Raw genomic sequence first — 115,343 nt, 5'->3', positions numbered from 1 at the left:
CATAGTATATATAGTTCTTGTATTTTGATTCGTGTACCAGGTCTGCTTTCTTCAGAATACTCAGGTGGTAGGAGATCGTGGCTCCTGTCATGTCAAAATGACTCCCGATCTCTCCGGCTGACATGCGGCCGGATCTCAGGAGCGTGAGGATCTCACGCCGGACGGGATCGGATAATGCTTTAAACGTCTGTCCGAAACTCAATAAGCATCCCTCCTTCAAAAGTATTTAGAAATATTTCTAAATAGATAATATCACAGCAAATAGAAAATATCAACACCTATTTAGAAAAAAATCTAAATAGCTATGAAATGTTATATATTAGAGGATGACATTTTCGGCTGAAATATATATAATATCTACTATAAAGACGAGAAAGAAGGAACACATATGAGATTTACGATTGAACACCTATCCAAGCATTTTGAGAACAAAGAGGTACTCCATGACATTGATTTCACATTTGAAAGCGGGAAGATCTACGGTCTTCTGGGCCGTAACGGAGCGGGAAAGACGACGCTTTTTAACTGTCTGAACCGGGATATGAAGGCGGATGGCGGCAGTTTCTGTCTGGAAACCGAAGGGCAGAGGAAGGATATCGTGCCGGAGGATATCGGGTATGTCTTGTCTACGCCGACGGTGCCGGAGTTCCTGACCGGACGGGAATTTCTCCTGTTCTTTTTACAGATCCACGGAGAGAGTATCAAGGATAAGGCAAGCACGGATGCGTATTTTGATTATATGAGCATTGCTTTTGAAGACAGGGACAAGCTGCTCAAGGATTATTCCCACGGTATGAAGAATAAGATGCAGATGTTGGTCAATATCATTGCAAAGCCCAATATTCTGCTGTTAGATGAACCGCTGACCTCACTGGACGTAGTGGTGGCGGAAGAGATGAAGCAGATCCTCCGCGGGCTGAAGAAAGACAGGATCATTATTGTCTCTACACATATCATGGATCTTGCGCTGGATCTCTGTGATGAGATCGTATTGCTGAATCACGGGGTATTGACAGAGGTAGACAAGACAGATATGGACAGCCAGGAATTCAAGGAGAAGATTCTGGCGGCGCTTCGGGATAACGCGGCAGTGTAACGATGTAGAGATTTTCAGCGAGACAATGAGGAGACAGATATGAACAAAACATTTAAGATAGCATTTTCCCTTAGGAATACATACCGTGTCAACACGATCCTGTATTCTCTGAAACAGATTCCCCTGATTAAGCGGCTGCTCCCGCAGGAATTATACCGGGATCCGGACTTTAAGCTTCTTGGAGAGATCTTATCCGGGATCTGGGAGTTCATCAAGGCGTTCCTGGGGAAATTCCTGTATTTTCTGCTGATGGTCACATTGGCAGCGGGACTTTATGAGACTGCGCCGACAGGACAGATATTTCTGCATATCTATGTACTGCTGACTCTGATCGGGGCGCTTCTGAACACCTATATATTCAATCCGACGAAGGACAAATACTACGCGCTGATCCTTCTTCGGATGAATGCCAGAGAGTATGCGCTGGTCACATACGGATATGAGATGGCGAAGGTCTTAGCCGGTTATACAATCTTCGGTATGATCTTCGGGAAAATGTGCGGGCTGATGCTGTGGCAATGCCTGCTGCTTCCGTTTGCGGCGGCAGGTATCAAATCATCGGTGGTCGCCTATTCCCTGCGGGATTATGAGCGGACGGGACGGGCTGTGAGTGAGAACGAGGTGGGCGTGAAAGAATGGCTTGTGATCGCCGGATTCCTGGCGGCGGCTTACGGGCTTCCGGCCATAGGCTGGGTGCTTCCGGCGGCAGTAAGCGCCGGGATCCTGATATGCGGGATCCTGCTTGGCCTTCTGTCGGTTCGCAAGATCTGGACCTTCGGGGAATTCCGGGAGGTCTATCAGCAACTTCTGATACAGTATATGAGCCAGATAGAGCAGGCCAGGAATTCAGTCAAGAAGAAAAGCGAGAAGGCGATACAGATCGGGGATACATCCGGCAGCAACCGTAGAGGGTTCGAGTATCTGAATGAGTTGTTTATCAAACGTCACCGGAAGATACTCTGGAGATCTGCGGAGAGGATCGCGCTGGTCAGCCTGGGCATCGTATGTGTATGCATTCTGGGAATCTTATTCGTGCCGGAGGTCAAGAGCACGATCAATCATCTGGTGATGACCAATCTGCCTTATTTTGTATTTATTATGTATTGGGTAAACAGAGGGACAGGATTTACCAATGTGCTGTTCATGAACTGCGACCACAGTCTCCTGACCTATTCCTTCTATAAGCGGCCGGAATGTATCTTGAAGCTGTTCAGGATACGGCTTCGGGAGATCATGAAGGTGAATCTTCTCCCGGCATCCGTCATCGGGGCGGGGCTTGCCGCCATGCTCTATGTGTCGGGCGGGACCAGCGAACCGCTTAACTATGTGATGCTGATCGTCTCGATCCTGTTTATGAGTATGTTCTTCTCCGTACATTATCTGACGATCTACTATCTCCTGCAGCCTTACAATGCAGGGACGGAGATCAAGAGCGGAACTTACCGGATCGTGGTGCTGGCGACTTATTTTGTCTGCTGCGGCTTTATGCAGGTTCGGATACCGACATTCGCATTTGCCCTGGGAACCATCATCTTCTGCGCTGCTTATTGTATCGCGGCATGCGTGCTGGTCTACCGGTTTGCCCCTAAGACCTTCCGGATTCGGGCGTGATAGCACACCGGCTGTGGATGGAGGATAACAGGGCAGTTTGTCCGAATTGTTACGTTGGAGGAGTGTGAAATGACATTTTTCGAGATTATGTGCGCGAATATTTTGAGTGTGGGGATGACAGCGATTTTCTATCTATGTGCATCGCTTCTGCTTCTGGGGGATATCCCGTATAAGAACAGGAAACATTATTATTCTATTTTTGGCGCAGGGATGCTGTATATTTTCGCACTCTCGCTCGCCGGAACGATTTTTTTCAAAACAGGATTGTTCGCTACGCCCCACAACGGAGGAGAGACGGTATTCGATTATATTACGATCTGCGCAATGATGCTGTTCCTGCGGGTGATGTATGAGAAATCATGGGGGACATATCTGGCGACGTCGGTTTTTCTGCATATAATGTATGACTTTGGATGGAATCTGGCAGATGTATTTGCACCTAATAAGTTTTATCATCTGGAACATATGTCTGACCGAAGGCAATATCTGTTCTATGAGTGGGTCGTGGTTCCGTTCTGTCTCTTCCTGGTGCTCCTGCTCCTGTATAAGACGAGGGCAGGGAAATTATTCGGGCAATGGGAAGAGCAGAAGCTGAAGAATACAGTGTTGGTATTCCTGGGGCTGTATCCGGTGATACAGCAGGCCGTGCAGGAGGCGGTTGAGATCAGTGCAAAGGATATGGGTTATAATCCGGCGACTGCGGTGATATTTCTGCTGATCATATATATGATCTTCATCTATACCGGACGTGAGGAGATGCAGCAGCGGCGGATTGAGGAGCAGAACATAAGCCTTAAGCAGCAGGGAGCGTATATCGAGAGTCTGGAAAGCCTGCAAAGAGAGGTACGGCGGTTCCGGCATGATTTCAAGAATATGATGTCGGGGATGTACCTGCAGGCGGAAGAGGGTAACCTTGAGGCAATCCAGGGTTATATCCAGGAGATGACGGAGGATTTTGACCTGCAGGTAGGCAGCCAGATCCGGCTGATGAACCAGCTCGCCAATATCCGTGTGACGGAAGTGAAGGGATTGTTCCTGGAGAAAATGAAGATCATGCAGGAGGAAGAGATCCGTTGGGAGCTGGAGGTTCTGAGACCTTTTGAAATGACGAGGCTTCGCAGTACAGACCTGTGCCGCTGCCTGGGGATCCTTCTTGATAACGCGATTGAGGAAGTGAAGGGCAGGGAAGACGGGCGGATTCATATTATGATCAGCAGCCAGAATGATTATACGACATTCCGGATAAAGAATACGCTGTATTCGGCGGTAGATTTCCATAAGCTTGGAGATCACGGGTATTCGTCTAAAGGACAGGGCAGGGGAATCGGTCTTAGCAATTATAAGAAGATTCTTGCTAAGTATGAGAGGGCGATGCCTTTTACAACGATCCGTGACGGATATTTTATACAGGAATTGAAGATCCAGGAGGGATAAATTACAGCTGGGGCACCAGAATGTGCTTCTTAGGCAATATCGGGCGGGGACAAAGTAAAAATTGTTACAATATAGTTGTCGATTATTATTAGTTTTAGGAGGAAAAATAATGGGTTCAAGAACAGAAAAACGACAACTTACAATTTTTGCATTGATTGCTTATGGGATCCCGTATTTGCTGGGTATCCTGATGTGGTATGGCTATGGGAAGAAGCTGGATCTCAGTGCATTTCCCAATACACAGATGCTCTATCCGGCGCTGGGAGTGATGCTTGCATTTCTTCTGACACGCCGGGAGGATGCAGATATGCCTAAGGCATTCTATCGCAGTTTTACCGTGGTTACCGTGCTTTCTATCGTGGTTACAGTATGTTCGGTGCTGAAACCGGACGCGGAAATCACTATGCCCGGCGGTACGGTCTCGGTATGGCTTTTAGGCATCCAATATCTGCAGATCATAGGAAGCATTATCTGTCTGATCTGTCTGATCGCGGCAGGGAAGAGAAGGCGGGCGGCTTATGGGCTGCGGGGGAAGAACTGGAAGGCGTCGGCAGCCTGTATTCTTCTGTTTATGGCGCTGTATTTCCTACGTGCGGCAATCTCCTATGCATCTGTGGGTGAACTGGCTTCCTTTGGGGCGATCATGAAGAATCTGCAGTCATGGATGTACATGGGATTTATGCCTGTGAACTTCCTGCTTGCTTATATTGCATTCTTCGGGGAAGAGTACGGATGGAGATATTATCTGCAGCCGATCCTTCAGAAGAAGTTCGGCCTTAGAAAAGGCGTGGTGGTCTTAGGGATCGTGTGGGGATTGTGGCATCTTCCGCTTGATTTCTTCTACTATGTGTCTCCCAAGGATGGCCTGCCAATGACAGTCAGCCAGGTGATCACCTGTGTGTCGCTGGGCATCTTCATGGGATTTGCTTACATGAAGACGGAGAACATATGGGTGCCCGTGGTCATGCATTTCTTGAATAATAATCTGATACTGGTGATCTCCGGGGATATGTCCGTGGAGGTGCTGTCGAACCAGACGGTATCCTGGAGTGATATCCCGCTTGCGCTTCTGGTGAACGGGGTGCTCTTTGGGGTATTTATCTTCGCAAAGGAGTACCGCGGGAAGAGATCGGCAGGGGCAGAGGCCGTTGGTTTACACCGGCCGGTGCAGCCATTGATTGAGTGAAAAAAGGGAGGGATATACCTATGCTTCCGGTATATATATGTGAAGATGAGCCTGAGATACGTGCTGCGCAGAGGGAATATCTGGAGAAATTAATACTGATCGAGGGATATGACATGGAGATCGTTATGTGCAGCGGACATCCAGAGGATATCGTTGAAGCGGTGAAGGAATCTCCCGGACGCGGGATCTATTTCCTGGATATTGAGCTGAGGGGGGAGTCTATGGACGGCTTCGGGCTTGGCAAGGAGATCCGGAAGCTGGATTCGCGGGGATTCCTGATCTATGTGACGGCTTTTCAGGATCTTGCGTTCGAGACTTTCAGGTATCATCTGGAAGCGTTGGATTATATTGTAAAGGGTAATGTCCGGAAGATGCAGGAGGGAATCCGCCGCTGCCTCAAAGTGATCACGGAGCGGATGCGTGAGGAAAAGGGAGAAGAGCGGGAATATTTCTCCGTGAAGGTTATGGATGTCGTCAAGCATATACCGGTGGATGAGATCATTTTCTTCGAGACCTCGGGGCGGACGCATCGGATCGAACTGCACGGACTCCATGACAGAATTGATTTTATCGGGAGTATGCAGGAATTGGAGGAGAAGCTTGGGGAGAGGTTCATGAGGGTCCACAGGGCGTATCTTGTGAATGTGGACCAGATTGCGGAGCTTGATCTTAAGGGCAGGGAGATCCGGATGAAAAATGGGGAGAAGTGTATCTTTTCGAGGAATATGAAGGGGGCTCTGCTTGAGAGGATATGAGAGGGAGCCAGGATTTTAAGAGAAGGAAAATAGGAGATTTAGCATATGGAACAAAACGTATTACTTCAATTGTCGCATATTTCCAAGCGCTATAAGACGGAGCTGGCGCTTAAGGATATTAACATGGAGCTGCATCCGGGAGAGATCCTTGGGTTCCTGGGACCGTCAGGAGCCGGTAAGACCACAACGATCAAGATCATCACAGGACAGCTTCGGCAGACCTCCGGGGAGGCGAGGATCCTGGGGACAGATTCAGCCAATATTGATGCTTCGATCTATGAGAGGATCGGTGTGGTGTCTGATGACAGCGGTATCTATGAGAAGATGACGGTAGGGCAGAACCTGAATATGTTTGCGAAGATCTGGCGCGTGCCGCGGACAAGAGTGGAGGAAGTCTTAAGACAGGTCGATCTGTCTGAACATAGTAAGAAGCAGGCAGGTAAGCTGTCGAAGGGGCAGAAGCAGCGTTTGGTTCTTGCCAGGGCAGTCCTTCATAAGCCGAGGATCCTGTTCCTGGATGAGCCTACAAGCGGCCTGGACCCGACGACGGCGGTTGAGATCCACAAGATGCTGTTGGATCTCAAGAAGGAAGGGATGGCAATATTCCTGACGACCCATAATATGGAAGAAGCAACGAAGCTGTGCGACAATGTTGCGCTTCTATATCAGGGGGAAATCGTAGAATTCGGATCGCCACAGGAACTTTGCCTGAAGTACAATCATGATAAGAGATATCAGATTCTTCTGGATGACAGAAAAGAGATCATATTGGAGCAGTCACCTGAGAATATCAGAAAGATTGCGGAATGGATGGAGAAGGATCAGGTACAGTGTATACATTCATGCGAACCGACGTTGGAAAGTGTATTTCTGCAGGTAACGGGAAAGACATTGAATGCATGGTAGGAAGGAGTGGAAATAATATGGGAAATATGAATAAGCTGGCAGCGGTAGCGCAGATCAAATGGCTCTGTATGAGCCAGAATACAGCAGTCGTGATAGGACCGTTCATGGTGATCGGCATGGTTTGGGGATTCAAGATTCTATACAGCAATTTTGGTCCGAACGGAGAGCTGATACCTATCATGATGGCGATGCTCCTGAACCTTGGCGTCACCATGAATATCTGCATAAATGGTTTCCTGATGGTGGGGACAGCAATTGCAGAAGAAAAGGAGAAGCACACCTTACGTGTACTGATGACTTCCTCTGTCACGGGAATGCAGTATTTTATCGGAAGTATTCTGTATCCGTTCGTTCTTACAGTGGTGATCAATTTTGCCATATTGTGGGTCAGCGGGATTGAGATGGGGCAGGTGTCGGTTCCGGTATTTTTCCTGGTGAGCGTGATCGCTTCGCTGATAAGCTGCGTGATCGGTATGATCGTGGGAATCTGTGCCAGTACCCAGATGAACGCTAATCTGATCGGGTATCCGCTGATGATGGTATTTATGATGGTGCCTATATTGGGGAATCTGTCGGAAGGACTTCGCAGGATATCCGGGTTTCTGTTCACGGGAGTGGTGACGCAGATGACGGATTGCTTCGCCAATGGGGCAGAGTATAAGATGGAAGCGCTAGATATTGCAGTGCTGTTTGGGGAATTGATCATAAGTGTGCTGGTGTTCCTGGTGATGTATCGGAAGAATGGGTATGAGAAGGATTAAGGTGTGGGGGCTTGTGCGGTTGGAATGATTGTTCGAAGGTGACGGCAGTTCGGAGCTGTCCTTCCTCACACAGACCGGGCAACGCGCCAACGAACTAACGCCTAACTGCGACTAAGACATTCGGGAGAGCCCTCATGCCTAAGTCTTCGTAAGGCGTGGATTTCGTTTCTGCTAAAGACGCCCTAGAACGTCTGCTTAGAGGAAGGACAGCTCCGAACTGCCTGTACACTGGAAATGGATTTCCAGCCGTACAGGCGGGAGGTTGTATTTTTTGTGCCGTGTAACGAGTCGGGCGAGAATGTTTATGTGTACATTTGGCAGTTGTTGTGTGACTGAGATCTTAATTATGGTTTTGTTTGGGCGGATACTCGTTTTATGGGGCGGGCGTTGGCGGATCTGGATTGTGAGGGCTTGCGGCGTGCGGGTATTTGTTCTGAGCGTTCAGTTCTCGCCTGTGTTGACTTTGATTTTGAAGCCTGCCGTGCGGGTTTGTCGCGTTCGGTTCTAGAGAGGGCTTGGCCTTGGTCGGTACTTTTGCGGCGTTTGGGGGCGGAGCGTTTTGAATCGGACCGGCGTTCTTCGGCGGAATAGAGTTCGGTGCGGCGGCGTTCTTCGGCGAAATGCCTTGCTTCAGCCCTCCGGCGTTCGGCGGCCCTGAAGCGGGCGAGTTCCCGCCGATCGCGTTCCCGCTCTTCCGCCTGCCGGCGGGCCATCTCCTTCCTTCGCGCCCGTTCTTCCATGCGCTGTGCGACTCGGAAGGGAGCCAGGAAGGTCCAACAGATGACCCGGACGGTTATAATACCGAAAAATGCACCGATACTGTCGATCATAACGTCCTTCTTGGAAGGACCGCGCCCGTCGACGAAGGATTGGTGGTACTCGTCTCCGGCGGCAAAGCCTACGCAGATCAGTCCGGCGACCAGCATCAAAGGGAATCCCCGCAGCCCATATACATAGAACGGGAATGAAACGGCGATCGCCAGACAGAAATACTCTGTCATGTGGGCAAGCTTCCGGACGGGATATTCAATCCGTTTGGCATAATAACCAAGCTGATCATCCGATATCCCAACGTCAAAAGTATCGTTCCCGATCTCAACAATCTTATAGCTTACGGTATAGCTCAAGCTTCCGGAAGCCTCGCCGGATTGCGCCGAGAAGCTGTAGATCACATACATCATACATATGGCAGGCAGAAATGACAGCGGCTTCAGGAAAAATAATATTAACTTCTTCATGAAATGATCCCTCCAAGCTTCTTAAGAAAATCTTCCAAGACATCTTCTACAGAATCCGTGGTATGAACTGCATATTCCTTAATACCGGGCGCTCCGTCGGACATAGCGTAGCTGCATCCGGCAAACTGGAGCATCTCTACATCGTTATACTGGTCACCGAATGCCATGCATTCCTCGGGCCTGATTCCAAGGTGGGCTGCAAGGTCCGCAAGAGCAGTTCCCTTATTGGCGTTCGGCGCGATAAAGTCAATCCAGATCAAACCAGACGTAACGACCTTGATCTCATCGCGGAATAATTCCTGGAAATATGCTTCTATATCATCCGTGCCGGCAAAATCACAGATAGCGACCTTCAGAAAAGGTTCTGTGACATCAGCCAGATCGTCTACGGTTCTTAAGTCGTAGTGCAGGACCTCCTGTATGTGCCGGATGAATGCCGGATCCTTGGAATCCGTATAGCATGCGGATTCGCAGGACAGGAGGCAATGGCATCCGCCGCGTTCCCGGACGGCCCGGAAGATGCGAAGGCCCAGATCCCTGTCGATCAGCCCTCTGGAAATAACCTGGTTATTGCAGATACACAGGGAACCATTCTCCGCTATGTAGAAGATATCATCCTTGACGGGTGCGAAGAGAAGCTTGAGGTTATAGTGCTGCCTTCCGCTTGCCGCCGCGAAGCGTACCCCATGCTCCTTTAGTTTCCTGATAATATCATATATCTTGGGATTAAGCTTCTGGGCGCCGTTTTTCAATAATGTGCCGTCCAGATCGCTTGCGATTAATTTTATCATATTTTCTCCTTAAAAATGGCTGCTTTTCGGTGTTTTGCGCGTCCCCAGGTCAAGTGTTTCATGCCTGCATGAAACACTTGACCTTTTGACGCTTGTATCATATTATAATATAAAAATAAGATGAATGGAAGAGAGGAAATGTATAAATGAAGATTGGAATCGGAAATGATCATGCAGCAGTTGTGATGAAGAATGAGATTGCAGCATATCTTGAAGAATTGGGATATGAAGTTGCAGACTTCGGAACAGACAGCGAGACAAGCTGCTGTTACGCGGAATACGGGGAGAAGGTTGCAAGGGCAGTTGCGGCAAAAGACGTGGATCTGGGGATCTTGATCTGCGGGACAGGTGTTGGGATCTCCCTTGCAGCCAACAAGGTGAAGGGAATCAGGGCGGCGGTGTGTTCGGAGCCGTGTACGGCAAGACTGTCGAGGCAGCATAATAATGCGAATGTTCTTGCGTTTGGTGCGAGGATCATAGGGATCGAGACAGCCAAGGAGATCGTGAAGGCGTGGCTTGACGCGGAGTTTGAAGGCGGAAGGCATCAGACCAGGGTGGATATGATCATGGCGATTGAGGAGAAGTAAGAAGCTTTGTTTTTTCTCTTAGGCAAAGGAAGCCGGGAATCTTTTTAGGTTCCCGGCTTTTTTTGCGCCAGGAAATTGTTGGTAAAAATATGCTAATTTTTTTGTAATAATCCATGGTATTTATAACATATATACAAATTCTGAAGTCGAATTTTGTAGAAAAAGTGAATAGATTACCATAGTGAATTATGCTATATTTTAGATGTAAACTAATTCACTATAATTTACAAAATTAATTCACTATCAGTAATTGATAGGCAAAGGGAGGTCAAAGAATGATGAGAAAAGTTTCCAAGATGGCAACCGTATTTGCAATGATAGCTGCTCTAGGTGTTGGAATGGCAGGCTGTAGTGTGAATACAAAGACGTCCGGCAGTTCGGATGATTCGGCACAGGATAATACGTCTACAGGAGATGAGAAAGTGATCACTATGTGGCATATCCAGACGCAGGATACTGTAGCGAAGACAATTGAGGATTCGATGAAGCGGTTTGAAGAAGCGAATCCGGGTTACAAAGTGGACATAGTTGCCATGGCGAATGACGCTTATAAGACGAAGCTGGTAACGGCTATGGCAGCAGGTGAACTTCCGGATATTTTTATCCATTGGACCGGCGGCCCGATGACATCGTATGTAGATGCAGATGCGCTCTATGATTTGACAGATTTAATGAACGCAGATAATTACAAGGATCAGTTTTTGGATGCATCTATAGCTCAGGCGACTTATCAGGATAAGATATGGGCGGTTCCGGTAGAGAATGTATCCCCGGCACTTTTGTATTATAACAAAGAGATGTTTAAAGAATACGATCTTAATCCGCCGACAACTCTTGATGAGTTTGAACAGGTTTGCGATGCATTGTTGGAGAAAGATGTGATTCCGATAGCGTTGGCGAATAAGACCAAATGGACCGGATCCATTATCTATGGATACATATTAGACAGAATTGCAGGCGCGCAGGCCTTTGAAGACGGGTATAACGGAGAGAAGAGTTTTACAGAAGACGACTATATTAAAGCAGCACAGAAGTTCCAGGAATGGGCAGAAAAAGGATACTTCGGGGATGATTTCAATGCATTAGATTATGATTCCGGACAGGATCGGAACTTGTTATACAATGATGAGGCAGGAATGTATATTATGGGCGGATGGTTCCTCTTTACGGCACAGGGCGAAGCACCGGACTACATTGATAAGATTGGTATCATTCAGTTCCCGGCTGACACGAATGGAAAAGGAAGCGCGGCAGACTATATCGGCACAATCGGAGATAACTTTTATTCTGTAGCAAAGTCATCTAAGGAACCGGAGATGGCATTTGAAGCAATCAAATATCTTTTGGATGATACTGCGGTAGAGGAAAGAATTGCAGAAGGAAAGATCCCGCCGTTAAAGGATATAGAACTGACGGATGATCTTAGCATTGCGATCAGTGATGCGGCGCAGTCTGCCGAGCATATGCAGTTATGGCTGGATCAGTATCTCCCGAATGAACAGGCAGAGGTTCATAAGGATGCATTGCAGCAGCTTTTGGATGGTTCGATCACCCCGGAAGAGTACGGTAAGATGATGGATGATACGATTGCAGATTTGAAGTAGTATTTAACCATGGGACTGCCGGGAAATGGTTTTCAATACAGTATTTCCCGGCGGCCCAATCATTAAAATGGGGGGAAGCATATGAAACGACAAGACTTAGCTTCAAGAAGAAGGCGTGCTGTCAATAGAGTTTCTATTGCGTTTTTACTGCCAACCTGTTTCTTTTTGGTTTTATTTATTTTCCGTTCGGTCATCTTTACGTTTGATATCAGCACTCTTGATTGGAACGGAGTAACGGCTGAGGGGACTTTTATAGGCCTGGAGAATTGGAAAGTATTACTTCATGATACAAAATTCTGGAATGCAGTAAAAAATAATGTGATTATGGTAATCAGTTGTATTGTAATACAGATGCCGATAGCGATGCTTCTGGCGTTTTTGATCGACGGATTGTTACATGGTGCGAAACTGATAAAAGCGGCGTACTTTTTGCCTCTGCTTATGAGTTCTGTAGCGATCGGATTCTTGTTCCGCCAGTTATTTGAGGTTAAATATGGGCTTGCGGGTGTTATAATGCGGCTATTCATGGACAAGCCTTTCAATCTTTTGTCGTCGGGTTCAACAGCGCTTGCGGCGGTGATCTTGGTTATTTCATGGCAGTACGTACCGTTCTATATGTTATATTATTATGCCGGGATCACTACGATTTCAACAGATATTTATGAGGCGGCTGTCATAGACGGCTCTACCAGAACACAATATATATTCAAAGTAGCGATTCCTATGATGTCTGATACGATAAAGAGTGCTGTAATCATGTGTATGGTAGGTTCATTAAAGTATTTCGATCTCATATATGTTATGACAGAAGGCGGACCTTCCGGCAAAACGGAGCTGATGGCCACTTATATGTATAAGAATGCATTCACGAGCATGAAGATGGGTTATGGTTCAGCGATCAATGTCATTTAGTTAAGGGCGAAAGAAATGTGTGCCGCTTTTTCCAAAGGGCCAATGGGCAGGGAAAATGGAAGTGCCAGAAAGAATCCAGGGATATTTTTCATCCTGTATCACTTAGAATGGAATAGAATTGCATGGCAAACAAGCAGATTTACATCTGCCTCATAAAAAGGTATTATAGGTATTAATGGAACTGCTTTATGCTGCCCGGTATATAAAGTACCGTGGTTTTCGGAAGTGTGCTGTCTGAAGGCGTGGGTACCGTCGGTCATTCCGGACAGGGATAAGCTCCTTTTGAAGCAGTGACATTACATCTATAGGGTTTTCCCCCGTGTGCAGACGGAGGGAGACCCTACAAATATGTGCAGCCATACTGAAATTTACTTTATATTCATGTTTGGTCTGGCCATGCCTGATGACCGTAAGGCTGATAAGGGTTTCCGTTATGTTGTATGCAATCAGTTTTGCCCATATTTCCTGTTTGATGTATTCCGGCTTGTATGCGTGGAAATTACTTAAGCCTATGGTATATTTCAGCTTACGGAAGGAGCCTTCTATGGCCCATCTGGAAAAATACAGGAGTTTTATCCGTACCGGCGGGAATTCCTCCCTGGGCAGGTTGGTGACAATGCATTCATAAGAGTCATCGGATATGGGGAACCTTACAATACGGAAGGAGAGGTCGTAAGTATCCAGGGAGCCGTATGCCACATAGTCAAAGGAAGCATTCGCATCCACATAACGTCTGTAAAATCCTTCTTTGACAGGGATCGATTTCTTATGGCTGCGTACAAGTGTAACGTTCACCGTAATGTCAAAGGAATCCGTATCCGGGAAATCAAAATTTCCAACAAGCCCTTTGGAATGGATGTCTTTTGTGCGGAAGAGGAAATACTGTCCTTTTTCCACAACATGCGCCATGTTGTTATAGGAACAGTATCCTCTGTCGCCGATGAAGACATCCCTGGTTCCGGGCCGGGTATCGTGCCGGTCAACCATATCACAGAAAGCCCGGAATTCATCCTTTTGGTGGACGGGCTGGATGAGGGCGTCAGAATAAGTATGTTTCTGCAGGTCATAAAAAGCATTCAGGTGCATGCTGTAGAAGCCTTTTGTGGAATGTCCTTCCGATACAAAGTATTCTGGGGAAGAAAAGGAGGGCCTGCTGAAGAAGGTGAAGGTGGATCCATCTGCGGCAAGGAAACGGAAGCGGGGGTCTGCACCGTCCAGAACAGCAGAGTTGAAACAATGGAAAACGGCTTCCAGGGCTTCAGGTCGGAGTTTGGCGCGCTGCTGGTTAAAGGCGGAGGCAGATGGGGAGTCTGCCTGCAGGCCAAAGAAATCAAGCAGTTCTATCCTGGTGCTGGAAGAACCGCAGGAAACCAGGAAGGAGATGAGTTTATCCGCCCCCATTTTTCTGGAACGGGTAAAATCCCTTTCAGGAGTGACCGTATACCGGGAGATGTCGGATACAACACAGTTAACGGAATCAGTAAAAGCGGCTTTGATTTTTTCGAATGACATAAAATGTACCTCCTTGAAATTGAAATGAAGTTTCTGTTTCCAATTTCAAGGGCCGCGCTCACTACCTCTAAAATTCATCAGTAGTGAGCGCGGCCGCACATTTTAAGCTTTCTGTCAACCCCTTTGAGAGAAATTTTTAAAAAAATAGGTTAGACCCCCATTAGCAGAATCTAACCTAATACTTATCTAAATGACATTGGTTCAGCGATTGCTTCGGCAATGTTCATCATCATAACGGTTATTTCTTTGATGACTTTTAAGACCATGTACTGGAAGGGAGAGGATTAGAAGATGGTAAGAAGTAAGAAGATCACTCCTTTAAGAATTATTTCAAAATTGTTTATACTGTTTTGGGTGTTGATAACGGTGGTGCCGTTTGTGTATATGGTGATTACTTCTCTTAAGGATCAGCAGGAATTGTTCTCGGGATCTGTCTTTAAGCTTCCGAAAGTGCTGATGCTCAGTAACTATATTGAGATTCTTACAGGGAATTATTTTAACTATTTTAAGAACAGTATTGTCGTTTGTGTAGTAGGACTGATATTGATACTTACCTGTGCGGTCATGGCTTCTTACGTATTCGCGAGACTCAATTTCCGATGGGGGAATCTGATATTCAATATTGTGATTGCATGTATGGCGATTCCTATTCATGCCACATTGATCCCGGTATTTCTCTTTACAAAGCAGATGGGACTCTATGATTCTCCAATGGCGTTGATCGGTCCATATGTGGCATTCAATCTGCCGGTTTCTGTATTCATATTGACTGGGTTCATGAAAGGAATACCCAAAGAATTAGAAGAGTCTGCTGAAATCGACGGAGCCGGAAAGGTCAAGATATTTCTGAAGATTATTCTTCCGCTGTCAAAACCAGGGTTGGCAACGCTTGCAATCTATAACGGCATCAATATGTGGAATGAATTCGTATACGCATTGGTTCTTACGTCGTCTGTGTCCAAGAGAACGCTGCCTTTGGCGGTTTGGGAATATCAGGGGCAGTATGGGGTCAATATTCCTATGATCATGACCATTCTGGTGTTAACGGCATTGCCTATGATAATATTGTATATTATTTTCCAGGAGAAACTTGAAAAGGGCATGATGGCAGGAGCGGTTAAGGGATAAGAGAATGAAAAATATAGTGATTGTAGGTGTTACAGGGGGGCTTGGCAGCTGCCTTGCCAAAGAATACCTTGACGAAGGCTGTCAGGTATTTGGATTTGACATAGACGAGGGAGATATTTGCAGTTGCCTGCAAAATGAAAGATTTTCTTTTGGGGTAATGGATATTGCCAGTGATAGCTCGGTCAGTGAGAATGCAGAGAAGCTTTGCAGGAAGATCAGTCACATTGATATTTTGATTCATTGCGCGGGTATTCTCCCGCAGAACAGTGAAAGACAATTGGAAGACTTTGAAGTGAGTGAAGCGTTGGAGGTTTTTAATACGAATGCTTTGGGTCCCCTCCGAGTTACAAAGATGTTGCTGAGACTTGTGAAAGCTTCAGACGCAGGGGTAATCGTTAATATATCATCGGAAGCAGGAAGTATGCAGGCACATGCAGACTATATCATCCGTTATGATTACTGTATGTCAAAAGCGGCATTGAATATACAGAGTATCATACTTCAAAGATACCTGGAAAAGGATAAGATAAGAGTTCTGGCAGTACATCCTGGATGGATGCAGACGAAGATGGGAGGGCAGGAAGCGCCTCTTAAGCCGTCTGATTCGGCAAAACAGATAAAAAGACTGATAACCCGGCATCAATATGACTACCATAACAGGGTGCTTATGGATTATAATGATAAGATAAGGCCCTGGTAATATCTGGAACTTTTGAACAACGGATCTCTATGCCAGCGTGCCTGAATGCGAAAGAAAAGGAAGGTAGCCCAATTATGGAAGGTAAGGAAAGGTTGTTAGTGGAAGTTTCGAAAATGTATTACTATTATGGGTATAGCCAGAAGAAAATTGCTGAGATTATTAATTTATCCCGCGCCTATGTATGTCAGCTTCTGGATGCGGCTCGAAGGGAAGGCATTGTGGAGATAAAGGTGAGGGAGTATTCCATGGATGACGGGCATATGGAATATTGGCTGAAAGAGAAATATGGCTTAAAGAATGTTAAAGTTTTTAAGAACCAAAATTTTCTGGATAAAGATAAGATGATAAAAGCGATGGCGGAGACGGTTAGTCAGTTGTTTGGTGAATTAGTTTCGGATGGAGCGACCATTGCTTTTACATGGGGAAATACTTTGTATCGTATATCCAAAGAGATTGAGGTGGAGAGAGAGTATAAGAACATAAGAGTGATCCCCCTGTCAGGCGGTATGGGTAATATTGAGAAGAATATCTATGTGTCGGAGATCTCTACGAATTTTGCGCAGGCATTCAATGGTACACCCTATGTGATTCCGCTGCCGGTACTTGTGGAGAACAATAAGATAAAGGAATCCATATATTCTGATTCAGTAGTTGCCGGACTTCTGAATATGTGGGAGAAAGTGGACGTTGCAGTCTTTACGGTGGGCGACCTGGGAGAAGACAACGCAATGTTCCGGAATGGCTTTATAGATAAAAATGATTTGAAAAAGCTGAGAAAAAATGGGTTAGCTGGAGATTTTTGTACACATTTTCTGGATAAAGAGGGAGAAGTGTGTGATATGGCGTATGATGACAGGACAATATCCATATCCCTCCAGGATCTCAAGAAGATACCCAACAAAATCTGTGTGGTTTACGATGTATCCAAAGCAATGATTCTGCGCAGTGTTCTGAAAAAGGGATACATAGATCATCTCTTTGTAGATGAAGCAACTGTTCACTTGATGAAGCTTACAGAAGAAAATTAAGGCGGGGTATTTTAAGATGAAAAAGGCGAAGGTAATTATTGATAAGGATTTTACGATTGCTGAGATTGATGAGAAGGTATTCAGCTCCTTTGTGGAGCCTTTGGGAAGATGTATCTATGGAGGCATCTATGAGCCGGGGCATGAAAGCGCGGATGAAGACGGGTTCAGGCAGGATGTTATGGAGTACATTAAGCCGTTGAATCTTACACTGAACCGGTTCCCAGGAGGTAATTTTACTTCGACCTACAGATGGGAAGATGGAATCGGCCCCAAAGAAGAACGTCCCAGAAGGGTTGAGGTTGCCTGGCAGTGTATTGAGACGAATGAATTCGGCCTGGATGAATTCGCAAAGTGGTCGGATAAGAATGGTTCTGACGTTATGATGACAGTCAATCTTGCAACCAGGGGTGTGCTGGAGGCCATGGATTGTGTGGAGTATTGTAATTTTGAGGGCGGTACGCATTGGTCTGAGATGAGAAAAAAGAATGGGTTTGAGAAGCCGTTGAATTATAAGTACTGGTGTCTGTCTAATGAAATTGATGGAATCTGGCAGGTAGGACAGAAGCCCGGCAGGGAATATGGATTGTTGGCAAAGGAAGCTGCCAAAGGAATGAAATTGATTGACAGCGAGATCAAAACAGTGCTTGCAGGATCTTCTTCACCGGGGCAGGATACGTTCCCGGCGTTCGATGTAGAAGCATTAGAGGAATCTTATGATTTTATAGATTACTTGTCTGTGCATCATTATATTGGCAATATGGAGAACGATAGCGCCAACTATCTGGCCAAACCCATGGTTACAGACCGGTATCTGGATAATGTTGCTGCAGCAATTGCATTTGTTAAAGCGAAGAAGCGAAGCGAACATGAGGTATATATTTCTTTTGATGAATTTAATACATGGCATTCGATAGCCCGTGAAGAGCGGTTTGAGAAGAAGTGGCGTGTTGCGCCGCCGCTTTTGGAAGACACGTATACGGCGGAGGATGCGCTTGCTCTGGGCGGTATGTTATTATCCGTTCTCAGACATGCAGACAGTGTTAAGATTGCGTGTGTTTCAGAGCTGGTGAATTGTATTTCACACATACGGACCAGGAATCAAGGAGGATGCTGGGTTCTTCCGCCGTATTATGCTTTTTTGCACTATACGCAGTATGGGAGAGGTACAGCGCTTCTTACGAAGGTTAATTCGGATGTCTATGACAGTAAAGATTATAAAGATGTGCCGTACTTAGATGCGCAGGCGGTTGTAGACGCGCAGGATAATATTACAGTTTTTGCAATCAACAGAAGCCTAGAGGAGCAGCTTGAGATGAGTCTGGAGCTGCGTGGCTTTGAAGGGTACAGTGTTAAGAAGCATATTGTATTAACGGCGGACGATCCGAAGGCCACCAATACAGAAGATACTCCGGATGCAGTTAAGCCTGCCGAGAATGGAAATGCGAGATGCGAAAATGGCTGTGTTAAAGCTGTCTTAGACAAGATGTCGTGGAATGTAATCTGTCTGAGTAAGTAGACGATTAAATGTAGGAGGAAGGATGTCATAGATATGTTTGAAAAAATAGAATCAAAAGATTTTCTGATTAATCCATTTCAAAGTATTGGCCGGGATTGGATGCTGGTAACCGCAGGAGATGAAACAGGAGGAGTGAATACTCTGACTGCCTGTTGGGGAGGTTTGGGTGATTTGTGGCATAAAGATGCGGCATTCATCTTCATACGTCCGAGCAGGTATACCTATGAATTTATTGAAAAGATGGATACTTTTTCACTGAGCTTTTTCCCGGGAGATTGTAAAAGCAAGCTAGGATATCTTGGAAGTCATTCGGGACGTGATGAGGATAAGATCGGCAAGATGGGGCTGCACGTAGAGTATTTTGACGGAACGCCGGGATTTGAAGAAGCAGAGCTTATCATTGTGTGCAGAAAGATGTATCATCTTGACTTTGTGGGCGGGAGAATCCCGGCAAATGAAATTGAAAGATTTTACAGCAATGAAGATGAAAATGATTTTCATAGATTTTATGCCGGGGAAGTAACAGGATTATACAGAAAAAAGCAATAGTTTGACTTGCGAATGGAGGATATGAGATGAAAGCTGTTCTTATGAAAGAGGTTAATCATCTGGAGTTTGTTGATGTTGAAAATCCGCAGCCCAAAGATGATGAAGTCCTCTTGAAGATCATGGCGGTTGGCGTATGTGGTTCAGATATACCCAGGATTTTAAAGTATGGTTCCCATGTATTGCCGATCATCCCGGGACATGAGTTCGCCGGGGAGGTTATCGGTTATGGAAAAGATGTTCATAATTGGAAAATAGGAGATAAGGCTGCCGCCGCGCCCTTGATTCCTTGTGATGAATGTGAGTGGTGCAAAAAGGGAATCTACTCTCTCTGTGAAAAATACAGGTACTATGGTTCCAGGAATAACGGAGCATTTGCTCAATATCTCGCGGTAAAGGAGCATAATCTCATAAAGATTTCCGAGGATACTCCTTTTGAGTGGGGGGCGACGATCGACCCGGCGGCGAACGCACTTCACGCATTTTTCAGGGCAGATGTGAAACAGGAAGATACGATATGTGTATTTGGAATGGGTGCGATCGGGTTGTTTGCTATTCAGTATGCCAAAGCGCTTGGGATCAAGACGATCATTGCAGTTGACGTCAATGATGAGAAGCTTGCAACAGCTAAAGCATGCGGCGCTACTCATATCATACAATCGCTGGAAGAAGATGCTGTAGAGAGGATCTGGCATTATACTGATGGGAAAGGCGTTTCAGTGTCTTTTGATATGTCAGGTGTTCCGATTGCTCAGCAGCAAGCGATACTGGCGGCAGGGAAAATGGGAAGGGTCGTATATCTGGGAATATCCCATGAAGGGCTGAGCCTGCCGGAAAAAGCTGTTGACAATATATTGCGTTATCAGTTGTCCGTAATGGGTAGTTGGAATTCGTTCTCGAATCCATTTCCAGGAAGGGAATGGACGGAAGTTGCAGAATTGATGGCGGACAGGAAACTGGATCCAAGTCTTTTGATCTCACACAAATTAGAATTGGATCAGATGCCGGATGTTTTCAAGAAAATTGAGAAAAAGGAAATTGTTTTTAATAAGATCATGTTTTATCCGAATGGGATAGAACAGGCTTCATAAAGAGGAGGATGTACATGGACAGGATATCAGCTTTTGTTGACCACACATTGTTAAAGCCGCAGGCAACCGGACAGGATATAAAGAAATTATGTGAAGAAGCGGCAAAGTATCAATTTGCATCCGTCTGCGTGAATCCTAAATTTGTCAGATTCGCGAATGAACAGCTGAAGGATACAGGAGTGAAGGTGTGTACGGTTGTCGGATTCCCTTTGGGATCAGGAAAGACAGAGATAAAGGCGATGGAAGCAAAGCTGGCCGCCGAGGACGGCGCCGATGAGATCGATATGGTGATTGATATCGGAGCGGCTAAGGAACATGATTTCCAGAAAGTAAAGGAAGATATTGCGGCGGTAAGAGAGCAAGTGAGAGAAGGCCGTGTCCTGAAAGTGATCATAGAGACCTGCCTGCTTACAGATGAAGAGAAGGTAAAAGTATGCCAGGTTTGCAAAGAAGCGGGGGCAGATTTTGTGAAGACCTCAACTGGGTTCTCCGCAGGAGGAGCAACGGCACAGGATGTGAAATTAATGTTCGAAACAGTTCAGCCGGAAGTGAAGGTGAAAGCGTCGGGAGGAATCCGGACCAGGGAAGATGCGGAATTGATGATAAAAAATGGTGCGTCAAGGCTTGGAACGAGCGCAGGCATTGTGATTGCAGCAGAATAGGTCATACGAGGTGAATAATGAAAGCATATATTATGGACAAGAGCCGTATTTTGAGAATTGCAGATGTCGGGGAACCTGCAAAACATGCAGATAATATCCTTGTAAAGATACGGGCGGCATCTATCTGCGGAACAGATATGCGTACGTTCCTCAAAGGCAGTATGAAGATCGATGCACCCAGAGTGCTGGGGCATGAATTTGCCGGAGATATCATTCATGTAGGAGAGGAACTGAAGGATTATGGATTCGATATAGGAGACAGGGTTACGGCCGCACCGGCGATAGGCTGCGGAGAGTGCTGTTATTGCAAAGAAGGATATACGAATATGTGTGAGAATCTAGAGACGATAGGTTTCCAGTATGACGGAGTCTTTGCGTCTGTAGTTGAGATACCGGCAAAAGCGGTGAAGAACGGCAATCTGCTGCATCTGCCGGACAGCATCTCTTATGATGATGCTACATTGATCGAACCGGCTGCCTGCGCGTGGAATGGTCAGACGTATCTGCAGATTCATGGAGGAGATGTGGTTCTGATCTATGGAAGCGGGATGATAGGGTGTATCCACGCTGAACTGGCATATAGAAAAGGAGCTTCGCAGGTGATCATTGTAGAACCGGTTGAGAAGCGGGGCAAGATTGCGATGGAGAAGGTTCCCGGAATCATATGGATCAATCCATTTACCCAGAATACAGTCGAGGAAGTGAGGAAACTGACCGCAGGAAGAGGGGCGGATGTGGTGATCACTGCAACGTCTGTTCCGTCGGTCCATGAAGAAGCACAGAAGGCGGCGGCGAAGAGAGGAAGGATTTCATTATTTGGAGGGCTGCCCGGTGATGGAAAGGGATATCTGGATTCTAACCTGATTCACTACAAAGAATTACAGATATTTGGGGTCCATGCAACTACACCTCGTTATATGAAAGATATCATGAAAATGATGGAAGACGGGGGACTGGATGCGCAGAAATATATAGAAAAGACGGTAGCCTTGGAAGATGTTGAGAAAGGCTTCTGTTCCATCAGAGATGACAACACAATGAAGGTAGTTATTCATCCATAGGAAACGCGGATTAAAATACTGAGGAGGTAAAGAGATGTTGAATTTAGTAAAACCCAGAATAGGAATTCTGGCATTGATGCAGGGATTGTATGACGAGTCGCAGCCGGAGATTCCAGCTAATCAGACCAGATTCGTTGAAGATGTGATTGAGCAATTGAAGGATACGGCAGAATTTGTATTCCCGGGTCTGTCGAAAGAGAGAGAGCATACAGAGCGTATTGTAAAAGGCTTTAACGATCATGAACTTGACGGTATTATGATCATCAATACGTTATATTCTCCCGGACTTAGGATCGTACAGGCGTTTAAGAAGAATAATCTTCCGGTTATGCTGGCGAATATCCAGCCGCTTCCGAATGTGACAGATGACTGGAATTGGAGTTATCTTACAACAAACCAGGGAATCCATGGGATTCAGGATACGTCTAATATGCTCATGCGCTTAGGCTATCAGCCGGCAATCATCACGGAGGACTGGAAGAGTGATAAGTTTAAGGAGTTTGTGAAGAACTGGGCTATGGCGGCAGGAACGGCGAACGCGTTGCGCAGATGCAGACTGGCATTGATGCAGAAAATGCAGAATATGGGCGATATTCTGGGTGATGAAGTGGCGTTTTTCCAGAAATTTGGAATTGAAGTCCTGCATGAAGGGGTTGGTCAGGTTGTTGCAGAACTTGCCAACGTAACAGAGGAAGAGATTGATAAACAGATAGCAGAAGATCAGAAGAATTTTGAAATACAGGAAGACATGCCGCAATCGAATCACCGCTATGCGGCGAAGCTTCAGATTGCATTTGAGAAATTCCTGCAGAAGAAGAGTTATGATGGATTTTCAGCGAATTTTATGGTATTTGAGGAAGACGGAAGGATTGATCAGTTACCGATTCTGGCGGCATGTAATATGATGGCGAAGGGATATGCTTATGCGGCGGAGGGAGACGTCCATATCATGGCATTGATGGCGGCCGGGCATCTCTTGATCGGCAATCCGCATTTTACAGAGATGTATTCGCTGGATTACGGCAGAGACGCATGTATGTTTGCACATATGGGAGAAGGCAACTGGAAAGTGGCAAGGAAAGACCGGCCGGTAACACTGATTGACAGACCTCTCGATATTGGCAACAGGGATAATCCGCCGACGCCGATATTCGGCGCGGAGCTTGGTACGACGACAGTGGCTTCTTTGGTTCCGATCAGCGGAGATCAGTACCGTCTCGTGGTGATGAAGGGAGAAGTGTTGGATACAGATATCATTCCGGGTATTCCGATGAATCATACATTTTTTAAGCCGGATAACGGAGTAAAAGACGCAATGACGAAATGGCTCCGCTATGGAGGAACACATCATCAGGTATTGTGGACAGGCGATTGGGTAGAACGTCTGGAACTCTTGTGCAATGTTCTGGATATTGAGTTTGTGGATGTTTCAAGATAATCAGTTGGGACTGTTGTAATGCGGCAGTCCCATTTTTAGAAGAAAGGAGAGGTCAGAATGAAGATAAAAGGCGTGGATCATATCACGATCAATATGGTTAATGTTAAAGAATCATTTGACTTTTATGAGAATGTAATTGGATTAGAGAGAATAAAAAATGTTGATATGGGTGACCATGAGTTATATCTGTATGATTTGTCAGATATCAAGTTAGAATTAATAGAATATAAAGAAGAACAGAAGAGAATCCAGGCGGGCAATACGGATGTGGGAGTTTACAGACATTTCGCATTGTGCGTGGATGACTTAGAAGAGTGCAGAAGAAGATGCGAACAGGCAGGATATGGCATCAATATGTATCCGGAATATATTGAACAGATTGGACAGACTGTAATGTTGATCAGAGATCCTAACGGAGTAGAGATTGAGATGATACAGGCATAATCCCATAGATCTTATGAATCGGGAGGTTTATATGAATGAGAATATTTTATTGGCGGTTGATTTAGGGACAAGCTTTATCAAGGTAGGGGCGTATGACGATACGAGCGCATGTGTCGCTCTGGAAATGGAGCCTGTAAAGGACTATCGGCCAGGTCCGGGCATATTTATCCAAAAGGGGGATGAGTTGGTCGATTCTGTTGTGAAATGCCTTTGTAAGGTTGCGGAGAGATTGGGTGACAGGCGTAACGCGGTAGCGGCCATAGCATTTACTGGACAGATGTCGGGATTTATGGGAGTTGATAAGGAGTGGAACGATATCACGACCTGGTCATGTTCTTTGGATAGCCGCTATATGCCATATGCGAAGAAGCAGATGGAAAGTCTTGGAGAGAAATTCTTATGCATCGGCGGTACGAATTTTCCGCAGATGGCTCCCAAATATGAATGGTTTCGTGAGGAATTCCCACAGGAAAGCAAGAAAATTGAAAAGTATCTTATGATCAGCGGTTATGTGATCGGTAAGTTGGGAGATATCTCGGTAGAAGATTCTGTGATGGATAGATCTTATATACAGTGGACTGGCCTGGCAGATGTAAATCATGACAGATGGTCGGAGGAGATCTGCAGAGAAATAGGGTTGGATTTAAAGTACCTGCCTAAGATCGTAAATTCTAATTATGTCTGTGCATGTCTGAATAAGAAGATAGCGGAGTTAACAGGATTAACACAAGGGATTCCATTGGTGTCAGGAGCGGGAGACAAAGCGGCAGGATGTCTGGGAGCGGCAATCGTAGATTATGGAGATACGATTTTTGAAGCCTCTTCTTATGGAGAGATCAGCTGCTGTGTACCGGAGTATCGGGCAGATATTATAGAGAAGCGGTTGGATGTGATCCCGTCGGCGGTGCCTGGAGATTTTTACACTACGCATTTTGTTGCGGGTTCGGGAATTACGCTGGATTGGTTTATTGATCAGTTTGTCAGAGAATCCGGTAAGTCTTCCAAAGAGAGTTTTGCATTGATGGAGGAGAAGATGAGAGACATCGAACCAGGGTGCAGCGGAGTCATGGCGATCGGACTGCTTGGAGGATCGTCTATGCCTTTGGATGGCAGCTTGAGAGGGATGTTCATGGGATTTGACTGGAGTCATGGCCCGGAGCATTTTTATAAAGCATTGCTGGAAAGCTTTACTTATGATTTTTCTTTGGCGTTTGACAGGATAGAACAACTCTATCCGGAGTACGATATCCAGGATGTTAAGATTATAGGCGGCGGCGCGAAATCGCCTGTATGGACACAAATGTGCGCGGATGTACAGAATAAGACCTATTATACATTGGACAGAGAAGATGTCGCCATGTGGGGAGCGGCGATGTTAGCGGGAAATGCAGTGGGGATATTTGAAGATCTGAAAGAGACAGCCAGGAGATATGTAAATAAACGGGATCGGTATACGTCTAATTCTGCGAAAGGAAAGGAATACGGAAAATATAAGCAGATTTATAAAGAATATACGAAAGATCTGCACGATGTATTTGAGAAGCATCAAAGGCTGTAAGATACGGCAGTATAAGGAGGAACATTAAGGTGGAAGGTATGATGAAGGTATCAGTAATGAATGGAATCGGCAAGATGGGATACACCGAGAGACCGATCCCGGTGCCGCGGGAGAATGAGGTGCTGGTGAAGCTTGAGTATGTGGGGATCTGCGGCAGCGACATGCATTATTACGAGACGGGCAGGATCGGAGATTTTGTAGTGGAGCCGCCGTTCGTACTGGGCCATGAGCCGGGCGGAGTCGTTGTAGAAGTGGGAAAGGCGGTGACACACCTCAAAGTTGGAGACCGTGTCGCGTTAGAGCCGGGCAAGACCTGCGGCAAATGTAAGTTCTGCCGTGAAGGCAAATACAATCTCTGTCCGGACGTCGTGTTCTTTGCAACGCCGCCGGTAGACGGAGTGTTCCAGGAATACGTGGCGCATGAGGCGGATCTGTGCTTCAAATTGCCGGAGAATGTAAGTACGCTGGAGGGGGCGCTGATCGAACCTCTGGCAGTTGGTTTCCATGCGGCGAAGCAGGGCGGCGCCCAGGCCGGACAGACGGCGGTCGTATTCGGTGCGGGATGCATCGGTCTGGTGTCCATGATGGCGCTTAAGGCATGCGGTGTTTCCAGAGTCTATGTGGTAGATATCATGGAGAAGCGTCTTGAGAAAGCGCTGGAGCTTGGAGCGGACGGCGTGATCAACGGCAAAGAAGAAGATGTATTGGAGAAGGCGAAGGAATTGACGGATGGTATGGGCTTCGACCTTGCGATCGAGACGGCAGGTACGGAGATCACGACCAATCAGGCGATCCAGGCGGTGAGCAAGGGAGCGGTAATCGTACTGGTAGGCTATGGCAAGACCGGTATGATGAATATCATGGCAAGCATGGCGCTTGATAAGGAGCTTACCATCAAGACAATCTTCCGTTACCGTCATATTTATCCTATGGCAATCGAGGCGGTAGAGCAGGGCAAGGTGAATCTAAAGGGGATTGCGACCCATATTTTTGATTTTGACGATATACAGACAGCAATGGACCGGAGTATCAATGAGAAGGCAGAGATCGTGAAGGCGGTCGTGAAGATTGTGAAATAAGTGGCGGGAAATAGCAAAAGCTTTCTGTTCCAGTAACAGAAGGCTTTTTTTAAATGCTTTTATAAAAGGTTGATAATTGTATCCGATACTATTATAATAGAAATATCTAATGAAAAGGCGGTACCCCTCTATGAAAGCAATTATTTTTGATGTAGACGGCACACTATGGAACTCAACCGGGCAGGTAGCGATCGCATGGACGCAGGCCGTGAAAGACCACACTCAACTTAACCGGATCATTACAAGCGAAGATCTGGTGCGTGAATTCGGCAAGCCGATGGACCAGATTGTTGCAGCGTTGTTCCCGGAGCTGACTTGGCAGGAGCAGGAACAGTTATCGGTGCATCTGTTCCGATATGAGAACAGCAGAGTAGAGACGGCAGCCTGTGAGATCTACAAAGGGGTGCCGGAGACGATCCGCGAGCTGAATAAGAGGTTTACACTGTTGATCGTAAGCAACTGCCAGGGAGGTTATATCGAGGCTTTTCTTAAGAATACAGGACTGTCAGAGTATTTCGCGGATCATCTGTGTCCGGATGATACGGGGAAGCTTAAGGCGGAGAATATCAGGCTTATCATGGAGCGCAACCAGATTACGGAAGCGGTATATGTGGGGGATACCCAGGGAGATGCAGACGCGTGCCGCAAGGCAGGAATTCCGATGATCTATGTGTCATATGGATTTGGCGAGGTCGAGGGAGATTATGTGACGATAGATTCCTTTGATGAACTGCTTTCGTTGGAACTAATATAACTTTTTGTAAATTCGTTAAAAATATGGAAGGAACTGTCAACTGGAACATCCTCAGGCAAGACAGGCGATCAAGGGAGAAATTTTGCCCAGATTGATTTTGTGAAACGGAATCAATGATCGGAAATGAATGTATCAATGTAACAAAACCGGAGGTTGGTCTGGAGCTGTTTTAGGAGTAATTTTAAATTATATAGGGGAGACATGGAAGAAGATTTATATAAAGCGCTGATTTTTGGGAACCAGGGTATTAATCAGGGGATGATTCTGGAAAATATAGTTGCGCAGATGCTTCGGGCGTCAGAGCATGAACTGTACTTTCACGAATATATGTATCAACCGGAAGGCAATACGGTGGAAAAGAAATATGAAATTGATTTTATGACCGTTAAGAAGAGAAAGATATGTCCCATAGAAGTGAAATCATCGAATTATACATCCCATAAGTCATTTGATTATTTGATTAAAAAATATCAGTTTAAGATGGAAGACAGATATATTATATATATGAAGGATTTAAAATGTGAGGAGGGCATTATGTATATACCTGTTTATATGACGATGATGGTATAGCCTGGTGAGATGGGGTGAGACGGATGAGTGCAGATAAGATAGGAGCAAAGGAGATCAAGACAAAGAATAGAAGGAGTATCTACAATTATATCAGAGAGCATGGATCGGCATCCAAGCAGGATATTGTTGTGGATATGCAGTTAAGCCTGCCAACGATCACGACCAATCTTGATTACTTGAAGAAGCAGGGATTGATCGATACATCGGGGAAGATTAAGAATACCGGTGGGCGGAATGCAACTGCATTTACTTATGTTAAGAATGCGAGAGCGGCGATCGGCGTGGATATTACGGCGAATCATATTACCGCGGTGGCGGTGGATCTGTCCGGTGATATTGTCAGCATGGATCGGCAGCGCATAGCCTTCGATCTTGAGGAAGATGCATATCTGCGCAAGATCGGTGAGGTGACAGAATCCGTGAAGAATGATGCGGGTATCCGTGATGAAGAGCTGTTGGGAGTCGGGATCTCTGTACAGTGTCTGATCTCGGATGACGGGGAACGGATCACATATGGAACGGCGCTGAATTTTGCGAAGAAGAAAAGGGAAGAGATTGCGGCGTATATACCGTACCGCAACAGGCTGGTTCATGACTCTTATGCGGCAGGGTACAGGGAGACCTGGACGAACAGGGAGCTTCAGAATGCATTCTACATCAGCTTGAGCAACAGTGTCGGCGGCTCAGTCATCATTGACGATGCGATCTATGAGGGCAATACGCACAAGGGCGGCGAGATCGGGCACATGGCTGTGGTGCAGGAGGGCGGCGAACTCTGCTACTGCGGGAAGAGGGGCTGCTTTGACACGGTATGCCGGGCCGGGAAGCTTGCGGATTATGCGGACGGTAATGTGGAAGCATTCTTTAAGGCGCTGGAAGAAGGAGATGTGACGGCGAAGCGGCTGTGGGATGAATATCTTGGGCATTTGACCGCGGCGATCCACAATGTCAGGATGTTGTTTGACGGGAGAGTGATCCTGGGCGGATATGTGGGCGCTTATGTTGGGAGATATATGGAAGAGATCTGCCGGCGTGTGGATGAGAGGAATCCGTTCGGAGACCGGGCCAGGGATTATCTGGTAGAATGCCGGTATAAGGTGGAGGCGTCTGCGGCGGGGGCGGCGCTGTTCTATATTGATGAATTCCTGGATAATATTTGATCAGCAGTCTGAGTAAAAAGTTATTGAAGTTTCCACAAAAATGTGATACGATATACACAATTAATAAATCACTTAATTAAACCGATTATATAAGTGGAAAGGAGGAGAGATGAGAAGAGGTACGAATAGTTTAGAAGTGAAGAAGCTGAACAGGAACCGGGTATTCCGATACGTGAATAGTTTAAGCGAGACGAGTATGCCGGACATCTCGGCGGCGCTCGATATCAGCGGGCCGACGGTTCTGACGATCGTGAAGGAGCTTAAGGATGCCGGAGTCGTGGCGGAAGTGGGCGAATTGCAGTCTACCGGAGGACGGAAGGCGAAGGCGATCGCTGCGGTGAAGGATGCAAGATGCGCGATCGGAGTCGATATTACGGCCAATCATGTGGGGATAGCTTATACGGATCTGGCAAGGAAGGTCTTGAAGCATGAACGGATCCGCAAGCCGTTTGCCTGTGAGGATGTGTATTTCAGGGAGCTTTCGGAGATATTAAGAAGGTTTGTGGAGGAGAACCGGATACCGGAGACGAAGATGGAAGGAGTCGGAATCTCTCTTCCGGGAATCGTGGACAGGCAGAAGAACATTCTCACGCAGTCACATATATTGAATATTAAGGATCTCTCAAGGGAGAGACTGGCGGATTATATACCGTATCCATGTGAATTGCTGAATGATGCCAATGCAGCGGCGATCACAGAGGGTGTGGATTTTAAGGATCCGGAGAGTAATATGGTCTACCTGTCGCTGAGCAATTCAGTGGGCGGCGCAGTGATCTTCGCGGATGAGATGAAGAGCAACGACGGGATCCGGAGCGATTATGACGGCGGCGCTATGTATATGGGGAATAACTGGCGCAGCGGTGAGTTCGGGCATATGGTAGTCCACCCGGAAGGGAAGACATGCTATTGCGGCAAGAAGGGATGCCTGGACGCTTACTGCAGCGCGCTGAACCTGGCGCAGCTTGAGAATGGAGATCTGAAGGGGTTCTTTCAGAAGCTGGAGTCAGGCACCGGGGAGTACCGGCGTATCTGGGAAGAATATATGTACGATCTTGCCATAGTAGTTGACAATCTGCGGATGTGCTTTGACTGTGAGGTGGTGCTTGGAGGATATGTGGGAAATTATATGGAACCATACATAGAGCAGTTTCGCGCTATCGCTGCCGCGAAGAATATCTTCGGCGGAAGCGGGGCGTATGTCAGGGTCTGCCGTTACAGGGAAGAAGCGTCGGCATTCGGCGCGGCGTTATATCAGATAGAAAAATATATATCTAAAATATAAGGAGGAACAGTAAGATGGAAGGAACAATGAAAGTAGCAGTAATGAATGGAATCGGCAAGATGGGATACACCGAGAGACCGATCCCGGCGCCGCAGGACAACGAGGTGCTGGTGAAGCTTGAGTATGTGGGGATCTGCGGAAGCGACATGCATTATTACGAGACGGGCAGGATCGGAGGCTTTGTAGTGGAGCCGCCGTTCGTACTGGGCCATGAGCCGGGCGGAGTCGTTGTAGAAGTGGGAAAGGCTGTGACCCACCTCAAGGTAGGAGACCGTGTCGCGTTAGAGCCGGGCAAGACCTGCGGCAAATGTAAGTTCTGCCGTGAAGGCAAATACAATCTCTGTCCGGACGTCGTGTTCTTTGCGACGCCTCCGGTAGACGGAGTGTTCCAGGAATACGTGGCGCATGAGGCGGATCTTTGCTTCAAATTGCCGGAGAATGTAAGTACGCTGGAGGGGGCGCTGATCGAGCCTCTGGCAGTTGGTTTTCATGCGGCGAAGCAGGGCGGCGCCCAGGCCGGGCAGACGGCGGTCGTATTCGGCGCGGGCTGTATCGGTCTGGTGTCTATGATGGCGCTTAAGGCATGCGGTGTTTCCAGAGTCTATGTGGTAGATATCATGGAGAAGCGTCTTGAGAAGGCGCTGGAGCTTGGAGCGGACGGCGTGATCAACGGCAAAGAAGAGGATGTATTGGAGAAGGCGAAGGAATTGACGGATGGTATGGGCTTCGACCTTGCGATCGAGACGGCAGGTACGGAGATCACGACCAATCAGGCAATCCAGGCGGTGAGCAAGGGCGCTACGATCGTACTGGTAGGCTACGGCAAGACCGGTATGATGAATATCATGGCAAGCATGGCGCTTGATAAGGAGCTTACCATCAAGACGATCTTCCGCTACCGTCATATTTATCCTATGGCGATCGAGGCGGTAGAGCAGGGCAAGGTGAATCTTAAGGGAATTGCGACCCATATTTTTGATTTTGATGATATACAGACGGCGATGGACCGGAGTGTCAACGAGAAGGCAGAGATCGTGAAGGCTGTAGTGAAGATTGCGAAGTAGATAATGTGAGAATTGCCAAAGGGGGAGACCGGAAAGGGATCCCCCTTTTATCGTGGTTAAAATGAAAAAAAGATGTTAAAAGATGTTGAAATATGGAAGAAAGTGTGATATTATATAAACAATTTAATAAATACTTAATTAAATATATTATTAAAGTGCAATAAAAACAAATGCTTGTGCAATATAGATAAAAAAGACACATCGTTTTTGTATGAAAATACGTCTTGTGTCAAAGGAGGGATAGATATATAATATAAACAACTTTTATTAATCTATTTTACAAAATGAATATATAAAATAGATTATATATTCTTGGAGTAGAGTACATAAGATCAAGGAGGAAGAGAAAATGGGAATTATTGAGAAGATGAGACTGGACGGCAAGGCAATCTATGTGACAGGAGGAGCAAGCGGAATCGGCAAGTCAGTGGCGACAGCACTTGCGGAGGCAGGAGCAGATGTGGCGATCGTGGACATCAATCTCGAAGGAGCGGAGGCTGTGGCGAAGGAGATCGCAGATGCGACAGGTTCTAAGACGATTGCGATCCGGTGTGACGTGACGAACCAGGAGGATGTGGAAGCTATGGTGGCGGAGGTTGCCGGCACCTATGGGAAGCTGGATGCGTGCTTCAACAACGCGGGAATCTGTCTGAATGTTCCGGCGGAGGAGATGACATTCGAGCAGTGGAATAAGGTCATCAACATTAATCTGAACGGCGTGTTCCTCTGTGCGACGGCAGCGGGAAGAGTGATGCTGAAACAGGGATATGGTTCGATCATCAATACGGCTTCTATGTCAGGCCATATCGTGAATGTTCCGCAGCCGCAGTGTGCATACAATGCATCCAAGGCAGGTGTCAGCATGCTGACGAAGTCGCTGGCGATCGAGTGGGCGAAGAAGGGCGTCCGTGTGAACTGCATCAGTCCCGGATATATCGGAACAGACTTGACGCTTAACTCCGAAGCATTGAAGCCGCTCATTGAGCAGTGGAACGCTATGGCGCCGATGGGAAGGCTTGGAAGGCCGGAAGAGCTGCAGTCTATCGTCGTATACTTGGCCGGAGATACCAGCAGCTTTACGACTGGATCAGATATTATCGTAGACGGAGCATTTACCTGTTTTTAAACTTATATCTGCAAGGTTCAGGGAGTCTTGCAGATATTATATAAATATAAAAACTTACTGTCTGAGATAGCTAATAGCGTAGCTATATATTATATAAAATTAAAAGGTATTCCGGCATTGATCGCAACCTTTGCTACACAGACGGCATTTTCAGGTATTGCGCTGATCATCTGCGACGGACAGCCGATCAACGGATTTACAGAATCGTTCAAGGTCTTCGGTCAGGGTAAGATCGGTCCTGTGCCTGTGCCGGTAATTATCATGATCCTCTGTTTTGCACTGGGTGCATTTATCTTGAATAAGACGTATTTCGGACGCTACTTTTATGCTGTAGGCGGGAACATTGAAGCGGCAAGGCTGTCCGGTATCCGTACAGGGAGAGTCAAATACCTGGTATTCGCATTGTCAGGATTCTTTGCGGGGCTTGCGGGGCTTGTACTGCTGTCACGTGTGAATTCCGGTATGGGTAACGCGGGACTTGGATACGAATTCAAGGTTATCACTTGTGTAGTCCTGGGCGGAGTGTCCGTATCCGGAGGATCCGGAAGGATGTCCGGAGTTGTTGCCGGTACATTTATCATCAGTGCGCTTAACAATGGTATGGTACTGATCAATTTAAATAGCTGGGTTCAGAATATCGTATTAGGTATCGTGCTTGTACTCGCCGTTGGTTTCGACTGCTATCAGAAGAAGAGACGGGCGAATTAAGATTAGAATCCAGGCTCGGAATGTATTTTCTTATACTGGACAGGGGCCAGTCCTGTGACGGTCTTGAAGACCCGGCTGAAATAACTGAGGCTGCCGAATCCAAGGTATTCGGCGATCTCATTGATCTGCCGGTCTGAATAGATCAGCATGTTGCAGGCGGCCTCTATCTTCACGTTCCGGATGTATTGTGTGATAGGGATTCCTTCCTGCTTCTTGAATAATTTCAGCATATATTCTTTTGAGATTCCCAGTTGTTCGGCGAGTTCGTCAAGGTCAATATTCTCCAGGCGATGGGCATAGATCGCCTTCTTGCATTTCTCTACATGTATGTTCCGGCTCTGTCTGCGCCGGTTCTCCTTCACTAACTGTGCGAAATGCAGAAGCGCCCTGCGGATAAGGACCTTGATCTCGTTCACATTGCGGCAGTCTTCCAGTTGCTTTAGGAAAATGTCGTTGGCCAGAAGCCCTTCTTTGGAGGTCACTCCGCCCCGGATCGCAGCCCGGGCCGCGAAGGAGATGGAGAGCACCGCCATATATTCTTCGTTCTTATAGAAGTCGCTGAGGATCACAGGATGGGGCAGTTCTAATAGTTCTAAGTTATCGACCAGGTAATCCACGTCTCCCTTCTCCACATAATCATGCAGGATATTCTCTTCATAATAAGTATGGTTCTCCTGGAAGCTTTCCCATTGGCGGATCTCTTCATTTACAAGAAGATGCTGTACGTCGTGATCCTTCTCGGAGATGCTCTCTTCCAGCATGGCGGTCGTGAATAGAGGGTCCAGATATTCGTTGATCAGGAAGACGGAGGCGGCTAAGGCGTCATTCCAGGAGCATTCGACAAAAGGGCTTAAGTGCAGTTTCTTTAACTTATTCTCCATATCCGGTGTCTGGATAGGCCCATAGGCGAAGGGGCCGAGTATGAAGCTGCAGTCGGACCCGCGGCAGCCCATGATACAGACCGGCAACCCGGCTTCGTAAGTCTCATATGCGAAGGGTGCGGTTCTTAGCTTCTGCAATATGTGCTCCACCAGATCTTGCTCGTAGCTGTTCAGGGGATGAGAAAGGGGGTCGAGCCTGTCGGTAAGCCCCGCTGAGTCCTGATATATTGAGATAGGGATATGGCACAGTCCTGCCAGGTTCTTGATGAATAGCTTTTTGTCCATAAATCGCGCGTGATCCTTTCTGCTGTCTTTCTATTCTCAATATAACACAGATATACAAAAAATTCACTAAAACTAGAATTCTCAGAATTGAAAATTTCCCTTTCCCATAATAAAATAAAATCAATATAAGAATCAATATGGATTGCAAGGAGGACGTTATGTTTTTGACAGACAGGAAATTAGAAAGGCGTATCGCAGAACTGGAGCAGTACAGATACAGAGACGTGATCGAACTTAGGAGCTTCGCGGCGGCGGAAGAGACGCAAGGGGTGGTATCTCCAAAGCTTCCAACGGATTTTGGCGGGGATGAGTGGTATACCATGGAGACCGGGGATACATGGAAGGGCCGCGACCGTTTCCTCTGGCTCCACAAGGAGATTCCGATCCCGGACAAGTGGAGAGGGAAGAGAGTGGTCGGAGTATTCGACTTCGGCAATACCGGCGGGGGTAATAACTCCGGGTTTGAGTCCATGGCCTATGTGAACGGACAGATGTATCAGGGTGTGGATGTGAACCACAAGGAGCTGTTCTTCGAAGAAGCCCTCTGCGGAACGGCAGTAGATGTGACCTTCCGCTTATGGTCGGGATTAGAAGGCGGCGGAATCCCTAAGGATCAGGAGCATCGGATCGCGCGGGCAGATCTTGCGTGGCTGGATGAGAAGGTGGACGACTTCTACTATATGGCGTCCATGGTATGGCAGGCGTTGGAAGAGCTGGATAGTTCAGATCCGGTGCAGCATGAACTTCGGGGGGCGCTTGACGGCGCATGCCGCCTGATCGACTGGACGTATCCTGGAAGTGAAGAGTTCTATGAATCCGTGTACCGGGCGGACGAGCTGCTGAACGAGAGAATTGATTCTATGGATAAGAACTCGATTATCAACGTCTACTGTGTGGGGCACACCCATATTGACGTTGCCTGGCTGTGGCGGCTGAAGCATACGAGGGAGAAATGTTCCCGTTCGTTCTCAACCGTATTTCGGCTGATGGAGCTGTTCCCGGAATACGTCTTCCTGCAGACACAGCCGCAGCTATATGAATACATGAAAGAAGAATTCCCGGATATCTACGCAAATATCAAGAAGAGGGTACAGGAGGGACGCTGGGAGGCGGACGGCGCTATGTGGGTGGAGGCCGACTGCAACCTGACGAGCGGAGAATCCCTGACAAGGCAGATCTTGATCGGCAGTAAGTTTATCAAGGATGAGTTCGGCAAAGATGTAGAATTCCTCTGGCTTCCGGATGTGTTCGGTTATTCTTGGGCGCTGCCTCAGATCCTGAAAAAGGCGGGAATCAATACCTTTATGACCACGAAGATCAGTTGGAACCAGTATAACCGTATGCCGCACGATACATTTAAGTGGAAAGGGATCGACGGCAGTGAAGTCCTGACTCATTTTATCACGACGCCAGAGCCGTGGAGGGAGCGGGATTCCTGGTTCTATACCTATAACGGCAGCCTGCTGCCAAGAACGGTCAAGGGGGTGTGGGACGCCTACCGCGATAAGCAGATGAATAAGGATCTTTTGATCTCCTTCGGATATGGGGACGGGGGCGGCGGTGTGAACCGTGATATGCTGGAGTGCAGAAGAAGGCTTGACAAGATTCCGGGACTGCCCCATGTGAAGATGTCCGCTGCAGGCGAATATTTCCGTAAGCTTCATGATACGGTAGAGCACACGGACAGCTATGTACATACCTGGGACGGGGAGCTGTATCTGGAATACCACCGCGGCACCTACACAAGCCAGGCGTATAACAAGCGCATGAATCGTAAGATGGAACTTCTCTACCGCAGAGCAGAGTGGCTGACGGTGATGGAGGCGCTGCTTACGGGGAAGCTTGCGGATGCGAAGCAGGAGGCGCTGACCAGGGGGTGGAAGCACATCCTGACAGACCAGTTCCATGATATTATCCCGGGTTCTTCCATCCATGAGGTATATGAAGATTCCAGGAAGGATTATGCTTATATCGAAGGGATTGCCCGTGAAGTGGAGCAGGAAGCCTATGAAAATGTATTTGAACAGAAGGACGATACATATACGGTGATCAATGCATCCGGGTGGACGTCTGACCAGATAGTCGTGATCCCGGAGAATAGAGACGGAATCTTCAGAGATCAGGAAGGCAATGAATTGACGGCCCAGAAGGGACAGGGCGGGACTTATGTCGAGATGAAGGCGGTTCCGGCGATGGGAATGAAGCTGATCACCTTTGAAGAAGGAGCGGAGGCTGTTCCTGTGACGGAGGCAGATTTCCCATTTCATGTGGATGGCAGACAGATCGAGACGCCGTTCTACCAGATAGCTCTGAATCAGTATGGACAGATTACGAGGCTGTACGATAAGACTTACAGGCGTGAGGTGGTGCCGGCGGGAGAGCGTGCCAATGTACTCCAGGTATTCGAAGACAAGCCGTTGGATTTTGAGGCATGGGATATAGATATCTTTTATCAGGAGAAGATGCGGGAGATCACAGATCTTACAGCGTTTCAGGTTACGGAGACAGGACCGGTCTGCATGAAGGTACATATGGAATGGAATTTTGCACCTTATCAGAGGGCGGCCGGGGCTCATGGGACAGATGCATGCTCTAAGATCAGTCAGGATATGATTCTCTACAGCAATGACCGGAGGATCGACTTTGGCACAGAGGTGGAACTTCATGACCAGCATCAGCTTCTGAAGGCGGCATTCCCGGTGGATGTCCGTTCGACCTATGGAACCTATGACGTACAGTACGGCAATGTGCGGCGTCCGAACCACTGGAATACAAGCTGGGATCAGGCGAAGTTCGAGACGGTAGCCCATCGCTGGGCGGATCTGTCGGAGCGGAACTATGGAGTAAGCATCCTGAACGACTGCAAGTACGGCCATGACATCAAGGATAACGTGCTGCGGATCTCTCTGTTGAGAGCAGGAACCCATCCGGATCATCTGCAGGATCAGGGAACCCATACATTTACCTATGCGCTGCTTCCTCATAAGGGGGACTTTGTTGAAGGAATGGTGGTTCAGGAAGCGTTCGCGTTGAATGAACCGATGCAGGCCGTTAAGGGCAAAAGCGTACTGCCTTATGACAGTTTTATAGCTTTTAGCAATGCGCAGATTGAGCTGGATGCGGTGAAGAAATCAGAAGACGGGAATTACATTGTGATCCGTTTCCATGAGTTTGCGGGAGCGAGGCAGGAGGTGACGGTGAAGCCGGGATTTGCCTGTCAGGAATGGGCGGAATGCGACTTAAGGGAACGTCCGGTTACGGAATTCACACAGGATGAGATCAGCATGAGCCTGCATGCATATGAGATCAAGACGATATTGATGAAAGTATAAGGAGCCGGTGATATGGGAGAATTATTTAACATAGAGAAGGTATTGGGATTCTGCGAGAAGATTTGCTACTTCTTCACGGTGAATCTGTTGTTTATCATTTCCAATATTCCGGTGCTGCTGTTCCTGCTGTTCGTTGGGGCAGGCCAGATCCGGGAGTGCCTTCCTTTGTTCCTCCTGTGTCTGCTGCCGATGGCGCCGGCGCTGTCAGCCGTGATGTATGCGATGAACCGTCTGATTCACGGAACAGAAGGGCGTGCGCTCAGGGATTATAGGAAAGGGTATTGTGCGGACCTCTGGCAGAAGGCAAAGCTTGGTGCGGGACAGTTATTGGTGATCCTGGTATGCTGGACGAACATAGAATTCTTTTCAGTGCAGATAAGGATCCTGCCGCTTGCCGTATTGTTTATCATATTATTCGCGGCGGCGGTCCTTGTCACACCGAATCTCTATCTGCTGATCAGCCGCTATGAGATGAGCAATCTGCAGATTGCACGGACTGCGGTGACTCTTCTGGTGGCGAAGCCTATAGCTGCTCTTGGGAATATCGCGGCGCTTGGCGTTGTCCTCGCGGCGTTCGAGATATCGGCGGGGACAACGGTTCTGTTCATGGGAAGTGTGTATGGATTCCTGGTAATGTTCATGAATCAGAGTGTGATGAGGCAGCTTGAGGAAAGATAGTGTGGAAGGGCGCTGACAATGGAGGTTAAGAGTTCAAAGCAATTATATAATAAACTGTTCTATATCTATACGCTCATCTTGTTATGTGCCATATCCGCGCTGGTCATCTATTTCTACAACAGTACCAGAAACCGTGTCCTTGAGCAGAGCTTAAGCTACACGGAGATGATGAGTGAGTCGGCGCTTATGTATCTTGAGGATACTTCGGATATAGCGGAACATATTCACGAGAATCTGTACAAGTCGAGTATGGAGCTTAATGATGTGCTGCACTATATGACGGACGAACCTGCCGTCTACCAGAAGTATCGCCTGGATACTTATATTGAGAACAAGCTCAGCGGATACAAAGGCATCGAGAAATTTTTCCTGGATGCACTCCAGGCATACACAAGCCTGGATCATATTACTCTGTACAGCTATGAGCGGGATGAGATAACGGAATATACAAGGGATGGGAAGAGCTACAGGAGAGCCGGCGATGATGAATTCAAGCGCCGGCTTGAAGCTGTGGATCTGGTAGGAGAAGACAGTTTTGCCTATCTTAAGGAGATCCGGAATCCGGCGACGATGCAGGTTAAGGGGTGTATGATCCTGGAATTCAAGAGTAAGAGGTTCGAGACGATCCGGCAGTATTATTCCCGTGCGGAGCTGATCGTGTACAATGATGCCGGATCGCCGGTATATGAGTCTTCCGGCAGGCATAAGATCGCCGATATTATGAAGGCCGATAATAAAGGCGCGCTGGAGAGTATGCTGAACGCCTATGTGGAGGAGGCCTGGAAGGGGCAGTACCATGTGATCGGTTATCTTGAGAAGGACCGGGCGGCAGCGGTGCCCTGGTCTGTTGCCGTGATGCTTTTGGCAGTCGGGATCGCGGTGATGATATTGGGTGAAATATTTGTAAAATATCATCTGCAGAAGCTTGCCGGAAGGCTGAACCGTCTCTTGGAGGGAATGACGAAGGTTATGGACGGTAATCTGGATGTACGGATCCCAACGGATAAGAACGGAGATGAGTTGGATGTGATCGCCGGATATTTCAATGAAATGTGTGTGAATCTGGACGAGCATATCAAGAAGCGGTATCTGGCTGAGATTGAGCAGAAGGATGCCGAGATGGCGGCGCTGCAGAGCCAGATCAATCCGCATTTCTTGTATAATACGCTGGAGGCGATCCGTATGAAGGCCATCTGCAACGGAGACCGGGAGGTCGGGAAGATGCTCTACAGTCTGGCTGTTACCTTCCGCGCGCAGATCAAGGAAGCGGATATCATTACACTGGCGCAGGAACTTCACTACAGTAAGAAATATATGGAGCTTTTTGAGTTCCGTTATCCGAATCAGTTCAAGGCCATGGTAGAATGTCCGGAAGAATATCTGCAGGCGCCGATCATTAAGTTCGTGCTGCAGCCTGTGATTGAGAATTATTTTATCCACGGGATACGGATGAAGGAACAGGATAATTATGTGAAAATAGTTGTTGAGAAGGAAGAGACATACGAATGCAGGGATGGACGCTGTCTTACAGAGGGATGTGCAGCAAGTACGGGATTTCGGATAATCGTGGAGGATAACGGAAAAGGAATGGCGGAGGATGAGATCACGGCAAAGAATCAGGAGCTTGAGAATGATGCCATGAAGAAGCAGTCGTCGATTGGTATTGCCAATGTCAACCGAAGGCTTAAGGCTGTCTATGGCAGAGAATATGGGATTCATATAGAATCGAGAAGCGGGGGAGGCCTCCGGGTGATTTTGAGGTTCAAAACAGACGAAGTAGTTCCGGTTGTTCAGGAGGAAGGAATATGATGAAGAAGGTAATGATAGTGGAGGATGAAGAACTGATCTTACAGGGAATTCGGAATATCATAGATTGGGAAGCGCTGGGTCTTGACGTGGTGCATATGGCGCACGACGGCATGGAGGCGCTTGAACTGTGGGAGAAGGAGCCGGTGCACATCGTGGTGACGGATATCAGCATGCCGGAGATGGATGGGCTTATACTTCTACGGAAGATCCGTGAGATGGATGAACAGGTGCGCTTTATCATATTGACCGGATATGATGAGTTCTCCTATGCCAGAGAGGCGGTCCGGCTGGATGTGGAGAATTATATCCTGAAGCCTGTCAATGAGGAGGAACTGGAGCGTCAGCTTCGGGAGACGGTACAGAAGCTTGAGGAGATGGATAAGGAGAAGATCCGTTATATTGATGAGAAGACCGAGTGGATGCATTTCTTAAATGGGAAGCCTGCGGCAGATGAGTTAGGGAAAACGGAACCAGAAGAGAAAGAATACCAAAAGTTTGCAGAAGCGTTGGGAATCATAAAAGCGGGTGCAAACTTCTATGCAGCAGTGATGAGATGGAATATGGACGGCTTAAAAGAGAATAAAATTGCAGATGTGATCGTGGACTTAAAGCAAGAAAATGGGCTTGAGCTTGTACATCTTCCGCCGGACAATCTGTTAATGGTACTGGAAGCCGGTGATATGGGAGAAGAGCAGGTGCAGGAATATTTTCAGGATCTTCAGAATCGGATTGAGAGCAGATACAATCTAATGACATTTGTCTGCGTAGGACCATCCATTCAGAGAATCGAACAGCTTCCGAAGGCTTACAGATCAGCAAAGAAACTTCAAAAATATCTGGTCATTGAAGGATACGGAAGCTGTATCAGCCAAAGGCAGATCCATGACCGGAAAACAGAAGCGATCAGTATGGATGAAGCACGGCTTAGGAAATTCATTCTGAAGAAAGAGAAGGAATCGGCGATCAGATATATAGAAGACTTGCTTATCAACAATATACAAAAAGATGCTGATGCGGGTTCATTGTATCAAATTGCAGTGAAGATCGCAATGTTGCTCCAGGATATGAAAAAAGAATACAAACTTGAATCGTGTAGGTTCCATGATCTCTCGGAACTTATGGAGGCGATTTTTGGTGCAGATGATATTTACGGAATTAAGACGGCATTTGTGTCAGAGATTACAGAGATCATCGAATGTATGCATGAAGAGAATTCTCAGTATACCCCTGTGGTGCGCCAGATCATCGCGGAAGTTCAGAAGAATTACAGAGAAGATATGAACCTCAAGACACTGGCGTATAAGTACCATATGAATGCGTCTTATCTGGGGCAGCTGTTCCAGAAGGAAGTGGGATGTTCCTTTGCACAGTATCTCAGTAACACGAAGAATGGGATTGCGAAAGAGCTGATCCTGAATACCAATATGAAGATCAATGACATTGCGAGGCAGGTGGGATATCCGGATACCAGTTATTTTTACCGGAAGTTTAAGCAGTGTTACGGGGTGTCTCCGGCATCGCTGCGGGAGATGAAAAAGTATTAGACATTTTTCGGCAAAATATGATATAAAATGAAGAAAATAACTGTAATAAAATGGCGAATATGATGTACAAATATTGAAATTTCAATTTATCTGGCTTATATTATATAGAGAACTATTAAAAAGTGAGAAAGATATCATTGAGGTGGATTGTTGGGAGCAAATAAAAGGAATTTGAGTGATGAGCAGAGGGTAATAGCAGATGAATTAGATAAGATTCAAATAGATCAGCTACATAAAGCAACATTGAATTTCAGTAATAATAGTTTGGAAACGAAAAAATTATGTGTCACGGTACAGATCGCGGTATATACGTTGTTGGCAGGTATCTATAAAGAAAGTCCATTGTCCAATCTTGTAATTGCTCTAGAGTTATTAGGGATTCTGATACCGGTTTTGTTTTATGCTGTTGATGTAGTATTATATTTTTATCAGGATAGATTAAGAGAGAATATGAACAAGAGGATGGATGAGATAAAAAAGCGGAATGGATTGCCGGTTCGGTCAGAGAATAGAAGTAAGAGGCGGTTATTCCGATCATTTTTTAATGGATCACAGATTCTATATTTGGGATTAATTATTGTTTCAATTATTGCTCCTTTGTTAATTAAAGTTTGTGTTGAAATATGGGGGAATATTAGTGCGTAATAATAAAATCTTTTTTAGTTATACGTTAAGGGATAGTGAAATTAATATCGATATTCTTCTTAGTATCAAAAATAAATTTCGAGATTACAGTACAGTTGAAACGTATTTTGATATCTTGGATAATTGTTCGCCAGATCATCAGGGGTATGTTTATAAAGTGCTTGAGGAATCTAATATTTTATGTTTAATAAAGTCGTCTGATGTGAATTCTTCTAGTTGGGTAGGAAAGGAATTATATATTGCGAGGCAAAGGAACATACCCATTATAGAAATCAATGAGAAAGATATTAATCAAATTTTGAATTGTAATTCAAGAGATGAATTTATGAAAAATTCAAAAGTTGAAGAAATGATATTTGCAAATATGTAAGTGGACAAAATCGTGAAATGATGGACATATTATTTCACGGTTTTTTTGTGCGTAAAAATAGAAATGATCCTACTAGAATTTGTCCAATGAACCCGAAAGTTTTCAACTTTCCATACAAACTGCACAATGATATAGTTGATACAGAGTAACAGTTCAGACAGGTCTGCGCATTCACTGCGCTGACCGTGCCATAGAGTAGAGCCTGAAAGCGTACGGTCCATCGCGAAGCGATTTTTAATGGCCGGATGCCTATAACAGTGAAGGTATCTGAACTGTTACGATACAGATACAAAACACTGCAGTTTAACGGACCGGTAAGTTGACAGACAGTGCGGACGCCAGATCATACGGTTAGAAATGCAGCTGCAATCCGATGAGAATGTGTCCGGGAAAAGGAGGAGGTTAAGAGTGAAGGCTAATACAAAAAAAGCCGGGAAACCCAAAGGGAATTTCCTTAGCCGGCTTAAGGCAAATAAAGAGCTGCTGATCTTAAGCATGCCGGGAGCAATCTGGTTTCTGTTTTTTGCTTACCTGCCGTTGTTCGGTATTCTGGTGGCATTCAAGAAATTCCGGTTATCCGGAGACGGGTTCTTCTATAACTTATTCACGAGCGAGACCGTGTGGTTTGACAATTTCAAATTCCTGTTCAGCAGCGGCGACGCGTGGATCATTGTGAGAAATACGGTGCTTTATAATCTGACATTTATCATTCTTGGCGTGGCGGTGCCGGTGGTGCTCGCACTGCTTCTGAATGAGATCAAGAACAAGGGAATGATGAAGATCTATCAGAGTTCCATGTTCCTGCCGTACTTCCTGTCATGGGTAGTTGTAAGCTACTGCGTGTTCGCATTCCTGAATCCTGAGAAGGGTTATTTCAACGCGATCATCCAGCAGTTCGGCGGTGAGCCGGTTTCCTGGTATACGGAGACGAAGTTCTGGCCTTTTATCATCATTTTCATGAGCCAGTGGAAGGGAATGGGATACAATACGGTGGTTTATCTTGCTTCGATCTGCGGAATCGACAAGACCTATTATGAGGCGGCGGTGCTTGACGGGGCCAGCAAGTGGCAGCAGATCAAATACATTACTCTGCCGCTTCTGAAGCCGGTCATCACGATCCTACTGATCATGTCTGTCGGCGGAATCTTCAAGGCGGACTTCGGATTGTTCTACCAGCTGCCGAAGAATTCCGGCCCGCTGTACCCGGTAACGAATGTACTTGATACATATATTTTCCGGGCGCTTAAGACCAGCGGCGAGATCGGAATGAGCTCGGCTGCGGCGCTGTTCCAGTCGACGGTCGGATTCGTGCTGATCATGATCGCCAATAAGATCGTATCAAAGGTAGATAATGAGAATGCATTGTTTTAGAAGGGAGGGAAACCTGTGGCAGCACAAGATACGAAAGTAGCAAAAGTTTCCAACAGAAAGCTGCAGAAAAGAATCAAGAAGCTGGAAGCAGAAGAATGTAAATATAATCAGATCAAGACGCCGACGAATGTTCTGTTTAACATAATCTTGGCAGTATTGTCGCTGATCTGCGTCGTACCGTTTATCTTCGTCATCATCATCTCATTTACAGATGAGGCGTCGCTGGCGATGAACGGATACCGGTTCATCCCGGAGAAGCTAAGCTTCTATGCCTATGAATATATCGTAAGCGTCGGGGAAAATATTCTCAAGAGCTATGGGGTGACGATCTTTATCACCATAGTGGGAACGATAATCGGATTATTGCTTACGGGTACCTATGCCTACGCATTGTCCAGGAAAACCTATGCGTTCCGCAAATTCTTCACGACGGTGATCACCATCCCCATGCTGTTCAGCGGCGGTATGATTGCGAATTACCTGATCGTGACCAAGGTACTGATGCTCAAAGACTCTCTGTGGGCGCTGATCTTGCCCCTGTGTCTGAATTCATTTAACATCATCGTGTTACGGACGTTCTTCAAGACGAGTATTCCGGATGCGGTCGTGGAATCGGCGAAGATCGACGGAGCGTCGGAGTGGAGGCTGTTCTTCCAGATCGTCATTCCTATGGCGCTGCCGGGGCTTGCGACTATAGGACTGTTCCTGACGCTTGGTTACTGGAACGACTGGTTCAATGCCATGATGTATATGGATAACAAGGATCTGATCCCGCTCCAATATCTGCTGATCCAGATTGAGAGCTCCATCGACTGGCTGGCCAACAACAAAGCCGCCATGGGTGTCGACGGGATCACGACGGCGGCAAATATGCCGAAAGAGACTATTAAGATGGCGATCGTAGTGATATCTACGTTACCGATTATTTTCGCTTATCCGTTCTTCCAGAGATATTTTGTAAACGGATTGACGGTAGGAGCAGTGAAAGAGTAGAATGAATCAGGAGGGAATAGTGATGAAGTTTAAGATGATAAAGAGATTCGCGGCAGCAGGGCTTGCGGCGGTAATGACGGCAGGACTTCTGGCAGGCTGCGGCGGCAAGACGGCAGAGACGAATTCAAGCGGGGACGAGATCGTGGAATTGACCTGGTGGCAGATCGGTGATGCGCAGAAGGACCAGGATCGGGTGATCGAGAAGGTGAATGAATATATAGGAGAGAGGATCGGTGTGAAATTGAAGATCAATACGGCCGGCTGGGGCGATTATGACCAGAAGATGCAGGTCGTGATCAATACAGGGGATGACTGGGATCTGTGCTTCACCTGCTCCTGGGCCAATAATTATCTCCAGAACGCGAACAAGGGTGCATTCCTCCAGATCGATGATTACATCAAGGATACAGAGATGTACAAGAATATTGACGGGCGTTTCTGGGAAGCGGCAAAGGTACAGGGCAAGACCTACGGCGTTCCGAGCGAGAAAGAGATCGGAAGTATGCCGATGTGGGTATTTACCAAAGAATATGTCGACAAATATGAGATTCCGGTAGACGAGATCCACAGCCTGGAGGATCTGGAACCATGGCTTAAGCTTATCAAGGAGAAGGAACCGGATGTAGTGCCGATGTATCTTACCAGCAGCTATTCCGCGCCGATCTATATGGATCTGATCCAGAATCCGGTGGGTATCGAGTACGGCGACGATACGCTGACGGTCAAGAATGTATTTGAGACTGAGAAGATGAAGTCGACTCTTGAGACTATGAGGAAATATTATCTTGCAGGCTATATAAATAAAGACGCGGCTACGGCCTCCGACGACAAGTCTGTGAAGCGCTTTGTGACGAAGGGAGACGGACAGCCGTATGCAGAGCTGGTATGGGGAAAAGACTTGGGATATGAAGTTGTGGCGACTCCGATCATGGATACTTATGTGACAAATATCTCCGCCCGCGGAGCCCTCACTGCCATCAACGCGCAGACCAAGCATCCGGAGAAGGCGGTAGAGTTCCTGAACCTGGTCAATACGGATGAGTATCTCAGGAATCTGCTGAACTACGGTATTGAAGGCGAACACTGGGATAAGGCTGAGGTTCCGGCCGATGAAGCGGCCGAAGCCAAAGGGAAGCCGTATGTGTATGAGAACAAGATCAAGCTGAACGAGGAGACAAGGAAGAATTATTCTGTATCCTACTGGGTACAGGGCGGATTATTCAACACCTATGTACTGGAGAATGAGCCGGTGGATAAATGGGCGGTCTTCAAGGAATTCAATGATTCGTCTGTTGAGGCTCCGTCCTTTGGATTCGACTTCGATCTGGAACCGGTCAGCACGGAAGTAGCCGGATTCGGCAATGTAATGGATGAATTTGGCAAATCTCTCTACACCGGAAGCGTAGACCCCAAGGAATATCTGCCGAAGCTTCAGGAGAAGTTAGAGGCGACGGGTATCGACAAGGTGATCGAGGAGATGCAGAAACAGATTGACGAGTGGAAGGCATCGAAGTAGAATGAGTAATAGATAGAAAGGCAGCCCTTGTTGTGTGGGAGAGGGCTGCCTTTCTTCAGACGGGAAAAGCGAGGGGGAATGCTTGGTGAATGAAAAGAAAACACTGTTGAGTAAGGTGGGAAGCATGCAGCAGCTTATGTATGTACGCCCGGTCACCTATGAAGAGGGAAGAGCCAGGGGGATGCGTGCTTACGAGGTGAAGAATGGTCCGCTCAGATTCGGCGTGATGGCGGACAAGTGCCTGGATATTACGGATGTTTCGTTCTTGGGCCATAATGTCAGTTTCCTGGCGAAGCCGGGGCTGATGGGGCGCAGCCACTATGATACCAACGGAGCGGAAGCGCAGCGCAGTATCATGGGCGGGATGCTGTTCACCTGCGGGCTTGAGAATATCTGCGCGCCCTGCAGGATCGGCGGCAGGGACTATCCCATGCATGGGCGGATCCGCACGACTCCGGCGGAGCATGTGGGAGCGAAGGCATACTGGGACGGGGATGATTACATCGCCGAGATATCGGGAACCATGCGGGAGGCAGAGCTGTTCGGAGAGAATCTTGTGCTGCGCCGAAGGGTCACGACCCGGTATGGAGAGAACAAGATCTATATCGAGGATGAGATCACGAATGAAGGCTTCCGCAGGGAGCCAATGATGCTGCTGTACCATATGAATGCAGGATACCCGCTTCTGTGTGAGGATTCCGGGATCATCATCCCAACGCGGAAGGTGCTCCCGCGGGATGAGACGGCGGCGCTTCATACAGGGAATTTCAGCCGGATGGAACCGCCAAAGGACAATGAGCCGGAGTATGTGTTCCTCCATGAGATGGCTGCGGATCAGGAAGGGAATACATTTGCTGCGATTATCAATAAAGAACTTGGAATTGGATTGAAAATAGAATATAATTTAAGGGAATTACCGTATTTCATGCAGTGGAAATCTATCGCGCCGGGGGATTATGTCGTGGGGTTAGAACCGGCTAATTCCAGCGTCTATGGGAGACCGTATCATATAGAAGAGAATAGCCTGCATCAGATGGAGCCGTTTGCCGCGGAGCGGAAGCAGATTGTGCTGTCATTCCTGACCGGAAAGGAGCTTGACGGGGTGGAGCAGGAGGCAGAGAATCTGTTGAGAGCCGGCGGCAATGTGTCGGGAAAGACAGAGGCCGAAATATGGTAACAGTTCAGACAGGTCTGCGCATTCACTGCGCTGACCGTGCCATAGAGTAGAGCCTGAAAACATACGGCCCATCGCGAAGCGATTTTTAATGGCCGGATGCCGGTAACAGTGAAGGTATCTGAACTGTTACGGAAGATGTGTGAAAAGAAGACAGGAAGGAGATTATATAAGATGAAACGTTCAAAAATCAATGCAGAGATTAAGTGTATGGAGGAGATGATTGAGGCTCATGGCTTCGAGATCCCGCCGTTTTGCAAGTGGTCTGCGAAGGACTGGGAGAATAAGGGAGCGGAATATGATGAGATCCGGGATAATATGCTTGGGTGGGACATCACGGATTACGGCCTTGGCAGATTCGACGAGGTGGGCTTCTCGCTGATCACGATCCGCAACGGGAATCTGAAGATGGATAAGTACACGAAGACTTATGCGGAGAAGCTTCTCTTCGTGAAGGAAGGGCAGATGGCGCCCATGCATTTCCATTGGAATAAGATGGAAGATATCATCAACAGAGGCGGCGGTAATGTGCTGATCACGGTGTATAATTCCACGAAGGACGGTGAATTTGCAGATACGGATGTGACGGTGAACTGTGACGGGCGAGAGTATACGGTTCCGGCAGGCACGAAGGTTAAGCTGATTCCGGGCGAGAGTATCACGATCTATCCATATATGTATCATGATTTCCATGTGGAGGAAGGAAGCGGCGACGTTCTGTTGGGAGAGGTGTCCATGTGCAATGATGATGAGCATGATAACCGTTTCTACGAGCCGATCGGACGCTTCCCGGAGATCGAGGAGGATGAAGAGCCGTACCGTCTGCTGTGCAATGAGTATCCGAAGGCCAATTAGGAGGAGATATGGTAAAGCAAATATTGAACAAGAATTGGCGGATGCGAAGAACAGGGGAGCCAGATCAGCCTGCGGTTGTCCCCGGGACGGTCTATACGGATCTGCTGCGTAACGGCAATATGGAGGATCCGTTCTGGAGGGACAATGAGATCCGTGCGCTTCCTCTGATGGAAGATGATTATGAATATGAAGTATGCTTTGATGTCGGGGATGAGTTATTGGAGCAGGACAGGGTCCTGCTTCATTTTGACGGATTGGATACGATCGCAGATATATACCTGAATCAGGAGCATCTTGGTAATGCGTATAATATGCACCGGATCTGGGAATATGATGTGACAGAGAGTATTAAGGAGAAGGAGAATGTGCTGCGGGTTGTGCTGCATTCTCCTCTCAAGTACATCCGGGAAGAATTCGCCAAATGCAGGACGCTTGGGTCGGAGGACGCCATGGACGGATTCGTCCATATCCGGAAAGCACACTGCATGTTCGGATGGGACTGGGGAGCACATCTGCCGGATGCGGGGATCTTCCGTCCGGTATCGTTGTTTGGAGTGAAGAAGGCAAGGCTAGGCAGCGTATATATCCGGCAGGAGCATTCTAGGGAGAGGGTGACGCTGCGGTTGGAAGTGGATCCAGAGATGGAGACATTCTGTGATGAGCGGCTTGTAAAGGGAGTTCACTACGAGGTTGAGATTACAGCTCCGGATGGAACCATCCGGAACTATACCGATTCTCCAAAGGAGATTCATATAGAGAATCCCATGCTTTGGTGGCCCAACGGTTACGGCGAACAGCCGTTATATACGGTGAAAGTGACCCTGTATGCAGACGGCGAGCCGGCAGATACCTGGGAACGCCGGATCGGGCTTCGCACTATGACTATGAGGATTGAGAAGGACGAGTGGGGAGAGAGTTTTGCCCATGAAGTGAACGGTGTTGCCATATTTGCCATGGGGGCGGACTATATCCCGGAGGATCATCTGCTTGGAAGGGTGACGCCGGAGACTACGAGGAAGCTCCTTAGCCAGTGCGTTGCTGCGAATTACAATGCGGTCCGCGTATGGGGCGGCGGCTATTATCCGGAAGACTGGTTCTATGACATCTGTGACGAGCTGGGGCTTATTGTCTGGCAGGATTTCATGTTCGCATGCGCCGTATACGAACTGACGCCGGAATTCAAGACGAATATCCGGCAGGAGTTCATCGACAATATCAAGCGTCTCCGCCATCACGCGTCACTGGGATTGTGGTGCGGCAATAATGAGATGGAGATGTTCGTAGATCAGGGAGAATGGGTATCGAAGAAGACAGAAGTGAGGGATTATGTGATCATGTATGAGCAGTTGATCCCGGAGGTGTTGGAACAATACGATCCCCAGACCTTCTACTGGCCGGCAAGCCCGTCGTCGGGAGGGGCGTTTGACGAGCCGAACAGCCCAGACAGGGGAGATGTGCATTACTGGGATGTATGGCATGGGAATAAACCGTTCTCCGATTACCGTAAGTATTACTTCCGTTATGCGTCTGAATTCGGATTCCAGTCCTTCCCAAGCAGGAAGACCATCGAGACCTTCACAGACGATCCGAAGGATATGAATATCTTCTCCTACATCATGGAGAAGCATCAGCGCAACAACGGCGCGAATGGGAAGATCATGAACTATCTGCAGCGGACCTATCTCTATCCGACGGATTTCGGCACGCTCATTTATGCGTCGCAACTTCTGCAGGCAGACGCGATCCGATACGGGGTCGAACATTTCCGAAGGAACAGGGGACGTTGTATGGGTGCGATCGTGTGGCAGTTAAACGACTGCTGGCCGGTGATCTCCTGGTCCTCCGTTGATTACTGCGGAAGATGGAAGGCACTTCACTATGCGGAGAAGCGTTTCTTTGCGCCGCTCATGATCTCCTGTCAGGAAGAGAGCATGATGACGCAGAAGGCCGATATGAACCGGGAGCATTTTACATTTGAGAAGTCGGTCCGGTTAAATGTAGCGAACGAGACCAGAGAAGAGCAGGTGGTAGAGGTATCCTGGGCGCTCCGCAATGCGAAGGCGCAGGTGCTCCGCGACGGCGGTACGAAGGAATTACGGGTTCCGGCGCTTACAAGCGTGTGGCTTGACAAGGTGATGCTGCCGGATGTGGATATCTTCTCGGAGTATGTAAGCTATGAGATAAGACAGGACGGCAGGGTGATATCTGACGGAACGGTCATCTTCTCGTACCCTAAGTATTTCAGGTATGAGGATCCGAAGTTGTCCTTCCGTGTGGAAGGGGATGAGATCGTTGTGGCGGCGGGTGCGTATGCGAAGAGTGTGGAGATACTGAACGAGCAGGAAGACCTGATCCTCTCGGATAATTATTTTGATCTGAACGGGGATGAGAGGCGTGTGAAGATCCTCGCGGGAGAGGCGGAAGGGATCAGGCTTCGGAGTGTTTATGATATCAGGTAAAAAAGTGAGGACTTGCTATGATTGAGATTAAGGATTTAAACCGATATGAAAAAGACCGCTGGGGATTATACGGCGGTTTATCAGGTTCAAAATATGGCATATTGATTGACGGCGCCCGCTGGATGGTAAAATTCCCGGAAAATACAAAACATTTTCCTGGTAAAGATAAACCTAATCATCATATTCCGGCTTATACGACAAGTCCGATCAGTGAATATATAGGATCAAAGGTCTATGAGTCGCTTGATATTCCGGTACATGAAACGATACTGGGATATCGGGATGGAAAGATTGTTGTTGCCTGCCGGGATTTTGATCCGTACCGGGCCATGATTGATTATGGAAAGATTAAGAACGCCGTGACTGAGAATGATGCGAATCTGACAGGAAGCAGCGATCATCATGGAGAGGTATTAGAAGATGTACTTATCGTAATGGATACATCGGATATTTTAAAGGATACCCCAAATGTGAAAGAGCGGTTTTGGGATATGTTTGTGGTGGATGCTTTTATAAGAAATAATGACCGTAATAACGGGAATTGGGGTATATTTATCAATGGAGACGGCTCAATCTCGCTGGCACCGGTATACGATAACGGGAATGCATTATTTAATAAGCGCAATCCATCAGTTGCAGAGCGCAGGCTGTGCAACGAAGCAGATATTATTCAGGATGCATTGGAAACAGGAACTTCGTTTTTTACCGATAAGAGCGGGAGACATCTGCATCCGTTTGCATTTATAGAAAGTATGCAGAATGAGGAGTGTAATACGGCAGTGCTTCGCTTTGCCGATAAGGTGGATATGAGTAAGATCAGGGGGATTGTAGACGATATTCCGGAGACAGCGTTTGGTGTTGAGATCATAACTTCTGCACAGAAGGAGCATTATAAGAGGATGTTTGAGATCATCTGTGAGAAGAGTATCTTCCCAACGGCAGAGAAAATCAGAAACAACAGAATGTCTTAAGGGGGGATGCGAACATGACACGTGAAGAATTATATCAGTCGATCTATACACATGACACCATCTATCTGCCGCCCCATGAGCAGGCGACGGCGGCCTTAGAGGTGTCGCTTGGATGCAGCTGGCACAGATGCACGTTCTGTGATTTTGCCAAAGACACATTTAAGATCCATCCCATGGAGAGGCTTGAGCACGACCTTAAGATCCTGGCCGAGCTTCGTCCCGAGGATACACGTCTCTTCTTCCTTGGGGAAAATGCGTTCTGCATGGATGCAGAGCGTATCCTTAAGATCATAGAGCTTACGCACAGATATATGCCGAAGGTGCGGGAATATGCAATGTATTCCCGTATTGACGATATCCTGCGCAAGACGGATCAGGAATTGGCCAGGCTTGCAGGAGAAGGGGTTCAGGCGCTTCACATCGGAGTGGAGAGCGGGAGTGACTCTATCCTGGAGGCGCGGAATAAGGGGATTACCTCGGCGCAGGTCATAGAGGCGCTGTCAAGGCTTGACCAGGTGGGTATCGATTATTATCTGACCATTATCCCGGGGCTTGGCGGACGTACCTTCTCGCGCCTGCATGCCATTGAGACGGCAAGGATGCTGAATCAGGTGCATCCGCGCAATATCTGGTGCCTGAAATTAAAGCTGTGGGAGGACACGATTCTCTATAAAGAGGCAAAGGCGGGGAATTTTGACGAGATGACGCCGGCGGAGATCTTGAGGGAGGAGAGGCTTCTGCTTGAGAATCTTACGGTTACAGACTGCCTGTTTGAGGACACCACGGTTCTTGACCAGTTTACGATCCAGGGAGTGCTGCCGGGAAAGAAAGGAGAACTGCTTGGGGCGATTGATTATCTGTTGAGTTTGGAGCGGTGATTCCTGCGAGGTCTTTGACTTAAAGGAGTTGTAGAAGGAGGGAAAGAGAATGACCCTGCAGCAGTTAAGATACGCGGTTGAAGTAGCTAACAGGGGTTCGATGAATGAGGCGGCGAAGAAGCTGTATGTCTCCCAGCCAAGTCTGTCAAGCGCGATCAGGGAGTTGGAGAGGGAGATCGGGATATCCATCTTCAACCGGACGAATCAGGGAATCTCGGTATCGGCTGAAGGAAAGGAATTCCTCTGTTATGCACTGCAGATCGTGGAACAGGAGAATCAGCTTAAGGAGCATTATCTTGGAGCTAAACCATCCAAGCAGAAGTTCGGAATCTCCACGCAGCATTATACATTCGCGATCAATGCGTTCGTGAAGCTGCTTAAGGAGATGGATCCAGGAGAATTCGATTTTACGTTCCGGGAGACCACGACGGAGGAAGTGATCAAAGATGTACAGAACCGCAGAAGTGAGATCGGGATTCTCTATATGAATCATTTTAATGCAAGAATGATCCTTAAGAACTTGGAAGAGGCGGGACTTGAGTTTGCAGAACTATTTCAATCGAAATCCTATATTTATGTGACGGATACACATCCGTTAGCCCGGAAAAAAGAGATCAAATTCAGAGATTTGAAGCCGTATACATTTCTGTCTTTTGGAAAAGGAGAATACAATTCTAATTATTTTTCCGAAGAAATATTAAAGATCCTGGAGCATCGAAGGAATATCAAGGTCAGCGACCGAAGTACGCTGTTCTATTTGCTTCGGAAGCTCGGCGGATTTACCATCTGTACGCAGATGGTAAATAAAGAACTTCAAGGGGAGGATATTGTGGCGGTTCCCTTGAATGTAGAAGGAGCGATCAAGGTTGGGTTCGTTCTGTATAAAGATGAATGTCCAGGGGACATTGGAAAACGGTATATGGAGATCGTCAGAGAAGACATTGGTGACTTGTTATAGTTTTTAACTATTGCAAGTCTTTTTTTCGTCTATGGGATTCTGTATTCCTGAATCATGTTCTTACGGTCGGCGAAGCAAATGCGCGGACCTCTTAACTGTTACACGGCAGATTCAATATTTGATGCCGGTGACAGGGGGTCAATGGTTAGAGGAATCCTGTATAACGATACCAGGTCAAAGAATTGAAAAGAGTAAATGGATGAATTAAAATTATATCGTGAAAACATTAACTGCCGGTACAATGTTTTATCAAAAGGTATGGAGGATCTGTTTATGAGTGAAAATAAGAGGAAGGAAAGACCAGAGGAACGGAAAGCAGTTCTGGGTATGTCGCTTCTTGTGCTGGTTCTTTCTGTAGGTGTTCTGATGGCAGGAATTCTGGTACTTAAGTTGTCGCCGCATATTCCGATACTTGTCTGCACATTTATCATGGTGATCTACGGCCTGTATCTTGGGATACCGTGGGCAGAGATGATGAGCAAGGCGATGGAATCTATAGCCAGCAGTCTTGAGGCTATCATTATCGTCATGACCATAGGGATGGTGGTTGGTTCGTGGGTAGCCTGCGGGACGGTGCCTTATGTGATTTGGGGAGGCTTGAAGCTATTTACTCCTGCATTCCTGCTCCCGTTTACCGTGGTGCTCTGTGCGGTTATGAGTACGCTGACCGGAAGCTCGTGGACGACGGTGGGAACTGTGGGAGTCGCGTTCCTTGGGATTGGAGTTTCGATGGGGATCCCGGCGCCGGTCGTTGTAGGTGCGATCTGCTGTGGAGCGTTCTTCGGAGATACACAGTCTCCTATGTCGGACGGCTGTAATTTTGCAACGGCTATTTCAGGAGCGGGCCTGTACAACGGTGTGAAGGGGATGCTCTGTACGAACTGTCCGGCGCTTCTGATCAGCTTTATCGTGTATATTATCATCGGCCTTCGTTATTCTGTCTCGGCAAATGTAAGCTCCGGGGAACAGATTGCGGAGACGCTTGCGGGGTTGGAGCAGGGATTTCATATGACTCCGGCCGTATTGTTGCCGGCAATCGTGTTATTTATCCTTCTTGCGGTCAAGCTGCCGGCAATCCCGACCATGATCCTTGCGGCTGTAAGCGGCGTGGTGGTTGACGTGTTCTGCCAGAAAGATAGTCTGGCAGATGCATTGGGATATCTGATGAACGGGTATGTGGGGAATACGGGTGTAGCTGACGTAGACCGTATCATTACCCGGGGCGGAATGAATAATATGATGAGTACGGTCGCACTGATGATCTTCTCCATGTGGATGGCAGGTGTGCTCCAGCGCGTGGGCATTATATCCGTATTGCTTGAGAAGATTTCAAAAATGGTGACAAAGATTGTGCCGTTGGTATCTCTTACCAATATTCTGACATTTGTATTCAGCTATTTTGCGGCAGATCCGTACCTGGCTATGACGCTGCCGTCCAAGGCGCTGGAGGGCGCTTACGACGATCTGGAGTTAAATAGAAGCGTGTTGTGCAGAAGTGTCGGCAATGCGGTCCTCTTTGCGCCGATGGTGCCATGGGGATCCGGAGGACTCTACGTATCGGCTACTCTGGGAATCGCAGTCTCATCGTATATTCCATATTATTTTATGGGATATTTGGCGCCGTTGCTGTGCATCCTATTTGCAGCGGTTGGAATCGGAAATTATAAAGTAAACAAGGATTAAACAAGGAAGGAGTGCGGTGTATGAGGAAGGACAAGTATATATTTCCTGCGGCGTGTGTAAGCCTGCTGCTTGCAATCGGTGTCCTGATATACGGGGTACTGGTGCTTAAGCAGAACCCTCATATCCCGCTTGTTTTCAGCACTGTTATCATTATGCTGTATGGTGTGATGAATGGTAATACATGGCAAGAAATGCGTGCCGGTATGATAGAGAGTATCTCGGAATCTATCGAGGCGATACTGATCATCTGCCTGATCGGAGTGACCATTGGTACCTGGATGGCAGGCGGAACGGTACCGGCGATCATATATTATGGGTTTCAGGTATTTTCACCCCGGTTTTTCCTGGTGTCGGTGGTGGTCTTATGCAGCGTGATGTCCCTTGTCACAGGTTCGTCTTGGACGACCATCGGAACGATCGGGGTCGCATTTATGGGGATCAGTGCGGGACTTGGAATACCGGCAGGGATGACAGCCGGCGCGATTCTATGCGGCGCTTATTTTGGGGACAAACAGTCACCGCTCAGTGATTCTACGAATTTTGCGGCGGCGGTGGCGAAGACTGATCTGTATGAACACACCCGTTCTATGCTGTATACGACAGGTCCGGCATATTTGATGAGCCTCGTTATCTTCCTGATACTTGGGGTGAAATACGGCGGGAAGAAAGCAGACATCTCCCAGATCCAGACCATAACGGCGGGGCTGAAAGAAGGCTTCTATATAGGACCTGCGCTGCTGTTTCCGCTGTTAGTGCTGTTGATTCTGATCATATGGAGATTTCCGGCGATCCCAACCATGATGATTGCTTCTGCTCTGGGGCTGATCTGCACGGTCTTCGTTCAGGGGGAGAATGTGGAAGACGGAATGCATTATATGTATTCCGGATACGCGGGCACAACAGGGATCGAGGCGGTGGATACGCTGTTGACCAGAGGCGGCCTGACTTCTATGACAGGGACGGTTACACTGATGCTGATGTCGCTTTCTCTGGCCGGTGTGATGCGCTCTACGGGGATCATGAACGCGGTTCTGGAGAAAACAGGCAGACTTACAGAGAACAGTATCGGATTGATCGTCGTGACCTGGGCGCTGACGTTCCTTTTGAGCTTCTTCGCGGCGGACCCTTATCTGGCGATGATACTGCCGGCCAATATTCTGGGGGCAAGGTATGATGCGCTTGGGATACGAAGAAGCGTGATGTCGCGTACCCTGGAAGACGGCGGGACGGTTGTCTGTCCGATGGTGCCATGGGGAACGAACGGAATCTACTGTTCGGAGACACTTGGGTTATCTGTAGGATCGTATGTTTCTTATTATTTTCTGGGAATATTAACGCCTGCGGCTATGCTGTTTAGCGCCGTCACAGGTATCGGAGTGCGAAGGAGAGGAAATATAGATGGAAATACAAGAAAGAGATAGAATAATTCCGGGGAAAACGAATTTTATGAAGAGAAATGGATTCGCTTCGGAGATGGAATATAAAGAGAGAATGGCAGAAGAAGGGAGATTCATGTATCATTTTCACCTGTGCTGCCCGTCTCTTGAGGAATTAAAAATACAGATGGAGGAGCTTGACCGGAAGCTTGCCGAGAAGAACCTCCATCTGGACCGATTTGGAGTCAGTCTGGATTATGCTATGGCGCTTCCGGAAGGTGAGAGGGAGAAATACCGCAGCGGACAGGGACTCTATATGGTGAAACAGACGGATTGGAATATGCTGGGACATTCTGCCCATATGCAGCCGCATCTGGGGGACAATATGATCGGAAGTCCCGCATCTTATGAGAATGTAAGGGCGGCTCTGAAAGCGGGAGTCACAACAATCGGGAATATTTCACAGTTTTTCGGTTGGGATTATCCGGAATATCAGGATGTGGAAATTCGTACAAAGAGTACGGCAGCGGCGATCAGGCTTATGGCAGACTGCCGGGAGTATGGAACGCTGATTCATTCTAACCTGGACGACGGGTACGGTAATGCAGCGGGAGATCTGGGCCTTCTTGCCGGATGCGCGCTACTGGAAAAATATCTTATAGAAGAGCTGCTGCACGCGAAGCTTGCTCATTCCTTCGGTGATATGTTCCATTCGCCGTTCAAAAGACTTGTGTTCCTGTCTGCTCTGAAGAAAATACATAAAGGAACTATGACAGGTTCCATGATATTTACCAACAAACTGGGGCGGAATCATCGGGATAAAGGCCTGAATACGGCACATTTATCAGAATGCCTTCTCTGTGATATGGCAGGGCAGTTCCTTTATCGGACCGGACATGCAATCACTACGATGGCAGACGGAGGCCTGACTGCGGATGTGACTGCAGAAGAGATCGTGCGGACGCTGGAATATGCCAGAGAATTGGAAGCTTATGTGCCTGAGTACGCCAAGATGATCGACCGGGACAGGATAGATGAGACGGCGGATAAGGTTGTAGAACGGGGAGAATTATTCTTAGAACATGTGCTGAAGGCATTGGGCGAACGGATCGATATCCGAGACCCTTATGAGATGATGCTTGAGATCAAGAAGATGGGAATGGAAAGATTGATGGAAGAGTTGGCACCAAAGGATGGAACAGATGTGATCGTAACGGATTATAGGATATATAAGGCGGCGGAAAGGAGTTAGTATGTCAGAAAAAGAGTTGAACGGAAAAGTGGCTGTTGTGACAGGCGGGGCGAGAGGAATCGGGAAATGTATCGCCGAGACTCTTGCAGATAAGGGAGCGGATCTGGTGGTCCTGGATATGAAGGTAAAAGAGGAAGACGAGGTAATCCGGAACTGTACGGCAATGGGTGTGAAGGCATTGGCTGTAGAATGTGATATTACGGAGCTTGGAGACATCTGTACTTCTGTCGGTTATATCATAGAGAAGATGGGAAGGATCGATATCCTGGTGAATAATGCGGGAGTGTATCCGGCGGCGCCGATCCTCGAAGTGGAAGAAAGCACGTTTGATTTTGTCATAGATGTGAATCTCAAAGGGTTATTCTTCCTAACGCAAGAAGTAGTGAAAACTGCTATGCTGCCAAATGGATACGGGAGGATTGTGAATATCTCTTCCTGTGACGGGAAGAATCCGGGAAGAGGTGTTGCGATATACGGAGCGGCGAAGGCGGGTGTGATCAGTCTTACCAAGTCCTTCGCGAGCGAGTTGTCAGGTTCGAATATTAATTCCAACGCCGTTGCGGCAGGATGGGTAGAATCCGCTCAGGTGCTGGCAAATGACAGGTGGAGGGATGCTCTTCCGCTGATTCCGTCAGGACGCCTGGGGAAGCTGAGCGAGATCGCGGAGGCGGTGGCATTCCTGTGTAATGATAAGGTGGCTTATATTAATGGAGAGATCCTGGATGTGAACGGCGGGATCATTATGGATTAAAAAATGATAGTTGTTACGGATAGACATCAGTCAGAGGGGCTGGTGTCTTTTTATGTACAGGGGCGCACAGATGAAATGGATGCTTATATAACGTGCGTCCCACGCGGCGAGTAAGGGGAAAACTTTCCCTGCTCGATGCTGGCATTTTTCGGTGTACTAGAGTGATTTTGACCGGAAAGTGTTGACAAGAAAACTTGACACATATATAATGGAAATGACAAGAAAACTTGACTGTATATAGGAGGTGTCATCCATGGAAAGAGATGAGGTATTGCGCAGAATACAAGATAAGAAGCCAAATGCACTGGATGAGATGGAGCAGGATATTTTGAACAAAGGCTGTAAGGTGGGAGTGATAGCAGGATTTATTGCTTGTATTGCTGCAATGATTGTGAAGATGATAGCAGGACTCCCGTACTATGATGTATATGCGATCTATTGTTTTATAGCGAGCGGTCAATGGTTCTATAAGTGGATCAGGCTCAGAAGGAAATATGATCTGTGTTATGGGATCTTATGGTTCGGAATGGCGGTCGGATTATTCATTGGATACTTGGTGGAAATCTTCTGATGGAGGACATATGGATACGGAACTCATATTAAGAAATAATTTGAAGCAGGCCAGAACAGAGAAGAATTTGTCTCAGAGTGAACTTGCCAGGCTGGCGGGTGTATCCCGCCAGACAATCTGCTCGATAGAGACAGGGGTATTTAATCCGACTGCCAAGCTGGCATTGATCCTATGTATTGCACTGGATAAGAAATTCGAGGAGTTATTCTATTTTTAAAATCTATAATCACTTGATTTTGTTGATTTTATTCCTATTAGGAAGATATACTGTGACTAAAGTATTTTGCAGGAGGCAGAATAATAAAAAAGTGTCGAAGACACTTTTTTACCTTTTTACTTATCGGTACAGAGATATTCGATATATTCTATAGCCAGATCCATCCGCGGAGAATTCTTGATCACGCCAAGATACACGTCGCCGTCAAAACCTGCCCTTTTAAAAAGACCTTTCTGTGACACAAGGAGCCCCATAGGGAATTCATCTGTCACAGCCTGATAAGACAGGGAACGGTCAAACATGATATCGTCTGCATTATCTTCAAGTATGACTGTGTTGGCTGTAACATAAGGTTTACATTCTGCCATGGTCTTGGGATCTAACTCCCGAAGCAGTTCTTCTATATTGCATAGATACCCGTTTTGTGAAAATGCATCGAAGGCTTCCTTATTCATAAGCACGACATCTAACTTCTCATCATCTATGGAAGCAACTGTTTTTATACGGGAAGCATAGGTATACTCATGGTTAGGATCATCAGGGGTGTCCGTGAGATATAATCCGGTATATAATTTCAACTCTTTTTTAGAAGAATCGGCATCCAGGAAATCCAGGAATCCATAACTCAATTCATCGGCAAACGGTTCGCTTGCTGAAACATTCACAAGACCGGCATAAAGCAAGGTTTCTTTTCTGGTAAAATGTCCATATACCGTATAACTGATAATGTATAAGAAGATCAGGCAGATGATTGCCGGCAGTTTATAATAATCCCAGATGTACTGTATTTTTTGTTTTCCGTGAAGATGGTTCAGGCATGTGTTCATATTTTTCACTCTTCCTCGCAGTCTGTATTACTGCAGGTCAGGTACTGTGCCTGCATGGTCTTCGGTCTTTTCCTGACAGAGATTCAGGATATTGGACAGCAGACAGGAGCAAAGCAGTGCGCATAAGCCCTCCCCGAAAATAACTGCCGGGGTGAAGATGCGGACTACGATCAGCAGCATAACGAAGTAAATAACTGCCATCAATGCCGTACAGAACAGGAAACGGACGCCGATAAACAATGCATTTTTGAACATAGCGACGATCGTGTTGTCGAATCTTGCAAGGAGAGGGAAAATGTACATCAGGATAATGGCATAGGCGGCCGCCGCGACGCAGAAGACTGCCGTGCAGAGTGTCCAGAATACATTTTCGAACCGCATGTGATACAGGACGTATCCGTCGATGCCAAGGATAATCCCAAAAGCAAGCAGAATCAGCCATATTACAGTTCCTTGTCTGAGATTCTCTTTAAAAGAGTGAAAGAAAGCCTTCGTAATACTGCCTTCTTCGTTTTTTGATATTTTCAGCGTGACGTAAAAAAGTGCGGTGGTAGACGCGCCGATCGTTACGATCGGAATACTGCAGATGAACCACAGGATGTTTAGATAGACGCTGTATACGATCTTGTTGATGAATTGCAGTACCGGACCGTCAAGATTAAATAAATGATTCATAATATCCTCCTTGTATTGTTGATAGTTAGCGCCGGGAATCCTGCGGTCGGATTAGTTTTCTGTAGATTCCCGATAGATCAGGCTGGTTTCTGTATGCACAGTGCGGTAATTCAAAGAGGGTTCATTGATCCGGGTCATCAATAGATTCACCGCGGAGAACCCCATGATCTGGCTGTGTATGTGAATGGTGGTAAAAGCGGGCGTAACGATCTTAGACTCAGGCGAATCATCAAAACCACACAGCCATACGTCGTCCGGAACAGAATAGCCGGATTTTTTCAATGCCTGAAGAACATCCAGGGCGACAAAGTCATTGGCGCATAAGAATACTTCGGGCAAATGGGAAACTTTCCGGAAGCATTCTGCCAGATATTCCTGATAATCTTCAGAAGACAGTTTGTGCATACCTTCTTTATTTTCGGCGATGCAGTATTCGTCCGGACAGGAAAGCCCCGCAAGATACATGGCATTCCGGTATGCCATATATCGTTCAAAGAAGGATTGGCAATGCATATAATCCCCGATAAATCCAATCTTCGTTTTTCCGCGCCGTGCCATCTCTCCTATAAATAAATAAATCCCGGATTGATTATCCATACACAGCAGGTCTGCTTCCAAGGGATTTTTAAAGCAGGTCACCGGCGCGTCTACAAATAAGATAGGAAGTCCCAGGCCGCAGAGCATCTGATCGTATTCATAATGAAACATCTCGATACAGATAATGCCGGCAGTCCGCTCCTGAGAAAAGGAGGCGGGAAGCTTCATATTATCCAGTTCTTCGGTAAGCAGCCGGTGCATGGTAAGGCTGTAGCCTAATACGGCAAGCTCTTTCTGGAATTTATCCAGCATGACGATTGCAAAATGGTTCCCTCCCACGAAATTGGTGAGAAATACTGCGATCTCCGTCTTCTCTTTTGGTGCGGGAATGGAGAGGACGGAGCTTCCTGGTTTGGCGGCTGTCACATAAGAAAACTGCTTGTAGCCCATCTCCATAGCTTTTTTCAATACTTTATCCCTGGTGGCGTCGGCGAGGACGCCGGTGTTGTTGATCGCTTTTGAGACAGTGTTGCGGGAAATGCCAAGCTCGTCGGCAATGTCCTGGATTGTAACTCTGTTACTCATAAACTCCTCCTTTATATATATATGAGTGATTTGCACATTCAATAAAATTCGTTTGAAAAGCTATTTCTAAATTCTATAACTATTATAATGCACAAATTAAAATGTGTCAAATGTAAAAATTCATAATTTTTAAAATAATTTATAACTTCGGAATACAAAATAATATTGTTCGGAGTGCTGTATGAAAATAAAAATGTAAAAATAAAAGTATACAAACTGTAAAAAAATATTGACTAAATGTAAAATGAGTGATATAAATATATTATACAAATCTCATGTGAATGTAAAATAAAAATTTTACAAATGCACAAATAAGTAAAGAAAGGAGAATCAGAAAAGACATGAGAGAAAACAAGTGTAGAAGATGGAGGGATTTGACAGAAAGGAGGATGTTATGACAATGAATTCAAAAACTGTTTCAAATGTAAAGCAGGGAGGCAAAGGCACGGGACTTCACAATTCCCTGGTGTATATCAGGCAGCATTGGCAGCTTTACGTGATCTTCATGATGCCGGCATTGTTATTGACACTGATTTTCAAGTATGCGCCTATGAGCGGTATCCTGATCGCGTTCCAGGATTACAATCCATTTAAGGGAGTTTCCGGAAGCGAGTGGGTAGGGCTTAAGCATTTTACAAGGTTCTTATCATCCCCGGATTTCATGAGATATCTGGTCAATACATTGAAGCTTAGCGTATACAGCCTGCTGTGGGGCTTCCCGGTTCCGATCATACTGGCGCTTCTGCTGAACCGGATCCAGAGTGCGGGGATCAAGAAGAAGATACAGCTGGTGCTTTATCTTCCCAACTTCGTATCTGTCATCGTACTCTGCGGTATTGTGAGGATCTTCCTCTCTGTGACTGGTCCTGTGAATCTGTTGATGGGAACGGATATTAATTTCATGACTATGCCGGAGGCATTCCGTTCGATCTATATCATCAGCGGTATCTGGCAGGGCGCCGGATGGGCGTCCATCATGTATACGGCATCCCTTTCTAACGCAAGCCAGGAACTCCGTGAGGCGGCGGTCATGGACGGCGCGAATATCTTACAGCAGATCAGGGCGGTGGAATGGCCGGCGATCAAAGATATGGTTGTGATCCAGTTCATCCTGCAGGCAGGAAATATTATGAGCATCGGTTTTGAGAAGGCATATGCCCTGCAGACGGACCTGAACCTTCCGGCGTCAGAGATCATCGCTACCTATGTATACAGAAAAGGTCTGATCGACGGGGATTACAGCTTTTCGACTGCGGTAGGCCTGTTTAATACGGTCATCAATGTCATCCTTCTGATCGTCGTGAATAAGATCGTGGCGAAGATGAATGACGGACAGGGAATATAGGAGGTGCACATAAGATGAATAAGAAAAAAATCACAAGATATTCGGGACAGGATAAGGCGCTTTTGACGATCGGATACATACTGCTTGGATTATTCGTGGTTGCAATTATCGTGCCGATGGTTTATATTATTGTTGCATCCTTCATGGACCCTATTACGCTGCAGAATAAGGGGATTACTTTTGATTTCAGTAAGTGGACGGCGACGGCGTATGAACGTGTCATGACAAATGGCCAGATCTGGATCGGATTTAAAAATGCGGTCATATATTCTGTAGTGTTTACGGTCGTGTCAGTAGTTGTGACGCTTCTGGCGGCTTATCCGTTGTCAAGGGCGGATTTCAGAGGAAAAGGGTTCTTCAATGTCATTTTCATAATTACCATGTTCTTTGGGGGCGGCTTGATTCCTACATATTTGATAGTCAGTAATCTGGGGCTTGTGGACAGTATGTGGGCAGTCATTCTTCCGGGGGCTTTCAGTGTGTGGAATATGACCATCGCAAGAACCTATTACAGGGGAATCCCGCAGGAACTTCGCGAGGCGGCGGATGTAGACGGGGCAAGCGAGCTGACCTTTTTCTTCAAGATCCTGCTTCCTGTCTGTACGCCTGTCATCGCCGTGCTTGTACTGTGGCAGTTTGTCGCCATGTGGAACAGCTACTTTGACGCAATGATCTACTTAAATGATTCTGCAAAACAGCCTCTGCAGCTTGTCCTGCGTTCCATCTTGATTCAGAACCAGCCGGAGTCCGGTATGATCGCGGATATGCAGAGCACGGCGGCGCGGGCGCAGCTTGCAGAGCTTCTGAAATACGCAACCATTATTATTTCCAGTTTACCGCTTCTGGTCATGTATCCGTTCTTCCAGAAATATTTTGACAGCGGAATCATGGCAGGCGCCGTAAAAGGATAAGCGGAATTGCTTGCTTGAATGGTTGCAGACGGTTATAATAAGAAGGAGGCAGACGATGAGAAATAGATTGAGTGACAGATTGGGAAATGGATTCGGATATAAGTCCGGACGCAGGTATGGAAAGCGAACCGCGGCTTTAGCGCTTGCAATGTGCATGTCGGTTTCCCTTGCAGGATGCGGAGGTAAGGTAAAGATTAATGACGGTACGTTCCGGCCGGTGGATGAGGCGGAGTTGGAATTTCCGCTTAAGGAAAAGACGACTCTGACGGGTATGATCAGTTATCCGGCAAATACGGAATCAGAGCCGAATAACCGGACGATTTTTAAGCGTCTGCAGGAGCAGACCAACGTGGAGATTGACTGGACGGCGATACAGTCCGATCAGTGGCCGGATAAGATCTCCTTGAACATGTCGGATCCTAATAAGCTGACGGACTTTATCTTTTCGGCGGATTTTACAGACAGCAATCTGTTGAAATATGCGGATTATGGAGCGATTATCCCGGTGGAGGAATATATTGACGCCTATATGCCGAATCTGAAAGCGGCTTTTGACAAATATCCGGAATACCGGACGATGTGTACGGATGTAAACGGGCATATCTGGGCTTTGCCGTGGATCGAGCAGCTTGGTTCCGGCAAGACGGCAATACAGAGCGTCGGGAACATGAGCTTTATCAATAAGAAATGGCTGGATTTTCTGGAGCTTGAGATTCCGGAGACGGTGGATGAATTCGAAGAGGTATTGATTGCATTTCGGGATAATGCGTCAGAGCTTCAAAAGAAATTCGGGATTGAAGGGAGCATTATTCCCATGTCCTGTATGGTGAATAGCGGTAACGAGGATATGGGGATCCTGATCAATGGTTTCGGTGAAGGATACGGGGATGTTGATAAGGATAAGAATAATGGCAGGCATATTGTGGTGACGGATGATCAGGAAGTGATCTGCTGCGCCACGCAGGAAGGCTATAAAGAAGGAATCGAGTGGCTGCATAAGCTGTACGAGGAAGAGCTGATCGATCCGGAAGCGTTTACACAGGAATGGTCTACCTATGTATCGAAGGGTAAGTCCGGGCGTTACGGCGTATGTTTTAGCTGGGATGTAGGGAACATCGACAACTTGAAGGACTGGGTTCCGCTTCCGGTCCTGACGGCAGATACGCGGAACCTGACGCCTGAGAACGGCTCATTCACCAGCGGATTCAACCGGGGACGCTGCGTGGTAACCTCTGTGGCAGAGAATCCGGCGCTGGTATGCGCATGGCTGGATCAGATGTATGCGCCGCTGCAGTCTCCGCAGAACAACTGGGGAACATATGGTGAGGACGATGATTTTGATATCTTCGAGATGGGCAAGAATGCCGACGGTGAGGATATGTTAAAGCATGCGCCGTTAGGCGACGCGTCCCCGGTAGAGGTAAGAGAGGCGGAAGCAGTAGGAGGTCCGCTTGCCATCCTGGATGAATATTATGACGTGTATGTGACCTGTCCGGACGACGCGCAGTACCGTCTGGACTGGATCAAGGAGTACTATACGCCTGATATGAATAAGGAGTATGTATATCCGAATATTTTCATGAGCCGAGAGGATACGGAGAAGTTCTCGAACTTGCAGGCAGATATCCATAAGGAGATCAAGGCGAAGAAGGCGGATTGGATCATGAATGGCTTTACGGATAAGGATTGGGAAAAATATCTGGATAAGCTCGAGGCATATGGACTCAGTGAATATCTGGAGTTATTCCAAAAGTATCTGGATTCGTATAATGCAAGTATGGCAGGAAATAATAAGTAACCTGAATTGTAATCAGGATTGGAGAAATAATTAAGAGAGGAAGAAAGAGTTATGACAAGTCAGACATTACGTGAAGCAAGAAAATATGAAGAGACTTCCGAGAAATTGATCGGTAAAGAGGAGCGTCCCGATTTCCACCTGACTCCACGTACAGGCTGGATGAATGACCCCAATGGTTTTTCGTATTATAAAGGCAGGTATCATTTGTTTTATCAGTATTATCCTTATGAATCGAAGTGGGGCCCTATGCATTGGGGACATGCGGTAAGCAGCGACTTACTCCATTGGGAATATCTTCCTTGCGCCCTTGCGCCGGACGAGGCGTATGACAGGGACGGAATTTTCTCCGGAAGCGCGGCGGTACTGCCGGACGGGAGGCAGCTGCTGATGTATACCGGCGTGTTAAAGGAGCATCAGGAACGCGATATCTACCGGGAAGTGCAGACACAGTGCATGGCTGTGGGCGACGGGATCGACTATGAGAAATATGAACAGAATCCTGTGCTGGATCAGCGGGATATACCAGAGGGCAGCAGCCGTTTTGATTTCCGTGATCCTAAGATGTGGATGAAAGCCGACGGGACCTATGCCTGTGTCGTAGGGAACCGTCCGGCGGATGGAAGCGGGCAGATTCTGTTGTATGAGAGCGCCGACGGATTTCAGTGGAAGTTTAAAAGCATACTTGTCTCCAATCATGACCGTTTCGGGAAGATGTGGGAGTGTCCGGATTTCTTTGAGCTGGACGGAAAGTGGGTATTGCTTACAAGCCCGCAGGATATGCTCCCGGAAGGGTTCGAATATCACAATGGAAATGGGACGCTCTGCCTGATCGGTGATTATGATGAAGAGAACGGCAGTTTTAAGGAAATGCAGAATCAGTCTGTTGATTATGGGATTGATTTTTATGCGCCGCAGACTGTAGCGGCGCCGGACGGCCGCCGGATTATGATCGGATGGATGCAGAACTGGGATGCATGCGGGATCCGTTCACCGGAAGAGCCGTGGTTTGGCCAGATGAGCCTGCCAAGGGAATTGTCTCTAAAAGACGGCAGGTTATACCAGAGGCCGGTCAGAGAGTTTGACGCTATGCGGCGTAATAAGATAGAATATGCGGATGTAGCGGTTTCAGGAGTGGTGAAGCTTGACGGGATCAAGGGAAGAAAGGTAGATATGGAGCTGACAGTCCGTCCGGAAGGCGGGCAGGAGCTGTATCAGAAATTTGCCGTTCGTTTTGCCCAGGATGATACATATTATACTTCCCTTAGCTTCCGCCCCAGGGAGTCGATCCTTAAGGTAGACCGGAAGTTCTCCGGTTCCAGAAGGGCAATCATCCATCAGCGGCGCAGCCTGGTAAATACTGCGGACGGCGAATTGAAGCTAAGGATTATACTGGATCGTTTCAGCGTAGAAGTCTTCGTAAATGACGGAGAGCAGGTGATGTCGGCTGCTATGTATACCAGACAGGAGGCGGATGGGATATCATTTTTTGCCGATGGAACTGCCAATATAGATGTTGTGAAGTATGAGCTTGAATAGATACTTTAACGGCAAAATTCAAAATTAAAATTGATATTTAAATGGACACGGAGGAAAGATGGCTAACCACAACCATCTTTCCTCCGTTGTATGCTATTGAAGAAAACAGCTAGGCGCTGAAATAATAGAAAAGAGCTATATGGTCAAATTGGGAAGGGAGAGGGTTGCTAATTTTTGTTACTGATGTTAGTATAAGATAATAAAAATATTTTCTGGATGATAAGAGGTGATGACAGGCGGCAGGATGCTTGCATGATACGAAAGGGGATAATACTATGGGATATCAGGATGAATGGCTTCTCTTGGAAGCGGAAGATGATATCGATGAGGTAGAGCACAGACAACCAACAGAAGAATTTTTATTCTATCAGGCAGTAACCAACGGCGACGTGGAAGCAGTCAGGAAGAACTGTAAGCAAGAAAGGTTTCTGGACAGCGACGGAGTTGGCGTGTTATCGAGGAATCCGGTTACGAATTTAAAATATCATTTTGTTATTACAACAGCGATGATAACCCGTCTATGCAAACAAAAAGGCATGGAATTAGAACAGGCTTTCAGAATGAGCGATTTTTATATTCAGAGACTGGATGACATACACACGGTACAAGGGGTACGGAATCTTCATGACTCTATGGTTCTGGATTATACGGAGAAGATGTGTAAGATATGCCATAGTGATACGAATTCCAGGCATATCAGTGTTTGCAAGGAATATATTTATTCTCATATAAAAGAACGTATTACGATTGAAGATTTAGCAGATGAGCTTGGAGTATCTGCGAGCTATCTGTCTCGGTTGTTCAAGAAAGAAACTGGTGATTCGGTCAGCGCTTATATACGCAGACATAAAATTGAGATGGCAAAAAATCTGTTACAGTACAGTGAATATTCAATGATTGATATTGCAAACCGTTTGTCTTTTTCTTCACAGAGCCATTTTATACAACAATTTCGGGAATATGTCGGCATGACTCCGAAGAAATACCGGGATCTAAATCATACGATCCAATGGGATACTGAGTAAAAAACAGAAGATAAAATAAATAAAAGGACGCAGTGTATAGGATGCTGCGTCCTTTATTTGGGTATTCGCTTATATAGGTTAGAGGATCATCTGAATATGATTTCTATCCTTAAGGCAATCGGCCGGGATATAATTACTGTCAAGCTCTGTGCCATTTAGAATAAGCTTTTCGTGACCGGTTTCTCGTTTGTTCGGATTTTCGATAAGGATATGCAGATGTTTTCCGCGAAAATCTTTCTCTATTTCCAAATGTGTCCAGCTTTTTGGAATAGCAGGAGATAGGGTTATACCATTCAGGTCAGGACGGAGCCCCAGGATCCCCTCCACACATCCAACCATCATGGTCGAGGCAGTTCCGGTCAGCCAGTGGACATGAGAACGTCCGTGATGTTTGCTGGCACGTCCTTCTGTAAATTGTCCGTAACAGTAAGGTTCCAAACAACGGAGTTCCGCCTGGTTATTCCAAGCGGCAGGTGCATTTTCTATAAAATAGGTAAAAGCACGTTCTCCATGTCCGCATAGAGCTTCTGCCAGGATCAGCCAGCCCTGAGATTGCGAGAAGATACCGGCATTCTCTTTTGTTCCCTGATTATATATGACGGCAAGAGCGCCGTCGAAGGCATTGGCATGATAGGGCGGATTCATCAGAAGGGCTCCATATTCCGTATTTAATTGTTGATAGACATTTGTAAGCGCTGTATCGGCCTGATCGGCGGCGGCAAGTCCGCTGATGACAGACCAGCTCTGTGGATTCAGCCACAGATTAGCTTCCGGGTCTTTCGCAGCGCCGATCCGATCTCCGGCTTCTGTATATCCGCGAATAAAGCGATCTTGATCCCAGCATAATTTTTGAATTATATCGCCTGTCTCTTCCTGTCTTTTTTCGAGGTATTTTTCATATTCCGTATCCTTCATGTACCCGGCAAATTGCTTTAAAATAGTCATTGCGTAGTAGAACTGCATCGCAACGAATGAGGACTCTCCGTTTGCGCCCAGACGAAGGCAGTCATTCCAGTCCGCATAAAGTCCTGCGGGCATTCCGTGGGGACCAAGGTGATCAAATGAGAATGTAACCGCACGTTTCAAGTGTTCGTAAACAGTGGCTTCCCCTTTATCTGCGAAAGGTATGACTTCATTTAGAAATTCCGTATTTCCGGTCTCGGCAATATATTTGTATACGGTTGGAAAAAGCCACAGCGCGTCATCGGCACGATAGGCAGGGTGGCCGGTTTCCTGCCTGTAGGAAGCGTCGTCCGGCGTATCCTCATGTCCCGGATTGTGTGTGAATTTAACAAGGGGAAGTCCGCCGCCGTTACTTACCTGTGCCGAGAGCATGAAACGGAGCTTCTCTGCTGCCATCTCTGGCGCAAGATGAATGATTCCCTGTATATCCTGTACGGTGTCACGGTAACCATATCCATTGCGAAGACCGCAGTAAATGAAGGAAGCGGCACGGGACCAGATAAATGTCATGAAGCAGTTATAAGCATTCCAAGTATTTATCATCGTGTTAAATTCCGGGCTGGGCGTATTTACCTTCAGGCGGTTTAATTTTTCATTCCAGTAGTTTTTCAGTTCCAGTAATTCCTGATTTATCATTTCTGCCGGATTTATATAAGTGTCAAGAAGAGCGGACGATTCATGAAAGCCGCCTGTTCCAAGCAGAAAAGCAATATCTTTCGTTTCTCCCGGAGCCAGAGTAACGCTGCAGGAAAGAGCACCGCAGGAATTTTCGTTGTAACTGGTTACATTTCCAAGATCGCCTGACAGGATTCCCTGTGGATTGCTATAGCTGTGATATCTGCCAAGGAAATGTTCTTTTTCCCCGCAATAGGAGGATATTGGAGCGCCTGCAAGACCAAAGAAGCGTTCTGTTACATTTTTGTCATCTACTTGCTCGTCTTCTGGCAGGACGTCCAGATTGCCATGAATCTGCTGAATGATCTGGTTCTTTTCAAATAATGTTTTTGTAATGAACAGAGAATACTGTAGATTCACTTGATCCTGCTCATAATTACTATGATTTGTAAATTCGGCATAGCCGCTCAAGGTAAGGCTTCTGGTACGTGCAGAATCATTTGTTACAGAAAGTCCCCACACTTCGTAGGATTTACCCAGAGGAACATAGTAGCGGGCTTCCGAGCTGATCCCGTCATAACTGGAGGTCATCCTGGTATAGCCCATACCGTGACAACATTTACTTTCATAATTGTTAAGGTCTTTGCCCACCGGCTGCCAGGAGGCAGACCAGTAATCCTTAGACTCGTTATCACGGATGTAAAGATATCTGCCGGGCTGGTCAAAGCTGTTGAAAATGTAACGCAGAATCCTTCCATTTGCGCCTGACTTTGCAAAACTGTAACCGCCTGCATTATTGGAAATAATTGCTCCATATTCCGGAGAACCCAGATAGTTTACCCAGGGAGCGGGGGTATCCGGCCGGTCTATAACATATTCCCGTTCTGTGTCGTCAAAATGTCCATATTTCATATTTTTCTTCCTTTCTTTTTAGGAGCTTACCGCAGATTTATGATGATGGTGTGCATGCCGTCTGATAATGCAGTAAGCATATTTCGGGAAAGACTAACAAAAGAATCTTCATTTACTGCAAGTTCATTCCCATCACATGAAGCAGAATCAATAATATAAGCTCCAAAGTCTTTGCCGTTTTTATTTTTATAAATAATAGTAAAATTTTTCCCTGCAAAAGGAATGATAATGGAAGCGGCGGCATTTTCATCAAACTGGCAGGCCAGAAGCTTTGGATACAGGATAAGGTCTCCGGCTTTGCCCCGGACACCGAAGACTTCTGTGATCATCGTCAGCATAAACCAGCTTGCGGCGCCTGTCAGATACTGGTACATTCCCCGTCCGTCAGAACGGAAATATTCCGGAATCCCCGGATAGATATGGCTGGTATTAAAATCCAGGGCTGTATCGGCAAGTGTCTTAAGCGCTTTCCATCCTTCTTTTACAAATCCTCTGTGATACAGGGCGTTGGCATACATAACCGTCATATGGGAGAATACCGCTCCGTTTTCTTTTTCACCATATGCAAATCCAAACATACGCCCCATATCAAATTTCAGTTCATGGAAATCGGTATTCAGGCGGTAACCGCCGATTTCTTTTTGATAAAGATAGTGATCGGCGCTTCTTGTAATCTTTTCAATCTGGCTGTCTTCCGCAGTTCCGCTCATGATAGCAAAGACTTGTCCGGTCAGCATCATGCGCACATGATCTTTGAACAACCCTTCAACGGCGCGGCCATGATTATCATAATAGCTGTTAAACCAGCCTTCTTCACCCGGACCGTCAATCCATTCCTGGAATCTCAGACGCTCCATGAGCCAGTTTGCTTTTTGAATCAGATTTACAGCAAGTGCCGAGAGTGAGATGCTGATACGTTTGCCGCTGACGGTATGTCTGCAGCAATCCATGTAGCCGGCTATTATTTTGTGCTTTTTTCCGATATCGTCAAAGACATTTACATCGTTTTCCAATAAAATCTTTATTTCTTCCAACAATTCTACCGTATGCGTGGAGGAATGGCTGTCTAATAGACGGATCATTGACGCAAGATTCAACAGGTTACCGGCATAGGCACAGGTAAAGGCAACACTTTCGCCGTGTTCTGACGCCATATCCAGTGCATCGTTCCAATCGGCTCCGCGGAGTCGGTAGATGTTATGGTCTCCTACCTCATAAAATGCAGTCAGCTGCTGGATGAGAAGATGCTCTAAAATACTTCCGGTATAGATGTCATTTTGGGCAGTACGTTGTTTGTCTCCCTGCTCTGAATGCCACAGAACATCAACTTCAGTACCGCGCATAGTCTGAGCATCTTTAAAATAGGAAATAGATTTATTTAGTATTTGGACATCTCCTGTTTGGTCTATATAAAGTTTTGTCGTCATTAACGGCCAAAGTGCATGATCCATCCATACCCTGGAGATTCCATTTCGATCTGCAAGGAAATTCCCATCTCCATTTCCGATAATTGTTGCGTTAGTTCCGTCAATGCGGACGCCCCCATAATTCATGGCGATCATATGACTGACGCTTTCAGGTTCTATCAGCAGCAAAGAAAGACAATCCTGCCACAGATCTCTCCATCCACGGCCGCCTCGTCCGTAGTCATGATGCGGAAGGAAAGAACAGCCGAATAATCGGCGGAGGAACGGCTGAAAGCAGATCCATTTCATTAGATGGTCAAAATCTGCTTCCTTCGTATGGAACTTCACGTTTACTTTATTTTGCCAGTAAGATTTTGTATCCGAAAAAGCCTTTTGTACTTTGCCGGCGGTATTATATTTCTCAAACAGGTCAAGAATCTTTTTTTCATTGTCTTCCACGCCAATAAGAAGAATATAATCTGCTTTTTCCCCGGGAGCAAGAGAGACGGTTTCAAAGCGGAAGGCGCCCATTGCTTCCTTCCCGGCCGCATGCCCGGGCGCTGTAACCCCAGGGTGTTTTTCGTATATGGCGCGGGGATGCGTAAAGGTTCCCCCTTCGCCGACGAAATCTTCGACAGTGGGATAGAAACTCTTCGGTGCATTGCCATTACCCATACACCCCATAACATAATAAATATGTTTATTGGGACGGTGCCCTTTTTCATCAAAGGACATGGTGGGGCAGACAAGGACTCCGTTTTTATTCGTATCAATCCTGTGCAGCATGGATGTGACATTCCTGTGGTCGCGGATGTTGTCTGCACTGCGCCCATAGATCGGAATCGCGGCATAAGGAGTTAATTCCTGCGTAACTTCCGATTGATTCTGCACGGTTACATACATAATTTCTACATTGTAATCTTTTGGAATAAAAGAGGTAATCGTAGACTTTAATCGGTGGACTTTGGACGATCTTGCCAGTGTTTGCCACATAAATCCTGCTTTCAGTTCACTTTCATCCTGCATTGCAGTAAATTTGACACTTTCCTGCTTGGCGGACGCTCCAGAAGCTGAATATGCATCTGCACCGTCTTTTAACAGCCAGAAGTTACGGGTGGAACGATTATTATGTAAGTTTTCAGAACTTACTGGCTCTAAAAGGAAGGTTTCCTGATCAATCTTGGCATCGCCCCCAAGATTTGGCGTTACGGCGCTCTTCAGCCCCATTTCCGATGCCAGGGGAAAGTATAAATAACTTGTATTTTCCGGTTGCCTTATTGAAAAGCTGCCGTGCTCATCGATAAATTTTAAATGCTCCAATCTTTATACTCCTTTCATTTATATATTTAGATAGAGAACATCATAGAGGAAAACGCGTATGAAAAAAATAAAAAACATGTGAAAAATATCAGATTCATGACCTAAAATAAACGAGGCAGTCTCCATTGTCTCGCTGAAAATTTAAAATGTGTCATGAATCTGATATTTTGGTAAGAACTCTAATATAACTGAAAAAAATTATATATTATAATCCATCCATCAATAAACGTGAAGCAAATGCTTCACAAATATAAAAGGAGGGTTTTATCAATGAAAAAGAGAGTAGTCAGTATCATGTTAATTGCGGCGATGGCGGCAGGTCTGGCAGCAGGCTGCGGGAAGTCGTCGGGTTCTGATTCTGGAAGCGGTGGCGAGGAAGGAAAGGTTATTAATATTTATAGCTGGAATGACGAATTTCGTAAACGTGTGGAGGCAGTTTATCCGGAAGTAAAGAAAACTTCTAAGGACGGCACGGTAACTGTTTTAAACGACGGTACAGAGATTCACTGGATTATCAATCCCAATCAGGACGGCGTCTATCAGCAAAAGCTTGACGAGGCGCTGATGCAGCAGGCAGACGCCGCAGCAGATGACAAGGTCGATATCTTTTTGTCAGAGACGGATTATGTCAACAAATATACGGATGCAGATGCGGATGCGGCTATACCGCTTAAGGATCTTGGAATTGACCCTGATAAGGATCTGGCAGATCAGTATGATTTTACGAAAGTTACAGCTTCTGATGTAGACGGCGTTCAGAGGGGCTCTACATGGCAGTGCTGTCCGGGACTGTTAGTATATCGCCGTGATATCGCCAAAGAAGTATTTGGAACAGATGATCCGGAAGAAATCGGTCAGAAAGTAAAAGACTGGGATACGATAAAAGCAACGGCAGAAGAGCTAAAAGCAAAAGGATATTATACATTTGCTTCCTATGCAGATACATTCCGCCTGTATGGTAACAGCATTGAAGAATCATGGGTAAATCCTGGTGAAACGACGATTAAAGTTGACCAGAAAATCATGGATTGGGTAAATAGTTCGAAAGAGTGGCTGGATGCAGGTTATCTGGATAAGAATGTAAAAGGCCAATGGAACGATGACTGGAATAAAGCGATGGGTTCTGCTTCCAACGTATTCGCATTCCTGTTCCCGGCATGGGGAATTGATTTTACTTTGACTCCAAACTGGGACGGTGAAGACGGCGTATGGGCTGTTACCAATCCTCCGCAGGAATATAACTGGGGCGGTTCTTATGTACATGCATGTACGGGTACAGATAATCCGGAGCACGTAAAAGATATTATTCTTGCGGTAACGGTAGACAAAGATAATCTGCTGAAAATTTCAAAAAAATATTCGGATTTCACGAATACAACAAGCGGTATGAAAAAAGCGGCAAAAGATGCTTCTTTCGCTTCAGAATTCCTAGGAGGACAGAATGCATTTGAATACTTTGTACCGGTTGCAGAAAATATCAAGATTGCTCCGCTTTCCGCATATGACCAGGGATGTGTGGAATTAATCCAGAATTCGTTCAGTGATTATCTGCAGGGGAAGGTTGACTATGATAAGGCGAAAAAGAATTTTGAGACGGCGATCATAGAGCGTTATCCTGATATTACCGAGATTCAATGGCCGGAATAGATAAAAATGACTGCGGGGCATTGATTGCCCTGCGTCATATGGAGCAGAAAGGAATGATAGTTTATGAAATCAAAACATAAAAAAGTTGACTATTCAAAATGGGGATATATTTTTATTCTTCCATTTTTTGTAAGTTTCTTCATTTTTTCCTTTATTCCTTTGGTGGATACCATTCGGTATAGTTTTTATGAATATTACCGTTCAGGAATTAAAGAGATCGGACCGAATTTTGTCGGAATGGGAAATTATATCAGCCTTCTGGGTTCGGATATGCTGAAATATGCAGCAAATACTCTGATCTTATGGATTATAGGATTTATCCCGCAGATTGTGATCGCGTTGGTACTTGCGGAGTGGTTCGTAGATGCAAGGTTAAAGATTCACGGAACACAGTTTTTTAAGGTTGTTATCTATCTGCCGAACCTGATCATGGCGTCTGCATTTGCGATGTTATTTTTTACGATGTTCTCTACGAACGGACCGGTTAATTCTATTCTTATGTCCATAGGGCTTACCAGTCAGCCCATTGATTTCCTGGGTTCTGCGATGGGAACAAGATCATTGGTTGGGTTTATGAATTTCCTGATGTGGTTTGGAAATTCGACGATTATGTTGATGGCTGCAATTATGGGAATCAGTCCTGATGTATTTGAGGCGTCTGAACTGGACGGATGCAACAGTTTCCAGCGGTTCTTCTACATTACGCTGCCGCAGATACGGCCGATTCTTGCATATACGCTGATCACAGCGATCATTGGCGGCCTGCAGATGTTTGATGTGCCGCAGATCCTGACGAATGGACAGGGTACTCCGGACCGTACCTCCATGACTTTGATCATGTTCTTGAACAGCCATTTGAAGAGCAGAAATTATGGTATGGCAGGTGCGTTGTCTGTCTATCTGTTTATTGTCAGCGGTATTCTGTGCTTCTTTGTATATCGGATGACGAATAATGATGACCCGGACGGTTCGAAGGCAGCAGCGAAAAAAGCGAAAAAACAGCAAAGGAGGGGATAGATTTATGAAATCAAAACAACCAAGTCATTTACGGAGTATAGTAGCGCATATTGTACTGATTATCCTGTCATTCATGTGTTTGTTTTTCTTCTATATCCTGTTCATCAACGCGACACGGTCGCATGCAGACCTGCAGAAAGGGTTTTCTGCATTGCCAGGAAACTATTTGTTAAAAAATCTATCTAATGTCGCCAACGACGGAACCTTTCCGATGTTGAGGGGTATCTTAAACAGTCTGATCGTTTCTGGCTGCTCTGCGGCAATTTGTACATATTTTTCAGCATTAACGGCGTATGGTCTGTATGCATATAACTTTAAACTAAAGAAGGTTGCATTTACATTTATTATGGCGATTCTTGTAATGCCTACACAGGTGACTGCAATGGGATTCCTGCGGTTGATCACGAATATGGGAATGTATGACTCTCTGCTCCCGTTGATCCTGCCTTCGATTGCGTCTCCGGCTGTGTTCTATTTTATGTACAGTTATCTGCAGTCGTCACTTCCGCTGTCACTTGTGGAAGCGTCAAGAATTGACGGCTGCGGAGAGTTCAGGACTTTTAACCAGATTGTACTTCCGATTATGAAACCGGCGGTTGCGGTGCAGGCGATTTTCAGTTTTGTAGGATGTTGGAATAATTACTTCGTTCCGGCTCTGGTTATTCAATCGAAAGACAAGATGACCGTTCCGATTCTGATCGCGACACTTCGAGGCGCTGATTATATGAACTTTGATATGGGTAAGATCTATACAATGATTCTGGTGGCAATTGTGCCGATTATTATCGTATACCTGTGTCTTTCCAAGTTTATCATTGCAGGTGTTACACTTGGCGGTGTAAAGGAATAACATGATTACATATTAAACAAGTTCACAGAAAATTTATATTTTGGGTAAAAAAATGAGGCCGGTAACCTGTTGTTAGATTCCCGGCCTACGGTTTTGTTTTATGCTGTCCGCTCTGCTTTCAATTATGCCCTCTTATAAAGATTCTTTTCTCATATTCTCCATGACTTTGCACGTGATTAGAAAGCCCTCCTAATACAGTATTGCGTATATAATGGTGAATAATGTTAGCATGTTAATCCCATAGCCCAATCTCCTCAGAGGACAGAGCACTGTTCCCGCAGCGGGGACAGATAAGTTCGGCTTTTTCCGGCTGAAGAGTCAGGCTGCCATTGCAGTCCGGGCAAGAAGAGGAGTAAGTTTTCCCGCTCATAGGAAAATAAATAACCGGAACGGGCACCATCTTTTTGCACTGCTGACATATTGCCGGACGATAGTTAAACTCAAAAGAAGATATCTGCTCGTCTGCTGTATCGCAGAGAATGTTCCGGCGGATCTCTGCCGGAAACAACTCCAATACATCTTCTAAAACGGCATGCCCGATACCATGCCCGAGAGCAATCTGCCATGATGCATTGCAGGAAGGACATACAAATCTGTTGATTCTACCCATATATTATCTCCTTTTCATTTCAATAATCCAACTTCTGGCAGACATTATGCGTGCTTATGCACTCAGTAGCTGAAGAACGGACGAAGGCTGTTGATTAGCCTGAGCAAGCATGGCCTGACTGCTCTGGACCAGAATCGAATTACGCACATAACTCATCATGGACTTCGCCATATCCGTGTCACGGATGCGGGATTCCGCCGCAGTCAGATTCTCTATCGTGTTGCTTAAGTTAGAGACCGTGTGCTCTAACCGGTTCTGAAGAGCACCGTAGTAACTCCGTATAGAACTGAGTTCATCGATCGCATTGTTCACCTGCTTGATCGCTTCGCGGGAACTGCCCTGATCCAGTACGTTTGTTCTGGTCAGTCCAAGGGAATCCGAATTCATCCGGAAGAGTTCCACGTTGATGATGCTCGCACTCTCGTTATCACACCCGACCATTAACTGAATACCCCTTGTACTTGCGATTCCCTTACCGGTAGGCTTGGTTGGATTGTCCGTTAAGTAAAATTCCTGGTCGCCCGTTACAGTGCTGCCGATGATATCAGCATCACCGAGGCTGTTTGCAATCACAGAACCGGAACCGCTTTTGGAATTATATGCAAGCTGACGCACGAATGATACCAAATCTGAATTTCCACTGCTGAATAGGGATTCCAAACCGCCCTGGCTGGTAATCTTTCCGCCTGTAGCCGTGGATATTGCACCGAATAAACTGGCCTTATTCTGTGTGATCTCTTGAAACACCTTATTCATTCCGTTCGCAATAGTTGTTCCGTCGACAGCACCTGCGCCGCCTGCTAGATATCCGATATAGGCGCTTGCAAGATAACCGTGTCCGTAAGGACGTCCAGCCACACTATACGATCTTAGATAATTCGCAATTTCCGTATCTTTTGAAGTATCACTTGCACTGCTAAGGGTATTGGCAATGTTTAGAAGCGTATCATTCCAGTGTGTGGGGAATCCGCCGCCTGCAAGCTGCGCGGTTCCTTCCGAGAACCATTCCGGGAATCTCTCAGATCCGCCGCGCCCGCTCATCTGATCGGTCATGGTGTACTGCATTACCGAATGCATGATCTCGTGTGCAAGCGTAGATTCTAATTCCTTTTCAGCAGCACCTGTTATAGATGCATCTGAAAAATCAGAGGAATCTAGCATGATCAGCATATTTCCCGCTTTACCGGTGGCACGAAATGAGAACTTGGCATACGCAAGCATTCCGCCTGAACCGTCGATATTCCCAATCTGAAGCTCCATTCCCACGGTATCCCCGGCTAGTGCCATCTTAAGCGATGGAAATTTATCCAGGATCTGTCTGACAGCATTCGGGAAATATTCTTCAGCTATCTTATCGGCAAGGTTATTAGCGGCTCTTGACACTCCGCCTGCACCGCTTGCAGAAGCGGCGCCTGATTTGTCTATCTGAACAGTACCGTTCTTCAGATCCAAAGTAAGATTGTAAGTAGTCACGGAAGCTTCTTTTGTGCTGAATATGCTTCCGTCCGGAAAGAGATGAATACTGTTAAAGGATGTGGTGTTCCCGACTCTTGTGATCTCGGTTTTTAACTTCTGCACCTCCTGATTCATCATAATGCGTTCTTTCTCAGTATACGTTCCGTTGGCAGACTGTACGGAGAGCTCCATCATGCGGTTGAGCATGGTATGAACCTCAGTCATGGCGCCCTCTGCCGTCTGTACAAGGGATATGCCGTCGTCTGCATTCTGCCAGGCCTGCTCCAAACCGGTAATCTGAGCCCGCATCTTTTCGGAAATGGCAAGACCTGCCGCGTCGTCCCCTGCACGGTTGATCTTATAGCCGGAACTGAGCTTCTCCAGATCCCGGGCTACCGAACGGTTATTCCCAGTCAGATTCCTGTGGACATTCAAGGATGTAATATTATGTTGAATTCTCACCAATTCCACCTCCTTTCTTCTTGCCGGTTTGAACGGCAGATTGATGTTTGCTCCGCATTTCATGCGCCTGTATATCTAAAACACTTCAAATGCGATTATTTTTCACTAAAAACTAAATATCTTCTGAAAGCTTGAAAGATATAAAGTTAACTTTATATCGACCTTAATGGAGGAGTTAATAATACATTATATAGATTCATTTTGATATATATTTATATTATATAGCATTTTTTCAAACATAATCAAAGAAATGGGGAAAACGACGGCGGCCATGATAGGATCTGCTGAACTGGAGGACGCGGATGTGCCGCCCTATACCATTGTGGGCGGTGTTCCTGCAAAACCAATAAAAAACGCTTTTCTGATGAAAAAATAGAACAGTTGTGGACGCATTTCTTTATACACAGACAGCCGTTTGACATTAAAACATGGAACAGTTGAGTTTCTTACCACTTTGCGTTATATAGAAAAATACATACGTCCAGAGAATCTTGTAATTGAAATCGGTGCGGGAACTGGACGTTATTCCCATGCGCTTGCACGTCATGAAAGAATAATGCTCCTTTGTGTGTATGAACATACGGTGCAGTCCGTAATCATTGAGGATCCGGTAGGTGGGGTAATTGTCCATTGCAGAATCCAGGCACATATTCGAGGTGGAAACAGCCGGCATATGTTTTTCCAGTTCATGGAAAGTGACAAGGAAATTGACCGAATCATGACGCTTTGCGCTGGTAAAACGCAGAATAGGTGCTGGACATCCGCACCCAGGTATTTGTGGAGAATTTGTTGAATCGTTCAGTACGGTTTGATATTCTTGCTACTGACAGTACCGGTGCTAAAATAAATGTTGAAATCCAACGAGCCGATAAAGGAGCCGGGAGAAAAAGAGCAAGGTATAATTCCAGCATGATGGACGCGGCTCTTTTGGAGAAAGGTGATGATTTTGACAATCTTCCAGAAACATGGGTAGTATTCATCACGGAAAATGATGTGATAGGAAAAGGGCTGCCCTCTATCCGATTGAGCGCTGCTTTTTAGGAACTGGGGAAAGATTTGAGGATGGTTCACATATACTGTATGTAAACGGTGCTTATCGTGGAGATACACCAATCGGAAAACTCATGCATGATTTTTCATGTACAAATGCATCAGATATGTATTATACGGCACTGGCAGACTTGCCTACGTTATCGAAAATTTCTGATAACCTACGGTACAAAAGTCGAGTTTCAATTTTTCATAATAGGCATTTCTTCACTCTTGATATGTTGAATCTGTTCTAAAAATCAAATATAATTGTTTCAGTGAAGGAGGCATAGTATTATGGAATTTAGAGTTTTGAAATACTTTCTAATGGTTGCCAGAGAAGAAAACATTACTAAGGCAGCAGCGTTATTACATCTTACACAGCCAACACTTTCCCGGCAGCTTATGCAGCTTGAAGCAGAATTAGGAGTAAAACTATTTCACAGAAGCAAACACAGTATCATTTTAACCGAGGATGGTATGCTCTTAAAGCGTCGGGCACAGGAAATCGTTTCATTGTCCGATAAGACGGTTCAGGAACTTTCACATAAGGAAGATGTGCTGTCAGGTGAAATTGCAATCGGCTGTGGTGAAACGAAAAATATGCTCTTTCTTTCGGAGCAGATCAAAAAATTCCGGCAGAAATATCCTCTTGTGCAGTTTAGTATTCACAGTGCAATCGCAGATGATATTAAAGAACGGATTGAAAAGGGGGTTTTAGATATAGGGCTTCTTATGGAACCTGTGGATGTTGGGAAGTATGAATTTATCCGTATGCCGCAGAAAGAAAAATGGGGCATATTGGTAAGAAAAGATTCTGAATTGGCAGTGAAGGAATCTATCAATCCTAAGGATTTAACCAATGTGCCTCTCATCATGGTAAAACGGGAACTGGTAAAAAGTGAACTGGCCAGTTGGTTTGGGGATTATTACGAGGGACTTCAAATTGCGGCTACCTATAATTTGATTTTAAACGCTGCGTCTATGGTAGAACGTGGAGTTGGCGTTGCGCTGTGTTTTGATCTTGGTGCCGCTTTTTATGAGGATTTATGTTTTATTCCGCTTGCTCCAACATTAGAAACAGGTTCGGTTTTAGTCTGGAAAAAGAATCAGACACTTGGATCAGCTACTTCCCAATTTATGAGGTATCTTAAAAATGCTTTTTAGGCATTAAGAGAGATTTGATGTAGGTATTAGACATTTCTTAAAATTAAATTAAAATGTAGGTGTTCAAGGAGGACACCTACATTTTTTATTATTTGTGGAAAGGAGCTTACGAATGACGATTGATGAAGCAAGCACACGTTACAATATTCCCCTTGATATTCTCCGTGAATATGAGAGCTGGGGATTATGCGACGCTGTAAAAAAGGTCATGGGCGCATGGCAGAGGTAATCGGCGTATCGGAGGCGCAGTTGCGTTTTGTAACCAATACGTCAAGCGGTATGGGACTTATGAAGTGCGGAAACGTGGTAATCCCCTTTGACAATACTATTGAAAAAGGGACAGACCTCTACAACCTGTATAATACCAATATCCATGAGAAAATTGCAATGCAGAAGAAAAGGGAAGATGTGCATTTTCCCGGAAGTTCGGATTGACATATTTTCATGTCCGTTGTAATATAATAATAACGACGGGCAACTTGAGTGTCAGTCAAAGCATTGACATAAGGTGTTGCGCCAGAGGGCAGTGCCTTACGAGCTTTGAATGGGTTTGACGTTTACCGCATTCTGGCTAGACTGTATATGCAGTTGAAAGAAAACGTCAGGAAAAGCTCTGCGAAAGCAGGGCTTTTCCTGTTCCAAAAGGGAAAGAGGTAAGTCTGATGCGCAATGTGTATGACTGCGTGGAGGCTTTTGGGAAACTGCTGGATAAAGAATACCATTTAGTGCTGGGAAGAAAAAATAAATCTGTTTCATTACAGATAAATTTTGACAAAAAAGAGTGTTTCCATTTAATGGGACTTCAATATCTGACAGACAGACCGGAGTTAGTCCATGACAGGGGAAAAATATTTGATGCAATAAAGGAACGCCGGATAACGGCAGAACAGATTCAGTCGTCCGACCTGTATTACCGAATTGCGGACAGGGTAGATATGTTCCCGCTTCTGGAAAGCATGATTGACAGCAATGATACGATTTTTAAGTACAACAGGAACTCAATGCTTATTCGGTTATTAAAGCGGATTATATTATGAAAAACAATGCAGAGGGAAGAAATATTTTTTTGTTCCTGACAGGGAACGTAGAGGAAGGAAGATATTTCTGCCGTTCATTTTTCCCGCAGGATAAAATGGATTACACAAAGAATCAGGCATCATGGACTTTGCTTTATAAGAAGAAAGTAACTCTTTCAACAGGAGAAGAAGAAATACTGTATGACAGGTTAAAAAAAGTGGATAAGGGATAGCAGAGATCACAGCATCTAAGCCAATACGGTTTAGGTGCTGTTTTTTTGCCAAAAACGGAGGTGAGGCAGCTTGAACATCAAGAAAGTGGATGACAAGCCAATGGTGATCCACACAAAGGAAAAGCCTAAAGTCCATGTAAAGGGAGCGCCTGAAACAAAAATCAAGGGCAGGAATGTCCTTACCGTGCAGCACGGTCCGAAGATTGCCGGAAGCGTGGCAGCAAACGGGAAGATAAAGTTAAAAAGGAGTTCCGTCCATGTTACGGATAAAAGGAAAACAGTACGGGCAAGAACGGCGACATCCTGCCTTTGGTTTTGGATAGGAGTATGTAAAGATGGGCTTTACAAAGAGTGAGTTAGTTCAGTTTTTCGATGAACTGACAGGGTTAATCAGTGAAGAAAACCAGAGTGAAGCAAATCTCCTGATACGGGGGTTTGTGCTTGACTTTGAGAAAAGCTACAAATATGAAGATGCTGTATTGCAGAAGAACGTGCCATATGTGCCGCCGTTCTATATTCCAGTAATGTCGCAGACCTTTCAGGAAGAGATCAGACTGAAGCTGACCGAAAAACTGACAGAACTGGGCGAGTACAGTCCAGAGAATGTAGAACAGGCGATGCACTCTAAAATCTATGACCTGAGAGAGCTGATCGACATTACAGAGTATGCGAAATGGGCAGATGAAGAAATATACAGGGACTTCGCAAAGAAGCTGGCAGCGAGCAGGTGGTAGGCATGGGGCAGTTTCCCCTTACGGCATAGGTGGTATTCTGAATAATGCTTTTTAGGCATAGTTAAGCAAGACGGAATAAGTATTAGACATTATGCGGTGGTAAGAGTAAAATGAGAGTAGCGAAAGAAACGCATAAATTCCTTATTGGTGGGGGTGTTTTCTGGAAGAATATGATTTTGAAGGCAAGACCATCATTCCGTTCTGTTCTCATGGCGGAGGACGGTTCGGGCAGAGTCTGACGGCGATTACGAAACTGGTTCCTGATGCAGTTATGGGAGAAGCATTGTCAGTTCACTATTCTGGCGGGGCGACCTTGAATGAGGAAATCAGCCAGTGGCTTGACACAAATGGAATTGAACACGAGTAGGAGGCGATGCAATGCAATATATAAAATTTGGAAATTCTGATTTGACTGTTTCCCGCATCTGTATGGGGTGTATGGGATTTGGCGACGCAAATAACGGTCAGCACTCATGGACGATTGACGAGGAACATTCTCGTGAGATCATCCGACGCGGGCTGGACTTGGGTGTTAATTTCTTTGATACGGCAATCGCTTACCAAAGCGGAACCAGTGAGCAGTATCTTGGCAGGGCGCTTTGGGAGTATGCAAAACGTGAGGATGTGGTGGTGGCGACAAAATTTCTTCCCCGCACTCAGGATGACATCCGGGCCGGGATTACCGGACAGCAGCACATTGAACGGATGATAAACCGTAGCCTTGCCAATCTTGGTATAGATTATGTGGATTTATATATTTATCACATGTGGGATTATGAAACGCCGCTCTATGACATTATGGAAGGTCTGAATAACGTGGTAAAAGCTGGAAAAGTCCGCTATATTGGTATTTCTAACTGTTTTGCTTATCAGCTTGCAAAGGCAAATGCACTGGCGGAAAATGAAGGATTTGCAAAGTTTGTATCCGTACAGGGGCACTACAATCTGATTTTCAGGGAAGAAGAACGGGAAATGGCAAAGCTCTGCCGGGAGGACAATATCGCCATGACGCCGTACAGTGCGCTGGCCGGAGGCAGGCTTTCGCGGCTCCCCGGTGAAACCTCTAAGCGTTTGCAGGAGGACAGTTATGCACGGCTGAAATATGACGATGCCGCCGGGCAGGATAGCGTGATTATTGACAGAGTGGTGAAACTTGCGGAGGACAAAGGCGTTTCTATGACGGAGATTGCTCTTGCATGGCTTTTGACCAAAGTAACCTCTCCGGTAGTGGGAGCAACGAAGCTCCATCATATTGAAGGAGCGGCAAAAGCGACAGAACTGGAATTGTCAGCGGAGGAGCTTTCCTATTTGGAGGAGCCTTATGTTCCGCATAAGCTGGTGGGCGTTATGGCGCAGAATACGCAGGCTTCTGCGAAAGAGAGCCATGTATGGTCTGCAGGAAATCAGAAAATATAGCAGGAGGTGCGATATGAGTAAAAAAATGGTAGCATATTTCAGCGCAAGCGGTGTAACGGCAAAAGCTGCAAAAGAATTGGCGGCGGTTTGCGGCGCGGATTTGTACGAGATTAAACCGGAAACTCCATACACCCGTGCAGATTTAGACTGGACAAATAAAGAGAGCCGAAGCAGCTTGGAGAGGAATGATCCGCTTTCCCGCCCAGTGTTGGCAGATTATCTGGCAGATATAGCAGGGCATGATGTGATTTTTGTGGGATTTCCGGTTTGGTGGTACACAGCGCCGGCTATTATCAAGACGTTTCTTGGAGCGTATGATTTCAGTGAAAAAATCATTGTGCCATTTGCTACTTCCGGCGGCAGCGGGCTTGGGAAAACAGCGGAAACTCTGCGGGAAATCGTTCCAATGGCAATAGTTATGGAAGGAAAGCTTTTGAATGGAAAGCAGAAAGCGGAAGAATTGAAAAAATGGGCAGACAGTTTTGAAAAATAGGGAGGATAGGATAATGGTAAAACAAACAGCAGGCAGAGATCAGCTTGGGGATTTTGCCCCTAAATTCGCACAGTTAAATGATGATGTATTATTTGGAGAGGTGTGGAACAGGGAGGAAAAACTTTCCCTGAGAGACCGCTCCCTTGTGACGGTGGTCTCTTTAATGTCGCAAGGGCTGGTGGATTCTTCCTTTCAGTACCATCTGATGAGCGCAAAGAATAACGGGATTACAAAAGAGGAAATTGCGGAGATTTTAACTCACGCAGCGTTTTACGCAGGATGGCCGAAAGCATGGGCTGCTTTTAAGATGGCGAAGGATGTCTGGATGGAAGAATCACTGGAAGGGAACGAGCGGGAAACCCATGAAAGGAACATGCTGTTCCCGGTTGGAGAACCGAACAGCGGCTTTGCGCAGTATTTCACCGGGCAGAGTTACCTTGCGCCGCTTTCCACGGAACAAATGGGGATTTTTAATGTTACGTTTGAACCGGGATGCCGGAACAACTGGCACATCCATCATGCCGCTTCCGGCGGCGGGCAGATTCTGATCTGCGTAGGCGGTCGCGGCTATTATCAGGAATGGGGCAAAGAGGCACAGGAATTAAATCCCGGAGATGTAGTCAATATTCCGGTTGGAGCGAAACATTGGCATGGCGCTGCGCCGGATAGCTGGTTTTCCCATCTGGCGGTTGAAGTCCCCGGTGCAGAGATTTCTAATGAGTGGCTGGAAGCAGTGGATGATGTTTCCTACGGCTGTTTGAAATAAGAGAGGTGGTGGATGGAAATATGAACGGAAAATGGAAATGGGCTGTTGACGCGGCTATGACGGTGGCTCTGCTGTTCCTGATGGGCTATCAATTCTGGGGCGATGCAGCTCACGGATGGGCGGGAGCTGGGATATTTGTTCTGTTTGCCGTCCACCATATATTAAATTGGAGATGGCATAAAAATCTATTTCAGGGTAAATATTCTCCCATGCGTATTTTTCAGGTCTGCATAGATATACTGACATTGTTTTCAATGATTGCCCTCATATACAGCAGTATTGTTTTGTCAAGATATGTATTTGCATTTTTACCGATAGAAGGAGGAATGGCACTGGCAAGACGGCTGCATATCTTAGGTTCTTACTGGGGATTTTTGCTGATGAATATACATCTTGGCCTGCATTGGAACATGGTGATTGGTGTGGTTCAAAAGAGGATGCGGATAAAAAAATCATCAAGGATGCGCTCTGTTTTGCTGTTTTTCATTGGCACGGCAATTTCCATGTATGGAATAACAGTATTTATCCTAAAATCCCGTTCAAATTATACACATGTTTAAGGTGTCAGCCCATATAACTCATATATATCTTTTTGAAATGGCGTAAGTTCCGTTGTGTATTTTTTTCGTGTTCCATTTATACTGACACTACGGACAGTTTTCATTTCACTTATTACTTTTTGAAGATCATGATTTTTATACCATCCGGCTTCATTCATCACCTGCTTTAGACGAGTTGTGATCAGAAGTGCAATAAACTGTATGAAGATTCTGCCTTCCATAGCTGCCGCTGAATGGATACGCAAACGTTTCATATCAAGATCATTTTTGAGATCATCGAAACATTTCTCAACAGCATCCTTGCTCCGGTACACCTCAAGAGCTTTTGTCGTATCCTTAATGTGATTACTTACAAGCACGAACCAGCCGATATGGTTCCTTTTATGCTTGCTAATGGCTTCCTCATTGTAATCCACCCTGATGCCTCTTATAGGAGTTTTATGGATCAAGAAGAACTTATCATAATAAGAGGCATGCTCCTTTACATGCCTGCCGGCCATAAGTTCTTCATAACAGCAGTGCAGGGTATGGTCAAAATTCCGTTCGTCTGACGCCGCCTTGAAAATATCGTGGTAGGAGGAAACACTTGTGGGCATGAAAGAAATCGTGCCGGTGATAAAGGACTTACTGACAAAGGCAATCGTGGAGAACGCTATCCGAAAACTGGAAAAGATACCGGAGCCGGAGTGCAGCCAGTTTGTCGCCGCCACAAAAGCACGGTTCCTTGCAGAACGTGACAATTCCATTTGCCAGCGGCTTGCGGCGGCAAAAGCACAGGAGCCGATTTTGCAGGGGCATGACCTGTCAGGAAAGGAACGGTTCCACCCGGAAACCCGGCACATGATTACGCTGGAAGTACAGAAGCAGTGCTTTGTCGGTTTTAAGGGGGAGCGGTTCCGCATCTTCCTCTCCGATGAAGGCTACCGGAACGCAAAGCGCAGCGAGCAGGAGAGGGAAATCAAGATAAAGAGCCATGCCGCCGTTGTCGCCGGGAAGCTCTATCCTGACAAAAAGCCCAGACAGCAAGAACGGTAAAAACGGAGTTAAAACTTTCGGAAAAAGAATTTACAGAACTGTATACACATTTATCGTAAAACCTCAAAATATGTATTCTTTCTGCCTTTATGAAAGTTCATAACATGAGGGAAAAGGATAAAATGATAGTCCATCAAAAAACTGAATATCTCGCCGCCCATCAGCGGCACATCCAAGCAGGAAATCTGAAAAGGTATCCTGCTATTTTTTTGCCCGGAATCCGGGAGAAAGGAGGACACACTTGCCTTGCCCGCATTGTAAAATCACAATCATCAAACGGGGCGAAAACGAATCCGCCGTTTCTGCCGCTGCCTATCAGAGTGGCGAAAAGCTGTCTTGCATATCCATTTGGCGACTGCTGCGACAACGACAGTTATGGAGGACAACTGCCTATGGCGAATAAAAAAATAAATGTTGATGAAAAAAGATATTCAGATATTCCGGTCTGGCGCAGGTATACGCTGCCTATTGAAGAAGCAGCCGGATATTATCATATCGGGGAAGGAAAGCTGCGAATGCTCATTGACACACATCCCAATGAAGATTTCTATGTGATGAATGGAAACAGGGTTCTGATTAAGCGTGAGAGATTTGAACGGTATCTGGACCACGCAACTGCTATATAAGAATATCTGAAAAAGAGAACAGCAGATTGCCTGTATCCCATGATAAAGCTGTACGGAGAGTCAAATTTGTGATATGATAATTTTGCAAGTCTGACTCTCCTTTTTTGAAAGGAGAGGTTTGATGAGTGAGAAAAGAAGAGATAACCGTAATCGTATTTTACGTGAGGGCGAGTATCAGCGCACAGATGGGAGGTATCGGTTCCGTTATATTGACGAGGACGGAAAAGAGAAAAATGTTTACAGTTGGCGTTTGGATAAGAATGATCCAATGCCGAAAGGTAAGAAGCGGGAACTTTCATTGAGAGAGAAAGAAAAGCAGATTGAAGCAGATTTGTTTGACCACATCGTAACGAATGGCGGCAATTACACGGTGCTGGAGTTGGTGGAGAAGTATGTATCTCTGAAAACAGGAGTCCGGCACAACACGGTTGCCGGATATAAGACAGTCATTATTGAGCCTATGGTAGATGGTTATATTCGTTTTCTGTGTCTGGATAAGAATGATATGCCAAAAGTTGCCCTTCACTGGGAGAAGTATCTGGAGCATATCATTGAGAAATACAATAAGATTTACCGCATCCAGATGCCAAAAGTAACCCCTCATGTATGCAGGCATACCTTTTGCTCCAATATGGCGAAGCCGGGAATGAATCCGAAGACCTTACAGTATATCATGGGTCATGCGGATATCAGTGTAACATTGAACACCTACACCCATGTGAATTTCGATGATGCGAAGGAAGAACTGCAACGAGTGGCGAACTCTTAAAAAAGCCCATTGGTAAAGCCGCTTACTTTACCAACGTATTTACCAATTTTGCAGGGACAAATATGAGAAAGTATGAAACGATTTGAGAAAATGCTTTGGAAACATAGAATTTCGGAATAGTCTGAAAACCCAGCAAAATCAAGCATTTGAGAAGAAATACAGGATATGTAAGGAGTTATAGAAAAATGATTAAAATACTTTTTGTCTGCCACGGCAGTATCTTGAAATGTTCCGGAAAAGCCTGTAGAATCAATGATTTCACGCTTCAATAAGGTACTTACTACACCACTACTACACCATTTTCGAAAGAGCCTTGACATGACAATCAGAAAATTAAAATAGATTTTATGAGGATATAGTATTTTGTAGAAGATTTTGTTATGATATGAATTGGGTAGATGTTATCTACCCAATTTGACTTGGAGGTGCTTTCATGGCAGAGAGTCAGAATATTGAATGGAAAGAATCATGGCGGGATGAATATCTCAAATGGATATGCGGTTTTGCCAATGCGCAGGGTGGAAAGATTTATGTCGGCACAAATGATGATGGTACTGTCATTGGTATCCAAGACAGTAAGAAGCTTATGGAAGATATTCCCAATAAAGTAAGGGATATTCTGGGAATTATCGTAGATGTGAATTTGTTATCTGAAGACGGAAAAGAATACATTGAAATTTGTGTCAGTTCAAATACTTATCCTGTGAATTACAGGGGAGAGTATCATTATCGGAGCGGAAGCACAAAACAGTTGCTTAAAGGACAGGCATTGAATCAGTTCCTCTTAAAAAAGACTGGCATTACCTGGGATAGTGTTCCCATACAGGATGTTGCAGTAAGGGATTTGCGGAATGATAGTTTTGATATTTTTCGTGAACAGGCCGTTCTTAGCAAAAGAATGGACAAAAAAGATGTCGATTCTTCCAATGAGCAATTGCTGGATAGTTTAAATCTGCTTGACCATGGTATGCTCAAGCGGGCGGCGATTTTACTATTTCATCATAATCCGGAGAAATGGATACCAGGTTCTTATGTAAAAATTGGCTATTTTGAAACAGATTCAGAATTGCGGTACCAGGATGAAATACATGGGTCACTGATTTCACAGGCTGATAGAGTTGTGGATTTGATTTTTACCAAATACCTGAAAGCAGAAATCTCTTATCAGGGAGTTACAAGGGTAGAAACTTATCCTTTTCCAAAGGAGGCGATTAGAGAAGCCGTTTTTAATGCCATCGCCCACAAATTCTATGGAACTTTGATACCGATTCAAATCAGGGTATATGCGGATAAAATCATGATTGCAAACGATTGCGTGTTTCCTGATGACTGGACAGTTGATGATTTGATGGGAAGTCATCGTTCCAGACCATATAATCCGCTCATTGCGAATACTTTCTTTCGTGCAGGCTTTATCGAAGCATGGGGTCGGGGAATTGAGAAAATTAAGGACAGCTGTGCGCAGGCCGGGAATCCCATGCCAGAGTATATGGTGAAAAAAGAGGACATTATGGTGACGTTTAAAGGTTTGATGACTGACACTACCCAAGATACTACCCAAGCTGTTACCCAAGGTACTACCCAAGTTGGTTTTCAGAATATTGGAAATTCGATTCCTATGCGGATTATAAAAGTTATCAAAGATAATCCAGCATTATCCCAAAGCCAGATTGCAGAAATGCTTGGTGAAAAACATGATACGATTAAATATCATATGCGGAAAATGCGTTTGTCTGGTGTGATTGAAAGGGAAGGAAGCAGTCAAAAGGGAAAGTGGATTATAAAATAAAGTGTTGTTACCTTAATCAAGTGTTAATAGAACATTAAAAATGATATGAGTGGAATCGTACAAAACCGAAGGAGGAAAGTGAGATCAGTACAGCTTCACTGGCGAAGCTTGGCAAGAATGCCAATATCACGACAGATGTTTGGGTGAAGATCTTCAATGCTTTGGAATGCGATTTTTCTGACATCATGGAGATGGTTCCAGTAGAAGAAAAGGCTGATTTTCCCAAAAAGCGCGGAAGATTGAAGTGTAAGTATAAATTTAAGCGTCAGAGCTGAGTTTCATAAAATATGCTATCTTTTCGATAAGCAATAAAGTATAATGAAGTCAGTAATAAATTTAGAAATTGAGGTAAAGTTATGGCATCCAGCAAAGAATATTTAGAATTTATTTTAGGTCAGTTATCTGGCTTGAATGAAATTACCTATCGAGCTATGATGGGCGAATTTGTCATTTATTATCGTGGTAAGATTGTAGGCGGTATCTATGATGATAGATTACTTGTTAAACCAGTAAAATCAGCAATAAGTTATATGCCAACGATTTCGTATGAGTTACCTTACGAGGGAGCAAAAGAAATGTTGTTGGTAGATGAAGTTGATAATAAAGAGTTTTTGACAGGATTGTTTAATGCTATGTATGAGGAATTGCCTACCCCTAAATCGAAAAAGAAGAAATAATAAAATAATAATTTGAGAGGAAGTGTTACTGATGGAAAAGTTTAAGCCGTTTATTATACCTGTGGCATTATTGGTTTTAATTGACCAGACGGTTAAAATAGTAATTTCAAAAGTATTTATGAAATGCGAATTTGATATAATAGCCAAAGTTTTAAGATTTAATCCAGAACTAAATACTCGTTTATCTTATGCTGGAAATTTCTTCGAATTATTATCAAGTCCGTTTGTTACCATTTTATTGAATGTGTTTGTTTTGTTCCTCTTTTTTTCAGGATATATGCTATATCAGGCAAAAAGAGCACATATAAGTTTTTGGGTAAAAATAATAATGATTTGTGGCATATCGGGATGTTTATGTAGCTTGATTGATAAGCTGTTTTGGGGTGGAAGTTTAGATTTTTTGCAGATACCTACCCTTTTTATTTTTGATTTGAAAGACTGCTATCTTACAGTTGCAGAAGTTATATTTGTTGCTATTGGAATTTTGAATAGCAAAGAAATATCGGTTAAAGAGTATTTACATTTTTGTTGTAACAAATTTAGCTTGTAAACTTCTGGTTTATTATTTCTTATACATCGGGTCAACTTGCCCCGAACTTTTACAACTAAATACCCGCCGCCCACACAGCGGCACACCGAGCAGGAAATCTGAAAAGGTCTCCTGCTTTTTTTCTGCCCTCTGCCCCAAATGAGGTGGTAAAACGCCACCCCATCCACCAATTACCGAAAGGAGGGACACGAAATGCCCTGTCCACACAACGAAATCACGATTGTTCAGCGCAGCCAGCGACAGTCTGCGGTTGCCGCCGCTGCTTACCAGAGTGGCGAAAAGCTGTTCTGTGAATACGACCAGCAAGTGAAGCACTACCCAGAAAAGCGTGGTATCGTCCACAATGAAATCCTGCTCCCGGCAAATGCCCCACAGGAATATGCAGACCGCAATACCTTATGGAACGCCGCCGAAGCGGTGGAGAAGCAATGGAACTCCCAGCTTGCAAGGCGGTGGGTGCTTACCATCCCCAGAGAAATACCGCCAGACCAGTACGCTGTCCTTGTCCGGGAGTTTTGCCAGAAGCAGTTTGTTTCCAAAGGCATGATTGCTGATTTTGCTATCCATGACCCCCATCCGCCGGGACATAATCCCCACGCCCATGTCCTGCTCACTATGAGGGCAATGGACGAACATGGAAAATGGCTTCCCAAGAGCCGCAAGGTTTATGACCTTGATGAAAACGGGGAACGGATAAAGCTGCCGTCCGGCAGGTGGAAAAGCCATAAAGAAGATACGGTTGACTGGAACGACCAGAAGTATTGTGAAATCTGGCGGCATGAATGGGAGGTCATCCAGAACCGCTATCTGGAAGCCAATGACCGCCCGGAGCGTGTGGACTTGCGTTCCTATGCCAGACAGGGGCTTGATGTTGTCCCTACTGTCCATGAGGGGGCTGCTGTCCGGCAGATGGAAAAGCGTGGTATCCAGACGAATATCGGCAACCTGAACCGGGAAATCAGAGCCGCCAACAGTCTGATGAAGTCCATCCGGCAGCTTATCCAAAACCTCAAAGGCTGGATTACCGAGCTGGGCGAAAAACGGAAAGAGCTGCTTGCACAAAAAGCGGCGGAGGAAGCGACACTTCTTCCCAATCTGCTGATGAAGTATATGGAGATACGCAAGGAAGAACGGAAGGACTGGACAAGGGCTGGACAGAACCGGGGGACTTCACAGGACTTAAAGGCAGTCAGCGAAGCCCTGTCCTATCTCCGGCAAAAGGGGCTTTCCACTGTGGAGGACTTAGAAGCATTTCTGGAATCTTCCGGGAAATCAGCCGCAGATTACCGCAATCAGATGAAGCCAAAGGAAGCCCGAAGCAAAGTGATTGACGGGATTCTTTCCAGCCGGACAGACTGCAAGGAATGCAAGCCTGTTTATGAGAAGTACCGGAAGATGTTTTTTAAGAAAACAAAGGAGAAATTCAAACAGGAACACCCGGAGGTTGCCCGGTATGAGAAAGCCGCCACCTACCTTGCCAAGTACCCGGATGATAAGGACAGCACCCAAAAGGAACTGCAACAGGAGCAGGAAACGCTTCTGGAAGAAATCGCAGAGCAGGAAGTACCGCTGACCGAGGTGCAGGCTGATTTGAAAAAGCTGCGAGACATCCGCTACTGGGTACGGAAAGCCACACCCGGCACAGAGGAAAGCAAAGAGCCGCCCAAGAAGCAGCCCATCAAAGAAGTCTTGCAGGATAAGGCGGACGAGAAAAAAGCACAAAGAACCGCCCCGGCACAGAAGAAACACAAACAACAGGATATGGAACTTTAACAGGCACTTGCCATTTTCAATCAGAGAATGTCAGGTGCTTTTCTTATTTTCAAGGAGGGATAGATTTGAATGTATTTGAAGCTGTGAAGCAGTCCGTCACAACAAGACAGGCTGCGGAGCATTATGGAATCCATGTAGGTCGGAACGGGATGGCTTGCTGCCCGTTCCATCACGATAAAACCCCAAGTATGAAGCTGGATCAGCGTTACCACTGCTTCGGCTGCGGTGCAGATGGGGATGTGATTGATTTTACCGCCGCCCTGTATGGGCTGGGAAAGAAAGAAGCCGCCGTACAACTGGCACAGGACTTTGGGCTTTCCTATGAGGACTGGAAGCCGCCGGGAAAGGCAAAAAAGCCCAAGCCCCGGCAGAAATCCCCGGAGGAACAGTTTCAGGAGGCAAAGAACCGATGTTTCCGTATCCTTGCCGATTATCTTCACTTGCTTATGGCATGGAGAACGGACTACGCCCCGCACTCCCCGGAGGAAGCCTTTCATCCCCGGTTTGTGGAAGCCTTACAGAAGCAAGACCAAGTGGAATATCTGCTGGATATATTGCTGTTCGGGGAGACAGAGGAAAAAGCGGCTTTGATTACGGACTACGGAAAGGATGTGATACAGCTTGAACAGCGAATGGCAGAGCTTGCAGCCGCAGACGCAGCAAGAACTAAAAAACACCATGAACGCCATGCAGCCGTCCCAGAGCATTGAGGAAATCAAGGCGGGGCTGGAAACCACCGAGAAAGGCGGTGTCCGTCAGAGCATACGGAACTGCCTGACCGTATTCCAGCGTGACCCTCTGCTTTCCGGGGCTATCGCATACAACATCCTGACCGACCGCAAGGACATCATAAAGCCCATCGGTTTTCACAGAGAAAGCACCGCCCTGAACGATACGGACATGAAGTATCTGCTTCTTTATCTGGAAGAAACCTATGGGCTTACCAATGAGAAAAAGATTGATAATGCCATCGGGATTGTGGCGAATGAAAACAAGTACCATCCCATCCGGGACTATCTCAATACCCTTGTGTGGGACGGGACAGAACGAATCCGTTTCTGCCTACGACACTTTCTGGGGGCTGACGCAGACGATTACACCTATGAAGCGTTGAAGCTGTTCCTGCTGGGTGCAATCTCACGAGCCTTTCAGCCGGGGTGCAAATTTGAAATCATGCTCTGTCTGGTAGGCGGTCAGGGGGCTGGCAAGTCCACTTTCTTCCGTCTGCTGGCAGTCCGGGACGAGTGGTTCTCCGATGATTTGCGGAAGCTGGACGATGACAATGTGTACCGCAAGCTGCAAGGTCACTGGATTATCGAAATGTCGGAAATGATGGCAACCGCCAATGCCAAGAGCATTGAGGAAATCAAGTCATTTTTAAGCCGACAGAAAGAGGTTTACAAGATACCCTATGAAACCCATCCGGCAGACCGCCCCCGTCAGTGCGTGTTTGGCGGCACTTCCAATGCCCTTGACTTCCTGCCCCTTGACCGTTCCGGCAACCGCCGCTTTATCCCCGTCATGGTGTACCCGGAGCAAGCCGAGGTTCACATTTTGGAGGACGAAGCTGCTTCCAGAGCCTATATCGAGCAGATGTGGGCGGAAGCGATGGAGATTTACCGAAGCGGCAGGTTCAAGCTGGCTTTCAGCCCCGCCATGCAGCGGTATCTCAAAGAACACCAGCGGGATTTTATGCCGGAGGACACCAAAGCCGGGATGATACAGGCGTATCTTGATAAGTACACCGGGAGCATGGTCTGTTCCAAGCAGCTCTACAAGGAAGCCTTGAACCATGCCTTTGACGAACCGAAGCAATGGGAAATCCGGGAAATCAACGAGATAATGAACCAGTGCATTTCCGGCTGGCGGTACTTCCCGAATCCAAGAATGTTTTCCGAATACGGCAGACAAAAGGGCTGGGAGCGTGAAAACCCGGCAACGGACTCCGGCAACCCGTCTGAAAAAACGATGGACGGTTTTGTGGAGGTCACAGAACAGATGGAGCTTCCATTCTGAAAATGACAGCCCGTTGCACCCCCTGTTGCTATCCCGTTGCCGAGCCGGTTGCCGGGGAAAACCCCTTATTTCCGGGCTTTTCTCCCTTATAACAACCAAAACAACAGAAAAATAAAAGAAAAGTATAAATAGTAACCATCGCCAGATTGAGATTGTTTGCAAGGTCTTTTGAAGCCCGTTGCCGGACTTCGTTGCCGACACCCTCTGTCTGGCTATTTTCATGTGCGCAGGCGATGAGCCAAGCGGATACGCTTGCGTATCCATTTGGCGAATGCTGCGACAATGATAGTTATGGAGGATAACTGCCTATGGCGAATAATAAGATGAATATTGAAGGAAAAAATTACTCGGATATTCCGGTGTGGCGTAGATATACGCTTACCATTGAGGAAGCAGCCAGATATTATCATATCGGCGAAGGAAAATTGAGAACGCTTATTGACACACATCCCAATGAGGATTTTTATGTGATGAACGGCAATCGTGCCCTCATTAAGCGTGAGAAATTTGAGAGGTATCTGGATCAGGCTACTGCTGTGTAAACAGAGCTGACAGATTTACCGATTTCACATGATATAACTATGCGGAGAGCTGGATTTGTGCTATGATAAGAGTGCAAGTCTGGCTCTCTTTTTTTGAAAGGAGAGTTCACGATGAGTGAGAAAAGACGAGATAACCGTAATCGGATTTTGCGAGAGGGCGAGTACCAGCGTAAAGATGGGAGGTATCGGTTCCGCTATATTGATGAGGACGGAAAAGAGAAAAATGTATACAGTTGGCGTTTAGACAAGAATGACCCAATGCCAAAGGGGAAGAAGCGGGAGCCTTCCCTTCGTGAGAAAGAAAAACAGATTGAAGCGAATTTGTTTGACCGTATCGTAACAAACGGTGGCAACTATACTGTTTTGGAACTGGTAGAAAAGTATGTTTCATTGAAAACAGGAGTTCGTCACAATACGGTTGCCGGATATAAAACGGTCATCAATATGCTGAAAAAAGAGAGTTTTGGGAATCTGCGAATTGATAAGGTGCGTTTGTCAGACGCAAAGGCATGGTTGATTAAGCTCCAACAGATTGATGGACGGGGATACAGTTCTATTCATTCTATCCGGGGAGTCCTCAGACCAGCATTTCAGATGGCGGTAGACGATGATTTGCTTCGTAAAAATCCATTTGAATTTGAGCTTGCATCCGTCATTGTCAATGATTCTGTTACCAGAGAAGCGATTACCCGAAAGCAGCAGAGAGATTTGCTGAAGTTTATTCAGGAAGATAAACATTTTAGCAGATACTATGATGCAATCTATATTCTTTTTCACACAGGGCTTCGTATCTCAGAGTTCTGTGGACTGACGGTTTCAGAAATCGAGTTTGGAGAAATGCGTATCAAGGTAGACCATCAGTTACAGCGTACTGCACAGATGCAGTATGTAATTGAAGAACCAAAAACTGACAAAGGCATCCGCTATGTGCCGATGACGGAAGCTGTCGCAGCGTGTTTTCGCAGAATCATTGCCAACCGCAAGACACCAAAAGTTGAACCGATGGTGGAAGGATATGCAGGATTTTTGTTTCTGGATAAAAACGATATGCCGATGGTTGCCCTTCACTGGGAAAAGTATCTGGAGCATATCATTCAGAAATACAACAGGATTTACCGTATCCAGATGCCGAAAGTTACCCCTCATGTATGCAGGCACACCTTTTGCTCTAATATGGCAAAATCCGGGATGAATCCGAAAACCTTGCAGTATATCATGGGTCACGCAGACATCAGTGTAACCTTGAACACTTACACCCATGTGAATTTTGATGATGCAAAGGAAGAAGTATATCGGATAGCGAATAGTTAAAAAAGTCCGTTGGTAAGGACGCTTGCTTTACCAACGGATTTACCAAGATTGCAGGGAAAAACATAAGAAAATACGAGAAGATTTGAGAAGATACCTTGAAAATAAAGGAAAACTCAAAAGTCGGAAAACCCTGAAATATCAAGCGTTTGAGAAGAAATACTGGACTTAAATGGAGATATAAAAAGATGATTAAAGTACTATTTATTTGCCATGGCAATATCTGCCGTTCCCCCATGGCGGAATTCTTATTCCGCGACATAGTACAAAAAAGAGGCCTGTCAGCCCAGTTCTACATCGCCTCTGCCGCCACTAGCAGCGAAGAACTAGGCAATCCGGTTCACTATGGAACCGCTAGCAAATTAATGCAGTATGGCATCAGCACCCAGGGCAAATACGCGGTTCAGCTAAGAAGAAAGGATTATAAGGAATATGATTATATTTTAGGAATGGAATACCGGAACATCAGGAACATTGACCGGATCATCGGCTCAGACCCCGAACACAAGGTATATAAGCTTCTGGATTTCAGCGAGAACCCAAGAGATATCGCCGACCCATGGTATACAGGCAATTTTGACAGAACCTACGATGATATTCTGGAAGGGTGCGAAGGATTCTTGAATTATCTGATCAGCGAAGGAGAAGTAACGCTTTAGTACAGCATTGCATTAATCTTGAAGTAATATGCACCTGCCTTTTGCGCCATCGCTTCGTTGTTGTCAGTCAACAATGCCACCGCATTGCCTCCTTCCTCCGCCTTGCGCTGACACAAAATTCAGTCACCTATTACTTCGGAATTAATGCAATGCTGTACTAGTTCGCTGTCTGTGCCGGATGTATGTCTCAATGCCAAACGGAGTCCGCTGCGGTTCAAGTGCCGGAGGCGTTTATTCCCGCGAGCAACGAGCCAAGCGGGCATGCTTGCATGCACATTTGGCGACTGCCGCGAGGGTCAAAGACCCCGCTGCTCTGCAGCGCTACCAATTTGATGCCCCGTTGCTTGCAGCGGGGTCTTTGACTCATTTTACAAAACCGAAGCGCGGTGCAGAACGTTGGAACATAGACGCACATCCGGCACGGGCACAGAAGCATTCCATTACCGGACAAGCTGCGGATATTTCTCTTTATTCCGGCGTTTGCATTCGTACATGATCTCATCAGCTTTGTGGAGAATATCGTCGTAAGACAAGTCGTTGTTGGCGCCGTCGATCCCTACGATACCGTAGCTGAAGCTGCATTGGTATTCGGCATAGCCTCCCGTCTGGAAGTCTTTTAAGATCTCCGCCATTTTAAGATCTATGAGTTCTTTGATACTGCCGCTTAACACAAGGCAGAACTCATCCCCGCCGATTCTGGCAAATGTATCCTCGCTTCGGAAATTCGCCTTGATCAGCTCTACAAAGTTCTGGATATAGATATCGCCTTCCAGATGGCCGAAAGTATCGTTTACATATTTAAGTCCGTCCAGATCGAGGTAGCATAGAGTAGTATCCTGTTCCTCCCGGAGGATCATCTCCATATATTCCTCGAAAAACAGGCGGTTTTTGATCCCGGTTCCCGGGTCATGATAAGCCTTGCTTGCAAGGTTTTGCGCAGCCCGTTTCTCGTCCGTGATATCGACGATGATATGGACGTGAGAATCATGTTCCTTCCATTGGATCGGGAAGGAAGTGATACGGTAGTGGGTGTCGGCGTCACCGTCCATTTCCCATACTTTATATTGTTCGTCGCAGTTCCATTTCAAGAGCTCATGCTGAAATGGAAGACGCTTTTTGCAGTCGCGGCAGAAGCTTGCATCCACAGCGCCGCCGTGATGCTTTTTGTTGCAGTAGAGGATTTCTTTCGTGTTCGTATCCACGACAAGAAGCCATTCCTTCCGTTTGCTGAGCATTTCGACCATAAGCTCATTATAGCCCTCGATCATCTCGGCATGGTTCTGGACTCTGAGCGCTTCCTGGCGCAGGCGTTCTTCGCGTTCCCTTAACTGCTTGGTCATCTCGTTAAATGCCTCGGAAAAATCCCCAAGATAAGCTACCTGCTGTGAATAATCGCCCTTGGCTACCTGCTGGGCCTGCCAGGTGAGGTGGTTCAGGTTCGCATGAAGATTTTTCAGATTCTCACACAGGAAATTACTCTTGCCTGGGAATGGGACAGACAGATTCCCTTTGGAAAGCTCTGCCGTATATGCTGTTAATTCTTCTATTTCGCTTTGCAGAGAGTGAAGCTCCTGCTTCGAATCATGGTAAGGTTCGCTCAACTCCTGTACATGGAACGAATCCTTGACTTCTGCCTGAAAACGGCATACGCGGTCTCCGGTTGCCCAGCAGTCGATCTCAACCGCAGTGTACGGGCTGCCGGTATAAGCGGTGAGGATTCCTGATATGAGGCCCTCATCGTAATTGCATACCGTTTCTCCAAGTGTGGGGAGACCGGAACAGTCGGCGTCTTCCGAGACTGTGAGGATGATCTTGCCTGTATCTTCATTTATTTTTTCGATTCGTAGAACCCCCATTTTGAATCTCTCCAACTGCTTTTGAAGCTGGGCGGCAAATTCAGAGAACGGCAGTGACAGATCCAAATGCTGTTTTGCAAAATATTGTCCTGCCCGGTAACCTGCATTACGGAAAATGCGGATCTGGTCATTTCGTCCGAATTGTTCGGTCAGTTCTTCGCGGAGGGAATATTCCAATAGCCGGTAAACTGCTACAGGTATCTCTTCACCCAGATTTTCGCGGCCGTTAGCTGATGTATGTAAGTAATCTGCAAGTTTCAGATTGGTCTGTTCTGTTATTAATGTATTATCTTCCACAATTATTTCCCCTCTCTGTAAATTTTGTTTACGATGCTTTTTTAACCTTTATATAAATGCCCACAAAGCAAGTATACGGTTTGATGATTGTTTCAAAATGCTGCTTATCATTTTGCGCAAATCTATTATTTACCGCAAGCCAATCATCCCATGCTTTGCTGAAGCAATCCATTTCCCATGTTGTCACCGACTCAATTCTATCGCCGCTGCCGATCAGTTCCCTCCAGTGTTTCGGGCTTTTGAACATATAAGCGTCGTCTCCAAGCCAATCGGAGAGAAGCTCTTTGGCACGGCCTGTATATTCATCCTTGAGACCGGGGATTCCAATTAGGACCGTGCCGTTATCTTTTACAAATGGTAAAATCTTTTCCTGAAAAAATCCCTTGAATCCTGCAAAGTAATGATAAGAATCAATGCTGATCAGAGCACGGAACTGCTTTTTTTCAAAATGAAGATGATTCGCATCTTCGCACATAGGTGTTACCTGGTCTTTGACGCCCCATTTGGCAAACCGTTTTCCATTATCTTCTGCGCTGATCCACAGATCATTTGCAATAACTTTTGCTTTTGTTTCTTTTGCAATGACAAGACTTGTCAGTCCTGTTCCGCATCCCAGATCGAGGATTATATCATCAGGAACGAATTGTAAAGGATATTTATCGACCAGCTCAGCCAATATCCTTATGCTATTAGGTCCCATCATCGTTTCAGACGAAATATATGTCTTATAGTTGCTTATATCCATATGGAATACCTCCTCCAGGCTATGTATCAGTGTCTCTCAATTTAACATTGGCTACATTATACTGCAATAACTTTTCGGATGGAATAGATTTTATGAAAGTTTATCATAAATAAAAGTACCATATGCCATGTGGCAGCGTCAAAAGACATTGACACAAGTGAGCCGAGATATTATATTGATAAATATGAGTGTACCGACCGCTTATCCTGCAGGCTTTAGATTCGCGCTGTGTGATCGGCGCAGGCGGTAAGGGCTCAGTACAGGAGTTTAGGAGGAAAGCCAATGTCAATTAAGATCAATCATGAGCTGCCGCTGCCGGAGGTATTGAAGGCAGAGTATCCGGTTTCTGACAGGATCAGAGAGATAAAGCAAAAGAGAGATGAAGAGATCAGAGATATATTTACGGGAAAGAAGGACAAGTTCATAGTCCTGGTAGGGCCGTGTTCCGCGGATAACGAAGAATCCGTGTGCGAATATACGAGAAGGCTTAAGAAGGTGTCCGATCAGGTGGCGGACAGGGTGTTGGTGATACCCAGAGTCTATACCAACAAACCGCGGACGACCGGCGACGGATATAAGGGGATGCTGCATCAGCCGGACCCGGAGAAGGAACCGGATCTGCTGGCAGGGATCATCGCGATTCGTAAGATGCACATCCGTGTGATGGAGGAGACAGGGCTTTCTACGGCGGACGAGATGCTGTATCCCGAGAACCGGAGTTATCTGGACGACGTGCTGTCATACGAGGCTATAGGAGCGCGGTCTGTGGAGAATCAGCAGCACCGCCTGACAGCCAGCGGTATGGATATCCCGGTCGGGATGAAGAATCCGACCAGCGGAGATCTGTCGGTTATGCTGAATTCCGTCACCGCGGCTCAGCATCCTCATCGTTTCATTTATCGCGGGAACGACGTGGAGACCAGCGGAAACGAACTGGCGCACACCATCCTGCGGGGCGGTGTGGACAAGTACGGGAAGAATATACCCAACTACCATTATGAGGATCTTGCGCGTCTTGCGGAAATGTATGAGAAGTGGAATCTGAAGAATCCGGCTGTGATCGTAGATGTGAACCACTCTAATTCCAGTAAGCAGTATAAGGAGCAGATCCGTATCGTAAGCGAAGTGTTGCACAGCAGGAATTATAACCCGGAGCTGAAGCGGTTGGTGAAGGGGGTTATGATAGAGAGCTATCTTGTGGAAGGAAGGCAGGATATCGCGGAGAACCTGGTATACGGACAGTCTATTACGGACCCGTGTATCGGGTGGGAGGATACGCAGAGGTTGATTTACGATATCGCTGAGAAATGCTGATATGCGTGAGGTAAGAATGATATCGCAGAGAAATGCTGATATGCGTAAGGCAAGATACGGCAGATCGTACTATATCTTGCCTCTATTCCTGAGAAGCAGCGGGCCGTTTAAGCGGCTTACGGCCTTAGTTGACAGAATCGATCCCGATATTTCCACTGTCGCAGGATACGGATATCTTTTTCTTCCCGTCTCCGGCGGCCTTATAACGAATGTCGCCGTCGTCGTCCGTGAAGGTTCCCTGGCTCTTGTCATCTATGAAGATATCTCCGTACTCTGTGTACAGATCGAATCCGTAGGAGGAGATATTGCCCGCAACCCCAAGCTGAACGTCCCCGAACTCATTCGTGATCGTCACATCGGAGAGGTCTGCGCGTCCGATCTGGCAATTACCGGAGTCCAGCTTAACGTTCAGTTTGCCTCCCGATACGTCAGAGAGAGTGACTTCCCCGTATTCATTCTGGATCTCGGTTCGGTCTGCTTTTAGGGTATCGATGAAGAGATTGCCGCTGTCCATGCGGATATTCAGGTCTGTACCAGTATATTTATCCAGCCGGATATTCCCGTATTCGCTCTTAATGTCCAGTCTGTCTGCCTTTAATGCAGATATTTCAAGCTCTCCGCTGTCCAATTCCAGGGAGACGTCGGATAATTTTGTGTTTTTGGGAATCTCTACCCTTACATAATACCTTGGATCGCTTACAGACAAGCCCAAATTGCCCGTAGAGAATCCCAGATGAAACATTTTAAACGATTCGGGCTCTCTAAAGATCAGCCGGTTATTCCTGACCTCGCAGACCGGGCTGCCGTATTCGCCCGCGATACAATACTCAATTGCAAATCTGTCAGAAGCTGCAAGCTCTACGTCTGCATAATCGACCATCAGCTCTATGCTGTTAAATGGATCCAATTCCTTGCTGCCTTCCGAAGGCTCTGTGATATTCGGGTCGCCGGCAGAGTGCAGGCCTCTTCCGTCAATATAGAATCCTGCATGTCCGCCCATCATCCGTCCTGCCGTCAGGACGACGGTGCCGAATATGACCGAGATGAATGCCGCTGTTATCCATATCTTTTTATTTCTCATGTTTTCTGCCTCCTTTCGCGATCCTGCCGAACAGCCGGGTCACCATACGCAATAACCCCTTCCCCAGTCCGATGCTGCCAATTATCAGCAGGATGCCGATACCAAGTCCTATGAATCCGGCGCCCAGCGTAGCAACACCGTCTGCAAATGAAGTGAACAGCATCCATACGCCGATAATGATGCATGGAATTGCGGACACAGCGACAGAGATAGTCACTATAAATACGCAGAGGATCAGTGTGAAGATGAGTATGACCAGCGTCAGTACCATGACGCCGAGCATCAATGCGAAGGGTAATCCGATCGGGGCGGCGAAGACGGCCAGGATTCCGATCCATACAGCCGAGAACCCATGCCGTACATCCCTGGCAGGCTCTCTGGCATTCTCGACCGCGAAGTCCCGGATGATCTGATCCGCCGCCAGTTCAGGCGTTCCCAGGTCTTCGATCGCCTGGGCTTCATTATCCGGCCCGGCTTCCTCGAAATATTCTGTAAAATAAGAAATTGCCTTGTCGTATTCTTCTTTGGGCAGCCGCCTGAGCCGGTATTTCAGATGGCTGATATATTCGTCTCTACTCATGCTGTACTCCTCCTGTTTTCACGATCTGATCTACCGTATCACGGTAAGTATTCCACTCTTCTGACAGTGTCCGGCAGTGTTGGCGGCCGGATTCGGTGATTCTGTAATACCGCCGGTTCCGTCCCTGATAGGCCTGGTCATAGACAGTCAGGAAACCCTGTTCCTGCAGCCGCTTAAGGACAGGGTAGAGTGTGGAGTCCTTCGTATGGGATACTCTCTTGATGATCTGGCTCAGTTGATAGCCGTAGGCATCCGTTTTCGCAGTGACCGACAGGACAAGCAGGTCAAACATCGGTGCGTTCATTGGAAATATCATAGTGATTCTCCTTAATATACTTAGAATAAGTATATTATATTTTATATAATATATGTTGTCAAGTAATATATATAGTTAATATATATTATCGTGCGCAGACCTGTTTGAATGGTTACGTCTGCACTAAAAAATAATATTTTGATATTCAAAATACTTGACAAGCAAAACAAAATGAGATATACTTTGAAAATCAAAATAATTTAAATTCAAAACAAATCAGAGGAATTCATATGACAGCGACAATATGCGGGACGGGTTCATACATACCGTCATATACAATGGATAATAATGATATTGCCCGGCTGGTGGAGACCAGCGATGAATGGATCCGGGAGAGGACCGGGGTCGCAAGAAGGCACATCGCGAAGGATGAGACGACGGTTTCCATGGCGGCAGAGGCGGCGGGAAGGGCGCTTGCGGATGCAGGCATACCGCCGGAAGAGGTGGATCTGATCCTGGTATCGACCATTTCTTCTGATGTGATCCTTCCCTGCGCGGCGTGCGAGGTTCAGAAGGAGATCGGCGCGCTGCATGCAACCTGCTTCGACTTAAGCGCGGCGTGTACAGGATTCGTCCTTGCCTATAATACGGCGTTGGCTTACTTAAGCCAGGGCGTCTATCGGACGGCGTTGGTGATCGGCAGCGAGAGCCTTTCGAATCTGACGAACTGGAAGGACAGAGGAACCTGTATCCTGTTCGGAGACGGAGCGGGGGCGGCGGTGCTCCGGGCTGTAGATCCGGAGAAGAGAGCGTATCTTCCGGTGACCCATTCTGACGGGAGCAAGGGGGCGGCGTTAAGTTGTAAGAGCCGGCACGATTATAACGGGCTGATCGGGAAGATTCGGCCGGAGGCGATGCTGGACGAATCGCATTACATGCAGATGGACGGCCAGGCAGTATTCAAGTTTGCCGTGAAGAGAGTGCCGGAGGTGATTGGAGAGGTGCTGAAGCTGAATCGGCTCGATACTGATGAGATCGCTTACTATATCCTGCATCAGGCGAATAAGAGGATCGTAGAGGCTGTAGCGAAGCGCCTGAATGAACCGATGGAGAAGTTTCCCATGAATCTGCAGGAGTATGGCAATACTTCTTCTGCAAGTATTCCGATCCTGCTCGATGAGATGAACCGGGAGGGCAGGCTTGCCGCGGGACAGAAGCTTGTGCTGGCAGGCTTTGGAGCAGGGCTTACCTGGGGAGCGGCGGTCATAGAGTGGAGATAGAATAAGGCTGTAAACTGAGGACCGCGGCACAGATGTGACAGATTGTATTTGGAGCTGGTCCGCCAGTTTATATATAAACAAGAATATAAAAATCAAAGGAGAATGAATCATGTTAGAGAGAATCAAAGAAATCGTATCAGAGAATTTGGGAGTTGACAGTGCACAGATTACAGAAGGATCTTCTTTCAAGGATGATCTGGGAGCAGATTCCCTTGATCTGTTCGAGATGGTGATGGCGCTGGAGGACGAATACGAGATTGAGATTCCGACGGAAGATTTGGAACAGATCGCAACGGTCGGGGATGTTATCAATTATATCAACGAGCATAAAGAGTAAGGAATTTTGTAATTTAAGAAGAAGTGGGGTTAGTAGAATGCAGACAGAAGTAACCAGTTTATTAGGAATTGAATATCCGATCATCCAGGGCGGTATGGCCTGGGTTGCAGAATACCATTTGGCGTCAGCCGTGTCGAATGCGGGGGGACTTGGGCTTATTGGAGCTGCAAGCGCTCCTGCCGAGTGGGTAAGAGAGCAGATTCAGGAAGCGAAGAAGTTAACAGACCGGCCGTTTGGAGTCAATATCATGCTGATGAGCCCTTACGCAGACGAGGTGGCGAAGATCGTTGCCGAGGAGGGGGTCAAAGTGGTGACTACCGGTGCGGGAAATCCTGAGAAATACATGAAGATGTGGAAGGAAGCAGGCGTGAAGGTGATTCCTGTGGTTGCTTCTGTCGCGTTGGCGAAGCGTATGGAGCGCTGCGGCGCAGATGCGGTAGTTGCGGAAGGCTGTGAAGCCGGAGGACATATCGGAGAGAATACGACGATGGTGCTGGTTCCGCAGATCGCAGATGCGGTGAAGATACCGGTGATTGCAGCAGGAGGTATCGCAGACGGAAGAGGAATAGCGGCGGCATTTATGCTGGGCGCGAAGGGAGTACAGATGGGTACTCATTTTGTTGTGACAGAGGAGTCACAGGTTCATGAGAACTATAAGGACAGGATCATAGCTGCGAAGGACATTGATTCAAGAGTAACAGGGAGAACCACAGGACATCCGGTTCGCGCCCTTCGCAATGATATGACGAAGAAATACATTGAATTGGAAAATAAAGGGGCAGGTTTCGAAGAGTTGGAGCAGCTTACGCTTGGCGGGCTTCGCAAGGCTGTCGTGGACGGCGACGTGAAGAACGGAAGCGTGATGGCAGGTCAGATCGCCGGAATGGTGAAGGAGAAGATGACCTGTAAGGAGCTGATCGATAAGCTGGTAAGAGAAACAGATGCGTTGATAAAAGGAGCGGGATTTTATGTCTAAGACTGCATTTATTTATCCGGGACAGGGAGCCCAGAAGGCAGGCATGGGAGCGGATTTCTATGAGAGAAGCGAGACTGCAAGGGCGATCTTCGACCAGGCGGGCGAGAAGCTTGGGCTTGATATGAAGGCGCTTTGTTTTGAGGAGAATGAGAAGCTTGACCTTACTGAATATACACAGGCGGCGCTGGTTACGACTTGTCTTGCTATGACAAGGGTTGCAAAGGAGAGAGGACTTAAGCCGGATATCACGGCGGGCTTAAGCCTTGGAGAATACAGCGCTATTGCTGCGGCAGGCGGAATGGATGATCTGGATGCCGTTCGTCTGGTGCGGAAGAGAGGAATCCTGATGCAGAACACGGTGCCTGCAGGCGAAGGCGGCATGTGTGCGGTGATGGGAATGGAAGCTTCTAAGATTGAAGAGGTACTTGAGGAGATGGATGGTGAGGAGGCAGGCAATGTGACGGTCGCTAACTACAATTGTCCGGGCCAGATCGTCATCACCGGGAAGACGTCGGCGGTAGAGGCAGCGGCAGAAAGGCTGAAAGCGGCAGGCGCGAAGCGTGCCATGATGCTGAATGTCAGCGGACCCTTCCATTCACCGCTTCTTGTGCCCGCAGGCGAAGAGCTTGCGAAGGAGCTTGAAACGGTGACCCTTCACCCTCTTGATATCCCGTATGTTACGAATGTGACGGCAGAGAAAGTGGAAGATATCGGGGTGACCAGGGAACTCCTTACGAAGCAGGTAAGTTCTCCGGTCCGCTGGATGCAGAGTATGGAAGCCATGATCCGGGAGGGCGTGGATATCTTCGTGGAGATCGGACCGGGAAAGACTCTGGCAGGATTCATGAAGAAGATCAGCCGGGATGTGAAGGTATATAATATCGCGGTCTGGGAAGATGTAGAGAAAGTGGCACAAGAGCTGCAGTGACAGGGAAGGGACAAGGAATATGTTGGATGGAAAAGTAGCAGTCATAACCGGAGCGTCAAGAGGGATCGGCAGAGCTGTCGCGATGAAGCTGGCTTCCTTAGGCGCGGTTGTGGTGATTAATTATAACGGGTCTAAGGAGAGAGCCGAAGAAGTGAAGCGGGAGATCGAAGCGGGCGGCGGCAGCGCGGACATATACCAGTGCGACGTGTCCGACTATGGGAAATGCGAGACATTTATCCAGGATGTGATCAGAGAGCATGGACACATTGATATTCTGGTCAACAATGCAGGGGTAACCAGAGACGGGCTTCTGATGAAGATGAGTGAGGAAGCGTTCGACCAGGTGATCAGTACGAATCTTAAAGGGGCATTTAACACGATCCGGTTTGCGAGCCGTCAGATGCTGAAGCAAAGAAGCGGACGTATCATCAATATGTCCTCCGTAGTGGGAGTGACAGGCAATGCAGGGCAGGCCAATTATGCTGCGTCGAAGGCGGGCGTCATCGGGCTTACCAAGGCGGCGGCCAGGGAGCTTGCATCCCGCGGGGTTACGGTCAATGCGATTGCCCCGGGATTTATCGAGACGGATATGACCAGCGTGCTGTCTGAGAAGGTGAGAGAGGCGACGGCTGTGCAGATTCCTCTTGGGACCTTTGGGAAGCCGGAACAGGTGGCGGCTGCTGCGGCGTTTCTGGCATCGGAGGACGCAGGATATATTACCGGGCAGGTGCTGCATGTAGACGGCGGTATGGCGATGTAACAGAACAGCTTGTCTGAAATGTTGCAGATATTAGAAGGAGATAAGGAATCATATGAAAAGAAGAGTTGTAGTGACCGGACTTGGTGCTGTGACACCGATCGGGAATACGGTAGAAGAGTTCTGGAGCAGCGTGAAGGAAGGAAAAGTAGGGATTGGTGAGATCACCAAGTTTGATACTTCAGATTATAAGGTAAAAGTTGCTGCAGAGGTGAAGGGCTTTGCGGCGAAGGAGCATATGGATTTCAAGGCGGCAAAGCGCATGGAGCCATTCTCCCAGTATGCGGTGGCAGCCGCGATAGAGGCGTATGAGGATGCAGGTCTTGACATGGAGAAGGAAGACCCGTTCCGTGCCGGTGTGATCGTCGGATCAGGAATCGGAAGTTTGCAGGTTGTGGAACGTGAGTATGAGAAGATCCTGACCAAAGGACCCGGCAGAGTGAATCCGTTGATGGTGCCGCTGATGATCTCTAATATGGCGGCAGGCAATATCTCTATTCAGTTGGGGCTTAAAGGAAAATGCACGAATGTGGTAACGGCATGTGCTTCTGGTACGAACTGTATCGGAGACGCGTTGCGTGCCATCCAGTATGACGATGCGGATATCATGCTGGCAGGCGGAACAGAGAGCTGCATCTGCCCCACCGGAGTGGCTGGATTTACCAGTCTGACGGCGTTGTCCGCGTCCCAGGATCCTATGCGTGCATCGATCCCATTTGACAAGGACAGGGACGGATTCGTATTGGGCGAAGGCGCCGGAGTGGTAGTCTTAGAGGAGCTTGAGCATGCGAAGGCGAGGGGCGCTAAGATCTATGCGGAGGTTACAGGATACGGCGCGACCGGGGACGCTTATCACATCACTTCACCGGCAGAGGACGGAAGCGGCGCGGCGAAGGCGATGGAGCTCGCTATGAAAGAAGGCGGCGTCTCCCCCAGGCAGGTGGATTACATCAATGCCCATGGAACCGGAACTCATCACAATGATCTGTTTGAGACGCGCGCCATCAAGCTGGCGTTTGGCGAGGCGGCAAAGGGTGTGGTCATCAACTCGACCAAATCCATGATCGGGCATCTGCTTGGCGCGGCAGGCGGAGTGGAATTCATTACCTGCGTGAAGACGATTCAGGACGGATTCATCCACCAGACCATGGGAACGAAGGAAACAGACGCAGAATGTGATTTGAACTATGCTATCGGCGCACCGGTAGAGCGGGAAGTCAATTATGTCCTCACCAACTCTCTTGGCTTCGGCGGGCATAATGCCACATTGCTGCTGCAGAAATACGAAGGGTAGGAGGTGTATGGAAGTATGGAGATTGAGAACCTTATCAGATTGATTGAGACGGTATCCGCGTCTGAACTGACTGGATTAAAGTACGAAGAAAATGGTGTGAAGCTTCACCTGACGAAGAAGAAGGGCCAGGTACAGGTGGTAGCGGCTCCGGAGATAAGTACGGGTATGGAAGGGGCTGTGGCTGCGATAGCTGCGGAAGCTCCTGTGGTTACGGCAGACAGCGCCCCGTCAGGAGGGAAGCTTGTGGAGTCTCCGTTAGTCGGAACCTTCTATGCCGCTCCTGCCGAGGATGCGGCGCCGTTCGTAGCCGTGGGAGACACGGTGAAGAAGGGGCAGACGTTGGCGATCGTGGAGGCGATGAAGCTGATGAATGAGATCGAGAGTGAGTTCGACGGGATCGTGGAAGAGATACTGGTTGAGAACGGGCAGGCAGTAGAGTATGGACAGCCGTTGTTTCGGATTAAGTAGATTGGGTACGCCAAATGAAGGAGAGTAAGCATGAAACTAGACATTAATCAGATCAAGGAGATCATCCCCCACCGCCATCCATTCTTGCTTCTTGACTATATCGAAGATTATGAGCCGGGCAAATACGCCGTTGGGTACAAATGCGTGACCTACCGCGAGGATTTCTTCGCGGGGCATTTCCCGCAGGAACCGGTGATGCCGGGAGTATTGACAGTGGAGGCGCTGGCGCAGGCAGGCGCGGTGGCGATCTTAAGCGTAGAAGAGAATAAGGGCAAGACGGCATATTTCGGAGGCATCAATAAGTGCAAGTTCAAGGGTAAGATCGTGCCGGGAGATAAGGTGCGTCTGGAGACGCGCATCATCAAACAGAAGGGCCCGGTAGGAGTCGGCGAAGCGGTCGCCAGTGTGGAAGGTAAGACGGTTGTCACGGCAGAATTGACATTTATGATTGGATAGGTGGTATACATGATCAAGAAAGTATTAATCGCCAATCGGGGCGAGATCGCAGTGCGTATTATCCGTGCCTGCAGGGAGATGGGAATCGAGACGGTGGCGGTCTATTCGGAGGCTGACAGAGAGGCTCTTCACACGAAGCTTGCAGATGAAGCAGTCTGTATCGGTCCTGCGGCATCTTCGGAGAGTTATCTGAGCATGGACCGTATCATCAGCGCTACCATCGTGACAGGAGCCGACGCGATCCATCCGGGCTTTGGGTTCCTGTCGGAGAACAGCAGGTTCGCGGAATTGTGCGAGCAGTGCAATATTACATTTATCGGACCGGATTCCGAAGTTATCGCGAAGCTTGGGAACAAGCAGGAGGCAAGGAATACCATGGTTGCGGCGGGCGTGCCGGTCATCCCTGGAAGCACGGAACCCATCTATGATGCCGGAACAGGCGCGGCCATAGCGGAAGAGATCGGATACCCGGTTATCGTGAAGGCAGCGCTTGGCGGCGGCGGCAAAGGCATGCGTATTGCCGATTCGCCGGAGGAATTCGAGCGGAGTTTCCAGACCGCTCAGAAGGAGACGCAGCTGGCGTTCGGCGATAACACCATGTATATCGAACACTTTGTGCAGCATCCAAGGCACATCGAGTTCCAGATCCTTGCGGATCAATATGGCAATGTGGTCCATCTGGGGGAACGGGATTGTTCTATCCAGCGGAACCACCAGAAGATGATCGAGGAATCCCCTTCCGTCGCCCTGTCTGAGGAACTGAGGGAGCGGATGGGGGAAGCGGCGGTGAAGGCGGCGAAGGCGGCAGGCTATCAGAATGCCGGAACCATAGAATTCCTGCTGGAGAAGAACGGTAATTTTTATTTTATGGAAATGAATACCCGGATCCAGGTGGAGCATCCGGTCACGGAGTGGGTGACGGGGATCGACCTGATAAAGGAACAGATACGGATCGCGTCCGGAAGGAAGCTTGCATTTACCCAGGAAGATATTCATCTCAGGGGGCATGCCATCGAGTGCAGGATCAATGCCGAGAACCCGGGCAAGGGCTTCAGACCGTCTCCTGGGACCATCACGGATATGTATTTGCCGGGGGGCAAGGGAATACGGATCGATTCTGCCATTTACAGCGGTTATACCATACCGCCGTACTATGATTCCATGGTTGCAAAGCTCATCGTATGGGCGAAGAACCGCGGCGAGGCCATACGGAAGATGCAGAGCGCGCTGGGAGAGGTCATCATAGAGGGGATCGACACGAACGTGGATTACCAGTATGAGATCCTTGGCCGTCCGGATTACCTGTCGGGAGACATTGATATCGAATTTATTGCGGAAAATGAAGAGGCGCTTCACAAGGCCCTGTACAGTTAAACAGAATGGGAATGTAAAGGTGACATGATATGAAGCTGGATAATGTGTTTAAGAAGACCAGGCTTGCGTCTGGAAGAAAAGGTTATATTGCGTTGAATTCCTCAAGGCCGGAGGTGCCGGAAGGACTCTTGCGGAAATGTAATAAATGCGGCAGTGCGATCATCGCAGAGGATGTGAAGAGCGACTATTATATCTGTCCGAAATGCGGAGGGTATTTCCGCGTACATGCGTACCGCCGTATCGAGATGGTGGCGGACGAGGGTACTTTCGAAGAATGGGATCTGGAGCTTAAGACTCCCAATCCGTTGAATTACAAGGGATATGAAGAGAAGCTTGGCGTATTGCAGGAGAAAACCGGCCTTGCAGAAGCGATTGTCACGGGAAAGGCGCGGATCGGCGGAACAGAAGCAGTCCTGGGAGTCTGTGACGGACGATTCTTGATGGCGAGCATGGGAGAAGTGGTAGGAGAGAAGATCGCAAGGGCGGTAGAGCGGGCGACCAGGGAACGGCTGCCGGTGATCTTATTTGCCTGCTCGGGCGGCGCCAGGATGCAGGAAGGGATCGTATCTCTGATGCAGATGGCGAAGACTTCGGCGGCGCTCAAGCGTCACAGTGATGCGGGGCTTCTATATATCAGTGTGCTGACGGATCCGACCACGGGCGGTGTGACAGCAAGCTTTGCCATGCTGGGGGATGTGATCCTGGCAGAACCCAGGGCGCTGATTGGTTTTGCCGGTCCAAGAGTGATCGAGCAGACCATCGGGCAGAAGCTTCCCAAGGGCTTCCAGCGTTCCGAATTCCTTCTGGAACACGGATTTATCGACGGGATCGTGGAGCGGCCGCAGCTTAAAGAGACATTATCACAGATTCTGATGCTGCATGTGAAAGGGGATAAAGCCGAGGGTTCGGAAGCCTGCTTGTCTGCAGGAAGCAGCCTTCCCAGAGAACTTAGGGTCAGCAACCGCCTTGCCGAAGCCTGGGACCGTGTTCAACTCTCGCGTATGAATGACCGCCCGGTGGGAAGTGATTATATCCGGGAGCTATTTACGGACTTCATAGAACTTCACGGAGACAGGTATTTCGCCGACGACAAGGCGATCATCGGCGGTATTGCAAGATTCCGGGGAATGCCGGTGACTGTGATCGCCCAGGCGAAGGGGACGAATACCAAGGAGAATATCGAGCGCAACTTCGGCATGCCGTCTCCGGACGGATACCGCAAATCTCTGCGTCTGATGAAGCAGGCGGAGAAGTTTGGCCGTCCTGTGATCTGCTTCGTAGATACTCCGGGAGCTTTCTGCGGGCTTGAGGCAGAAGAACGGGGACAGGGAGAAGCGATCGCCAGAAATATCTACGAGATGTCCGGTCTTAAGGTTCCGGTGCTGTCTATCATCATCGGAGAAGGCGGGAGCGGGGGTGCCCTCGCCATGGCTGTGGCAGACGAGGTGTGGATGTTGGAGAACTCTGTCTATTCCATCCTCTCCCCAGAGGGATTCGCAAGTATTCTGTGGAAGGACAGCTCGAAAGCGAAGGATGCGGCAGGCGTGATGCGCCTCACAGCGGAGGATCTCTATCATATGGGGATCGTTGAGCAGGTATTTGCAGAACCGTCGGGATACACTGCGGAGAATCTGCGGGAAGTCACACAGCCGATCGCGAGTAAGATCGAGCAGTTCCTGCTCCGGTACGAGCAGATGTCCGGCGAGGAGCTTGCGGGGCGCCGTTATGACAGGTTCCGCAGGTTGTAACAGCTAATTGTTTAAAACAACAGGAGAATGACAATGAATGTTCATCCATTGAAGATAGGAAATAT

General features: G+C 46.9%; 111 protein-coding genes and 3 pseudogenes (2 of these 114 only partly in view). 96 read left to right on the top strand and 18 right to left on the bottom strand.

Going from position 1 to position 115,343, the window contains the following annotated elements:
• Nucleotides 1–202, bottom strand: the 5' portion of a protein-coding gene (locus VSQ62_RS24905) for an autorepressor SdpR family transcription factor (RefSeq protein ID WP_334637451.1). 71 nt of this gene lie to the left of the window's left edge; only the first 202 of its 273 coding nucleotides appear in the window; the start codon lies at nucleotides 200–202; its stop codon lies off the left edge, out of view.
• Between the two features lie 186 nt (nucleotides 203–388).
• Between VSQ62_RS24905 and VSQ62_RS24900 the strand changes: the two genes are divergently transcribed.
• The 7 genes from VSQ62_RS24900 (at nucleotide 389) to VSQ62_RS24870 (ending at nucleotide 7,749) form a co-directional block, all read left to right on the top strand.
• Nucleotides 389–1,096, top strand: a complete 708-nt coding sequence (locus VSQ62_RS24900; RefSeq protein ID WP_334637449.1) for an ABC transporter ATP-binding protein — start codon at nucleotides 389–391, stop codon at nucleotides 1,094–1,096.
• Nucleotides 1,097–1,135: 39 nt separating this feature from the next.
• The gene (locus VSQ62_RS24895) at nucleotides 1,136–2,707 is read left to right on the top strand and encodes a hypothetical protein (RefSeq protein WP_334637448.1); all 1,572 of its coding nucleotides are present in this window, start codon (nucleotides 1,136–1,138) and stop codon (nucleotides 2,705–2,707) included.
• Between the two features lie 69 nt (nucleotides 2,708–2,776).
• The gene (locus VSQ62_RS24890; protein ID WP_334637447.1) at nucleotides 2,777–4,141 is read left to right on the top strand and encodes a sensor histidine kinase; all 1,365 of its coding nucleotides are present in this window, start codon (nucleotides 2,777–2,779) and stop codon (nucleotides 4,139–4,141) included.
• Nucleotides 4,142–4,250: 109 nt separating this feature from the next.
• On the top strand, nucleotides 4,251–5,327 hold the full coding sequence (locus VSQ62_RS24885; protein WP_334637446.1) for a CPBP family intramembrane glutamic endopeptidase: 1,077 nt from the start codon (nucleotides 4,251–4,253) through the stop codon (nucleotides 5,325–5,327).
• Nucleotides 5,328–5,347: 20 nt separating this feature from the next.
• Nucleotides 5,348–6,082: a LytR/AlgR family response regulator transcription factor gene (locus VSQ62_RS24880; RefSeq protein ID WP_334637444.1), complete on the top strand. Its 735-nt coding sequence runs from the start codon at nucleotides 5,348–5,350 to the stop codon at nucleotides 6,080–6,082.
• A 45-nt stretch (nucleotides 6,083–6,127) separates the two neighbouring features.
• A complete protein-coding gene (locus VSQ62_RS24875; RefSeq protein WP_334637443.1) occupies nucleotides 6,128–6,988 on the top strand; it encodes an ABC transporter ATP-binding protein in 861 nt (286 codons plus the stop codon).
• A 17-nt stretch (nucleotides 6,989–7,005) separates the two neighbouring features.
• Nucleotides 7,006–7,749: an ABC transporter permease gene (locus VSQ62_RS24870; RefSeq protein WP_334637441.1), complete on the top strand. Its 744-nt coding sequence runs from the start codon at nucleotides 7,006–7,008 to the stop codon at nucleotides 7,747–7,749.
• Nucleotides 7,750–8,093: 344 nt separating this feature from the next.
• Here VSQ62_RS24870 and VSQ62_RS24865 read toward each other — a convergent pair whose 3' ends face one another.
• Complete coding sequence (locus VSQ62_RS24865) at nucleotides 8,094–8,987, bottom strand: VanZ family protein (RefSeq protein ID WP_334637440.1); 894 nt, start codon at nucleotides 8,985–8,987, stop codon at nucleotides 8,094–8,096.
• A complete protein-coding gene (locus tag VSQ62_RS24860; protein WP_334637439.1) occupies nucleotides 8,984–9,778 on the bottom strand; it encodes an HAD family hydrolase in 795 nt (264 codons plus the stop codon). Before VSQ62_RS24860 ends, VSQ62_RS24865 begins: the two co-directional genes overlap by 4 nt.
• Before the next feature lie 146 nt (nucleotides 9,779–9,924).
• On the opposite strand from VSQ62_RS24860, the gene rpiB reads away from it, so the two are divergent.
• From rpiB to VSQ62_RS24845, 3 genes are all read left to right on the top strand, one after another.
• Nucleotides 9,925–10,365 carry a ribose 5-phosphate isomerase B gene (rpiB, locus tag VSQ62_RS24855; protein WP_334637438.1) on the top strand — a complete coding sequence of 147 codons (441 nt, stop codon included), beginning with the start codon at nucleotides 9,925–9,927 and terminating at the stop codon, nucleotides 10,363–10,365.
• 275 nt (nucleotides 10,366–10,640) lie between these two features.
• Entirely contained in the window at nucleotides 10,641–11,969 is a 1,329-nt protein-coding gene (locus tag VSQ62_RS24850) for an extracellular solute-binding protein (RefSeq protein WP_334637436.1), read from the top strand.
• Nucleotides 11,970–12,050: 81 nt separating this feature from the next.
• A complete protein-coding gene (locus VSQ62_RS24845) occupies nucleotides 12,051–12,881 on the top strand; it encodes a carbohydrate ABC transporter permease (protein ID WP_334637435.1) in 831 nt (276 codons plus the stop codon).
• 186 nt (nucleotides 12,882–13,067) lie between these two features.
• On the opposite strand, the gene VSQ62_RS24840 is transcribed toward VSQ62_RS24845, so the two are convergent.
• A complete protein-coding gene (locus VSQ62_RS24840; protein WP_334637434.1) occupies nucleotides 13,068–14,393 on the bottom strand; it encodes an IS4 family transposase in 1,326 nt (441 codons plus the stop codon).
• Between the two features lie 291 nt (nucleotides 14,394–14,684).
• On the opposite strand from VSQ62_RS24840, the gene VSQ62_RS24835 reads away from it, so the two are divergent.
• The 19 genes from VSQ62_RS24835 to VSQ62_RS24745 all read left to right on the top strand — a co-directional run bounded on the left by VSQ62_RS24835 (nucleotide 14,685) and on the right by VSQ62_RS24745 (nucleotide 33,308).
• The gene (locus VSQ62_RS24835; RefSeq protein WP_334637433.1) at nucleotides 14,685–15,521 is read left to right on the top strand and encodes a carbohydrate ABC transporter permease; all 837 of its coding nucleotides are present in this window, start codon (nucleotides 14,685–14,687) and stop codon (nucleotides 15,519–15,521) included.
• Between the two features lie 4 nt (nucleotides 15,522–15,525).
• Nucleotides 15,526–16,221 carry an SDR family NAD(P)-dependent oxidoreductase gene (locus VSQ62_RS24830; RefSeq protein ID WP_334637432.1) on the top strand — a complete coding sequence of 232 codons (696 nt, stop codon included), beginning with the start codon at nucleotides 15,526–15,528 and terminating at the stop codon, nucleotides 16,219–16,221.
• A gap of 74 nt (nucleotides 16,222–16,295) precedes the next feature.
• Complete coding sequence (locus VSQ62_RS24825) at nucleotides 16,296–17,249, top strand: sugar-binding transcriptional regulator (RefSeq protein ID WP_334637431.1); 954 nt, start codon at nucleotides 16,296–16,298, stop codon at nucleotides 17,247–17,249.
• 16 nt (nucleotides 17,250–17,265) lie between these two features.
• The gene (gene arfA / locus VSQ62_RS24820; RefSeq protein WP_334637430.1) at nucleotides 17,266–18,765 is read left to right on the top strand and encodes an arabinosylfuranosidase ArfA; all 1,500 of its coding nucleotides are present in this window, start codon (nucleotides 17,266–17,268) and stop codon (nucleotides 18,763–18,765) included.
• Nucleotides 18,766–18,798: 33 nt separating this feature from the next.
• Nucleotides 18,799–19,314 carry a flavin reductase family protein gene (locus VSQ62_RS24815; protein ID WP_334637429.1) on the top strand — a complete coding sequence of 172 codons (516 nt, stop codon included), beginning with the start codon at nucleotides 18,799–18,801 and terminating at the stop codon, nucleotides 19,312–19,314.
• 26 nt (nucleotides 19,315–19,340) lie between these two features.
• Nucleotides 19,341–20,402, top strand: coding sequence for a galactitol-1-phosphate 5-dehydrogenase (locus tag VSQ62_RS24810; RefSeq protein WP_334637427.1), 1,062 nt, complete (start codon nucleotides 19,341–19,343; stop codon nucleotides 20,400–20,402).
• Nucleotides 20,403–20,416: 14 nt separating this feature from the next.
• Complete coding sequence (gene deoC / locus VSQ62_RS24805) at nucleotides 20,417–21,064, top strand: deoxyribose-phosphate aldolase (RefSeq protein WP_334637426.1); 648 nt, start codon at nucleotides 20,417–20,419, stop codon at nucleotides 21,062–21,064.
• Nucleotides 21,065–21,081: 17 nt separating this feature from the next.
• Entirely contained in the window at nucleotides 21,082–22,125 is a 1,044-nt protein-coding gene (locus VSQ62_RS24800; RefSeq protein ID WP_334637425.1) for an alcohol dehydrogenase catalytic domain-containing protein, read from the top strand.
• Between the two features lie 34 nt (nucleotides 22,126–22,159).
• On the top strand, nucleotides 22,160–23,563 hold the full coding sequence (locus tag VSQ62_RS24795) for an L-fucose/L-arabinose isomerase family protein (protein ID WP_334637424.1): 1,404 nt from the start codon (nucleotides 22,160–22,162) through the stop codon (nucleotides 23,561–23,563).
• A 57-nt stretch (nucleotides 23,564–23,620) separates the two neighbouring features.
• Complete coding sequence (locus tag VSQ62_RS24790) at nucleotides 23,621–24,007, top strand: VOC family protein (protein ID WP_334637422.1); 387 nt, start codon at nucleotides 23,621–23,623, stop codon at nucleotides 24,005–24,007.
• A gap of 31 nt (nucleotides 24,008–24,038) precedes the next feature.
• On the top strand, nucleotides 24,039–25,565 hold the full coding sequence (locus VSQ62_RS24785) for a xylulokinase (RefSeq protein ID WP_334637421.1): 1,527 nt from the start codon (nucleotides 24,039–24,041) through the stop codon (nucleotides 25,563–25,565).
• 29 nt (nucleotides 25,566–25,594) lie between these two features.
• The gene (locus VSQ62_RS24780) at nucleotides 25,595–26,644 is read left to right on the top strand and encodes an NAD(P)-dependent alcohol dehydrogenase (protein WP_334637420.1); all 1,050 of its coding nucleotides are present in this window, start codon (nucleotides 25,595–25,597) and stop codon (nucleotides 26,642–26,644) included.
• 130 nt (nucleotides 26,645–26,774) lie between these two features.
• Nucleotides 26,775–27,398, top strand: coding sequence for an HAD family hydrolase (locus VSQ62_RS24775; RefSeq protein WP_334637419.1), 624 nt, complete (start codon nucleotides 26,775–26,777; stop codon nucleotides 27,396–27,398).
• Between the two features lie 201 nt (nucleotides 27,399–27,599).
• The gene (locus VSQ62_RS24770; RefSeq protein WP_334637418.1) at nucleotides 27,600–27,968 is read left to right on the top strand and encodes a DUF4143 domain-containing protein; all 369 of its coding nucleotides are present in this window, start codon (nucleotides 27,600–27,602) and stop codon (nucleotides 27,966–27,968) included.
• Nucleotides 27,969–27,991: 23 nt separating this feature from the next.
• Nucleotides 27,992–29,128, top strand: a complete 1,137-nt coding sequence (locus tag VSQ62_RS24765) for an ROK family transcriptional regulator (RefSeq protein ID WP_334637417.1) — start codon at nucleotides 27,992–27,994, stop codon at nucleotides 29,126–29,128.
• Between the two features lie 109 nt (nucleotides 29,129–29,237).
• The gene (locus VSQ62_RS24760) at nucleotides 29,238–30,410 is read left to right on the top strand and encodes an ROK family transcriptional regulator (RefSeq protein ID WP_334637416.1); all 1,173 of its coding nucleotides are present in this window, start codon (nucleotides 29,238–29,240) and stop codon (nucleotides 30,408–30,410) included.
• 14 nt (nucleotides 30,411–30,424) lie between these two features.
• The gene (locus VSQ62_RS24755) at nucleotides 30,425–31,474 is read left to right on the top strand and encodes an NAD(P)-dependent alcohol dehydrogenase (RefSeq protein ID WP_334637414.1); all 1,050 of its coding nucleotides are present in this window, start codon (nucleotides 30,425–30,427) and stop codon (nucleotides 31,472–31,474) included.
• Nucleotides 31,475–31,823: 349 nt separating this feature from the next.
• The gene (locus tag VSQ62_RS24750; RefSeq protein ID WP_334637413.1) at nucleotides 31,824–32,600 is read left to right on the top strand and encodes an SDR family oxidoreductase; all 777 of its coding nucleotides are present in this window, start codon (nucleotides 31,824–31,826) and stop codon (nucleotides 32,598–32,600) included.
• Between the two features lie 27 nt (nucleotides 32,601–32,627).
• Nucleotides 32,628–33,308 carry an ABC transporter permease gene (locus tag VSQ62_RS24745; protein ID WP_334637412.1) on the top strand — a complete coding sequence of 227 codons (681 nt, stop codon included), beginning with the start codon at nucleotides 32,628–32,630 and terminating at the stop codon, nucleotides 33,306–33,308.
• 2 nt (nucleotides 33,309–33,310) lie between these two features.
• Here the strand turns inward: VSQ62_RS24745 and VSQ62_RS24740 are convergent, their stop codons facing one another.
• Nucleotides 33,311–34,474: a helix-turn-helix domain-containing protein gene (locus VSQ62_RS24740; RefSeq protein ID WP_334637411.1), complete on the bottom strand. Its 1,164-nt coding sequence runs from the start codon at nucleotides 34,472–34,474 to the stop codon at nucleotides 33,311–33,313.
• A gap of 158 nt (nucleotides 34,475–34,632) precedes the next feature.
• Between VSQ62_RS24740 and VSQ62_RS24735 the strand changes: the two genes are divergently transcribed.
• From VSQ62_RS24735 to VSQ62_RS24635, 21 genes are all read left to right on the top strand, one after another.
• A complete protein-coding gene (locus VSQ62_RS24735) occupies nucleotides 34,633–37,806 on the top strand; it encodes an alpha-mannosidase (RefSeq protein WP_334637410.1) in 3,174 nt (1,057 codons plus the stop codon).
• A 12-nt stretch (nucleotides 37,807–37,818) separates the two neighbouring features.
• Nucleotides 37,819–38,484 (top strand): DUF624 domain-containing protein, encoded by a 666-nt coding sequence (locus VSQ62_RS24730; RefSeq protein ID WP_334637408.1) that lies wholly within the window; start codon nucleotides 37,819–37,821, stop codon nucleotides 38,482–38,484.
• 18 nt (nucleotides 38,485–38,502) lie between these two features.
• Entirely contained in the window at nucleotides 38,503–40,293 is a 1,791-nt protein-coding gene (locus VSQ62_RS24725) for a sensor histidine kinase (RefSeq protein ID WP_334637407.1), read from the top strand.
• The gene (locus VSQ62_RS24720; protein WP_334637406.1) at nucleotides 40,290–41,837 is read left to right on the top strand and encodes a response regulator; all 1,548 of its coding nucleotides are present in this window, start codon (nucleotides 40,290–40,292) and stop codon (nucleotides 41,835–41,837) included. The genes VSQ62_RS24725 and VSQ62_RS24720 overlap by 4 nt, the downstream gene beginning before the upstream one ends.
• A gap of 150 nt (nucleotides 41,838–41,987) precedes the next feature.
• Nucleotides 41,988–42,482: a hypothetical protein gene (locus tag VSQ62_RS24715; protein ID WP_334637405.1), complete on the top strand. Its 495-nt coding sequence runs from the start codon at nucleotides 41,988–41,990 to the stop codon at nucleotides 42,480–42,482.
• Nucleotides 42,475–42,852 carry a TIR domain-containing protein gene (locus VSQ62_RS24710; protein WP_334637402.1) on the top strand — a complete coding sequence of 126 codons (378 nt, stop codon included), beginning with the start codon at nucleotides 42,475–42,477 and terminating at the stop codon, nucleotides 42,850–42,852. Before VSQ62_RS24715 ends, VSQ62_RS24710 begins: the two co-directional genes overlap by 8 nt.
• A gap of 495 nt (nucleotides 42,853–43,347) precedes the next feature.
• On the top strand, nucleotides 43,348–44,223 hold the full coding sequence (locus VSQ62_RS24705) for an ABC transporter permease (RefSeq protein WP_502957831.1): 876 nt from the start codon (nucleotides 43,348–43,350) through the stop codon (nucleotides 44,221–44,223).
• Nucleotides 44,224–44,238: 15 nt separating this feature from the next.
• Nucleotides 44,239–45,216: a carbohydrate ABC transporter permease gene (locus VSQ62_RS24700; RefSeq protein ID WP_334637399.1), complete on the top strand. Its 978-nt coding sequence runs from the start codon at nucleotides 44,239–44,241 to the stop codon at nucleotides 45,214–45,216.
• A gap of 22 nt (nucleotides 45,217–45,238) precedes the next feature.
• Nucleotides 45,239–46,732, top strand: a complete 1,494-nt coding sequence (locus VSQ62_RS24695) for an ABC transporter substrate-binding protein (RefSeq protein ID WP_334637397.1) — start codon at nucleotides 45,239–45,241, stop codon at nucleotides 46,730–46,732.
• An 85-nt stretch (nucleotides 46,733–46,817) separates the two neighbouring features.
• A complete protein-coding gene (locus VSQ62_RS24690) occupies nucleotides 46,818–47,909 on the top strand; it encodes an aldose 1-epimerase family protein (RefSeq protein ID WP_334637396.1) in 1,092 nt (363 codons plus the stop codon).
• Nucleotides 47,910–48,080: 171 nt separating this feature from the next.
• Nucleotides 48,081–48,761, top strand: a complete 681-nt coding sequence (locus VSQ62_RS24685; RefSeq protein WP_334637395.1) for a D-lyxose/D-mannose family sugar isomerase — start codon at nucleotides 48,081–48,083, stop codon at nucleotides 48,759–48,761.
• A gap of 8 nt (nucleotides 48,762–48,769) precedes the next feature.
• Nucleotides 48,770–51,220, top strand: a complete 2,451-nt coding sequence (locus VSQ62_RS24680) for a beta-mannosidase (protein WP_334637394.1) — start codon at nucleotides 48,770–48,772, stop codon at nucleotides 51,218–51,220.
• Between the two features lie 17 nt (nucleotides 51,221–51,237).
• Nucleotides 51,238–52,191 (top strand): HipA domain-containing protein, encoded by a 954-nt coding sequence (locus tag VSQ62_RS24675; protein ID WP_334637393.1) that lies wholly within the window; start codon nucleotides 51,238–51,240, stop codon nucleotides 52,189–52,191.
• Between the two features lie 14 nt (nucleotides 52,192–52,205).
• The gene (locus VSQ62_RS24670) at nucleotides 52,206–53,069 is read left to right on the top strand and encodes a radical SAM protein (RefSeq protein ID WP_334637392.1); all 864 of its coding nucleotides are present in this window, start codon (nucleotides 52,206–52,208) and stop codon (nucleotides 53,067–53,069) included.
• 49 nt (nucleotides 53,070–53,118) lie between these two features.
• Nucleotides 53,119–54,027: a LysR family transcriptional regulator gene (locus tag VSQ62_RS24665; RefSeq protein ID WP_334637391.1), complete on the top strand. Its 909-nt coding sequence runs from the start codon at nucleotides 53,119–53,121 to the stop codon at nucleotides 54,025–54,027.
• Nucleotides 54,028–54,300: 273 nt separating this feature from the next.
• Complete coding sequence (gene nhaC / locus VSQ62_RS24660; protein ID WP_334637390.1) at nucleotides 54,301–55,710, top strand: Na+/H+ antiporter NhaC; 1,410 nt, start codon at nucleotides 54,301–54,303, stop codon at nucleotides 55,708–55,710.
• Nucleotides 55,711–55,730: 20 nt separating this feature from the next.
• Nucleotides 55,731–57,131 carry a Na+/H+ antiporter NhaC gene (gene nhaC / locus VSQ62_RS24655; protein ID WP_334637389.1) on the top strand — a complete coding sequence of 467 codons (1,401 nt, stop codon included), beginning with the start codon at nucleotides 55,731–55,733 and terminating at the stop codon, nucleotides 57,129–57,131.
• Nucleotides 57,109–58,338 carry a hypothetical protein gene (locus VSQ62_RS24650; protein WP_334637387.1) on the top strand — a complete coding sequence of 410 codons (1,230 nt, stop codon included), beginning with the start codon at nucleotides 57,109–57,111 and terminating at the stop codon, nucleotides 58,336–58,338. Before nhaC (VSQ62_RS24655) ends, VSQ62_RS24650 begins: the two co-directional genes overlap by 23 nt.
• A 1-nt stretch (nucleotide 58,339) precedes the next feature.
• Nucleotides 58,340–59,089: an SDR family NAD(P)-dependent oxidoreductase gene (locus tag VSQ62_RS24645; RefSeq protein ID WP_334637386.1), complete on the top strand. Its 750-nt coding sequence runs from the start codon at nucleotides 58,340–58,342 to the stop codon at nucleotides 59,087–59,089.
• A gap of 253 nt (nucleotides 59,090–59,342) precedes the next feature.
• Nucleotides 59,343–59,660, top strand: coding sequence for a DUF6442 family protein (locus VSQ62_RS24640; RefSeq protein WP_334637385.1), 318 nt, complete (start codon nucleotides 59,343–59,345; stop codon nucleotides 59,658–59,660).
• 10 nt (nucleotides 59,661–59,670) lie between these two features.
• A complete protein-coding gene (locus tag VSQ62_RS24635) occupies nucleotides 59,671–59,877 on the top strand; it encodes a helix-turn-helix transcriptional regulator (protein ID WP_334637383.1) in 207 nt (68 codons plus the stop codon).
• Nucleotides 59,878–59,993: 116 nt separating this feature from the next.
• On the opposite strand, the gene VSQ62_RS24630 is transcribed toward VSQ62_RS24635, so the two are convergent.
• Genes VSQ62_RS24630 through VSQ62_RS24620 form a run of 3 tightly spaced genes read right to left on the bottom strand, consistent with a single transcriptional unit; the run spans nucleotide 59,994 to nucleotide 62,501 of the window.
• On the bottom strand, nucleotides 59,994–60,704 hold the full coding sequence (locus VSQ62_RS24630; protein ID WP_334637382.1) for a hypothetical protein: 711 nt from the start codon (nucleotides 60,702–60,704) through the stop codon (nucleotides 59,994–59,996).
• 27 nt (nucleotides 60,705–60,731) lie between these two features.
• Nucleotides 60,732–61,379 carry a YesL family protein gene (locus VSQ62_RS24625; protein WP_334637381.1) on the bottom strand — a complete coding sequence of 216 codons (648 nt, stop codon included), beginning with the start codon at nucleotides 61,377–61,379 and terminating at the stop codon, nucleotides 60,732–60,734.
• Nucleotides 61,380–61,430: 51 nt separating this feature from the next.
• Nucleotides 61,431–62,501 (bottom strand): LacI family DNA-binding transcriptional regulator, encoded by a 1,071-nt coding sequence (locus tag VSQ62_RS24620; RefSeq protein ID WP_334637380.1) that lies wholly within the window; start codon nucleotides 62,499–62,501, stop codon nucleotides 61,431–61,433.
• Nucleotides 62,502–62,895: 394 nt separating this feature from the next.
• Between VSQ62_RS24620 and VSQ62_RS24615 the strand changes: the two genes are divergently transcribed.
• The 5 genes from VSQ62_RS24615 to VSQ62_RS24595 all read left to right on the top strand — a co-directional run bounded on the left by VSQ62_RS24615 (nucleotide 62,896) and on the right by VSQ62_RS24595 (nucleotide 69,116).
• Nucleotides 62,896–63,846 (top strand): ABC transporter permease, encoded by a 951-nt coding sequence (locus VSQ62_RS24615; protein WP_334637379.1) that lies wholly within the window; start codon nucleotides 62,896–62,898, stop codon nucleotides 63,844–63,846.
• Between the two features lie 14 nt (nucleotides 63,847–63,860).
• Entirely contained in the window at nucleotides 63,861–64,757 is an 897-nt protein-coding gene (locus tag VSQ62_RS24610; RefSeq protein ID WP_334637376.1) for a carbohydrate ABC transporter permease, read from the top strand.
• A 148-nt stretch (nucleotides 64,758–64,905) separates the two neighbouring features.
• Nucleotides 64,906–66,555: an extracellular solute-binding protein gene (locus VSQ62_RS24605; protein WP_334637771.1), complete on the top strand. Its 1,650-nt coding sequence runs from the start codon at nucleotides 64,906–64,908 to the stop codon at nucleotides 66,553–66,555.
• 51 nt (nucleotides 66,556–66,606) lie between these two features.
• Entirely contained in the window at nucleotides 66,607–68,091 is a 1,485-nt protein-coding gene (locus VSQ62_RS24600; RefSeq protein ID WP_334637375.1) for a glycoside hydrolase family 32 protein, read from the top strand.
• 275 nt (nucleotides 68,092–68,366) lie between these two features.
• Entirely contained in the window at nucleotides 68,367–69,116 is a 750-nt protein-coding gene (locus VSQ62_RS24595) for a helix-turn-helix domain-containing protein (protein WP_334637770.1), read from the top strand.
• 78 nt (nucleotides 69,117–69,194) lie between these two features.
• Here VSQ62_RS24595 and VSQ62_RS24590 read toward each other — a convergent pair whose 3' ends face one another.
• The gene (locus VSQ62_RS24590) at nucleotides 69,195–71,606 is read right to left on the bottom strand and encodes a glycoside hydrolase family 94 protein (RefSeq protein WP_334637374.1); all 2,412 of its coding nucleotides are present in this window, start codon (nucleotides 71,604–71,606) and stop codon (nucleotides 69,195–69,197) included.
• 26 nt (nucleotides 71,607–71,632) lie between these two features.
• On the bottom strand, nucleotides 71,633–74,332 hold the full coding sequence (locus VSQ62_RS24585; protein ID WP_334637372.1) for a GH36-type glycosyl hydrolase domain-containing protein: 2,700 nt from the start codon (nucleotides 74,330–74,332) through the stop codon (nucleotides 71,633–71,635).
• A 270-nt stretch (nucleotides 74,333–74,602) separates the two neighbouring features.
• On the opposite strand from VSQ62_RS24585, the gene VSQ62_RS24580 reads away from it, so the two are divergent.
• The 3 genes from VSQ62_RS24580 (at nucleotide 74,603) to VSQ62_RS24570 (ending at nucleotide 77,846) form a co-directional block, all read left to right on the top strand.
• Nucleotides 74,603–75,979, top strand: coding sequence for a hypothetical protein (locus VSQ62_RS24580; RefSeq protein WP_016219436.1), 1,377 nt, complete (start codon nucleotides 74,603–74,605; stop codon nucleotides 75,977–75,979).
• Between the two features lie 63 nt (nucleotides 75,980–76,042).
• Nucleotides 76,043–76,996, top strand: a complete 954-nt coding sequence (locus VSQ62_RS24575) for a carbohydrate ABC transporter permease (RefSeq protein ID WP_334637371.1) — start codon at nucleotides 76,043–76,045, stop codon at nucleotides 76,994–76,996.
• Between the two features lie 4 nt (nucleotides 76,997–77,000).
• Nucleotides 77,001–77,846 carry a carbohydrate ABC transporter permease gene (locus VSQ62_RS24570; RefSeq protein ID WP_016219438.1) on the top strand — a complete coding sequence of 282 codons (846 nt, stop codon included), beginning with the start codon at nucleotides 77,001–77,003 and terminating at the stop codon, nucleotides 77,844–77,846.
• Nucleotides 77,847–78,078: 232 nt separating this feature from the next.
• On the opposite strand, the gene VSQ62_RS24565 is transcribed toward VSQ62_RS24570, so the two are convergent.
• Nucleotides 78,079–78,456 carry a Trm112 family protein gene (locus VSQ62_RS24565; RefSeq protein WP_334637370.1) on the bottom strand — a complete coding sequence of 126 codons (378 nt, stop codon included), beginning with the start codon at nucleotides 78,454–78,456 and terminating at the stop codon, nucleotides 78,079–78,081.
• Nucleotides 78,457–78,510: 54 nt separating this feature from the next.
• On the bottom strand, nucleotides 78,511–80,373 hold the full coding sequence (locus tag VSQ62_RS24560; RefSeq protein WP_334637369.1) for a flagellin N-terminal helical domain-containing protein: 1,863 nt from the start codon (nucleotides 80,371–80,373) through the stop codon (nucleotides 78,511–78,513).
• A gap of 391 nt (nucleotides 80,374–80,764) precedes the next feature.
• Here VSQ62_RS24560 and VSQ62_RS24555 point away from each other — a divergent pair.
• The 13 genes and pseudogenes from VSQ62_RS24555 to VSQ62_RS24495 all read left to right on the top strand — a co-directional run.
• Nucleotides 80,765–80,917 (top strand): annotated as a pseudogene (locus tag VSQ62_RS24555) (SAM-dependent methyltransferase); the annotation flags it as partial.
• A gap of 206 nt (nucleotides 80,918–81,123) precedes the next feature.
• A pseudogene (locus VSQ62_RS24550) lies at nucleotides 81,124–81,554 on the top strand (PD-(D/E)XK nuclease family transposase); the annotation flags it as partial.
• Between the two features lie 145 nt (nucleotides 81,555–81,699).
• Nucleotides 81,700–82,569, top strand: a complete 870-nt coding sequence (locus tag VSQ62_RS24545; RefSeq protein WP_334637368.1) for a LysR family transcriptional regulator — start codon at nucleotides 81,700–81,702, stop codon at nucleotides 82,567–82,569.
• Between the two features lie 213 nt (nucleotides 82,570–82,782).
• A pseudogene (locus VSQ62_RS24540) lies at nucleotides 82,783–83,004 on the top strand (hypothetical protein); the annotation flags it as partial.
• 227 nt (nucleotides 83,005–83,231) lie between these two features.
• The gene (locus VSQ62_RS24535) at nucleotides 83,232–83,606 is read left to right on the top strand and encodes a PBECR4 domain-containing protein (protein ID WP_286082705.1); all 375 of its coding nucleotides are present in this window, start codon (nucleotides 83,232–83,234) and stop codon (nucleotides 83,604–83,606) included.
• A complete protein-coding gene (locus tag VSQ62_RS24530; RefSeq protein ID WP_286082704.1) occupies nucleotides 83,603–83,818 on the top strand; it encodes a PBECR4 domain-containing protein in 216 nt (71 codons plus the stop codon). Before VSQ62_RS24535 ends, VSQ62_RS24530 begins: the two co-directional genes overlap by 4 nt.
• Before the next feature lie 70 nt (nucleotides 83,819–83,888).
• Entirely contained in the window at nucleotides 83,889–84,173 is a 285-nt protein-coding gene (locus VSQ62_RS24525) for a hypothetical protein (RefSeq protein ID WP_286082703.1), read from the top strand.
• On the top strand, nucleotides 84,154–84,552 hold the full coding sequence (locus VSQ62_RS24520; protein ID WP_334637366.1) for a hypothetical protein: 399 nt from the start codon (nucleotides 84,154–84,156) through the stop codon (nucleotides 84,550–84,552). The genes VSQ62_RS24525 and VSQ62_RS24520 overlap by 20 nt, the downstream gene beginning before the upstream one ends.
• 136 nt (nucleotides 84,553–84,688) lie before the next feature.
• The gene (locus tag VSQ62_RS24515) at nucleotides 84,689–84,919 is read left to right on the top strand and encodes a flavodoxin (RefSeq protein ID WP_334305693.1); all 231 of its coding nucleotides are present in this window, start codon (nucleotides 84,689–84,691) and stop codon (nucleotides 84,917–84,919) included.
• A gap of 11 nt (nucleotides 84,920–84,930) precedes the next feature.
• Nucleotides 84,931–85,968: an aldo/keto reductase gene (locus VSQ62_RS24510; RefSeq protein ID WP_334637365.1), complete on the top strand. Its 1,038-nt coding sequence runs from the start codon at nucleotides 84,931–84,933 to the stop codon at nucleotides 85,966–85,968.
• 13 nt (nucleotides 85,969–85,981) lie between these two features.
• Nucleotides 85,982–86,461: a flavodoxin gene (locus tag VSQ62_RS24505; protein ID WP_334637363.1), complete on the top strand. Its 480-nt coding sequence runs from the start codon at nucleotides 85,982–85,984 to the stop codon at nucleotides 86,459–86,461.
• 13 nt (nucleotides 86,462–86,474) lie between these two features.
• Entirely contained in the window at nucleotides 86,475–87,227 is a 753-nt protein-coding gene (locus tag VSQ62_RS24500; RefSeq protein WP_334637361.1) for a carboxymuconolactone decarboxylase family protein, read from the top strand.
• Nucleotides 87,228–87,247: 20 nt separating this feature from the next.
• Nucleotides 87,248–87,787, top strand: coding sequence for a DUF4405 domain-containing protein (locus VSQ62_RS24495; protein WP_334637360.1), 540 nt, complete (start codon nucleotides 87,248–87,250; stop codon nucleotides 87,785–87,787).
• Here the strand turns inward: VSQ62_RS24495 and VSQ62_RS24490 are convergent.
• On the bottom strand, nucleotides 87,784–88,383 hold the full coding sequence (locus VSQ62_RS24490; protein WP_334637358.1) for an IS1634 family transposase: 600 nt from the start codon (nucleotides 88,381–88,383) through the stop codon (nucleotides 87,784–87,786). The two genes, VSQ62_RS24495 and VSQ62_RS24490, sit on opposite strands and share 4 nt — an antisense overlap.
• On the opposite strand from VSQ62_RS24490, the gene VSQ62_RS24485 reads away from it, so the two are divergent.
• The 13 genes from VSQ62_RS24485 (at nucleotide 88,382) to VSQ62_RS24425 (ending at nucleotide 99,531) form a co-directional block, all read left to right on the top strand.
• On the top strand, nucleotides 88,382–88,822 hold the full coding sequence (locus tag VSQ62_RS24485; protein WP_334637769.1) for a DUF5720 family protein: 441 nt from the start codon (nucleotides 88,382–88,384) through the stop codon (nucleotides 88,820–88,822). The genes VSQ62_RS24490 and VSQ62_RS24485 overlap by 2 nt on opposite strands.
• Before the next feature lie 392 nt (nucleotides 88,823–89,214).
• On the top strand, nucleotides 89,215–89,448 hold the full coding sequence (locus VSQ62_RS24480; RefSeq protein ID WP_334637357.1) for an excisionase: 234 nt from the start codon (nucleotides 89,215–89,217) through the stop codon (nucleotides 89,446–89,448).
• 121 nt (nucleotides 89,449–89,569) lie between these two features.
• A complete protein-coding gene (locus VSQ62_RS24475) occupies nucleotides 89,570–90,217 on the top strand; it encodes a site-specific integrase (protein ID WP_334637355.1) in 648 nt (215 codons plus the stop codon).
• A gap of 433 nt (nucleotides 90,218–90,650) precedes the next feature.
• Nucleotides 90,651–92,006 carry an ATP-binding protein gene (locus tag VSQ62_RS24470; RefSeq protein ID WP_334637353.1) on the top strand — a complete coding sequence of 452 codons (1,356 nt, stop codon included), beginning with the start codon at nucleotides 90,651–90,653 and terminating at the stop codon, nucleotides 92,004–92,006.
• Between the two features lie 83 nt (nucleotides 92,007–92,089).
• Entirely contained in the window at nucleotides 92,090–92,281 is a 192-nt protein-coding gene (locus VSQ62_RS24465; protein WP_502957828.1) for a helix-turn-helix domain-containing protein, read from the top strand.
• 81 nt (nucleotides 92,282–92,362) lie between these two features.
• Nucleotides 92,363–92,683, top strand: coding sequence for a TfoX/Sxy family protein (locus VSQ62_RS24460; RefSeq protein ID WP_016218014.1), 321 nt, complete (start codon nucleotides 92,363–92,365; stop codon nucleotides 92,681–92,683).
• A 31-nt stretch (nucleotides 92,684–92,714) separates the two neighbouring features.
• Nucleotides 92,715–93,233 (top strand): signal peptidase II, encoded by a 519-nt coding sequence (locus VSQ62_RS24455; RefSeq protein WP_016218015.1) that lies wholly within the window; start codon nucleotides 92,715–92,717, stop codon nucleotides 93,231–93,233.
• Between the two features lie 192 nt (nucleotides 93,234–93,425).
• Nucleotides 93,426–95,006, top strand: coding sequence for a MobQ family relaxase (mobQ, locus tag VSQ62_RS24450; RefSeq protein ID WP_016218016.1), 1,581 nt, complete (start codon nucleotides 93,426–93,428; stop codon nucleotides 95,004–95,006).
• Nucleotides 95,007–95,071: 65 nt separating this feature from the next.
• On the top strand, nucleotides 95,072–95,716 hold the full coding sequence (locus VSQ62_RS24445; protein ID WP_016218017.1) for a CHC2 zinc finger domain-containing protein: 645 nt from the start codon (nucleotides 95,072–95,074) through the stop codon (nucleotides 95,714–95,716).
• Nucleotides 95,685–97,022, top strand: a complete 1,338-nt coding sequence (locus VSQ62_RS24440; RefSeq protein WP_022745624.1) for a virulence-associated E family protein — start codon at nucleotides 95,685–95,687, stop codon at nucleotides 97,020–97,022. Before VSQ62_RS24445 ends, VSQ62_RS24440 begins: the two co-directional genes overlap by 32 nt.
• A gap of 308 nt (nucleotides 97,023–97,330) precedes the next feature.
• Nucleotides 97,331–97,564 (top strand): excisionase, encoded by a 234-nt coding sequence (locus VSQ62_RS24435; protein ID WP_016218019.1) that lies wholly within the window; start codon nucleotides 97,331–97,333, stop codon nucleotides 97,562–97,564.
• Nucleotides 97,565–97,675: 111 nt separating this feature from the next.
• Nucleotides 97,676–98,875, top strand: a complete 1,200-nt coding sequence (locus VSQ62_RS24430) for a site-specific integrase (protein ID WP_120484741.1) — start codon at nucleotides 97,676–97,678, stop codon at nucleotides 98,873–98,875.
• 185 nt (nucleotides 98,876–99,060) lie between these two features.
• Nucleotides 99,061–99,531 carry a low molecular weight protein-tyrosine-phosphatase gene (locus tag VSQ62_RS24425; protein ID WP_334637352.1) on the top strand — a complete coding sequence of 157 codons (471 nt, stop codon included), beginning with the start codon at nucleotides 99,061–99,063 and terminating at the stop codon, nucleotides 99,529–99,531.
• Between the two features lie 440 nt (nucleotides 99,532–99,971).
• Here VSQ62_RS24425 and VSQ62_RS24420 read toward each other — a convergent pair whose 3' ends face one another.
• Together VSQ62_RS24420 and VSQ62_RS24415 are read right to left on the bottom strand one after the other, a co-directional pair.
• Nucleotides 99,972–101,684 carry a diguanylate cyclase domain-containing protein gene (locus VSQ62_RS24420; RefSeq protein ID WP_334637351.1) on the bottom strand — a complete coding sequence of 571 codons (1,713 nt, stop codon included), beginning with the start codon at nucleotides 101,682–101,684 and terminating at the stop codon, nucleotides 99,972–99,974.
• Nucleotides 101,685–101,712: 28 nt separating this feature from the next.
• The gene (locus tag VSQ62_RS24415) at nucleotides 101,713–102,429 is read right to left on the bottom strand and encodes an SAM-dependent methyltransferase (protein ID WP_334637350.1); all 717 of its coding nucleotides are present in this window, start codon (nucleotides 102,427–102,429) and stop codon (nucleotides 101,713–101,715) included.
• A 282-nt stretch (nucleotides 102,430–102,711) separates the two neighbouring features.
• Between VSQ62_RS24415 and VSQ62_RS24410 the strand changes: the two genes are divergently transcribed.
• Nucleotides 102,712–103,743, top strand: coding sequence for a 3-deoxy-7-phosphoheptulonate synthase (locus VSQ62_RS24410; RefSeq protein WP_334637348.1), 1,032 nt, complete (start codon nucleotides 102,712–102,714; stop codon nucleotides 103,741–103,743).
• Between the two features lie 124 nt (nucleotides 103,744–103,867).
• On the opposite strand, the gene VSQ62_RS24405 is transcribed toward VSQ62_RS24410, so the two are convergent.
• From VSQ62_RS24405 to VSQ62_RS24395, 3 genes are read right to left on the bottom strand one after another with little or no spacing between them, the layout of a single operon-like run.
• Complete coding sequence (locus VSQ62_RS24405) at nucleotides 103,868–104,824, bottom strand: DUF4097 family beta strand repeat-containing protein (RefSeq protein ID WP_334637347.1); 957 nt, start codon at nucleotides 104,822–104,824, stop codon at nucleotides 103,868–103,870.
• On the bottom strand, nucleotides 104,814–105,404 hold the full coding sequence (locus VSQ62_RS24400; protein ID WP_334637345.1) for a DUF1700 domain-containing protein: 591 nt from the start codon (nucleotides 105,402–105,404) through the stop codon (nucleotides 104,814–104,816). The genes VSQ62_RS24405 and VSQ62_RS24400 overlap by 11 nt, the downstream gene beginning before the upstream one ends.
• Nucleotides 105,397–105,720, bottom strand: coding sequence for a PadR family transcriptional regulator (locus VSQ62_RS24395; RefSeq protein WP_334637344.1), 324 nt, complete (start codon nucleotides 105,718–105,720; stop codon nucleotides 105,397–105,399). The genes VSQ62_RS24400 and VSQ62_RS24395 overlap by 8 nt, the downstream gene beginning before the upstream one ends.
• 230 nt (nucleotides 105,721–105,950) lie before the next feature.
• Here VSQ62_RS24395 and VSQ62_RS24390 point away from each other — a divergent pair, with 230 nt between their 5' ends.
• The 11 genes from VSQ62_RS24390 to VSQ62_RS24340 all read left to right on the top strand — a co-directional run.
• Nucleotides 105,951–106,940 (top strand): beta-ketoacyl-ACP synthase III, encoded by a 990-nt coding sequence (locus tag VSQ62_RS24390; protein ID WP_334637343.1) that lies wholly within the window; start codon nucleotides 105,951–105,953, stop codon nucleotides 106,938–106,940.
• Nucleotides 106,941–107,049: 109 nt separating this feature from the next.
• The gene (gene acpP, locus VSQ62_RS24385) at nucleotides 107,050–107,277 is read left to right on the top strand and encodes an acyl carrier protein (RefSeq protein ID WP_334637342.1); all 228 of its coding nucleotides are present in this window, start codon (nucleotides 107,050–107,052) and stop codon (nucleotides 107,275–107,277) included.
• A 37-nt stretch (nucleotides 107,278–107,314) separates the two neighbouring features.
• The gene (gene fabK, locus VSQ62_RS24380; protein ID WP_334637341.1) at nucleotides 107,315–108,253 is read left to right on the top strand and encodes an enoyl-[acyl-carrier-protein] reductase FabK; all 939 of its coding nucleotides are present in this window, start codon (nucleotides 107,315–107,317) and stop codon (nucleotides 108,251–108,253) included.
• Nucleotides 108,246–109,181, top strand: a complete 936-nt coding sequence (gene fabD / locus VSQ62_RS24375) for an ACP S-malonyltransferase (protein WP_334637340.1) — start codon at nucleotides 108,246–108,248, stop codon at nucleotides 109,179–109,181. Before fabK ends, fabD begins: the two co-directional genes overlap by 8 nt.
• 19 nt (nucleotides 109,182–109,200) lie before the next feature.
• Entirely contained in the window at nucleotides 109,201–109,941 is a 741-nt protein-coding gene (gene fabG / locus VSQ62_RS24370) for a 3-oxoacyl-[acyl-carrier-protein] reductase (RefSeq protein WP_334637338.1), read from the top strand.
• Between the two features lie 52 nt (nucleotides 109,942–109,993).
• The gene (fabF, locus tag VSQ62_RS24365) at nucleotides 109,994–111,232 is read left to right on the top strand and encodes a beta-ketoacyl-ACP synthase II (protein ID WP_334637337.1); all 1,239 of its coding nucleotides are present in this window, start codon (nucleotides 109,994–109,996) and stop codon (nucleotides 111,230–111,232) included.
• Nucleotides 111,233–111,247: 15 nt separating this feature from the next.
• A complete protein-coding gene (gene accB, locus VSQ62_RS24360) occupies nucleotides 111,248–111,700 on the top strand; it encodes an acetyl-CoA carboxylase biotin carboxyl carrier protein (RefSeq protein ID WP_334637336.1) in 453 nt (150 codons plus the stop codon).
• Between the two features lie 30 nt (nucleotides 111,701–111,730).
• A complete protein-coding gene (fabZ, locus tag VSQ62_RS24355) occupies nucleotides 111,731–112,156 on the top strand; it encodes a 3-hydroxyacyl-ACP dehydratase FabZ (protein ID WP_334637335.1) in 426 nt (141 codons plus the stop codon).
• A 9-nt stretch (nucleotides 112,157–112,165) separates the two neighbouring features.
• The gene (locus VSQ62_RS24350) at nucleotides 112,166–113,530 is read left to right on the top strand and encodes an acetyl-CoA carboxylase biotin carboxylase subunit (RefSeq protein ID WP_334637334.1); all 1,365 of its coding nucleotides are present in this window, start codon (nucleotides 112,166–112,168) and stop codon (nucleotides 113,528–113,530) included.
• Nucleotides 113,531–113,559: 29 nt separating this feature from the next.
• Nucleotides 113,560–115,278, top strand: a complete 1,719-nt coding sequence (locus VSQ62_RS24345) for an acetyl-CoA carboxylase carboxyltransferase subunit alpha (RefSeq protein ID WP_334637333.1) — start codon at nucleotides 113,560–113,562, stop codon at nucleotides 115,276–115,278.
• A gap of 33 nt (nucleotides 115,279–115,311) precedes the next feature.
• On the top strand, nucleotides 115,312–115,343 hold the 5' end (the start) of the coding sequence (locus tag VSQ62_RS24340) for an NAD(P)H-dependent flavin oxidoreductase (protein ID WP_334637332.1). Its footprint extends 1,060 nt past the window's final position; the window shows 32 of its 1,092 coding nt (coding positions 1–32); the start codon lies at nucleotides 115,312–115,314; the stop codon falls past the right edge of the window.

Source organism: Sporofaciens sp. JLR.KK001, from assembly GCF_036941055.1.
In the GTDB taxonomy this organism is placed as follows: Bacteria; Bacillota; Clostridia; order Lachnospirales; family Lachnospiraceae; genus Sporofaciens.
The sequence above is the reverse complement of the archived record's forward strand: the minus strand, read 5'-3'. Positions and strand labels throughout refer to the sequence as shown.

Coding starts and splice junctions, on each gene's coding strand:
- VSQ62_RS24755 (WP_334637414.1), top strand. CDS start 30,425: ATGGAAGGAACAATGAAAGTAGCAGTAATGAATGGAATCGGCAAGATG.
- VSQ62_RS24870 (WP_334637441.1), top strand. CDS start 7,006: ATGGGAAATATGAATAAGCTGGCAGCGGTAGCGCAGATCAAATGGCTC.
- VSQ62_RS24835 (WP_334637433.1), top strand. CDS start 14,685: ATGGTAAGAAGTAAGAAGATCACTCCTTTAAGAATTATTTCAAAATTG.
- fabZ (WP_334637335.1), top strand. CDS start 111,731: ATGAAACTAGACATTAATCAGATCAAGGAGATCATCCCCCACCGCCAT.
- VSQ62_RS24825 (WP_334637431.1), top strand. CDS start 16,296: ATGGAAGGTAAGGAAAGGTTGTTAGTGGAAGTTTCGAAAATGTATTAC.
- VSQ62_RS24600 (WP_334637375.1), top strand. CDS start 66,607: ATGACAAGTCAGACATTACGTGAAGCAAGAAAATATGAAGAGACTTCC.
- VSQ62_RS24475 (WP_334637355.1), top strand. CDS start 89,570: ATGAGTGAGAAAAGAAGAGATAACCGTAATCGTATTTTACGTGAGGGC.
- fabG (WP_334637338.1), top strand. CDS start 109,201: ATGTTGGATGGAAAAGTAGCAGTCATAACCGGAGCGTCAAGAGGGATC.
- VSQ62_RS24760 (WP_334637416.1), top strand. CDS start 29,238: ATGAGAAGAGGTACGAATAGTTTAGAAGTGAAGAAGCTGAACAGGAAC.
- VSQ62_RS24640 (WP_334637385.1), top strand. CDS start 59,343: ATGGAAAGAGATGAGGTATTGCGCAGAATACAAGATAAGAAGCCAAAT.
- VSQ62_RS24565 (WP_334637370.1), bottom strand. CDS start 78,456: ATGGGTAGAATCAACAGATTTGTATGTCCTTCCTGCAATGCATCATGG.
- VSQ62_RS24590 (WP_334637374.1), bottom strand. CDS start 71,606: ATGAAATATGGACATTTTGACGACACAGAACGGGAATATGTTATAGAC.
- VSQ62_RS24790 (WP_334637422.1), top strand. CDS start 23,621: ATGAAGATAAAAGGCGTGGATCATATCACGATCAATATGGTTAATGTT.
- VSQ62_RS24810 (WP_334637427.1), top strand. CDS start 19,341: ATGAAAGCTGTTCTTATGAAAGAGGTTAATCATCTGGAGTTTGTTGAT.
- VSQ62_RS24670 (WP_334637392.1), top strand. CDS start 52,206: ATGACACGTGAAGAATTATATCAGTCGATCTATACACATGACACCATC.
- VSQ62_RS24680 (WP_334637394.1), top strand. CDS start 48,770: ATGGTAAAGCAAATATTGAACAAGAATTGGCGGATGCGAAGAACAGGG.
- VSQ62_RS24885 (WP_334637446.1), top strand. CDS start 4,251: ATGGGTTCAAGAACAGAAAAACGACAACTTACAATTTTTGCATTGATT.
- VSQ62_RS24570 (WP_016219438.1), top strand. CDS start 77,001: ATGAAATCAAAACAACCAAGTCATTTACGGAGTATAGTAGCGCATATT.
- VSQ62_RS24520 (WP_334637366.1), top strand. CDS start 84,154: ATGGGCTTTACAAAGAGTGAGTTAGTTCAGTTTTTCGATGAACTGACA.
- VSQ62_RS24425 (WP_334637352.1), top strand. CDS start 99,061: ATGATTAAAGTACTATTTATTTGCCATGGCAATATCTGCCGTTCCCCC.
- VSQ62_RS24505 (WP_334637363.1), top strand. CDS start 85,982: ATGAGTAAAAAAATGGTAGCATATTTCAGCGCAAGCGGTGTAACGGCA.
- VSQ62_RS24665 (WP_334637391.1), top strand. CDS start 53,119: ATGACCCTGCAGCAGTTAAGATACGCGGTTGAAGTAGCTAACAGGGGT.
- VSQ62_RS24840 (WP_334637434.1), bottom strand. CDS start 14,393: ATGTCATTCGAAAAAATCAAAGCCGCTTTTACTGATTCCGTTAACTGT.
- nhaC (WP_334637390.1), top strand. CDS start 54,301: ATGAGTGAAAATAAGAGGAAGGAAAGACCAGAGGAACGGAAAGCAGTT.
- VSQ62_RS24725 (WP_334637407.1), top strand. CDS start 38,503: ATGGAGGTTAAGAGTTCAAAGCAATTATATAATAAACTGTTCTATATC.
- VSQ62_RS24580 (WP_016219436.1), top strand. CDS start 74,603: ATGAAAAAGAGAGTAGTCAGTATCATGTTAATTGCGGCGATGGCGGCA.
- VSQ62_RS24455 (WP_016218015.1), top strand. CDS start 92,715: ATGGAAAAGTTTAAGCCGTTTATTATACCTGTGGCATTATTGGTTTTA.
- VSQ62_RS24625 (WP_334637381.1), bottom strand. CDS start 61,379: ATGAATCATTTATTTAATCTTGACGGTCCGGTACTGCAATTCATCAAC.
- VSQ62_RS24845 (WP_334637435.1), top strand. CDS start 12,051: ATGAAACGACAAGACTTAGCTTCAAGAAGAAGGCGTGCTGTCAATAGA.
- VSQ62_RS24765 (WP_334637417.1), top strand. CDS start 27,992: ATGAGTGCAGATAAGATAGGAGCAAAGGAGATCAAGACAAAGAATAGA.
- VSQ62_RS24890 (WP_334637447.1), top strand. CDS start 2,777: ATGACATTTTTCGAGATTATGTGCGCGAATATTTTGAGTGTGGGGATG.
- VSQ62_RS24705 (WP_502957831.1), top strand. CDS start 43,348: ATGCCGGGAGCAATCTGGTTTCTGTTTTTTGCTTACCTGCCGTTGTTC.
- VSQ62_RS24900 (WP_334637449.1), top strand. CDS start 389: ATGAGATTTACGATTGAACACCTATCCAAGCATTTTGAGAACAAAGAG.
- VSQ62_RS24345 (WP_334637333.1), top strand. CDS start 113,560: ATGAAGCTGGATAATGTGTTTAAGAAGACCAGGCTTGCGTCTGGAAGA.
- VSQ62_RS24675 (WP_334637393.1), top strand. CDS start 51,238: ATGATTGAGATTAAGGATTTAAACCGATATGAAAAAGACCGCTGGGGA.
- VSQ62_RS24440 (WP_022745624.1), top strand. CDS start 95,685: ATGAACGCCATGCAGCCGTCCCAGAGCATTGAGGAAATCAAGGCGGGG.
- VSQ62_RS24800 (WP_334637425.1), top strand. CDS start 21,082: ATGAAAGCATATATTATGGACAAGAGCCGTATTTTGAGAATTGCAGAT.
- VSQ62_RS24500 (WP_334637361.1), top strand. CDS start 86,475: ATGGTAAAACAAACAGCAGGCAGAGATCAGCTTGGGGATTTTGCCCCT.
- VSQ62_RS24535 (WP_286082705.1), top strand. CDS start 83,232: ATGCGCAATGTGTATGACTGCGTGGAGGCTTTTGGGAAACTGCTGGAT.
- VSQ62_RS24350 (WP_334637334.1), top strand. CDS start 112,166: ATGATCAAGAAAGTATTAATCGCCAATCGGGGCGAGATCGCAGTGCGT.
- VSQ62_RS24545 (WP_334637368.1), top strand. CDS start 81,700: ATGGAATTTAGAGTTTTGAAATACTTTCTAATGGTTGCCAGAGAAGAA.
- VSQ62_RS24485 (WP_334637769.1), top strand. CDS start 88,382: ATGAAAGAAATCGTGCCGGTGATAAAGGACTTACTGACAAAGGCAATC.
- VSQ62_RS24435 (WP_016218019.1), top strand. CDS start 97,331: ATGGCGAATAATAAGATGAATATTGAAGGAAAAAATTACTCGGATATT.
- VSQ62_RS24615 (WP_334637379.1), top strand. CDS start 62,896: ATGACAATGAATTCAAAAACTGTTTCAAATGTAAAGCAGGGAGGCAAA.
- VSQ62_RS24735 (WP_334637410.1), top strand. CDS start 34,633: ATGTTTTTGACAGACAGGAAATTAGAAAGGCGTATCGCAGAACTGGAG.
- VSQ62_RS24775 (WP_334637419.1), top strand. CDS start 26,775: ATGAAAGCAATTATTTTTGATGTAGACGGCACACTATGGAACTCAACC.
- VSQ62_RS24470 (WP_334637353.1), top strand. CDS start 90,651: ATGGCAGAGAGTCAGAATATTGAATGGAAAGAATCATGGCGGGATGAA.
- VSQ62_RS24620 (WP_334637380.1), bottom strand. CDS start 62,501: ATGAGTAACAGAGTTACAATCCAGGACATTGCCGACGAGCTTGGCATT.
- VSQ62_RS24685 (WP_334637395.1), top strand. CDS start 48,081: ATGAAACGTTCAAAAATCAATGCAGAGATTAAGTGTATGGAGGAGATG.
- VSQ62_RS24865 (WP_334637440.1), bottom strand. CDS start 8,987: ATGAAGAAGTTAATATTATTTTTCCTGAAGCCGCTGTCATTTCTGCCT.
- VSQ62_RS24390 (WP_334637343.1), top strand. CDS start 105,951: ATGACAGCGACAATATGCGGGACGGGTTCATACATACCGTCATATACA.
- VSQ62_RS24415 (WP_334637350.1), bottom strand. CDS start 102,429: ATGGATATAAGCAACTATAAGACATATATTTCGTCTGAAACGATGATG.
- VSQ62_RS24595 (WP_334637770.1), top strand. CDS start 68,367: ATGGGATATCAGGATGAATGGCTTCTCTTGGAAGCGGAAGATGATATC.
- VSQ62_RS24785 (WP_334637421.1), top strand. CDS start 24,039: ATGAATGAGAATATTTTATTGGCGGTTGATTTAGGGACAAGCTTTATC.
- mobQ (WP_016218016.1), top strand. CDS start 93,426: ATGCCCTGTCCACACAACGAAATCACGATTGTTCAGCGCAGCCAGCGA.
- VSQ62_RS24880 (WP_334637444.1), top strand. CDS start 5,348: ATGCTTCCGGTATATATATGTGAAGATGAGCCTGAGATACGTGCTGCG.
- VSQ62_RS24750 (WP_334637413.1), top strand. CDS start 31,824: ATGGGAATTATTGAGAAGATGAGACTGGACGGCAAGGCAATCTATGTG.
- VSQ62_RS24645 (WP_334637386.1), top strand. CDS start 58,340: ATGTCAGAAAAAGAGTTGAACGGAAAAGTGGCTGTTGTGACAGGCGGG.
- VSQ62_RS24495 (WP_334637360.1), top strand. CDS start 87,248: ATGAACGGAAAATGGAAATGGGCTGTTGACGCGGCTATGACGGTGGCT.
- VSQ62_RS24650 (WP_334637387.1), top strand. CDS start 57,109: ATGGAAATACAAGAAAGAGATAGAATAATTCCGGGGAAAACGAATTTT.
- deoC (WP_334637426.1), top strand. CDS start 20,417: ATGGACAGGATATCAGCTTTTGTTGACCACACATTGTTAAAGCCGCAG.
- VSQ62_RS24895 (WP_334637448.1), top strand. CDS start 1,136: ATGAACAAAACATTTAAGATAGCATTTTCCCTTAGGAATACATACCGT.
- VSQ62_RS24400 (WP_334637345.1), bottom strand. CDS start 105,404: ATGAGTAGAGACGAATATATCAGCCATCTGAAATACCGGCTCAGGCGG.
- VSQ62_RS24635 (WP_334637383.1), top strand. CDS start 59,671: ATGGATACGGAACTCATATTAAGAAATAATTTGAAGCAGGCCAGAACA.
- VSQ62_RS24605 (WP_334637771.1), top strand. CDS start 64,906: ATGTGCATGTCGGTTTCCCTTGCAGGATGCGGAGGTAAGGTAAAGATT.
- VSQ62_RS24730 (WP_334637408.1), top strand. CDS start 37,819: ATGGGAGAATTATTTAACATAGAGAAGGTATTGGGATTCTGCGAGAAG.
- VSQ62_RS24630 (WP_334637382.1), bottom strand. CDS start 60,704: ATGAACACATGCCTGAACCATCTTCACGGAAAACAAAAAATACAGTAC.
- VSQ62_RS24530 (WP_286082704.1), top strand. CDS start 83,603: ATGAAAAACAATGCAGAGGGAAGAAATATTTTTTTGTTCCTGACAGGG.
- VSQ62_RS24575 (WP_334637371.1), top strand. CDS start 76,043: ATGAAATCAAAACATAAAAAAGTTGACTATTCAAAATGGGGATATATT.
- VSQ62_RS24740 (WP_334637411.1), bottom strand. CDS start 34,474: ATGGACAAAAAGCTATTCATCAAGAACCTGGCAGGACTGTGCCATATC.
- accB (WP_334637336.1), top strand. CDS start 111,248: ATGGAGATTGAGAACCTTATCAGATTGATTGAGACGGTATCCGCGTCT.
- VSQ62_RS24405 (WP_334637347.1), bottom strand. CDS start 104,824: ATGAGAAATAAAAAGATATGGATAACAGCGGCATTCATCTCGGTCATA.
- VSQ62_RS24510 (WP_334637365.1), top strand. CDS start 84,931: ATGCAATATATAAAATTTGGAAATTCTGATTTGACTGTTTCCCGCATC.
- VSQ62_RS24480 (WP_334637357.1), top strand. CDS start 89,215: ATGGCGAATAAAAAAATAAATGTTGATGAAAAAAGATATTCAGATATT.
- VSQ62_RS24850 (WP_334637436.1), top strand. CDS start 10,641: ATGATGAGAAAAGTTTCCAAGATGGCAACCGTATTTGCAATGATAGCT.
- arfA (WP_334637430.1), top strand. CDS start 17,266: ATGAAAAAGGCGAAGGTAATTATTGATAAGGATTTTACGATTGCTGAG.
- VSQ62_RS24695 (WP_334637397.1), top strand. CDS start 45,239: ATGAAGTTTAAGATGATAAAGAGATTCGCGGCAGCAGGGCTTGCGGCG.
- rpiB (WP_334637438.1), top strand. CDS start 9,925: ATGAAGATTGGAATCGGAAATGATCATGCAGCAGTTGTGATGAAGAAT.
- VSQ62_RS24460 (WP_016218014.1), top strand. CDS start 92,363: ATGGCATCCAGCAAAGAATATTTAGAATTTATTTTAGGTCAGTTATCT.
- nhaC (WP_334637389.1), top strand. CDS start 55,731: ATGAGGAAGGACAAGTATATATTTCCTGCGGCGTGTGTAAGCCTGCTG.
- VSQ62_RS24490 (WP_334637358.1), bottom strand. CDS start 88,383: ATGCCCACAAGTGTTTCCTCCTACCACGATATTTTCAAGGCGGCGTCA.
- VSQ62_RS24430 (WP_120484741.1), top strand. CDS start 97,676: ATGAGTGAGAAAAGACGAGATAACCGTAATCGGATTTTGCGAGAGGGC.
- VSQ62_RS24875 (WP_334637443.1), top strand. CDS start 6,128: ATGGAACAAAACGTATTACTTCAATTGTCGCATATTTCCAAGCGCTAT.
- VSQ62_RS24610 (WP_334637376.1), top strand. CDS start 63,861: ATGAATAAGAAAAAAATCACAAGATATTCGGGACAGGATAAGGCGCTT.
- fabF (WP_334637337.1), top strand. CDS start 109,994: ATGAAAAGAAGAGTTGTAGTGACCGGACTTGGTGCTGTGACACCGATC.
- VSQ62_RS24815 (WP_334637429.1), top strand. CDS start 18,799: ATGTTTGAAAAAATAGAATCAAAAGATTTTCTGATTAATCCATTTCAA.
- VSQ62_RS24410 (WP_334637348.1), top strand. CDS start 102,712: ATGTCAATTAAGATCAATCATGAGCTGCCGCTGCCGGAGGTATTGAAG.
- fabD (WP_334637340.1), top strand. CDS start 108,246: ATGTCTAAGACTGCATTTATTTATCCGGGACAGGGAGCCCAGAAGGCA.
- fabK (WP_334637341.1), top strand. CDS start 107,315: ATGCAGACAGAAGTAACCAGTTTATTAGGAATTGAATATCCGATCATC.
- VSQ62_RS24860 (WP_334637439.1), bottom strand. CDS start 9,778: ATGATAAAATTAATCGCAAGCGATCTGGACGGCACATTATTGAAAAAC.
- VSQ62_RS24795 (WP_334637424.1), top strand. CDS start 22,160: ATGTTGAATTTAGTAAAACCCAGAATAGGAATTCTGGCATTGATGCAG.
- VSQ62_RS24720 (WP_334637406.1), top strand. CDS start 40,290: ATGATGAAGAAGGTAATGATAGTGGAGGATGAAGAACTGATCTTACAG.
- acpP (WP_334637342.1), top strand. CDS start 107,050: ATGTTAGAGAGAATCAAAGAAATCGTATCAGAGAATTTGGGAGTTGAC.
- VSQ62_RS24830 (WP_334637432.1), top strand. CDS start 15,526: ATGAAAAATATAGTGATTGTAGGTGTTACAGGGGGGCTTGGCAGCTGC.
- VSQ62_RS24395 (WP_334637344.1), bottom strand. CDS start 105,720: ATGATATTTCCAATGAACGCACCGATGTTTGACCTGCTTGTCCTGTCG.
- VSQ62_RS24770 (WP_334637418.1), top strand. CDS start 27,600: ATGGAAGAAGATTTATATAAAGCGCTGATTTTTGGGAACCAGGGTATT.